Origin of the sequence: Mangrovivirga halotolerans (genome assembly GCF_026241165.1) — a bacterium.
In the GTDB taxonomy this organism is placed as follows: Bacteria; Bacteroidota; Bacteroidia; order Cytophagales; family Cyclobacteriaceae; genus Mangrovivirga; species Mangrovivirga halotolerans.
This window is the reverse complement of record NZ_JAPFQN010000002.1, coordinates 461,370-576,712: the sequence shown is the minus strand read 5'-3', so window position 1 is coordinate 576,712 and position 115,343 is coordinate 461,370. Positions and strand designations below refer to the sequence as shown.

Sequence of the window (115,343 nt, the reverse complement as noted above, 5' to 3'; positions counted from 1 at the left end):
ACAGCGGATTTATAGATTTTTTGGAGAGGGAGAGTATTTCGAATTTTATAAAAAAATCTTTTCTCTCTATTTATTGATAGTACTGTTGATCGAGTTTGTGAGGATCATTGAGAGTATATCCCAGATCAATATTCGACCAGCCGCTTCCTTTATAGTCAGTTTCCTGATGTTGATATTTATCGGGTCAGGTTTGTTGATGCTACCTACTACAACTGTTGGCACCGATTCGATGTCCTTCATAGATGCACTGTTTACTTCAACTTCCGCTACATGTGTCACGGGTCTGATCGTCGTTGATACCGCCACATATTTTTCTTTTAAAGGACACATGGTAATTCTTGTTCTGATGCAGTTAGGAGGAATTGGTATAGTGTCATTCGCAACATTCTTTAGTGGGTTATTAAGACATGGAGTAGGTATAAAGCAACAATCATTAATTCAGGATCACCTTAATTCTGATTCTCTTGCATCAGCGAAAGACCTTTTACGTCGGGTAGTAAATTTCACACTTCTTATCGAATTGATAAGTTTTGTAATGATTTATACATCATGGGAAGATGATGCGATTTTTTCATCAGTTGGTGAAAAGGTTTTTGTCAGTTTCTTTCATGCTGTTTCTGCTTTCTGTAATGCAGGGTTTAGCTTGTTTACTGATGGATTGTATAATTCGACAGTTGTAAATAATTATGCGATCCATGTAATTGTTATTTTAACTGTTATTCTTGGAGGACTAGGATTTTCAACTCTTCAAGACCTGTTTTCGATCAGAAAACTACGTGATCGTCTCAATAACCCATGGAAGGACTGGGAACTGGGAACGAAAGTAGCAGTTTATATGGCGGGTACATTATTGATTTTCGGGATGCTCATGTTTTATATCCTGGAGAGGAATAATACGCTCCAGGGAATGAATTTTATGGAGAGTATGATCACCAGTTTCTTTCAGTCAGGAACAACACGAACAGCAGGATTCAATACAGTGGATATATCCTCCTTAACTATGCCAACGATTTTTATTTTCGTTTTCCTGATGTTTATTGGAGCATCCTCTGGTTCTGTTGGTGGAGGTATTAAAACGAGTACATTTTTTATAATTGTACAATCAGTAATTGCCACGATAAGAGGTAATAAAAAAGTAGTAATCAATAAATTATACATACCCAACAGCACCATTTTCAGGGCATTATCGACTTTTGTCTTTGCTGTAGTGCTTAATCTTATTGGGGTATTTGTTCTTTCAATAACTGAATCGGGAGCCAGGTTGGAGCAAATTATGTTTGAACAGGTCAGTGCCTTTGCTACCGTTGGTCTGTCAATGGGGATTACTCCTGAATTGTCAATGGGAGGGAAGGTGATGATAATTGTATCAATGTTTCTTGGAAGGGTAGGAACTCTTACTTTTGCCCTCGCACTAAGTTTCAGAGGTTGGAAGGATACTGCCAGATATCCTCGGGCTTCATTAATGGTCGGCTGATATCAGATTACCAGCCAACCAAAATCAATTTATTTCTGAGTATAATTTTTTACTGTTTCAATAAAGACTTTTACCTTTTCAGGATCTGTGTCCGGATAAACTCCGTGGCCAAGATTAGCAATGTGTCGAAGGCCTTTAAACTGATCCAGCATTTTGATCGTTTCAGCCCTTACCTCACTAGTACTTCCATATAGAGCACAAGGATCAAGATTTCCCTGGAAGGTCTTGTTTGGACCGGCCATTTTTAATGCAAAATCTACTGGGGTATTCCAGTCAAGCCCTAAAGTTTCACAATTCATTTTACCGAGTGAATGCAAAGAAAAATAAGCGCCCTTGGAAAAAACTGTGACTGGTACTTCTTCAATCGAATCAACAATCTGCTTAATATAGGGTATTGCAAATTCATCATATTGTGCGGGACTCAATATTCCTGCCCATGAATCAAATACCTGAACAAGATTTGCTCCGGCATTCACCTGTTCTTTTAAATATGACTTTGTACAATCGGTAATAGCCTGAAGTAGCGCATGAGCAGTTTCAGGTTGGGTATAAAGCATTTTTCTTGCCTTACTAAAAGTTTTTGAACCACTACCTTCTACCATGTAAGCCATTATGGTCCATGGTGCACCGGCAAACCCGATTAATGGCACCCGGTCATTCAATTCTTTCTTTGTTATTTTAATAGCTTCAATTACATATCCCAGCTTATCAGACATATCTGATGTCGATAATTTTTTGACATCTTCCATGTTAGAAATGGTCTGAGGAAATACAGGGCCTCTTTTTTCCACCATGTCATAAGGAAGTCCTAAAGCCTCAGGAATAACTAAAATATCAGAAAAAATTATTGCAGCATCGACATTGAGTATATCAACAGGTTGAATGGTTACCTCAGCAGCTCTTTCAGGATTTTTGACAAGGTCAATAAAACCATTAAGTTTTGCTCTTACTTCTCGGTATTCAGGTAAGATTCTTCCAGCCTGTCTCATTAACCAGACAGGCGTTCTTTCTACGGGCTCACCTTTGGCAGCCCTGATTAAAAGGTCATTTTTTAAAGCCATGTGCAAATATACATAAATCCGGCGCGGCTCTGCATAACAATAAATACCATAATCCGTAAAAATTTATCTAGCTTTGCATAAACATTAACCCAAAAGCAATATGAAGTTTCTTTTTGACTCATTTGAATCCTGGAAGAACCACTGTCTGGAGAACGACCTGCCGGTTTACCAACCTGTGATCGACTATGAAATCCAGCAGAAAGGTAAAAAAGAGGAGCATATCTGGGATGGTATGCAGAGGGCCCTTGATGTGATGAGGGATGCTGTCAATTCAGGCCTTACTAAGGATATGACTAGCCATTCAGGCATGGTTAACAATGGAGCTAAGAAAGTGTATAAGTCTGAAAAGCATGTGCTGAATAAAGGATTCACCGATATGATTTCCAGGGCTTTAGCTGCTAAAGAGGTGAATTCCTGCATGGGTAAGGTTGTTGCTGCTCCGACGGCTGGCGCTTCAGGTATTATGCCAGGAGTATTAGCTACATTGCAGGCAGAACACGGGATATCTGATAAAAAAATCACCGAATGCATGCTGGTATCTGCAGGAATAGGTTTGATAATAGAAAGAAATGCAGGTATTGCCGGTGCTGTTGGTGGATGTCAGGCAGAAACCGGAACTGCTGCTGCTATGGCTGCCGGTGCCATTGTTCATGCTTTTGAGGGATCAATAGATCAGATTTTTAATTCGGTAGGAATTACTATTCAATGCATGCTTGGACTAATCTGCGACCCGGTTGCAGGGCTGGTTGAAGTACCATGTATAGTCAGAAATGCCAGTGCCGCAGCTATTGCTCACTCATCGGCTCAAATTGCGATTGCCGATATGGATGCTGTTATTCCGGTAGACGAATGTGTGATGGCAATGGGAGAAGTTGGTCAAAGCATGGAAGACCGGTATAAAGAGACGGCTTTAGGTGGTTTAGCAAATACCCCAACAGGAAGATCAATTGCCAAAAGGGTATTGATACAAGATATTGAGATGCTACCTGATGAAGATAAAGATGAGGATTAAGTAAAATGCTGCAGGTCTGGAATTATATATCTGAGAGCAAAAGTTATAGCAGCTGACCAGAATAAAGCAGAGACCAGCATTGACGGAATGATCTTTTTAGGAGGGGCGCCTACTGCGTTTATCAAAAGTGCTCCTCCAATAGGAGTAAAGATAAGGGGGGTTAATAAGGATACTCCCCAAATACCGTATTTAGACCAGACTTTTACAAACTGGCGACTTCTTTTAGAAAATTTTTTACGACTCTTCTTTTTGTTTCTTTTTGCTTTGTATTCCTTTATTTTCTCACTTAAAACGGTAATAATAATTACAGTAGTCATCATTCCGAACGCAGTCAACAAAACAGTTTCAATATAGGAAAACCCCATTGAGGTTCCTGCCACCGGACCAAAAATGAATTTCACCATGCTACTTCCGAACACTATCAAATACTTTGAAATTTCTTCTATCATTTTTTGTTTATCAGTGTAAACTCTTTGTGAAATAATAATTGAAAAAGAACGAAAAAACGGGAGGTTTTTTCAAATCTAAAAAGATGATCTTCTTTATATTGTTTAACCGAAAAATACGGAATTATGTTTTCGGTCCGAAGGATAAATCTCCTGCATCACCAAGTCCGGGAACAATATAAGAATCATCATTGAGACCATCATCAATTTTTCCAAGGTATAAAGAATAGCCAAAAGGAAGATTGGCATTGAGATATTTGACACCCTCTGGTGCAGCAATTACACAAGCAATATGCAGGGATTGCCAGGAACCAAAATCAGCAAGGTGTTCTACAGCTTCAACCATTGACTTACCTGTAGCAAGCATTGGATCAATGACGATGACATCCCTGTTTGAAAGATTAGGCAGAGCTGCATATTCTCTTTTTATTTTAATTTCCTCATTAGTTTCTTCCATCCTGTATTCGCCAATAAAACCCATGTCAGCATCATCAAACATGTCCATAAAACCATCCAACATAGGAAGACCAGCTCGTAATATGGTTATGATTACAGGAGGTTTACTCAGCTTATGACCTTCAGCTGTTCCAAGAGTGGTTTCTATCTTTTCCTCAACATAGTTAAGGTTCTTAGATACTTCATAGGCTAAAAGTGCTCCGACTTTTGATAAGTTTGCTCTGAAAACAGGGCGGTTTTTTTGAATCTCTTTATTTCTGAGATTACCAAAAAAGCGATCAGCGATTGATCTTTGATCTGTAAGTACAAACATGTGTGTTTATATATTGGCTTTCGAGTTTCGAGTTAACAAATTTAATCATTCCATCAAAAGGATGTACAACTATTTAAAAAAATGCATTTTTGCCTAATGTATCAGACGTTAAAAGATTTATGTGAGGTATTTGCTCCTTCGGGAGATGAAAGCAAGATGAAAGATTTCTTGCTGGATTATATAAGAAAAAATAAATCAGAATGGATTGTACAGCCGGATATTATTGCTGGTGATGAATGGCATGATAATATTATCCTGGTTTTTGGTGAACCGAGAACAGCTATTTTTGCACATATAGACAGCATCGGTTTTACAGTCAGGTATGAAAATCAGTTGGTACCGATAGGAGGTCCGGATGTTCAGTCGGGATATTTTCTCAGGGGTGAGGATACAATGGGTGAAATACTCTGCAGACTGGAGATGAATAAAGACGGTAATTTATTTTATCACTTTGGTCGGCCGATAGATCGGGGTACTAATCTGGTATTTGAGTCTAATTTCAGAGAAACTGATGAATATGTTCAAAGCTGTTATCTGGATAACCGCCTTGGTGTTTTAAATGCCCTCAAGGTTGCAGAAACATTAGAGAACGGAATAATAGTTTTCTCAACCAGAGAAGAGCATGGAGGTGGTGCTGTTCCGCAGATAGCAAAATTCATTTATGAAGAATATGGAGTCAGGCAGGCCTTGATTTCAGATATTACCTGGGTTACTGATGGTGTACACCATGGTAAAGGAGTAGTAATCTCGATGCGTGACAGAGGTTTACCCAGACGGTCATGGCTAAATAAAATATTAAAACATGCATCGGAGTCGGGTATCGCATATCAGCTTGAAGTGGAGGGAAGCGGGTCAAGTGATGCGAGGGAATTACAAGCATCAGATTATCCTTTTGACTGGTGTTTTATTGGCGCCCCGGAAGATCACGTACATAGCCCGGAAGAAAAAGTGTTTAAATTTGATTTTGAATCAATGATACGCATGTATCAATACTTAATGAAAAAATTATAAACCACTATGAAGGTATTAGACAAGACAGCTAGACTATATATGGAGGGCGAAAAGATCAGAAGTAAAGTCAATGAGTTGTCTGAAGAAATAATAAAAGAATATAAAGATAAAAACCCGGTGTTTCTCATAATCCTCAATGGTGCATTCATGTTTGCATCGGATTTGCTTAAGGAGACTAAGATTCCATGTGAAATCAGTTTTACCAAAGTTTCCAGTTACGAAGAAACAGAAAGTACCGGGGAGATTAAATCATTAATAGGAATCAATGAAGACCTCACAGATCGTCATATTGTGATCGTAGAAGATATTGTCGATACCGGCACTACGATGAAATGGTTGCTGAATGAATTAAATAAATTGGAGGTCAAGTCTGTTAGGACTTGTGTCTTATTAATGAAGCCCGAAGTTTTCAAAGGTCAGTTTAAAATTGATTACCTGGGTTTTGAGATACCAAATGACTTTGTAGTTGGTTATGGAATGGACTATAATGGACATGGAAGAAACCTGCCAGACATATATCAATTGGATTAACCTTTAAAATAGTCTTAAACTTCAGGGATAGTTTTTATATTTGCTCTTTATTATCCCTAAATGCAAACAAAAAGAATATCATGCTTAATATAGTCCTGTTTGGCCCTCCGGGTGCCGGAAAAGGTACGCAAAGTGCCAAATTGATTGAAAAATACAATTTAACACATATTTCTACCGGAGATCTATTCCGTAAACATTTGGGAGAGGGTACGGAATTAGGTAAAAAAGCACAAACCTATATGGACCAGGGGAGATTAGTACCTGACAGTCTTGTTATTGATATGGTTCGTGAAAAAATTAAAGGAGACGGGGAGTTGAATGGAATTATATTCGATGGCTTTCCGAGAACGGTAGCTCAGGCAGAGGCATTGGATGAGTTGATGGATGAGTTAAATACAAAAATTGATTGTATGATAGCTCTTGAAGTACCTGAAGAAGAATTGAGGAACAGGATAATGGAAAGAGGAAAGACCAGTGGAAGGACAGACGACCAGGATTCTGAAAAAGTCACTACCAGAATTCAGGTTTACGAAAAAGAGACTCTTCCTGTAGCAGGATATTATAAAAAACAAGATAAATTCTATAGCGTTAATGGTGTAGGATCAATTGATGAGATATTTGATAGCATCTGTGCCGTTATAGATGAGGTGAAATAAAACGACTTAATGTCTGGAAATAACTTTATAGATTACGTGAAATTCTGCTCCCGCTCCGGTCATGGAGGTCCGGGAGCTGTTCATTTCAGGAGAGAAAAGCATGTAGCTAAAGGAGGCCCTGATGGAGGGAATGGTGGTCGTGGAGGTCATGTAATTCTCAGGGGCAACAGCCAGCTATGGACTTTGCTTCACTTAAAATACCGTAAACACGTAATAGCAGAAAATGGCCAGCCCGGCGGAAGTATGAGAAGTACCGGTGCAGCTGGCAAGGATGAGATCCTCGAAGTCCCATTAGGAACAATAGCCAAAGATGATGAAACTGGTGAAGTGCTTTGGGAGATAACTGAAGATGGCCAGGAGGTTATTTTGTCTCCCGGAGGAAGAGGCGGTTTGGGAAATGAAAACTTTAAAAATTCTGTCAATCAGACTCCAAGATATGCCCAGCCTGGAGAACCAGGCGAAACCAGATGGGTTGTTCTTGAACTAAAACTTTTAGCTGATGTTGGATTGGTTGGATTTCCAAATGCCGGTAAATCAACATTATTAAGTGCAGTTTCCGCAGCTAAACCGGAAATCGCGGATTATCCATTTACAACATTAACTCCAAACCTTGGTGTAGTGGCCTATAGGGATCATCAATCATTTGTAATGGCTGATATTCCGGGAATAATTGAAGGAGCTGCTGAAGGAAAGGGGCTTGGATTGAGGTTTTTAAGACATATCGAGCGAAACAGTATGTTGCTATTCCTCATACCTGTTGATGCAGATGATCTTAACAAGGAATATGAAGTGCTTGTCGATGAATTAAAAAGATACAATCCGGAATTATTAGATAAACAACGCCTGATTGCAATTTCAAAAGCAGATATGCTTGATGAAGAGTTGATGAAAGAAATGGAAGATACTTTGAATTACGATGTACCATATGTGTTCATTTCTTCTGTAACAGGATTTGGAATTCAGACGTTAAAAGACAAGATCTGGCAGGTATTAAATTCAGATCGCTGACAAATTGTCACAAGATGAGTCTTTGGCAAACTAATTGAGAAAAGTAAGCAAGGTTATAAATATTAAGATATGGGTAATTCGCAAAACGAAAACAAGAATCAACAAGAACAGGAAGTGAAAGAGAATAATCAGGAAGTAGAGAACACTGTTGAGGAACATGTGCAAAAAAGCGAAAACGAAGAGAACGAAGAGAATAAGCAGGAATCTCCTGAAGAATTATTAAAAGCTGAAGTCGATTCCCTCAACGATAAATATATTCGATTATATAGCGAGTTTGATAATTACCGTCGAAGAACAGCAAAAGAGCGATTAGAGATGGTAAAAACCGCTGGCCAGGATATTTTAAAAGATCTTTTACCTGTTATGGATGATTTTGAAAGAAGTCTCCAGGCAATAAAAGACGAAAATCCTGACGTTGTGGCTGGTGTAAAATTAATTTATGACAAACTTGCCAAGTTATTAGAAGCAAAAGGTGTGAAAGTGATGGAGCTGGAGCAAGGTAGTGATTTTGATGCTGACTATCAGGAAGCTGTTACTGCAATTCCTTCCCCTTCACCGGAACTTAAAGGCAAAATCGTAGATGTCATTGAAAAAGGATATATGATAGACGAAAAAGTTTTACGATTTGCAAAAGTAGTTATTGGATCTTAATTAATTATGGCTAAACGAGATTATTACGAAATACTAGGTGTAGATAGAAATGCTTCTGAAGCAGAAATTAAAAAAGCTTATCGGAAACTGGCTATTAAATATCACCCGGATAAAAATTCCGGTGATCCTGATGCTGAAGATAAGTTTAAAGAAGCTGCAGAAGCATATGAGGTATTAAGCAATAAAGAAAAGCGTGAACGGTATGATCGTTTTGGCCATGAAGGCATGAGAGGTGGTGCCGGTGGTATGAACATGGATGATATCTTCTCTCAGTTTGGAGATATTTTCGGTGGCGGCGGAAATCCTTTTGAATCATTCTTTGGTGGAGGCGGTGGTGGCCGTGCCCGTAGAAGAAAAGGTTCGAACCTTCGAATAAAATTAAAACTCACCCTTGAAGAAATGGCAACTGGGGCTGAGAAAAAGATCAAGGTTAACCGACTTGTAGCTGCTGATGGAGCTACCTTTAAAACATGTTCTTCCTGCCAGGGTACCGGTCAGGTTAGAAAAGTAGTTAATACTATGCTGGGACAAATGGTGTCCAGCAGTACATGTCCGACCTGTGGCGGTAGTGGTCAAATAGTTGATAACCTGCCTCCAGGAGCTAATAGTCAGGGGCTTGAGCCAAAAGAAGAAATAATTTCAATAAAAATACCAGCAGGTGTTTCTGACGGAATGCAGTTGTCTATGTCCGGAAAGGGTAATGAAGCACCAAACGGTGGGCCTGCAGGTGATCTTTTGATACTTATAGAAGAAATCGAACACGATCACTTGAAAAGAGATGGCAACAATGTCGTTTATGATCTTTATGTAAGCTTTATTGATGCAGCTTTAGGTGCTGATGTTGAAATACCTACATTAGAAGGTAAAGTGAAAATTAAAATTGCTGCAGGTACTCAAAGCGGTAAGGTTCTTAGATTAAGAGGAAAAGGAATTAAGGATCTAAATGGATATGGTACTGGTGACCAGTTGATACATGTAAATGTCTGGACACCGAAAACACTAACTAAAGATGAAAAGCAAGTTCTCGAAGATTTGAGATCAAGCAACAATTTCAAACCTAACCCTGGTAAGAATGAAAAAGGGTTCTTCGAGCGCATGAAAGAATACTTTTAACAAGAAATAAGCTCAACAATTTAATCGGCAATCGTATTGAAAATTCGGTTGCCGATTTTTATATTAGAGGGTTGTGCAACTAATTGAATGAAGCTTACGTTACTGTTAACGATGTTGTTAAGAGTTATTTTTTATAGTGTTTTAGTATTTTCTGCTGTGTCTGAAGTAAGTGCACAGGATAAGAAGCATCTCGATGTAGATCCTGAGCCGGGTACTAGGTATGTCCGTTTCAATCTTACTTCCCTTGAAGCGATTAGCTATTTAAAACCTTCTCAAAATAGCAAACCACTCAATCTTTACTTTATAACTGATGATGAAAAAAGTCTTCCAAAACTTGAATCAAAGAAGGTAGGAGATGTACAGGATGTAAATGTTATGCTTGAAAAGCCAGCACTTTCAAATAATGGCTTGTTAGGACTGGGACTTTTTGGGGCGAAAGAATACAAAGAAAAATGTAACCTGTATCTAAGTAAGGGACACGACTTTGAGCTCGATCTCAAATATGGTACTGGTAATGCATTTCTTGATTTGTCGGGGATTCCAGTGAGGAAAATGTCAATAACTTCCGGAAGTGCAGATGTGTTTGTGAATTGTCATGAAAACACACCTAATCCGGTTTTTCTGGATACCTTTAATATTAAGTCTGATCTGGGAAAGATTTATATCAAAAATCTAAATGGATTAAAAGCTCGGGTAATTAAAGCCAATATAAGTTTTGGAAGTGTTGAATTAGAACTAAATAATAAACTATTTAGTAATACTCATATTCAGGCTAGTCTTGGTGCAGGTAGTTTAAATGTTATTTGTACCAATCCTGAGATACCGATAAAAGTCGTAATTCAGGACTCCCCTCTGTGTAAAATAAAATTGAACGATAAATTCGTTAAGGTTTCTGATAATACTTTTGTCAACCAGGCATTCTTGGACAGGGTTTCTCCAAATCAATTTTATATCAGGTTTGACCTGGCAGTGGCCATGGGAAATATTTCATTTCAGTAATTTCTTCCGGTAATTAAATTATATACTCGGTTTCGTTTTAAGTTTTTCCTTTGTATATTATTGGTAATCAACCAAAAGTAACGCAAATAACCATGAAAAACTTATCAAGACTCATCGTGGCCGTGATGACTATGGCCATAATGAATTCCTGTAATCTACAGGAAAACCCAATTCAAAAAAAAGAAATTGAAATTTCAACCAAATCCCAATTAAACTCTGTAATCGAACAATCTTTATTACAAGATGATGAGTTCAACTGGAATGAATTGTCAGATAGCGAACTCTATAGCGCTATAATATCCTATGACAGCATTGCAGTAATCGGATACCAACCATCAGAAAGCTCTTTTTCTAATTGGAAAGACTTTGATGTCACCGAAACAGAGTGGACAAGGTCATTGAATAATGTTATGAAAAAGCTGGAGGCGGCTCATTTATCTGACGGTATCTCAATTCCGGAAGAAGGGCTTCAAACACAGAGCCATTCAACTTTACCTTTCTTAAAAGTAAAAATATCATCTCCATCGGCTGTAACTATGCTCAGGCAAATGAGCGAAGTTAGGTATATCGAACCTCACACTTATTATTTCTCAGAAATGGCAGATGGAGAAGGGTATCGAACTATGGGGAAACTAGGCTGTGGAAATTCTTCAGACAGCTATCTGGAGCCCGCTGATTATGTATCTGCTTCTCCAGCAGTAAAAATTTCCTGGAACTATTATACAAGTAATATTCCCCAGGCCTGGAGTTTAACCACAGGAAAAGGAATTACGATTGGAATGATCGACACGGGACTATCTCCGGATCAAGCCGGGCTTAACTCCCAGTTTAATTCCGGATGGTCAAATGGTAGATACTTACGAAAATACGGAACTTACGTTAGCTCCTGGTGGTGGTGGGCCAGCCCGGATGGGCCTAATGATAAATGTGGGCACGGCACTCAAATGGCAGGAGTTATAGCAGGACCGAGAGGAACAGTGGGTTCTTCAGTAGGTGTTGCCTATAATTCTAATTTTGTAGGAGTGAGAGGTACTGGGGATGTTGTGATTGAGGAAGGAAATGAAAAAGATGGAGTAACCGATGCGCTAGTATTATTAGGGAATCGTTCTGATGTGAGGATTATTAGTATGTCTATTGGTTCTCCTTTATCGAGTGGCCAGGTGGCTGATGGTATCCGGTACGCCTATGCAAGAGGAAAGCTGATGTTTTGTGCTGCAGGTACATCAACCTCTTTTACCAATTGGTACGGCGTGGTTTTTCCTGCAAACATGAATGAAACAGTCGCTGTCACAGGTATTACAGATGGAGGATATGTAAGGTGTAGTAATTGTCACTCAGGTAGCAAAGTAGATTTTACTATTGTGATGCAGCGTGCAGGAGATAGTGGCAGAACCAGTCTGACACTTGCACAAAGTGGACCGGACCCTTCTAGAGTGGGCGGGTCCTCAGTAGCCACAGCTACTACTTCAGGAATTGCTGCCCTGGTTTGGAGTACAAATCCTTCTCTTTCAAGAGAACAGGTGTTAAACCGATTAACTCGTTCTGCTGATCTTTACCCTTCTAGAAGTAGTCAATTTGGCTGGGGAACCATCGATGCTTATAAAGCAGTTACTCTACAATAAAATTAAAAATTCACCTTCAATATAAAAAAAGCTGCCTTGCAAGGCAGCTTTTTTGTAATTTAAGAGCAAGATCTATCCGAAGAATTCTTAATGAAACCAATTGTAGAAGCAAAGCACATTACTAAAAGTTATGGAAAGAATATTGCACTGGATGATATTACTTTAGAGATTAATCCTGGCAGTATATTTGGATTACTGGGGCCAAACGGCGCTGGTAAAACCACTTTTATAAGAATAATTACCAGTATTATTGCTCCTGATAAGGGAGAAATCCTTATTAATGGTAAAGAATTAAACTCTGGTACAATAGAAAGAATTGGTTATTTACCAGAGGAAAGAGGGCTTTATAAGAAGATGAAAGTTGGTGATCAATTGATGTATCTGGCCGGGCTTAAAGGAATGAAGAAAAAAGAAGCCAAAGAAGCCATTGTTGCCTGGATGAAACGATTTGAGATGAAAGGATGGTGGAATAAAACAGTTCAGGACCTTTCTAAAGGAATGCAGCAAAAAGTTCAGTTCATCAGTACAGTAGTTCATAATCCTGATCTGATAATTCTTGATGAGCCCTTTTCAGGTTTCGATCCGGTCAACGCAAATCTGGTCAGGGATGAAATTATTAGACTAAAAGAAGAAGGAAAGACGATTATACTCTCAACACACAGAATGGAATCAGTAGAAGAATTATGTGATGAAATAGCCATGATAAATAATTCAAAACTGATATTGTATGGAGAGAAAAATGAAATAAAAAATCGACACAAACAAAATATTTGGACAATTGGACATTCTGCAGGGAATCTTAACCTGAATTCCGGAGAGGTTGTGTATACATTTCTTTCTAATGGAAAGCAAAAGACTGACGTAAAATTATACTCAGACCAGAGTGCTAATGATTTATTAAAGGAAGTTGTGGATCAGAAAGAAGTCTTTAGTTTTAATGAAAAACTACCCACAATAAATGACATTTTTATTCAATCTGTAAATAAAAAAAATGAATAAGATATTATTAGTCATCAGAAGGGAATACCTCACTCGCGTTACGAATAAAACTTTTATTCTAATGACATTTCTGACACCCCTGTTGATTGTCGGAGTGTATGCACTGATAATTTTTTTGTCAGTTAAAGGGGTAGAAGATCAAAAGAAAATTATAGTTCTGGATAAATCTGAGAAATTTGAAAAGGCTTTAGTATCGTCTGATAATTTAGAGTTTGAATTTCTGCCTGAATCTCTATCTGGTGATTTAGCCAAAGAGTCGTACCTGGATTCCAAAGCTTATGGGTTATTGTATATCCCTGACTTCAAGGGTGATAATCCAAAGGATGTTGTTTTGAGGACTAAAGGCAATCCTGGAATTGGAACATTAACGGTAATCGAGTCTATGCTTGAGGATGAAATTGAACGTTTGAAACTGCAGAAAAAAGGACTTTCAACAGATATTTTTGATGAAATTAATTCAGATATTGATATCACAACTATCAATTTGAGTGAAGATGGTACTGAGAAAAAAACTTCAGCATTAGTAGGTACTATTGCAGGAGGGGCAAGTGCTTATATGATTTTCATTTTTATAATGATCTACGGAAGCCAGGTGATGAGAGGCGTGGTGGAAGAAAAATCCGGAAAGATAGTGGAGGTGATTGTCTCCTCAGTAAAACCTTTCCAGTTGATGGCAGGCAAGATTATCGGAATAGCTGCAGTTGGGTTGACGCAATTATTTATGTGGGTGGTTTTAACGGTGATCCTTTTAGTAGTTGCAAGCGCGTTCATTGGTCAGACAGAAGTAGTTAATACGGCAATGGAAAGTCAGCAGCAATTGGACAATTTTAATCAAGGGGGAGCGCCCTCAGAATTTCAGGTAAATGTAATCACTGAAGTCATTTCTTCTCTGAACCTTCCGTTGATCGTGGCATGTTTTATATTTTATTTTCTTGGAGGTTTTCTGATATATGCTTCACTCTTTGCTATGATAGGTTCTGTGGTAGATTCAGAAACTGATACTCAGCAGTTTATGTTCCCTGTGATTCTTCCTATTATTATTAGTATTGGAGTTGGTTTGCCAGCAGTTGAAAGCCCCAATGGCACCCTGGCTACAGTGTTTTCGATGATTCCATTAACTTCTCCCGTTGTGATGATGGCAAGGTTACCATTTGATATACCTGCATGGCAGATCATTGTAAGTATGGTGTTGTTAATTTTAGGGATAATAGGTACCGCATGGCTGGCAGGAAGGGTTTACCGAATTGGAATTTTAACACGGGGAGCAAAAGTTTCCTATAAGTTAATATTTAAATGGATGATCAAAAATTATTGATCAACCTGCTTTTGTTGACGCTTTGCAAGAAGTGGAAGCCTGTTGTGGAAATTGATTTTGCATATTATTTTTTTCAATCTTTGAACAAGGCCTGTCAAGCATTAGAGATATCCAGAAAGAAGCATACTTCCTATCCTCAGGGGTACTGGAATCATATCTAGATTTAATAGAGGAAATATGATAATCATAAGTGCAATGAAGCGAGGAGGTAGCTTTTTTAAAGTGATTATTATTTAAGATTACCTCTTCTGTGGTTAAAATAAAAAAAGAAATAATCACCAATAGCGATAGGGTTACAACAGAAAACTTCATGGCTATAGATTTTGTATATTATAAACGTAAATATAATGCTATTTGGTGCGTTTGTATTTTAAAATCTTATAACTTATGTTAATTTTTTAATCCGTTAGATGATGGCTAAACGTCAGAATGATGGGAGTTTCTGGTTTGAGAGCAATAATTTCGTAAGGTGGCTGATCTTGCTGACAGCTGTTGGTATAAGTGTGGGTACCATTATTTATACCAATATTCTGTCGAAAAGACTTAAAGAAAGAGAGCGTCAGTCGATCGAATTGTTTGCCAAGGCATTAGAATTTGTTAATAACACTGAAAATGCTGAAAACCTTCAATTTGTATATAATGAAATAATCGGAGCTAATTCTTCAGTTCCTTGTATAGTGGTAGATAGTCTGGGTAATGCGATAATGCATCGGAATCTGGATCTTCCGGAAAATACCACACCTGAAAAACAAAAATCACTTATACTTGCCGAGCTGGAAGAAATGAAAGCTGAGCATTCTCCAATTATTATTCAGGCTCAACTTGATAATGTAGTATACAATACCTGGCGATTATACTATAATAATTCCGATCTATTTAATCAGTTAAAATACTATCCTTATGTCCAGCTTTCGATCTTGCTGGTTTTTGGTTTTTTAGCTTATGTAGCTTTTTCTTATAGTAAAAAAGCAGAGCAGAACAGGCTTTGGGTAGGTTTAGCCAAAGAAACTGCTCATCAGTTGGGTACACCAATCTCTTCCTTAATGGCATGGGTAGAATATTTTAAGGCGGTTCCGGAATTCAGAAATAGTGATTATATCAAAGAAGTTGAAAAAGATATTGAAAGGCTGGAGCTAATAACAGAGCGTTTTTCAAGTATAGGGAGTACACCAGCATTGAAAGAAGTAAACCTTGTTGATCATGTTAAACACACCGTTTCGTATTTACAAACAAGAATATCACGCAAAGTTTCAATCAATATAGAAACAGTTGTTGATCCGACCCTGGTGAGTTTAAATCCATCCCTTTTTGCCTGGGTTATTGAAAACATCTGTAAGAATGCAGTTGATGCAATGAATGGGCAGGGAGAGATAAATCTTAAAATTATAAAAGCAAATGAAGGAAAAGTTTTTCTCGATATTTCAGATACGGGGAAAGGTATTTCCAAAAGCCATTTGAAGACAATTTTCGCACCTGGTTTCACCACAAAGAAAAGAGGGTGGGGGTTAGGACTTGCACTAGTGAAAAGAATTGTCGAGAGTTATCACCAGGGAAAAATATACATAAAGCGTACAGAGTTAGATAAAGGAACTACTTTCAGGATTATTTTGCCATCGGCAAACTCAAATATTTAAAATCATATAGAAATTAAAATATTGTTTCTGCTGAAACTAAATCTAATATTGTGATTAACAATTTGATAATTATTTAGCTTTTTTATTAAAAATCATCTAAAATATCAGAATTGACTCAATTATTGTTTGATTTAATGCCTGCAAATTGGTAAAATAGCAATATGAAAAATTCTATAGAAACAAAAAAATCGGTTTTAAAGAAGTTAATTGAAAGTGAAAATGACGTGAATACGCTTGAGAAGATCGGCAACATTTTAGGTGATGATGCTGATTCTACAGCATTAAAGGGAGGCCACAGCCGCCGTTCTCTAACGCAAAGCGGGCGCCTGCTTAGCTTACGCGAAACAGACGATTATCTCAGCAGAAGACACGGACTGTAATTTTTTAGAAAGAAAATTAAACCCTGGCAGCAATAGCTTGTCAGGGTTTTTTTATGGATTATCATCAGGTTTAAAAAGTTGATTTTAAAATTCTTTTATGCAACCGATTGAACTTCTGTCATAAATTTTATCATAAGCTTTGGTTTCAGATAAATTAGTCCTACTTTTGCAGTCAAATTTTAAGGTTGCAGTTTCTTAATATTTAGAACATACAATGGCAAATATTGGTAAAGTATCCCAGGTTATTGGTCCGGTAGTGGATGTTAGCTTCGAGGGAGGAAATCTTCCTGACATATTCGATGCACTCGAAGTAACGATGCCTAACGGGCAAAAAAACATTCTAGAAGTACAGTTACACTTAGGTGAAGATCGCGTTAGAACTATTGCGATGGACGGAACAGAAGGACTTTTAAGAGGTCTTGAAGTTGTTGACACCGGTGCTAACATTTCGATGCCGATCGGAGAAGATATTAAAGGTCGTCTTTTCAATGTAGTTGGAGAGGCTATCGACGGTATCAAACAACCTGAAGGTAATAACAAACTACCTATTCACAGAGATGCTCCAGAGTTTGAAAATCTTTCAACTTCCTCTGAAGTACTTTATACTGGTATTAAAGTAATTGACCTTATCGAGCCTTATTCAAAAGGTGGTAAGATCGGATTGTTCGGTGGTGCCGGTGTAGGTAAAACCGTACTGATTCAGGAGTTGATCAACAACATTGCAAAAGGACATGGTGGACTTTCAGTATTTGCTGGTGTTGGTGAGCGTACTCGTGAAGGAAATGACCTTCTTAGAGAGATGATCGAAGCTGGTATCGTAAAATACGGTGAAGGTTTCCTTAAATCAATGGAAGAAGGTGGTTGGGATCTAAGCAAAGTAGATCACAACGAATTAAAAGAATCGAAAGCAACTTTCGTATTCGGTCAGATGAACGAACCTCCAGGGGCTCGTGCTCGTGTGGCACTTTCAGGTCTTACTCTTGCTGAGTACTTCCGTGATGGAGAAAATCCAGGTGAAGGTCAGGGTAGAGATATTCTTTTCTTCATTGACAATATATTCCGTTTCACTCAGGCAGGTTCTGAGGTATCTGCACTTCTTGGTCGTATGCCATCAGCTGTGGGTTACCAGCCAACGCTTGCTACTGAAATGGGTGCAATGCAGGAGCGAATTACTTCGACTAAAAACGGATCAATTACTTCGGTTCAGGCTGTTTATGTACCTGCCGATGACTTGACTGACCCTGCTCCAGCGACGACTTTCGCTCACCTTGATGCTACAACAGTACTTTCAAGAAAGATTTCTGAGCTTGGTATTTACCCTGCTGTGGATCCATTGGATTCAACTTCAAGAATTCTTTCTCCAGATGTAGTTGGTAATGAGCATTATGACTGTGCGCAGAGAGTAAAGGAGATTCTTCAGCGTTATAAAGAACTTCAGGATATCATTGCGATTCTTGGTATGGAAGAACTTTCTGAAGAAGATAAAATGGTTGTTCACAGAGCAAGACGTGTTCAGAGATTCTTATCTCAACCATTCCACGTAGCAGAGCAGTTCACTGGTCTTAAAGGTGTATTGGTTGATATTAAAGACACTATCAAAGGATTTAACATGATCATTGATGGTGAGCTTGATCATCTTCCTGAAATGTCATTCAACCTTGTTGGTGGTATAGAACAAGCTATCGAGAAGGGTGAAAAAATGCTTGCTGAGACAAAATAAATTTAATAACGTAAAACAAGAATCACTGATTCTTGTTTTCTTATACTGTGGAAGATATGTATCTAGAAATAGTAACACCTGATGAAAAGATCTTTGAAGGAGCAGTTTTGTCTGCAACTTTTCCGGGTTCTAAAGGTTCTTTTCAAGTCTTAAATAATCACGCTCCGATTATTAGTTCATTAGACAAAGGAATTCTGTCTTATGTAACTAAGGATAATAACAATCACGAGATCATTGTTGATGGTGGTGTTGTGGAAGTTGCAAGTAACAGAGTAGTGGTATTGGCTGAAAAAGTTATTCAGGAATAAGAATCATAATATCATTAGATAAAAAAAGACCGATGATTATTCATCGGTCTTTTTGTTTTTTCTACCCCTTCCGGTCATTCTTCTGAACATCTTTTTTTCAAATTCCCAAAAGAATTTAAATTGGCCGAATATAAACGCATATGCCAAAAGTAAAATCTGGTAATTAATAAAAGTGATTATAATTAAGAATGGAACCTTAATCCATAAAGACGTTTCCGGGCCGAATCCTGCAATGTCAAGCATGAATTTCTTTAGATAAACAGCGGTGCTTCCTGTCAAAGCAAACACAATTAATACTATTGCTACCTGCTTTCCGCTTTTTAAATTCCAGTGCTTCTGTAATTTTTTATACCATTTCATCTGATAATATTTTCTATGGGGATCTCTATTTCACCCGGCTTTAACATCGCATTGATCAAGCAAACGCTTTCAAATTCATCTATATTTCCCACATTTATATCTTTTTCAGTTATATGACCATTTTCCAGTAGGTATTGCCTTCTGGTGCCGGCTAACAATGGTGTTTCAGGGGTGTAATAGACTCCTTTCTTCTTAAATAACAGGTTTGAATAGGAACTGTCCGTTACTTTTCCATCTATAACAATAATTATATCCTGCGCAGATTCTTTCAGGCTATTTAGCTGTGAAAGATTTTCACGATTTTCAAATTTGAAAGAATAATCGAAAGATGGAGTTTCTATTAATTTTAAACTATCAATACTTTTTGGTGAGTATTTTGTTATTGAAAATTCTTCAGGTATTTCATTATAGACTATCCGTACTTTGTATCGATCACCATCCTGAGGCATTTCCTTAAAACTTAAAAGGTTGTTAAGGTCAAAAGGTTTTTGTCCTGGATAGAAATTCTCAAATGTCCGATTTACCCTTTCCTGGTGTTGCTTTAAAAGAGGGAAGTCATAATCTTCAAAACATATTGATTCAATAAACCGGAACATAAATTTTATTTAAAACTTCATCATACTCAGTTTGGGCATCACTTAAATGGGTAATGCCTCCGCCGCTGCGAAAATACAATTTTCCATCTATATCTTTTTCGATGAAACGGATCAATACGCAGCTATCAAAGTTTTTGCCATCATAAATTCCTGCTACCCCTGTATAGTAACCTCTGGGTGTCGCTTCAGCTTTCTTAATTATTTCAATAGTTTTCTTTTTAGGAGCACCACTAATAGATCCTGCAGGTAGCATAGAAAAAATAATTGAGCCAATATTTTTATACCAGTTTTCTCCCAGAGGGGTCGAAATCTGAGATGACATTTGTAATAATTTACCTCGATGGGTATTGAGAACATCCAGATACTTAAATTTCGTTACTTCAACCTTTTTTCCGAGAATACTCATGTCATTCCGTATAAGATCAACAATTGTAACATGTTCTGCTGTTTCCTTGTGATCATTCAACAGTCTTTCAGCATCTTTATCATCCTGTAATACCCTGGTGCCTTTCATTGGATAAGAATGCATTTTATCTTTCTGAATCTTGATAAATGTTTCAGGTGAAAAGCTTATGAATTTATTGCGCAGCCATAATTTATATTTGGCTTTGGCACGTTCTATTATTTCTTCAAGAGTATAATTTGAAGTGATCTCTGACCTGAAAGTCAGGTTTAGCAAGTAGCTGTTTCCCGTTAATATTTCACTTTTAACCAGGTTAAAAGCTTTATTAAACTCGTTATAGTTAACTGGCTTAAAGTCGAATGTTAAAGGTGTAGAACTATGGGATGAGAGTTGTTCTACATTTCTTACTCCATTAAAGTTGAATGCTATTTCCTTAGGATCTACATCCTTGAGCGGTATGCAAACCGGGTGATTGTGTTCAAAATCAATAAGAAAAAAAAATGGAATATGGCGGCTGCCAAAACTATTCATTGTTTCAATAGTTTTTCTGACAGCCTCCATGTTGCCTGTTTCTAGAAGAGGCAGTTTTCTTGTCTTCTCGTATCGATTATTGATGATACTTTCCAGTTTCCGTCAATTTTTACTAATTCAAATACATTAACTCCGCAATGGCTAAACTTTTCCCCGATGAAAAACTTGTAAGGGACCCATGCAGAAGCTAATGGACCATCAATCTTTATTTCAAGATTGTCAATTACCTCATTGTACACTTCTTCATGAGGAGTTCCAACCGCGACAGCAAAATCATTCAGGCTTCCTACGTGAAGCAGGATTTCGCCATCTTTTTTATAAACGGTTTTCATATTAGGCTCTTCGATAAAGTATTTCACCAGGGCAGTGCTGTCACCTGCTCTCATGGCATCAAAAACTTTATGGATGACCTTATCTACTTTTTCTTCATCGCTTTGAGCGTTTGCGAATGATAATCCGGTAAGTAATAATGCTAGTGTAAATAATTTTCTCATACTTAAATTAAATTTTGATGCATTATACTTTTCGCAGCTTTAAAAATCTATAAAGTTTCCGTGAGCGGTTTTAGTGATTTCCAAAGGTCATTGCCAGGTACTTCAGCCTTTATTTCCAAATGTTCTTTCTTTACTGGATGTTGGAAATTGAGTTTGAAACCATGAAGAGCTATATCAGTGCCAGGATTTTTAATTGTTGAGCCATACTTTACATCTCCCTGGATCGGGCAACCCATGCTACTTAACTGAACTCTTATTTGATGGGGCCTTCCGGTCTCAGGCTTAACCTCTAATAGATATTTATCAGCGATCCTCCCAACAAACTTATAGCTTAAAACAGCCTTTTTAGCTCCTTTTTTTGGTTTTATATGAGCATGAGTTTTATTTTTTGCTGTGTCTTTTAGCAAATAATGCTCAAGAGTTCCTTCCTGGTTCGCAGGAAGCTTATTAACAATTGCCAGGTAGGTTTTTTCAACCTTTCTTTCTTTGAATACTTCATTCATACGAGAAAGGCCTTTGCTGGTCTTGGCCATAAGCACCAGGCCACTGACAGGTCTGTCGAGGCGGTGGATTACACCCAGGTAAACAGCTCCAGGTTTATTGTATTCAACCTTTATGAAATCCTTGACGGCATCTTCTAAGGTTGGGTCTTCAGTTCTGTCTGAGTGGACTAATACCCCTGAAGGTTTATTTACTGCAATCAGGTGATTGTCCTCGTAAACTATTTCGATGTGCTTTCCTTTTCTGGCCATATCTTAAAATTCAGAAGTGAAGTGAACTGTTATTTCAGGGAAATTATCCTGGATCATCTGCAACCAGGCTTTTGATTCAGCCATAAATACATACTTGCCATCTTTGTCCTTGGCAATATGTCTTCTTTTAGACTTAATGAACTCATTCATGTCTTTTTCGCTTTTGGCCGATACCCAGCAAGCTTTATATATGTTTTGAGGTTGGAATGCCACTGAAGCACCGTATTCCTCTTTAAGTCTGTGCTGAATAACCTCAAACTGAAGCGCACCAACAGTTCCGACGATTTTTCTCGCACCCATTTCATATTCAAAAAGCTGGGCTACACCTTCATCCATCAGCTGTCTTAACCCTTTTTCTAGCTGCTTGGTTTTCATGGCATCTTTGTTGATCACCTCCTTGAAAATTTCAGGAGAGAAGGCAGGTATTCCTTTGAAATTACTCCCATTTGATTCAAACAGAGTATCGCCAATTTTTAGATTACCTGTATCATAAAGACCAACGATATCCCCCGGGTAGGCTTCATCGATTATTTCTTTATCTTGTGCCATGAAGGCGGTCACATTAGAGAATCTCATTTTCTGATTTTCCCTGACCCTGTGATAAAATTTATTTCTTTCAAACTTCCCGGAGCAAACCCGGATAAAAGCAATTCGGTTTCTGTGCTTTGGATCCATATTGGCGTGAATTTTAAACACAAAACCTGTAAAGTCTTCTTCAGTTGGGATTACTTCCCGTTCTTCAGTTTCACGAGATTTAGGCTCTGGAGCAATCTGGACAAAACAGTTTAATAATTCGTTAACGCCAAAATTGTTTACTGCCGAGCCAAAAAAGACAGGAGCTACCTCTCCGTTTAAATATTCGGTTTTACTGAACTCAGGATAAACACCTTCAATCAATTCAATTTCCTCTCTTAATTCAGCGGCTGCATTTTCACCGATATAATCTTCCAGCTCCGGGCTGTTTATATCTTCAAATTCGATTTGGTTATCGGTGATTTTAGCTTTGCCTGGTTCGAAGAGATTGAGTCTTTTTTCGAAAAGATTATAAACCCCTCTAAAGGACTTTCCCATTCCGATAGGCCAGGAAAGAGGTCTTACCTTTATATTTAGTTTTTGTTCGATCTCATCTAAGAGTTCAAATGGATCACGACCTTCCCGGTCAAGCTTATTGATAAATGCCAAAACAGGAGTGTTTCTCATGCGGCATACTTCCATCAGCTTCTCAGTCTGGATCTCAACACCTTTCACGCAATCAATTACCATGATCACACTATCGACTGCGGTAAGAGTTCTAAATGTATCTTCAGCGAAATCCTGGTGACCCGGGGTATCAAGAAGATTGATTTTTTTTCCTTTATATTCAAAACCCATTACTGAAGTAGAAACAGAAATACCTCTCTGCTTTTCAATTTCCATCCAGTCTGAACGGGCATGCATTTTTATTTTATTACTTTTTACAGCCCCGGCAGTATTAATGGCCCCACCAAAAAGTAGAAGCTTTTCAGTTAAAGTGGTTTTACCTGCATCGGGGTGAGAAATAATACCAAATGTACGTCGCCTGGCTATTTCTTGCTCTAGTCCTTTCATCCTCAAAAATTTAAAGATGCAAAGTTAGGGAATATATGTTTCCCAATACAGTATTCGGAACGAATTACTTAGAATATTTGGCAGAGAAGCCGAAGAGTGTCAAAAAGGCAAAGATTAATTGACAATTATAAATTCTGGCAGACAAAAATATGTTTCGAAACGCGAAAATTCCTGAAAATGACATTTTGTCAGTCAAAAAATCAATGGCACAGTGCTTGATAAATACTGAGTGTTGAAATAATTGTGAAATCATAATATAGATATAAATTTTAGTATGGGAAAAATTATAGGTATAGACTTAGGTACTACCAACTCCTGTGTGTCAGTTATGGAGGGTAACGAGCCGGTTGTAATTCCAAATAGTGAAGGAAGAAGAACCACACCTTCGATCGTGGCATTTCTGGACGATGGTAAAGGAGAAAGAAAAGTTGGGGATCCTGCAAAAAGACAGGCAATAACAAACCCAAAAAATACTGTTACATCAGTTAAGCGTTTCATGGGTAAAAAATGGAGCGAAGTAACAGATGAACGTAAGCACGCTTCTTACGAAGTAGAGAAAGGTGCTAACGATACGATTAGAATAAAAATTGGAGACAGAAGCTATACACCACAAGAGGTATCAGCGATGATTCTTCAGAAGATGAAGTCAACTGCTGAAGATTATCTTGGAACGTCTGTAACCGAAGCTGTTATTACTGTACCAGCATATTTTAATGATAGTGAGCGTCAAGCAACAAAAGAAGCTGGTCAAATCGCCGGCCTTGATGTGAAAAGGATTATCAACGAGCCTACTGCCGCTGCCTTAGCTTACGGTCTTGATAAAAAAGACAAAGATCTTAAAATAGCTGTGTATGACCTTGGTGGAGGTACTTTTGATATCTCTATCCTTGAAATGGGTGATGGTGTATTCGAAGTAAAATCAACTAATGGTGATGTTCACCTTGGTGGTGATGACTTCGATGATGTGATCATCAATTGGTTAGCTGAAGAATTCCAGAAAGATGAGGGGATCGATCTTAGAAAAGATCCAATGGCCCTTCAAAGATTGAAGGAAGCAGCAGAAAAAGCGAAGATCGAATTATCTAGTTCAACTAGTACAGAGATCAATCTTCCTTATATAATGCCTGTTGACGGAGTGCCAAAACACCTTGTTAAATCGCTAAGCCGTTCAAAATTTGAACAACTTGCAGATAACCTGATCAAGAGATCAATGGATCCTGTGAAAAAAGCGATGAGTGATGCAGGAATGAGTCCTTCAGATATTGATGAAGTAATTCTTGTTGGTGGTTCGACTCGTATTCCTAAGATCCAGGAAGAAGTAGAGAAATTCTTCGGTAAGCGACCGTCTAAAGGAGTTAACCCGGATGAGGTAGTAGCAATTGGTGCTGCAATTCAGGGTGGTGTTCTGACAGGTGAAGTTAAAGATGTTCTTCTGTTAGATGTTACTCCACTTTCTTTAGGTATCGAAACCATGGGAGGCGTTTTCACTAAACTGATCGAATCGAACACGACAATTCCTTCTCGTAAATCGGAAGTATTCTCTACAGCAGCAGATAATCAGCCTTCAGTTGAGATTCACGTGTTGCAGGGAGAGCGTCCGATGGCGAAAGATAATAAGACAATCGGTCGATTCCACTTAGATGGTATTCCGCCTGCACCAAGAGGTGTTCCTCAAATTGAAGTGACTTTCGATATTGATGCTAACGGTATCCTTCACGTATCTGCTAAAGATAAAGGAACAGGTAAAGAGCAGAAGATCAGAATTGAGGCATCTTCAGGTCTTACTGAGGAGGAAATCGAAAAAATGAAAAAAGAGGCAGAAGCAAATGCTGAGGCTGATAAGGCTGCCAAGGAAAAAGTTGATAAGCTTAACCAGGCTGATTCAATGATATTCCAGACAGAAAAGCAGCTTAATGAGTACGGAGATAAGCTTTCTGCTGAAAATAAATCTAAGATCGAATCTGCACTTAACGAATTGAAAGAAGTTCATAAGTCAGAAAACATCGAAAAGATTGACGAAGCTTTAGAAGCACTGAATAAAGCATGGGAAGGCGCTTCTCAAGAGATGTACCAGGCACAGCAAGGTGCTGCTGGTGCTGAAGGAGGCGCTCAGCCAGGAGCTGATGGTGGAGCTCAGGGAAGCGATGCCGGAGGTGCAGATGATGTTTCTGATGTTGAATACGAAGAAGTAGACGACGATAAGAAGTAAATCTAAGATTAAGTTATAAATTCATTAAGCCCTGACAAGCGAAAGCCTCGTCAGGGTTTTTTTTGGGTTTATGTCTAAAAACTTTACACGCGTACACTAGATGAGCATATCTTGATGCTAAATATTTACCGTTTATGGAAATTTGTTGTGAAAGTCGAATTTGATTTATATATATTTGCCACCCTGAAAAAGGGGATTACATAAGGAATTTTAAAACTTTCAATCAAAACAAGGCTCAGAATTAATTCCTTTAGGCTATGCTTAAAAGGTTTAGATTTAAAATTGACACCACAATAAACGGTCTTTAAGTGATTGAATTTTAAATCCGGCGAAAGCCGGATTTTTTTTATATAATTTAGCAGTTCATTTCTCATTAAAACCTCATTTAGAGAAATATTTCAAAAGCCTTTTAATTCTGCCTATATGTAAATAGGAGAGAACCAATTTTATTATAGTTTTTATGATAGCTTAATAAATGATAATATAGAGAATTTCCGTAATGTGTTTAGAATTCTAATAGCTATATTTATGAATACAAACACTGGCAATGAAAATCACTTATCAAGAGCTTTCTGAAGATATCTTAACCCGAAATAAATTTTGTCTCGATTTTGCCCGATCTATCAGGGGAATTTCCGAAGCTAAATTAAATCATCGTCCTACAGATACCAGCTGGTCAGCGCTTGAATGTATCGAACATCTTAATCGATATAGCGAGTTTTATTTACCGATTTTTATGAAAGAAATCGAAAATAAATCAGGTAAAAGCAAAGATCATTTTTCTACCGGATGGCTGGGTAAAAAATTTGCAGAGAGTGTGAGACCTCTTTCTGAGGGGGCATCTAAAATGCCTACCTTTAAAAGCAAAAACCCTATGCATCAGGAATTGGATCCTTCGGTTATTGATGAATTTACTACTGATCTTGAAGCTTTTCTCAAATCCCTAAGCGAAGGCCTTGATCGAGTTGACCTGGATAAACGGGTAAACACTACCTTGCCAATCATAAAGTTGAAACTTGGCGATGCAATGCGAGTTTATACTTTTCATAATCACAGGCATATTGAACAGGCTAAAAAAGCTATTGATTCTTATTAAATCATAGAATGCTGTTATAGAATATTTCAATTGGATGAACAGCAGTTCGACCTGTTCCATCCTTGATCTGATGCCTGCAGCTGGTACCCGGAGCCGCAATTAAGGTATGCTCTTCGGCTTTTCTAACAGTTGGTAATAAAACTGTCTCTCCAATCTTCATCGAAAGCTCATAGTGTTCTTTTTCATATCCAAAAGACCCTGCCATTCCGCAACAGCCACTTGGAATCATTTCAACAGTATAATTTGGTGGAAGAGATAGTAATCTTTTTACAGGTACCATCGAACTTAATGCCTTCTGGTGGCAATGGCCGTGAAGTTTAATCTTGCTACTTTCTTCTTTGAATGTAATATCTTTTAGTTCACCCAACTCTACCTCTCGCATTAAAAACTCTTCTATGAGGTAGGTCTGTTTGGCGATTTCCTCTGCTTTTGGTTTTAAATTGATGTCACAAAGATCTAAATACTCATCCTTGAATGTGAAAATTGCTGATGGCTCTATCCCTAATAATGGAGTTTCAGAATCTAGTAATGGATATAGATTACTTATGTTTTCATTGGCTAATTGTCTAGCCTTTTTCAATAGTCCTTTACTGATATGTGCACGTCCACTTTCCTCATGGTCAGGAATGAAGACTTCATAGCCAAGTTTTGCCAGTAGTTTAATTGTAGTTATCCCAATTTCAGTATCAAGGTAATTTGTGAATTCATCACAGAATAAAATGACTTTCTTCCTGAATGGAGCTTTAAAACCGAAGTTTTCTGCTTTATTGTTGTCATACCATTTCTTCACAGTTGTTTTATGAAGAGGAGGAAGTGATCTTTCAGAAGCAAATCCGTTTAAATTTTTGATCAGGTTACCCGTAATCTTATTCCCTATTAGAAAATTATAAAACCCTGGGAAAATTGAAGCAAGCTTATTCACCTTATTAACGTTGGCAATCATTTTGCTTCTTAAGGGAACTCCCTTGGTTTTATAACGTTGATGAAGAAATTCGGCCTTTAATTTAGCCATATCTACATTACTTGGGCATTCTGATTTACATCCTTTGCAACTAACACAATGATCAAGGATTTCAAAAGCCTCATCACTTTCAAATGGTTTGTTCCTGTCTGGATCAGAGATCATTTCGCGGAGAATATTGGCCCGGGCTCTTGTTGTTTCTATCTCATCCCGGGTGGCCATATAAGTTGGGCACATAGTTCCTCCTGCCGAAGCAAGCTTCCTGCAATCACCGGAGCCATTACACAATTCGGCTGTTCGTAAATATCCGTGGTAATCATCAAATCTCAATATGGTGTCAAACTGTGGGGTCTTTTGACCTTCTGTATATCGGAGAGAAGTATCCATTGGAGGTGTATCGACTATTTTCCCGGGATTGAATATATTATCAGGGTCCCAGCTGTATTTTGTTTGCCTCATCATTTCATAGGCTTCTTTCCCTACCATATAGGAAATAAATTCAGCTCTTAATCGTCCATCGCCATGTTCTCCACTTAAACTCCCTTTGTATTTTTTTACCAGTTTGGCAATCTCTTCGGCGATCAACCTGAATTCGCGTTGACCTTCCGTAGTCTTCAGATTCAAGACCGGCCTGAGATGTAATTCACCAGAACCGGCATGAGCATAATGCACGCAAGACATATCGTGCTTCGCAAGTATTTCATTGAATTCATTGATATACTCAGGCAGGTCATTAACGTCAACAGCTGTATCTTCAATTACAGCGGCCGGTTTTGCATCACCTGGAATGTTTGATAATAATCCCAATCCGGCTTTGCGAAGATTCCATACTTTTTTTGTGTCTTCTCCACTTACTACCGGGTAATGGTAACCAAGACCTTCGGCTTTTAGTGCTTTAATCAGGTCCTCAGTCGATTTTTTTAATTCTTCTTCTGAATCTTTCTTTAACTCAATTATTAAGATAGCCTCCGGATCTCCCTGGACAAAGAATCGGTTTTTTCTCTGTTCAATATTTCCCTTTGTACGTTCTAAAATTTTATCATCCATTAATTCTGAAGCGCTGGGATTAAATGTTAACCCGACGAGATTAGCCTTCAGGGAATCATAAATTGTTTCAAAGTGAGGGCATACAAGGGCTGTGAATTTCGGAGGAGTTGGCAGTACATTGACTTTAATTTCAGTAATGAAAGCCAGTGTTCCTTCTGACCCGGCGATTAGTTTGCAGAAATTAAATTGTTTTTTAGAATTCCCAAAAATATCTGCTTCACTTAATAGGTCTAACGCATATCCGGTATTTCGCCTGTGAATACTTTTTTTAGGAAAGTTTTCTTCTATTATTTTTCGATTTTCTTCAGGACTTAGAAGCTCAAGCGATTTACGGTAAATATCTCTTTCGGCTTTATTTGGGTTGTTTTCCCCACATTTTTCTTTAAATTCATCTGAAGAGATATCTTTAAAAGTAACTTTAGAGCCATCATGAAGAATTGCTTTTACCTCTAACAGGTGATCTCGGGTACTACCGTAAATAACTGAATTTGCGCCACAGCTATTATTTCCAACCATTCCACCAATCATTGCCCGGTTAGCAGTGCTGGTTTCAGGGCCAAAATAAAGGTCATAATCAGATAAGAACCGATTAAGTTCATCCCTGATGACGCCAGGCTGTAGCCTTACCCATGAATCTTCCTTGTCTACTTCCAGAATATTCGTAAAGTGTTTGGAAACATCTACAATGATACCGTTACCAACCACCTGTCCTGCAAGTGAAGTACCTGCGGTCCGGGGGATCAGTCCTACTTTAAATTTTTTGGCAAGTCTTATTAAACTGACAATATCTTCTTCACTTTTCGGATAGGTGACAGCCAGTGGAAATTCTCTATAAGCCGAAGCATCTGTTGCATAGATGTGTCGGAGACTAGTTTCAGTATGAATTTCTCCCCCAAAAGAATTTTTCAGATTCTCTAATTCTTCTATGATCTCTTTCTCTTTCATTTCTATTCGCTTGCCATATAATTTTTATACCATTGTTGGAAAACTATCAGTGCCCAGGTAGTTGCATGTGAATCGCCCGGGTTGGAGGAAAATAGTTTTTTCTTGAGGTTATCTGTTGCGTGGCTATCAAAAATACCCTGTTCCCGGATGAATTCCCGATTAAGCCATTCATTATTTATTTTGTCTTTCAATTTACCTCTCATCCATGGAAGTAAGGGTACTTCAAAACCTTTCTTTGGTCTGTTATACAGCTGGTCTGGCAGAATTGATTTATATGCATCCTGCAGAATTCGCTTTTTCATCTTACCATCAATCTTGTAGTTTTCAGGTAGTGATTGAGCAAATTCTATGATCCTGTGATCAAGGAAGGGAACTCTTACTTCAAGGCCATGTGCCATAGACATCAGGTCGACCTTTGTTAACATATCATATGGCAAAACAAGAGCAAGGTCATTTGTTAAAACCTCATTTATACTACCCTTGTCGATATATTTACACAGTTCGGTAGTAATATGTTTCGTATTTCCTCGATATTCAGGGGTTAAATAATTTTGAGCTTCTATTTCCTGCATAAACGTTGCCCAAAACCAATATCTGTCTTTTGGATTTAATTTCACTCCTCCTGCAAACCGGTTCAACTGCCTGAATGTATTCCCAATTGATGAACTTCTAGATTGAGGAAGATATTTCCATAATCCCGCACCAGCTAAGGCTATATTTTCTTTTAATCCTGGATTTAAAGATCTGTAAAATGCACTGTATTTGTTATATCCTGCAAAAAGTTCATCAGCACCATCACCAGACAGTGCTACCGTGATGTGTTCTTTAGTTAGTTTACTTAACAAATAAACGGGTAGTGAAGAGCTATCGGCAAAAGGCTCAGACAAACTGTTAAGCATGTTTTCTAATTCCGCATACAAATCATCCAGAGTTAAAGAGAAAACGTGATGCTCCACTCCCAAATGTTCAGCAGTTGTTTTTGCATAGTTTGTTTCATCAAAAAAAGACTGATCTCTAAATCCGATAGAAAAACTTTTTATATCAGGTTTGAATTTTGATGCTACTGCAGTAATTACAGATGAATCTATCCCGCCACTTAAAAAAGTTCCAGTCGGTACATCTGCGATCAATCGTTCTTTTACAGAATTTTCAATCAGTTTGATTAATTCCGCTTTTGCTTCGTTGTAAGATATTTCTTTATTAATCTGATTTGTTGGAATCTGATAGAATTTTTCTATAGTGGTATTTCCTTCCGCATCGCAAGTCATATATGAACCCGCTGGAAGTTTGCTGATTCCTTCGATCATTGTAAATGGTGAAGGGATGTAGTTTAGTTGCAGATACAATGAAAGAGCATCTTTATTAATTACTTTCTCAATACCATAGGAATGAATGGCTCCGGCTTCTGAAGCAAACAATAGTTTATCGTTGTCCAGGTGATAATACAGAGGCTTGATTCCTAGTCGGTCTCTTGCCATTAAAATCGATTCTTTTTCAGAGTCGTAAAAAGCAAAGGCAAAAAAGCCATTTAATTTTTTTAATGATTCTACTCCCCAATGAATTAAGGAATATAGTAAAACTTCGGTGTCGGAATTCCCATTGAATTCAACTCCGGCATTTTGCAGTTCTTTTCTTAGTTCGGGGTAGTTATAAATTTCTCCATTAAAAACAATGTGGTACCTGCCTGATTTGTCAGACATCGGTTGATGACCTGTTTGAGTCAGGTCAATAACAGAAAGACGCCGATGTCCTAAAGCAACCCTGTAATCATTAAATAAACCCTGATCATCAGGACCACGATGAGCCAATGTGGAAGTTGCATTGGATAAGTGGATCATTTGCATCCTTCCGATTTCATTAAGCGCAAAAACTCCGGTTATACCACACATTTCAGTAAAAAAATCAATAAATTTAAAATTGTGATCGTTAAGATACAAAAGAGACAATTAAGTAGCTTATTGCATAATGAATTTTAATTAAATGAGTCTTTATTTTGAATTTATTATCGATAGCTGATTGAAAGAGAACGGATTTTTTTAACTAAATAAACTATTATGCCGCGGTCATTAAATTATTTAAAAAAGGGGGTATTTCTTTTTATTATTTCTATTTCGATAGTTTTTTTCTTTTCTTCATGTGGTTCTGCAAAAAAGATGGCCATACGGGAAAGTAAGGCTAATACAGCTGTGAAAACTGCACGATCTTATTATGGCACACCTTATAAATATGGGGGTAATACCAGGAGTGGTATCGATTGTTCTGCATTAACATGTAAAGCATATAATTCGATTGATCAGCCACTTCCAAGAACAGCTAAGGCACAAAGTAAAGAGGGTGACAGAATCAAAATGAAGAAGCTAAAACCAGGAGATCTTGTATTTTTTAGTTTTAAGCCAGGAAGAAGGAAAATCACCCATGTCGGAATAGTTTCTTACAACGATGGTAAGGTTATTAAATTTATACATGCCTCGACTAAATTAGGTGTCACAGAAAGCGTGCTTAATGAAGGATACTATGAGCGTATATTTGTAAAGGCCAGGCGCTATTTCTGATTAAGAAAAAATATCATATATTTGCTAGCCTTAAACACGGGGCATTAGCTCAGCTGGCTAGAGCGCTACGCTGGCAGCGTAGAGGTCATCGGTTCGACTCCGATATGCTCCACAAGAAAGACCACAAAATTTGTGGTCTTTTTTTATTTCATTTTTATTCTGAAAAAAGTCACTTCCCGTAATTGATATCAGTGTTTTAGTTTATTAAACCCATTTTGGGGATTTTCCTTAACCAAACAAACTCATAACAATTCATATTTTTTAATCACTCAAAATTTGAGTATTTATAATTGGAATTCAATTAATAAGACTAAGCCGGATTATAAAAGGATTACGACAAATTCATTATTAGTTAATAAAATCGCCCTAAGTATATTTACTTAAGTATAGTTTTTTAAAGGATTTCTTTAAGATTATTAAGCGTATGAAAAAAGCATAAAATGCTAAATAAGCTAGATGTCTATATACTAAATGACTTATTTTGTATATTGAGCAAAGAAGGAGAAATAATCTTAATTAAAGTGTTAAAAAGAGAATAAAATAAATTTTAGTTAAGATTTTTCTTGAAGTTAAGTGAGGAGTATGTTTTTAATCCATTGTTAATCAATAACTTAATAGTTTTAGAGGTATTAATGGAGAAAATTCTATATTGTAATTTGTTCATATAATTCATTATATTGAATATCATGTGTAAGGTTTACGCATGAAAACTAAATATAATCTTACAATGACTATAAAATAAAATATCCTATTTTTGAATACGGAATTGGAATTTTATAAATAACCCAATTTGTACCACTTACATTATGGCCAAACTCAAAAATATTATAAAGCAGCTGTCTGATAATGATTATGAAACTATTTATAATCAATTAATGGATAGTGGTGCTGACAAATCAGCATATTTGCTTAAATCAATGCGTGATAAATCCGTTTCTGATACTGCGGTAATGGATGAACTCGATGTAAACACTAACGCTTATTATACTTTAAGGTCACGACTAAATCAAAAAATAGAAGAGTATTTGCTTCAGCAAATGGAAAATCCCAGAACGGATATTCTTAAAAAAGTAGCAAATATAAATGAAGTTTTATTTACCAAGAAAAGGGCAATAGCAATTGCTACTTTAAAAAAGCTAGAAAAGGAATTATTAGATTATGATCTGGCCAGTGAGTTAACCATAGTTTACAAGGCACTTAAAAAACTTCATATCAACTCTCCTGACAATTTTAACTATAGTCAGCTTTATAATAAATATGTTGCTTACACTCTGGCAGTAGATAAAGCCGAAGATCTTCTGGCTGAATATTTTAAAAAATATGGATCATACATTCTCTCTGGAGAAGAAACTGATAAGCTAGCTCTGACATTACTAAACAAGGAAATGCTTAGTACCAGTGCTCTTTATGATTCACACAGAATGTATGTCTATAAAAGTTGTATTAACATATTTCACAGGCTTTTTGTAGAGCAGGACGCTGAGATGGAAAATGATCTCGAGCCAATTGAAGATATTCTGGATAATGTTCAAAAGATCTTTGAGTCGTATCAACTCGACACTATTTATTTCCATTTGAAGATCGTACATGAGTTTTTAACTCTTGAATATTATAATCATTATAAGGTTTACAGAAAGGCAGAAACTTATTTTGAAGAAGTAAATGAGGCAGCAGAAAATTTATTAACTAACTATAGCCTGTTTACCTTTCCTTCACAATTCCTATTAACTAAAATAGACAGGCATTTAAGAATGGGACTGGAAGGAGAGATCTATGAAGAAAATGAAGCTTTATTTCAGGATTACGAAAGTAATACAAATGATATACCTCAATATGTTATTTATATGACATACAGGTCTTTAAGCTGCCATTTTGCCAAAAGACATGATGAGGCCGCACGATGGATCAATAATTTGCTGAATGAAGTTAGTTTAAAGAAGTATCCTTATGCGCAGCTTGAAGTAAAGGCTGTTCTTGCCTTGCAATACTGTATTATTAATGATTATGATCTTTTTAATCAATTGATCAATAGTATTCAAAGACAAATAAGGATATTAAATAAGGAAACTTGCGAACATGTTCAGATCCTCGCTAAAATGATGAAAATTTCAATCAGTGAGGCGAAGAGGGATAAATATGATAAAATTAAAGCCCTGGTAGATAAATTTAATTCAGTGCCAAAATCCGGATTTACTCCGACTGCATTGGTTAAAATGGATGATGAATTTATCAAGGTTTTAGCACGGGAACAATAAAAATGGCGGATGCTGTCGCACCCGCCTAACTAAATCCCATATAACAATAGCAATTTTAAAGCTACCGTTATTTTAAAAGTAAAGTTATTTGACATTAATGTCAAGAAAATTTAACAAATTTTGAAGAAGTTCAAGATATTTGGAGAAAACCTTAAAAGGCTTAGGAAAGCAAAAGGGTATAGTCAGGATGAATTTGCATCATTGCTTAATGATTCAGCAGGAATCCAGTTCAAGCGTCACACTATTTCGAATTATGAAACAGGCGTGAGTTATCCATCATTGGATCTTGTACCTCATATAGCTCGTATATTAGATGTTTCTGTTGATACGATGTTAGGTGTCAATGTAAATGAAGGGGTTATAGTCATAGATGATCAGGAAGATGAATTTTCAAGGAATAATTCACTTACCACTGAAATGATTTTAAGTATGGCCCAAATGGCTCATTCTGAACCTTTAACACCTGAGCATTTAAGCAGAGAACAACTTGAAAGACTCTTTAACAGGTTTCAACAAGTGAATGATCAACTTGTTAAGGAGGTCGTAAGATTAAGAGATGAGAATATTAACTTGAAGGACAGAATGATATCGCTTCAGGAAAAAATAGCAGCAATAATTGAAAAGGAGCTTTAATTCAGCAAGTCGCTAAGAGATTTTTTAAGTTTTTCCTTTCTTTTCTTTCTTCTATAAAAATGTATTCCAACAGCTACTAATAGTAAACTCAATACTATTATATACATCCAATAATTGATTTTTTTATCAGCCTGAATCCCACTTACAGCAGTAGTATATTTATATTTTGAATCAGCAAGGCGGATAAGATATTGGCTTTTCGCATTATTTAAAACCTTATTTTGTTGTTGAAGTAACTTAGTTTGCTCTACCAGAATATTTGATATTTTTATAGATTTTTCTGTATTAGATTGTGGAGAGTTTTTAGATAGGGCAAAATATAGACTAATTGCATTGAAATAATTTTCATAAAAACCAGAAGGGTTTTTATCAAGAATTCCTTCTTCAAGTAATTTCATTGCTTTTTCCAAGTTCCCAGATTTAGAATGTGCTTTAGCCAAAGTGATCAAAGCATCCGGAATGTCATAAGATTCTGGATTTCCATTGGGTTTTTCTTTATAGCTCAATGCTTTTTCTGCTACTGAAATTGCTTTTTCATAATTGCCAAGAGATAAATGAATTTCTGCCAGATTTGAATAGGCAATGCCATATCTTTCTACTGGGATTTCATCATTAGCATATATTTCCATTGATAAATGGTAATATGACCTGGCTACTTCATAATCTTCTAATTGAAAATGGATTGCCCCAAGTAAATTGTAAATCCTTGCACTTCTATCTATTTTACTTACCCTTTGATTGTTTTCCAGTGCATCATAAAAATATGTTTTGGCCGATTCATAATCTCCCAAGTCATAATAGGTAAGTCCGAGATTGTAATTGACCATTGCCATGTTATCATAATTTTCATATATAGAAAAATAGGATAATGATTCTTTGAAATAATCTATCGCGGCAATAAACTCTCCTCCCTGCCGATACACCTCACCCAGAAAGTTATAAGTTAGAGCAAGTTTTTCTTTATCATCTAAATCCGCAAAAATATCAGATGCCAAAAATAGATTCTGGACACAATTAATTAGATCGCCTTTATTATTATATGACTGAGCCATCATGTATCTGACTTTACCTTCATTAGATTTTGAAAGAACATCCAAATTGATAGCAGTGGTACAGGAGTTTATGAAAATTTCATGCGATCTCGTTTTATAATTTATTTTGAGTTTATTATAAACAGAATCTGAATTGCTTGTTGCTACTATAGTAGGAGTCAATAACAAGAATAGTAGAATTGCGAAACAGCTACTACACTTGTTTTGGTTTAAATAAATTTTACAAAAAGACTCCATGGGAAATATTTTCATTAAATATTCCCTTAAAATAAAAAAGCCTGATAGGTATTTCAAAATTATTAATCGAAAAGGCGGCTTTTTTCCAAAATATTATTAATGTATTTTACCGATTAGTCAATATCCTTGACCTCTCCCTTCTTATCGCCGTCTGTCGCAACTAAATCTTGAACTTCTTCAAGCTCAGGACGTAAGGGTTGTGGATCTTCAGTTTCGCACTGAGTGAAACCTAATACAAAGAATATTGATACTGCGATTAACTTTAGAGTTTTCATAACTTATTGATTTATGTGATAATTATTTGATTACTTAGGTATTATGAATTAGCCCAACCTGGATATCAGATTAGTGTTGGAATGGTGTTAAATTGTAATAAATTTGTTGACCTTAATTCTGTATTTTAATATAGCCAATGTTATGAATAAATCATATAACTATCTGTTAATAAGTTAGTTATGTAGATGTTTCTTGACATTTAACGATATAATGGTCAATATACTTTACCTTTTTGTTCTGTTATTAGCGGCAGGTGCTTTGCTCAGTGTTTTTATGAAATGGCTTACACCAGCTGGTGGTCTATCTGCCTTTACCTGTGGCATCTTAGTATTCTATGAATTCGGAGCAATAGTATTTTTCGCTATGGCTTTTTTCTTTTTGTCTGGTTCTGTATTAAGCAAATGGAGTTTTCGTTCTGATTTGTCTCGTGATAGCGATAAAGGAATAAGAGGCTGGCAAAATGTACTTGGGAATGGGGGGGTACTGATTTTAATTTCATTGGTAAGTTTATTACGAGACCCTGAAAATATACTTATCCTGGAGATAATGGCAGTTTCGAGCATTTCAGCAGCTTGCTCTGATACTTTTGCCAGCGAAATAGGACAAAGGCTGGGTAGAAGGTTTGTATATTTCCCTTCATTAAAAAAAGCTCAAAGAGGCGATGATGGTGCAATTAGTTTAGAAGGGACAATAGCAGCATTTACAGGTGCATTAGCAATATCATTTCTATATTTTATATTTAATTCCAATGTTGGATTTAAGCTATTTTTAATTATTACTATATCAGGATTTTCAGGTAATTTAGTGGATAGTTTGCTGGGTGCTACATTGGAAAGGAATGGATATCTGAACAAGCACATAGTTAATTTTTTATGTACAATGTCAGCAGCCATAATTTCTATGCTGATTGTACTGATTTTTTAATGTACTATTTAGTTTAAATTAGTCTTCGATAATATGAGGTGTTTTCTAGTAATCGCTCTGGTTTTTCAAATTATTAATATATACGGGCAGGATAAGAGTTTGGGATTTATGGTCGGTAAGGATCAAACCGGTGTATTTATAGCAGACAAAGGAACATATGTTACTCTATCAGGTGCTACCGGATCTACTATTATTACTCAAGATAGTTCGGTTCACCAACTTCAATCTGTAATAAACAACTTAAACCTTTTAGGGCTGGAAGGATATTCAATAAATAATACTCTTACTGCTTCTTTTGTAACCGCACCTCCTGAAGGAGACACATTTAAAGATCAAAAAGCACTATGGAAATCAAAATATAATTCTACGAAGTCAGCTGGTTTGGATCTGACTGATAAAATAAATACTGGCTTTGGTGAAGTAGCATTAGTTAAAGAAGCTAACCTGCCTGATATCTCTTTTACATTTAATAACGGAAATTTAAATGGGATAATAATTAATAGATCTGCAGGAGCATTATGGATTTCTTCTTCTCATATTAATTCCAATCAAATTTCAGGTAAAGCTTCAAATGGGCAGGATTATTTTTACCAGTCTTATGCTTTCTATCTTAATGATCAAAAAGAAAACGCTCTAAAATCATTTGATAAATATTTAAGCCTGAATAACTCAGATAAAAATGCTTATCATATAGCGATCGAATTGTCATTAGATCTTAATGATACTCAGAAAGCAAAAGTTTTCCTTAACAGATTGCTGGATCAATATCCCAATGATCAACAAGCTCTTCTTAAAAGAATTGAATTAAATCTTGAATCGGAAAGATATAGTGATGTGGTAAATGATATTAATAAATTATCCAATCCTGCTGATTCACTCATCCTGATAAGAGCACGCTCCAACTTTCAATTAAACAGAAAGGAAGATGCCATCAGGGATTACAGTGCTGTGATATCAAAATTTGTTAATCTGAGTGATTATGAAAATTACACACTTGCCTTGATTGATCAAAATGATCCCAAAATGAATGAGACTGCTTTAAAAGCAGCTGAGCTTGGTACTGAAAATCTGATCATATTATCATTGGCGGGTAAATATTGGATAGATGAGAAAAGGTATGATGAAGGTATTATCATGCTGGAAAAAGTTTTAAATGAAAAGCCAGGAGATCAGGTTATTCTGGAATATCTAGCCAGAGCATCCTACAATAGTAAAAACTGGGAAAAAGCAATTAAATATTATGATGCGCTTCAGGAAAAACGACCTTTAAACGCAGAAGAAGCTTACAATGCAGGAGAGGCATTTCTAACTTTAGGAATGACTTCAAAAGCTATTGAGATGTGGAATAAAGCTGCTGGCGCAGGGTATTCTGGCAATGATTTTTATAAGAAAAAAGCTGATCTTGAACTGCAATCAGGTGATTCAACCGCAGCTTCAGCAGATTATAAACAGTATTTTGAAATAACTCGAGATAAATCGATTGCTGAAAAAATTGCTATAATAGAATTTGGCCAGAAAAATAACGATTTAGCTCTTGAATGGGCAAAGAAAGCAATTGAGTCTGGCAGCACTGATCCACAGATGAATTTGATAGCAGGAATTTCGTCTTATGAATTGAATAAAAAAGATGAAGCTTATGATTTTCTGACATCATTAAGAAATGGCAATACTCTTTCTGGTAAGGGACATTATTACCTCGGACTGTTAATGGCTGAAAAGGAACTTTATTCAGATGCACTGACTCAACTCAATAAAGCAAAGGATTCAGGTTATAAGGCTACAAATCTGGATCGGTTACTAATGGAATTGAACTATCAGGCTGGAAATTACCAGGAAGCAATCAGGTTTGCTACTGAGGTGATTAATGATGATGCTGATAATTCAAATGCATTAATTACCAGAGGTCTGTCTTATTATCAATTAGCAGATAAAGACCGATCTTTTATTGACTTAAAAGCTGCAGGTTCTTCAGTTCAAAAGGAACCCAGGGCCCTTGAACTTTTGGCTTTGCTGGCGGTTGAAAGAAATGATGAAGATGCTGAGAAATATGTAAACGCTGCAATATCTAATGGAATAGAGAAATCAGCTTATTTTATGTACCTGGCTGACCTTAATGAGTCAAGAGGAGAAAAAGAAAAGGCTACCCAAAATCTTGAAAAAGTTATTTCCTTAGGCAACGGAAATGCACAGATCTATTTGAGACTTGCTGAATTATATTATGATGTCGAAGATTATGGTAAGGCTGTTGCAAATTATGATAAAGGCATTTCAGAGGCATTAAACGATGTGAGTATTGTAACTCATTATTCTTTAGCTTTAGTAAATACTGGTAAAACAGATGCTGCCAGAAATCAGCTTGAAAAAGCTGTATCTCTGGAATCTCAAAATCCTTCTGTTTATTATCACCTGGGAGTTATTTATATCGCTGATAACAAAGCTAATGAAGCGCTTGAGGTCTTCAGTCAGGCAGAAGAAAAGGGATTGAATTCCGAAGAGCTTTATACAGCAAAAGGAAATGCCTATCTTTTAAATAATAGTTATGAACAAGCACTATCTTCTTTTAATAAGGCATTAACAATCAATTCAGACTTTTTACCCGCCTTAAATGGCCGGGCAAAAGTTCAGCTCGAATTGGGGAATTATGAAAAAGCATTAGCTGATGCCCTGAAAATTCAGGAAGCTGGCAATTCCGACGCGGTGACCTATTCAATTATAGGAAGATCCCTTTTTAACCTTGGGAAATATGATGAAGCTTTAGATCCATTGACCAAAGCGATAAATGGTGGTATTAATAATGGAATGTTATATGGATACAGGGCAATCGTTAATTACAAAACTGAAAATTGCGACGAAGCAGAAACTGATATTACAGTTGCAATAAATAAGGGCTTTAATTCGCCTGCTTTGAAGGGTGCTAAGGGAGGATGTCTTTTTAGAAACAATGAATACGCAGATGCATTACCTCTTTTGATGGAGGCGAAGGAAGAAGGTTTTTCAGAAGCGTCTGTTAATAAGAAAATTGGCATTAGCTTTTATCATACCGGGGAATACGAAAATGCTAATAAATTTTTAGAAGAAGCGTTAGAAGACTTGCCTGAAGACAAGGAAATACCTTACATCCTGGGGAATAGCTATTTTAGAGCTGAATATTATGAAAAAGCAGTTATTGCTTATGAGGAAGCTGCTTCCAGAAGTAATCAGGATCCATTATTATATAACAACCTTGGAAAAGCTCTCGAAAAGGATAATAAACCAGGTGCTGCGCTAGATGCATATGATAAAGCTATTGAACTGGACAAGCAGTATGCGAGAGCATTTGAAAACCGGGGCGTTCTCAATATTCAAATGAAAAACTTTGAAGAAGGTATCGAAGACTTACTTTTTGCAGAACAATTGAACGGAGGCAAACTGCAAGGTGAGCTTTATGTTGAAATAGCTGAAGCATACGATCAGTTGGAGAGATATGGTGCCGCGATTTCGTATTATGAAATAGCTATTAATAATGGTGCAGGTGGGCCGGAACAATTGACTGCATTAGGAGATGTTCTTATAGAGACAGAAAGCTTCAGAGATGCTATATCAAGATATTCACAAGCAATAAATATAAATAAAGAATATTTACCGGCTTATAGCAGCAGGGCTTTGGCTCATATGTACCTGGGGAATAATCAGGCAGCAGTTGAGGATCTAAATGTAATTCTTGCTAATGATCCTGATAATGCAAATGCAAGGTATAACCGTGGCTATTTAATGGAACAACTCGGGAATTTTGAAGCAGCCATTAGCGACTATAATAAATTTATTGAAAATAATCCAGAAGATGATCAGGTGGTTTTTGACAGGGCGAATGCTTATTTTTCTCTTGAATCCTATTCTGAAGCGTTAAAGGATTATAATAAAGCTATTGAGATTAATCCGGATAATGGTAAGTATTACCGTGGTAAAGGGTCATCTCTATATCAATTAGAAGATTCTGAAAAAGCTTGTGAAGCGTGGCAGAAAGGAAAGGAATTAGGAGATAGAGAGTCTGCATTTTATTTAAAACAATATTGCGAATGATCGTCGATTTAAGAAGTGACACTGTTACAAAGCCTTCCAAACAAATGAAGGAAGCTATGCTTGCCGCACCTGTTGGAGATGATGTATTTGATGAAGATCCTACAATAAATGATTTACAGGATTACGCATCAAATCTTTTTGGAAAGGAAGCTGCACTTTATTGCCCTTCCGGTACAATGACTAATCAGATTGCGATAAGATGTCTAACTCAACCTCAGGATGAAGTGATCTGTGATCAAAGAAGCCATATCTATAATTATGAGGGAGGGGGGCTTGCCTATAATTCAATGGTCTCTGTCAGACTTGCAGACGGCGAAAGAGGAATATTAACTCCCGAATTAATTGAACCAAATATTTTAAAGGAGGATATTCATTATCCCATATCAAAAGTTATAGGCCTCGAAAATACAGTTAATAAGGGAGGAGGAGCCTGTTACAGAGAAAAAGACATCGAGCCAATAGCCAGGCTAGCAGAAAAAAATGACTTAAAAATGCATCTTGACGGAGCCAGGTTTTTTAATGCTATTGTGGCCACCGGAGAAGAGATAAAAGATCACGCAAAGCACTTTGATACGATCTCAATATGTTTGAGCAAAGGTCTTGGTGCACCTGTGGGGTCAATTCTTCTTGGTACAGATGAAGTTATAAAAAAAGCGAAAAGAGTAAGGAAAGTATTGGGAGGAGGAATGAGGCAAGCTGGAATTATTGCAGCCGGAGCTCTTTTTGCCCTGAAAAATAATATTGAAAGGTTAGCAGATGATCATCAAAGAGCTAAAACTCTTGCAAAGGAGTTGGAGCAAGCTGATTTTGTTAAAAATATTTTGCCTGTTGATACCAACATTATCATTTTCGAAGTGAGAGATGATCTTTCTGTGGAAAATGTGCTAAATAAATTTGAAGAAAATAAAGTTTATGCAGTCCCATTTGGAAAGGGAGCTATCAGATTTGTAACTCATCTTGATTTTAATGATGAACAAATGGAAAGAACTATAAATGTGATCAGGCTGCTTTCTTTTTAAAACGAGGTTGGGAAACCATATAGACCCCGATAAATATCAGAAGGCTGTAAATAATTTTTTCCAGGGTCAGATCATTATTCAAAATGAAAACAGATATTAACATAGCACAAACAGGCTGCAGGTAGATGTATGCTCCAACTACTGACGGATTCACACGTTTCATAGCAAACAAATTCAGCATATAAGCTAAAATAGTGGTACAGATTACTACATAACTTATCCTTAGTATTACTGTCCAGGGCATTATAGCATAAGAAGTTTGCATCGCATCTGAAATGCCAAATGGAAAGATAAATACCAAACCAAAAGTAAAAACCCATTTTACAACGGTCATAGCATCATATTTTACCATCAAAGGCTTGACCAGTACCAGGTAAAAGGCATATGAAGAAGCATTAATTAATACAAAGAGATCACCAATAAAGCTGTCATTATCTAGGTTGAAATTTTTTTGACCCAATAATAATGCGGCACCAATTGCTCCGAGAATTATTCCGGTGATTTTGAACATTGTCATTCGTGTTCTCAAAATGATCGCACTAATTATAAGGACGAGTATCGGACTCAAAGTCATAATAACAGATGCATTCACTGAACTAGTGTAAACCAATCCTTTAAAAAAGAACAACTGGTTCATAGCAGTACCTGTAAGTCCACAAACAATGAGGCGTGGAAAATCTGTTTTGTTTATTTTTTCTTTACTACCAAATAAAGGAGCTAAAATCCAAAAGGCAAGGGCACCTGACGCAATACGAATAAAGATAAAGGCATCAGGGGTTAGCCATTCCGGCATGATGGATTTTGCTATGGAATAATTGGCGCCATATATTAAAGCGACTATAAATAGTTGTATATGAGGCACAATTTGACTTTTCATCCAGTATTTCGAGGCTTACCTTATTGATTCTTCTTTAACTTGTGGCAAATGTATTACATTGCATTGGACCTTGGAAAATTTATTTGAATATTATGTTGTTCGAAGCTGAAAAACCATTAGCTGAAAGAATGCGGCCACAAAGGGTCGCAGACATTGTAGGACAGGACCACTTGGTTGGTGAAGACGGAGTTCTGAATAGATTTATAAAAAGGGGCGCCGTCCCAAGTATGATTTTATGGGGCCCTCCGGGTGTCGGCAAAACCACTATTGCCGATGTTATCAGTCATGAACTAAGTCTTCCATTTTACACTTTGAGCGCGATAAGTTCAGGAGTAAAAGATGTTCGGGAGGTTATTGCAAGAGCAAAAAAGCAACAAGGAACCATTCTGTTTATTGATGAGATTCACCGGTTTAATAAATCTCAACAAGACGCATTGCTTGCTGCAGTTGAAAAAGGGACGATTACCCTGATTGGAGCTACAACAGAAAACCCAAGTTTTGAGGTTAACGCTGCTTTATTGTCAAGGTGTCAGGTTTATACCTTAAAACATTTAACTATAGATGACCTGTTATCCCTGCTTGAAAAGGCCATGAAGACTGATGATAAGCTTAAAGACAAGAATATACACGTTAAGGAGCATGGTGCACTTTTAAAATATAGTGGCGGAGATGCCAGGAGGTTACTAAATCTTTTCGAATTATCAGTTCAAAACTCTCCATCTGAAAAGGAGGTTGAGATAACCGATGAGATTGTAATGAAAGTAGCTCAACAAAAAATGGCAATCTATGATAAAGCAGGAGAGCAACATTATGATTTAATATCTGCATTTATCAAGTCAATGAGAGGGAGTGATCCAAATGCGGCCCTTTATTATTTAGCCAGAATGATCGAAGGAGGGGAGGATGTGAAGTTTATCGCACGAAGGCTGACAATATTTGCTTCTGAAGATATCGGAAATGCAAATCCTACAGCTATGGTAATGGCAGTGAATACTTTTCAAGCTGTTAATTTCATAGGATATCCTGAAGCAGAGATTATTCTTTCTCAGTGCGTGGTTTATTTAGCTTGTTCACCAAAATCCAATGCTTCTTACAAAGCAATTAAGGATGCCCGTCGATTTGTTAAAGAGACTGGTGACTTACCGATACCATTACATTTAAGGAATGCGCCTACCAAATTAATGAAAGAACTTGGGTATGGGAAAGAATATAAATACCCCCATGATTTTCAGAATAATTTCGTTTTCGATGAGTACTTACCCGATGAAATAAAAGATAAAAAGTTTTACGAACCAGGAATCAACGCAAGAGAAAATGAAATGAGAAAAAGAATGAAGGCCCTCTGGAAAGAGAAATATGGTTATTGATTTAACGGTTTTCTGCCAACATAAAGAAACTTAAAAGGTCTGAGGCTACCAATTCTTGCTATTATTCTAGCTTTCGGAGAAGAAATCAACTTTTCAATATCATCAAGCATATCGATGGTATAAAATAGCCTGATCACTTTTCCATTATCCCCTTTAACTCTTATGTAATATTCATTGCTCATATATACATCTGGGTCATGGAGAGTGGTCAGATTCTTGGTAATAGGAATGCCTGTAAATTCAACAAGTTTACCTTCACTATTTGCCAGGTCATTTCCTAGTTCAGTAAACGAGTTATAAGAGATTTGCCATGGAACACGCTTATTAAACATAGAATATAACTGGGTAAATGTTTTGGACAGTCCAGTGAAATATTCCTCCTCATCAAAATAAGACTTGGTGATATTGGTGATACTATCTTCGAATGATTTTCCATAATGCCATTTCAGGGATTCCCCTGTAATCAGGGCAAATTCATTTTCTTCTTTTGAATATATGTAAAGTACTCCCTGATCAATCTCGTCATTTTTGGTAATGATATTTGAGTATAATCTTTTTCCTACCTCACGGATATCTTCTCCCATTAAACCATTTAGAGAATAGAAGACATATTCAGGAGCATTTTCTTCGTTTATGCCACGCATAAAAAACTCTAGAGAGGAAAACTCTTTCTTTTTGAGTAATTCTGCATTATCAAAAATATATCCCTCAATTTGAGCTCTAGCAACTAGCGAAGAAATAAAAAATAAAAAGTACAGCCCGACTATTCTGATCATTAATAGAATCCTCCGGTTTGAATATAATATTCTTTATTTAAGATTGTAAATTTTGTTTGTATTATTTTAAATCACCGACGACAACTTTAGTCCATTGATTATTTAACAGGTACTTTTCAACAGTATTTTTAATATCTGCCGGTGTTATTTGATCAAGATTTTCAAAATAATTATCGTAAAAACCATAATCGATATCGTAAAAATAAAGGCTTTTAAATTTATCTACGAGTGAGTAGGGTGTATTTATAGATGATATAAAGTTTCCTTTTAAATAATTTATAACGGTATCTAATTCAAGCTGTTCTACGGATTCAGTGGCAAGTCTTTCCAATTCAGATTGAATTTCATTCAAAGAATCCTCAGTTTTTTCTTTTATTACATCCGTACCAACAATCATATAGCCTTCATCTTCAAGGTGCATTAATCTTGAATGAACTCCATAAGTATATCCCTTATCTTCTCGAAGATTCTTCATTAGTCTGCTGCCAAAGTATCCCCCAAACAATTCATTCGCGACTACAAGTTTATAATAATCCTTATGCCCTCTGTCAATAACTGGTAAGCCCATTCTTATTGTTGATTGCAGGCTTTCCGGACGTTTAATGACAATCAGATCTGTGATCTGTTCTGGTTTTTTGGTTTTTGATGTGTTTGCTTGGGCTACTGGTATTTTCTGCAGGTGATCCTGGAGAGTTGATAAAACATTATCCGTTACTTTTCCGCTCAAAAAAATCGCCGGATTTCTATACATAGTCGGATGGAAATCGATAAGATCTTCTCGTGTAATTGATTTGATCTCTTCCGGACCAACAGTACGTCCATAAGGATGATTTTTTCCGAAAAGAGAATTTTTAAACACCTCTGCGGCTTTGTATTGATTCTTTTTTCGTTGTTGAGCTATTTGTTCTGCTTTTTGATTCTGATATCTTTCCAGTTCATTTTCCGGAAAAGAAGGATTTATCCAGACATCAGACATGAGTTCTATAATTTCAGGGAAAAATCTTTCGAGGGTATAGCAAGACATATGCTGCCTGTCACTGGTATTGTTAAAATCAGTGAAAGCCCCACGGCTGTCAAAGCCATCCGAAATCTGGCTACCTGTTCGATTTATAGTCCCTTCATTTAAAAGAGAAAGTGCTGTAGATGCTGCGGCCGGTTTTTGCTCAAATTTTGAACCTGAGTCCGTTATAATTTCAATTTTTAAGGCTTCCTGATTGTCAGAATGAACAAAAAACACAGGAGTATTTTCAAAAATGAAAGCTTCCTGTGCTTTTATGATGTCCGGCTGAACTAAATTGTTTATGTACGGTGCTTTAGTTCTGTCAAGCATTTAATATTTTTTAGTCGTTTTCATCCTCTTTTTCATCGAAGTTATATTGTAAAGTAAACCTCAATGTTTCTGCAAGTGGGTGGTTTTGAATAGTTGGTATTAAATAAGAAAAGTCAATACCGAATTTTTGATACTCCAAACCTAGTCCTAATGTGAAATATCTTCGGTTTCCTTTCATTTCGTTTTCATAAAAATAACCTGTTCGTGCGAAGAATGCATTTCTATAGGCATACTCCATTCCAAAGGCGATTTGAAATTCTTTCATTTCCTCACTGAAACCACCTGGAGCATCGACAAATGAGCCAAACATCCCACTTAATAAGCCTCTGTTAGGATCTTTCCCTTCTCGTATAATCGGATCTCCTGTATTAGGATCAAAGACTATATTTCCATTTGAATCCCTTTCATAAATAGGAGGGGTAGGAACCATTAATTTATTAAGATCTAATGCAAAAGTAAATTTGTTATAAGGATCTATTTCAATTCCAAACGAAGTTCCAACTCTTAAATTTGTTGGGAGCCAGTCTCTGTTATTATCGTTAGTATAAGTCATTTTTGAGCCAATATTGGTTATTGCTGCAGCAAAAATCCAATCAGTTGGTTTTTTCAAAAATGTGATCTCTTTATTATTGTAGTATCCGATATCAACAGCAACTGAAGTACCTGGCTTAGTGTCAAAAGCACTGTTAGTAAAATTTCCTGATAAATTCGAATGAATGAATCTAAATGAAGCTCCAATTCCTCTTCCTTCGTTTAGTTTACGACTATAAACTACATCAATAGCAAATTCTCGCGGACTAAATGTGCCTGATTCGGTACCGTCGTCTGTTGCTAAAGGAATGTCTCCGAGATCAAAATATTTTAGTGAAGCCCCCAAGGTATTATTCTGGTCTAGTTTTTTATAACCATTAAGATAATAGAGCCCCATGTCATTTATAATTTTACTGAGCCAGGGAGAATAGGAAAATGAAAACCCCATATCGCCCTCTACAAATACAAGTTTTGCAGGGTTCCAATATGTTGCATTTATGTCAGGGGATAAACTTCCTCCTGCATCGCCCATCCCGGATGCCCGAGCATCAGGACCTATAGTTAAAAAGGGTACAGCAGTAGTTATTACATTCCTGGTTGAATCCTGACCAGCAATAATAGCCCCCTGAGAAAAAGTTGATAAGTTAATTCCTAAAAATATGATTGGAATAAATAGGATTTTTTTCATTGAAAAGTGAGTTATTCTGCGGTTAAATATAGTTAATTCCTTTGTAAAATCATCCGATTATAAATTTCATTTTTAGCCCCATCTCTGTTAGAACGAACTATTATTCTATAAACGTATATGCCATTCCTGAATTTATCAGTATCAAAAGGTAAATTTAAGTCAGCTATTTCTAATGTATTACTTCTACTTATCACATCTGTTGTATAAGTCAGCACACTTTCTCCCTGAATACTAAATATTTCCATTGATATGTTTAATGATTCTCCCGGACGATTGTGATCTATTGCAAATGTAGTGTGATCATTTACCGGATTAGGGTAATTACTGGCTTTATAAATTACCAGTCCGTTTTCATTTTTAACATTAAAATCAAGCTGAATACTGGTTGGGTTATTAAAATTATCACGAACAATTAGTGTTAATTTATGATATCCTGGCTTCAGGCCTTCTAATGGTAATGAAATAGTTCCTTTCGTTTCGTCATCTGAAAAGGAAGTGTAATATTCACTTAGTCCTATAAAAGTAGTATCATCAAGAATAGCTTGAGGCCCAAAATCAAGAGATCTATTACTTAAATTAATACCATTTTCATCTGATAGTCTGGCTATCATAACAGATGATGAGCTAACTTCCTGACCATTTATAAAGTTAGGAGAATTAATATATGCTTCGATTTCAGGGGCTTTGTTGTCAATTTCCGGTGAAGGGTTACTGCCGGAAATTTTTAAATTTGTATAAAATCCGGAAGCAGGGATTTCTTTAGTGCTTACTGAATAAAAACTGGCCTTTCCATGTCCTGTTCGATAATCAATATTTTTTGAAACGGTGAATTCAAACTCAAACTCACCGTTAATCGCATCAGTTTTTCCTTTGAAAATATAATTATCGGTCACTTCATAAGTATATGGATTACTTTCATCCCCAATAGTTGTTCTTGAAACTGGTTGATCAAAAATATTTACATCAACTTTTCCATTGAAATCTTCATCGATTTGGTTGGTTAAAGGATCAACGATAATGCCTGAAATACGTATCCTGGATAATGCAGAGAGTGTGTCAGTATTGTTTGAAAGGTTTTTTATCTCCTTGATTTTAATCTCATGTTTTGGTATAGCAGGTTTTACTGCAGGATCTCCCAATAAGACAAATCCTCTGCTACCTCTGTTGTCCTGATTCAGGTTTTTTATTTCCCTAAACCATTGACCAACTGTCATATTTCGAATATTCTTTTGTCTCAATACTTCTATTAAAGCATTATTTACTTTAAAGTTATCCGGTATGCTAACAGGGCGAGTAGTAGTTAACATTACTATAGCACCGCCTGATGGATTAAAAAGCATCTTTTCAGCACCAGGGGTTGTTGGAGGAAAATCAAACCGGCCATATTCACATGTGGCAGTAACAAAAATTGGCAGTTTATCCAGATTTTTTAATGCAGCTATTGACTCATCATTAAAGAATTCTTCATGACCAAGGTGCTCTTCCTTTCCATGTCCTGTATAGCTGACCATCAAAGCTCCCTTATTCATTGCTTCGATCATTGCTTCATTGAATTCGGGAGACCGCTGACCACTTGGTAGAGACTTTTGAGGGAAGTCATCTAAAGCAAGTTTTTTTACGTTGAAAGCGGATTCACCTTGTTGCAGAATAGAACCCAATATATTTATATCTTCAATATGAGCATTGTAATCACCATCATCGGCGATCATAACCACTTTATTTTGCCATGCAGTGGTGTCGGTCAGAGAAATTGATTCATAATGTTTGATCTTTTCTATATAACCTCTAAGTGCCTCAGGATCATCAGTAGGAATTCTACCTACTGATATATCCATGTCATGCCACTGACCAGATTGTTCCTGCCAGATTCCTTCATTTTTTTCAAGAAAACCATAATAGTCATCAGATACATAACTATAAACAGGGTCGGTAGAATCGTTGGATTGGTAAGCTGAAACTATATCTGTTCCGGGACGATCAATTCCCCGGAAATCATATGATGCATTTCCAGCTAATAGAAGGTATTTTAATTTACCACCACCATTTTTGTAATTGTGGTAAATGTAATTACGTAATGCGGTCACATCCTTTCTTCCGAGTCCGTAAATGGCATAAATAGATTTTGGAGTGACTATATCAACTTGAAAATTATTTTTAGAATTTCTGTATTCTGCGAGATACCTGGCTTCATTTTTTAGTGAAGGATCGGAAATTATTAGGTAATCAGAATTATACGAAGCAATGGGAGCTACTCTGATTTTTTCAGCTTTAGGAGGGGTTTGGACCTGATTGTTTTCAAAAATAATGAAACGTTGTCCTTTTTTCACCTCGATTGAGCAACTATTATCTGCGCATATAGGGATAATCTCTTTTGGTTGATACCATTTATTTATATCCCATATAACTGAATTATTCGGCACTTGTATTGACCCGGATTTGGCAATAAATGAAGGAATGTTTAAAGGGATATAACTTCCGGAATTATATGAATAACTAATTAATCTGTCAATGTAAAAACTACCCTGCCCTGAAAAAGAAAAGTCTACCTGAAATGATTCTGAATTATTAATAGTCAGTTCATAATCTTTTATAAAGGAGATACCTTTATTTGCATAGTCTGAACTAGAAACCTGTGGTAGTGAAAGGTTGGCCAAGGGTAAATTATCCACAGAAATACTCACTGTCGATGGATCGGTTACTGAACTAATTAGCTCTAATTTTAGATTGTCTGTTGAGGTTGATCCTGTATTTATCGTGGGTAATTCGAAAGTGCGTGAATTATTTGAGTTGAATAAAGGCTTGAAATACCAATCTTTTCCAGATATCAGAATTTTGGCTTCATCTTTTTCTTTAACTTTAGCAGTGATCCATTCAGCATATTCTCCAGAATTGTCCTGTAATTCTTCCTGAACAATAATTTCAGAATTCGAATTGCCGGATAAGGATATATAAACAAAAGCGCTATCAGCATAGACACTTTTATTGTTAGATACACTATTAATTATATTAGAGTAATAAGTTTTTTCTATTGATTCGGCATAAAAGTAAACTTCCGTTTCTGATGTAAAGGAAGAACTGTTGTTTTTAATCTTCAAAGGGATTTCTCTGGGAAGATTATTTTCATCATCGATTAATTGAGGAAGAGAACCTCCGGGTAAGGCAATGATTTTCAGGTTTGCCGGATTTACTTCATCAGGATTAATGCCACTGGAAATAAGATAATCGTGATCAATTTTATAAATTCCTGTTTCCGGAATGTAAATTTTAAATGTATTTCCTGAGAATATTGAACCTGGTAGTTCCTGTCCAAATATCAATAAAGGGAAAAACAATAAAATAAAAAAATGATATAATCGATCTATTACTCTCATTAACATGGTCTATTTCACTAACTACCGGCTAATTGATTCTCCAGAATTGACATAATTATGTATGCCAAAAACACAAATGGTATACCTTTAACTCCCAAAATTAATAAAATAATCACACTAAGGAATAATAACATGTATTTAAAAGCATTGGCTTTCAAATCATAAGATTTAAATTTAAATGCTATTAAAGGCAATTTACTAACCAGCATTAAAGAAAATACAACCGTGCTTATTATTAAAAAATGAGGATTGCTAAACCAGCCTATCCATTCCTCACTACCATTATTAATTATTAACGGCAAAGAACTTATATATATTGCATGAGCGGGAGTTGGTAAACCGGTGAAAGAATAAGTTTGTGAATCATCTATATTAAATTTTGCTAATCGTATTGCAGACATAATAGGAATCAGAGCAGATAAATAAGGAACCCACGAATAAACCATTACATCATCGATCAGATGATACATTATAAATCCCGGCAATACTCCGAATGAAACTACATCGGCAAGACTGTCAAGTTCTTTTCCTATAGGGGAGCTGACTTTTAAGAGGCGAGCTGCAAAACCGTCAAAAAAGTCCAGCAGGCCGGCAAGCCAGATCATATAAGCTGCCAAATCAAGCCTATTAGAAAAGGCAAATGATATACCAATAACTCCGCAAAACAGATTTAAGGAGGTAATTGTATTCGGGATGTTTTTTATTACCTTTTTTACAAACATATCAGGCTTTTACAAATGGGTTTGAGACTTTTTCCTTACCTATAGATGTGGCTTCTCCATGTCCACAGTACACAGTGACATCATCAGGAAGGGTATAAATTTTTTCTTTAATAGATTTCGCAAGAGTATCAAAATCACCTCCTGGCAAATCTGTACGGCCAATACTACCATTGAAAAGGACATCGCCTCCAATTAGAACTTTTTCAATTTTGTTATATAGAGCGATATGCCCCGGAGCATGGCCGGGAACAAATAATACTTCAAATTTATCATCACCAAGATTTACCGTATCACCCTCTTTTAAATAAGTATTCATTTCTGTAGATTCATAATTAGCAAAACCATAAGCAGGAGCATATGTTTCAACGGCTTTTAAAGTTTCAATGTCATTTTCATGACCTTCCAGATCAACATTATACTTTTTCTTAACATGAGCATTACCCAGTACGTGATCAATGTGGCAATGTGTATTGATCAGTTTTTTAACCTGATAATTGTTCTTAGAAATGAAGTTATCAAGTATTTCTTTTTCTTCCTTCTCATAACATCCCGGATCGATGATCATGCAATCTCCATTATCATTCGCTACCACGAAGGTGTTCTCATAAAATGGGTTGAAAGTAAAAGTATGTATTTTCATAGAATTGTTCTTAGTGCTTTGCAAATTTGTGTTATTAATTCATTCCGGAAATATGAGCAAAGATAAGAAAAGGATATTAATTATAGGTCAGGGCCTTGCGGGCACAGTGCTGGCACTTGAATTATTAGAAAAAGGTCAGGAAGTAACTGTTGTTAGTGATCCCGAAATCAAAGGTTCATCCTGGGCAGCTGGAGGCATAATAAATCCAATTACAGGCCGGAAAATGGTTAAAACTTGGAATGCTGATGAATTATTTCCGGTACTGAAAGAATTTTATAAATTTTGGGAAAAGAAGCTGGAATGTGAATTTTATCACGAGAAAAGTATTTACAGGCCATTCCTTGAATTGAGTGATTTGAATGACTGGCTGGCAAAATATGATAATCCGGAGTACCTTAATTATGTAGAAAAGGTAGAAAAGAAACCTGTTTTAGAGAATAAATTAGTTAATCCTCATGGTGGGTTGCTATTAAAAAATAGTGGTTACCTTGATATTCCTGTCTTTTTAAATAATTCCCATCGGTATATTAAAGAAAGAGGAGAGGTCATCAAAAGTGAATTTAATTACCAGGATATTTTCCATAGTAAAAATCATATTACCTGGAACGGTAAGGAATATGATGGGGTAGTATTTTGTCGTGGAGCAAAAGAAGCTGATTCAGAAATTTTTGGCTGGTTACCTTTCAGGCCCAATAAGGGAGAGTTATTAAATGTTAAATTGAATCTGGATATAGAATTCGGGATTACCCGTGGAAAGTTTTTGATGCCTGTTAAGCACGGCTTTTTTAAATTAGGAGCAACCTATGATAACCACTTTGATCATGAAGAAAAAACTTCTGAAGCAAGGGAGAAAATCATAGAGGATCTTAAAAACTTTCTAAAAGCGGATCCTGAAGTATCGGACCACTTTGTAGGAATACGTCCAGCAACTAAAGACAGAAAGCCGATTATTGGGAAACATCCGAAAATAAATAACGTTTTTATTTTTAATGGGCTTGGAGCAAAAGGAGTTTCGTTGTCTCCATGGTGCGCTAAAGAGTTGTCAGATCAGATAATAAAAAATAAACCAATAGATAAACGAGTAAATATCGATCGTTTTTTCTCGTTATTAAGGTAATTGCTTATATTTATTCATATGAAAAAATATCAATTGTTTTTTTTAGTGCTGACTTTTTTTGGCGCAATAGATATCGCAGCTCAGCAAGCTGATGAAGAATTTGGTCAAAACAGGCTTCAGTTTAAGACTTTTAATTGGAGATATTACGAGACAGAGAATTTCAATCTCTATTTTTATGATGATGGTAATGAAATAGCCAAAAGCGCGATTGATTACCTGGACTCGGAGTTTAATCGTATCAGTGATATTTTAGGATATTTACCGCCTTACAAGACGGATATTTATTTATATAATTCCATAACAGACCTTCAACAAAGCAATATTGGAATTACCGAAAATGAGTACAATGAAGGAGGGCAAACTAACTTCAACAGAAATTTTGTAGAAGTAGCTTATCAGGGAACACAAACTGAGTTTAATAAGGAATTATCATTTCACGTTGCTAATACTTTAATTAATGACATGCTTTTTGGTGGTAGCCTGGGTGATATGGTTCAAAATACATTTTTACTTAATCTTCCAGAATGGTTTAGCGTTGGTGCTGCCAGGTACATTGCCTATGGTTGGGATGAAGAAATGGACGATTATGTAAGAGCATATTTTAGAAAGGATACTCAAAAAGAGTTTCATCAATTATCAAAACAGGAAGCAGTAATTCTCGGGCAGTCTGTGTGGAATTACATGGTTGAAGAGTACGGAAGGATTTACATGAGTAATGTATTAAATCTAACCAGAATAAATCGTAATGAACAAAGTAGTATTGCATATACATTGGGTATTCCTTTTAAACAATTTTTAAAAGGCTGGGCTGATTATTATCAGCAAATAAATGAACCTGTATTAAATGCATTTATTGATCTTCCCCAGGATCCAATTGATAAAATTAAAAATTCCAAAAAAGGAACATTTACCGATGTTGCTTTAAGCCCTGATGGCAATAGGCTTGTATTTGTAGAAAACATCAAAGGGAAACATAAAGTTATTCACCGAAATCTTCGAACAGGAAAGGAAAATGTAGTTAGCAGAGGTGGTCAATACATTATCAATCAAAGGTTAGACAACGAATTGCCAAAAATAGCATGGAAAGATTCGGTAACGATTGGTATTTTAAGTTCGAAAAGAGGTGTCTCTACATTAGAAGTAATTAATGTTGAATCGAAAAAAGGCTTTAGTAGATCAACAGACAGGTTTTTAAGAATTAACGATTTTAGCTTTAGTCCTTCTGGCAATCAAATAGTAATGAGTGCTAGTGTGAACGGACAAACTGATTTGTTTATTTTCAATCTCCGACGTAATACAGTAAGGAGGATCAATAATGATAAATATGACGATTTGAGTCCAAGTTTTGTAGAAGGAGAAAGGGCATTGATTTTTTCTTCTAACAGACCTCTTGATTCATTATCAAAAATAAAAGACCTTAATACTTTCAATGTTTATGTCTGGCCTACTGATAGTTCTTTTTCTGATTCATACGCTCCATTAAAAACTATTAGTAATGATACGCATCCTATAGCGAGGGGAAATGAAATAATTTATTTAAGTGATCAGAAAGGGGTAACTAATGTCTTTTATTTCAATACAGAAACGGGAATAAACAGGCAGCTTACAAAATTCTCATATAGTCTTGATGATCTGGCCTATAGTTTCGAGTCTTCAACATTGGCATATTCAGTTGGTGATATGGAAGGTGAGTATATCTATTCTGAACCTGATTTTGATATTGAAAAGAATGTATTTACTCCTCAAACACCAAGACAGCAAAGAATATTAGCCAAAATAGTAGTAAACCGGTTAAATGCTCAGGAGGAAATCAAACAAAAACTAGCCCAGGAAGAAGCAGAAGCGCTTCCTGATACTGCTATTGTTTCCAAAGACACGATAGATACTGAGGAAATCCAAACTGTTAAGGCAGATACTGAAAAGAAAAATATTATTGATACAGATGACTATCAATTTGACTTGACTCCTGAGAATAAAGATGACTTTCTCGATACAGATGATTATGCTTTTGAACCAAGCAATAATCAACCAAGCCAAAGAACACAACCTGATATTCAAGGAAAGAGTACTTTTTTATCAAATTATCGAAAATTCAGGAGAAAGAGTCAGGTAGAGGGTCCATTCCAGTATACACCAAAGTTTAGTACAAACTATGTGACTACTACAATTGGAGTAGATCCATTGTTAGGGTTTGGCCTTAAACTTAAAGGTAATATGTCTGACATTTTGCAAAATCATATCATGAGTGGAGGAGTTTTTCTTTCTTTCAGAGATTTGAAGAGTGGTGGTGTTTTTGCAGAATATCAATATTTGAAGCACCTGATAGATTTTAAAGCAGAATACAAAAGAGAAACATTTTTTATCGATCCGGAGAGTGAATCGACACAAATAGCTGATGACAGACATAAGTATGTGAAAAATGAATTTTTACTCGGAGCATCTTATCCTTTTAGCGTAAGATCGAGGCTAGAGTTTAACCCATTCTATTTAAACACTCAATTTCATAGTCTAAGTCCACTTTATACACAGTTTCCAGATCCTGATTTGTCAAGACAAGTTTCGCACTTTGGCGGTTTTAATTTAAGCTATGTATTTGATGATTCGGAAGTGCTAGGACGAAATACTATTGTAGGAACCCGTGCAAAGGCTGTCTTTACCAGTATGAATTCATTCACAGATAAGGCACAGTCGTTTAATAAACTTACTGTAGACATTAGGCATTATGAAGAAATATTCAGATCAATGACTTTTGCTGTAAGAGGATTCTATGGCCAATATTTTAATAATAAACGAGAAACTTTCCTTTTAGGTGGAATGGATAATTGGTTGTTTTTTGATAATGCAGACCGGCCAAATCAGCAACACCCACTTAATTTTAATAATTTTGAAGAAAACCAGGATATATATTTTGTAGATTATATCACCTCTCTAAGAGGTTTTGATTATAATACTTTTAATGGATCTAAGGTAGCATTATTGAATGCTGAGTTAAGAATTCCAATTGCTCGTGTTTTATATAAAGGTTTTATTGGTTCTAATTTTGTTAGAAACTTCTCATTTGTTGGGTTTTATGATATAGGTACAGCCTGGACATCAATTAGCCCGTTTGATGATGAAAGTGAACAAAATGTCGATATAATTACAACTGGTCCAAATGGTCCATTTGTTGCAAGAGTTCAAAACTTCTCAAATAAATGGCTTTACAGCTGGGGTGCCGGAGCAAGAACCGTATTTCTTGGTTATTACATTAAATTTGATGTTGCCTGGCCAACTATTAACTACACGGTGCAGGATCCAAAATTTTATTTTACTCTCGGATACGACTTTTAATTTTAATTTATAAGGCATAATACATATTTTAATTCATATTTGCATATGATTAAATCAATGACAGGTTATGGGATGGCCAGACATGAAGACGAACATTGTCTGGTTATGGTTGAAGTGAAATCACTCAATTCAAAATACCTAGATACTCAAATAAAATTACCCAAGGAATTTACCTCAAAGGAGATTGAAGTAAAATCACTGATCTCAAAAATATTACAGAGAGGTAAAGTTTCGGTTTCGATAGACTTTCAAGTAAAAGATGATAGTCTGGCAAGAATTAAATATAATAAGCTACTTTTCCAGCATTATTATAAGGAACTCACTGAATTAAAAAATGCAGTCGGACATCAGTCAGATGCAGACCTTTTCCGCCTGGCAGTACAGTCTCCTGATGTAATGGAGGATTTTCTGGATGAAGAGGAAATAGCTGAATTCTGGCCTGTATTGGAAGATACAATCAGTGAGGCTTTGAATAAGACCGATGGCTACAGACAGAAAGAAGGTGAAATACTTTCCAGACAAATTCATGAAGAAGTAGAGAATATTGGTAATTTTCTTGAGAAAGTTAAGGATAGAGACCCTGAACGTGTTGAGGTTATCCGTGAACGCATAGAAAAAAATATCAAGGAATATATCGAGAAAGATAAAGTAGATGAGAACCGATTTGAACAGGAACTTATCTATTACATAGAAAAACTTGATATAAATGAAGAAAAGGTGAGGTTGAAAGCACATCTTGACTATTTTATTGAAGTTCTTGATTATACCAATAGCAGTGGCAAGAAGCTTAACTTTATCGGTCAGGAAATAGGAAGGGAGATAAATACTATTGGTAGCAAGGCTAACGATGCAGTGATTCAAAAGTATGTCGTAAACATGAAAGAATCATTAGAACAAATAAAAGAACAAATACTGAATATACTATAAATTAAAAGCGAGGTGTTGAACCTCGCTTTTTTATCGCCAAATTAAACTAAATAATTAGTTATTGTAGTCAAAAAAATTATTGCAGTCTAAAGTAAACAGGTATTGTCATACGTTGTCTTACTTCACGGCCGCGTTGTTTTCCAGGATTCCATTTCGGAGCGTTTTTAATAACTCTTAAAGCCTCTTCATCTAAGCCCCCACCGATAGGCTTGACAACTTTAATGTTAGTTAATTCACCAGTTTTATCAATAATGAATTGAATGTAAACACGACCCTCAATTCCCATTCTTCTTGCCTTAGCTGGATATTTTAAATTATTATTTAAATACTTCATCCAGGCTTCTTGTCCTCCAGGGAAATGGGCACTTTGCTCTACGAAATCATGTACTTTGTTTTCAATTATTTCCTCCTTTGGTTTCTCTGTTTCTACAGTATTGTCAATGATGCTTGATTCATCAATCTCTAATTCGAATACCTCAAGCTCCGGCTCCTCAATTATTTCTTCCTCTGTTTCAACTATCACAGGGGCTGGTTTAGGAGGAGGGGGTGGAGGTGTTATCTCGGTTATAGGGATTATTATCGGTTCTTCGATTTCACCACCCTCAAAAGTATATGGATTTATATCCATTTCAGGCTTTGACTTGTATTCAAAAGCTGCTAAAACAGCTCCCATGGCAATTAAGAAGCCAAGACTTAAAAACATTGGTGATTTCTTTTCAAGATTTGCTTTGTCTGATTTTTTCGGTTCCATAAAACTATTTTTTTAGTTAAACATTATAAAAAAAACTATTGATTTAAATACACTGGTATAATCATGCGTTGAGGAACAGGCTTTCCATCAATTTTACCCGGAATAAAGTCCGGGAATTGCTTTACTACTTTTAAAGCCTCTTTATCTAATTTTTTATCCAGACCTTTCACAATTTCAGCCTCTGTAACTTTCCCTCTCTTTGTAACCAAAAACTGAACATATACTCGTCCTTCTATACACCCTTTATAATCATTCGGGTATTTTAGGTGCTTTGTCATAAATCTTAATCTCTCTTCTTCACCTCCTGGAAAAGATGGGTATTGAATAGGGGCAAAATAGATTAATGCTTGCTCCTCTGGGTTTACATCTTTCTTACTTTCTATAAGATCAGAAGCAGGGATTACCTCCTGAACCTCACAACCCAATGAAATTAATATTAGAGCTAATAAAGTATAACATGGAATATTTTGAGATCGATTCATTAGCCTGTGTTTATTTTAACTAACTATTTAGTTCAATATAACTAATAAATTAGTTTTAAACAAGAGGGCATAAAAAAAGCGTGAGAATTTTCTCACGCTTTAAATATTTATTGCTTGTTGTCTTATTGCAACTTAAACATTATAGGGAAAGTCATTTTCTGAATCACTGGACGACCTCTTTGTTTACCAGGTTTCCATCTTGGCGATTCTTTAAGTACTCTTACAGCTTCTTCATCACAACCACCGCCGATACCTTTTACTACTTTGATATCAGAAAGCTGACCGGTTTTACTTACGATAAACTGTACATAAACTCGACCTTCGATTCCCATTCTACGAGCCTGAGAAGGGTAGTTCAAATTCTTTTTCAAGAAATCGTACCACGCATCCATACCTCCGGGGAAACTTGCAGACTCTTCTACAATTGTAAATACTTGCTCAACCTCTTCTTCAACAGGCTCAGCCTCAAACTGTACTTCTTCAATTACAGTTTCTTCGTCTATCTCTACATCAAGGTCTACTTCAATATCTTCTTCTATTTCTTCCTCATCTGGGACCTCGATAATCTCTGGTTGCTGGATTTTTGGTGGTGGTGGAGGAGGCTGTTCCGTGATCGGAATATCGATAGTCTCTTCAACCGTTTCGTTCATTGCACCAAAGTTCTGAATGTCTTCATCGTCTTTGAAGCCATATTCGAACGCGAATAAAACCAAAGCAAGAGTTACCACATATCCTATACTTAGGAATAGAGGTGATTTTCTCTCAAGGTCTGCTTTTGGACTCTTTTTAACTTCCATAATATCTTTAACTTCAAATGAATCTCAAATATACCTATTTTATAGTACGTTTCAAATATACTAAAAGTTTAGTTTAAGACAAATTTATCCCTGCCTTGTATACCAGGAAAAATATAAAATATCCTGTAAGACACCCAATACTGTTTGCAATCAAATCGATAACTTCCAGACTTCTGTTTGGAATAACGGCTTGTATGAATTCAAGAATGAATCCAAAGATTACGCCAAAGACTACAGCAAATTTCTCTGGTCTTTCTTTTATCTCTTTGAAGGTATATTGTTTTGTGAACCCAATGCATAGTAAAAAAACCAGAATAGCAAAAAAGCCCACATGAGCAAAGGTAAAGATATCCGCTTTGCCCCAAATATTTAATTCCACCATTTCTCCACCAGGAGTAAGGGTCAGCACTGCTATAATCAGTGCCCAGACAATACCGAATAAATTATATCTAAAAAACAAAACTTAATTATCCTACAAGATCTTCGTATTCTGCAGCGTCGATCAATTCTTCAAGTTGAGATTCATCTTCAACTTTGATCTTAATCATCCAGCCTTCACCATAAGGATCCTCATTTACTTTTTCAGGAGAGCTTTCAAGTTCCTCGTTGAATTCAATGATGTTACCGGATACTGGCATGAAAAGATCTGAAACGGTTTTCACAGCTTCTACTGTTCCAAAGGTTTCCCCTTGTTCAATATCTTCGCCTTCTGTTTCAACTTCTACATAGACAATATCACCGAGTTCTTTCTGAGCGAAATCTGTTATGCCAACAGTTACAACATCTCCATCAATTTTTACCCACTCGTGATCTTTTGTGTATTTGAGGTCTTTAGGGATATTCATCAGTTTTTTTAATTTAATTGTTTATCGTTGGCCAAAAATAAATCAAATTTTGAAGTCTGAAAATGTTTTCACATAATATCCTGATTATTGGGCAAGACTAAATTGAACCTGGAAGCCAAAAGCTGTGGTAGATCTTGGGAAAGTATTGGTTATTCTTGGTCTGTTCACACTTCTTTCAAAATAGAATTGTACATTCCATTTAGGGTCGATCATATATCTTATTGTTGGCTTAACCTGGAAGTTATAATTTCCGTTAGTTGCCTGTGGATCTTCTCCAATGGTTCTTTGGACTGTATAAGTATCACTGATCGTAAGACCGAGTCTGAATTGCAATTCGTTTTTAAGTGATAAATTCTGACCTTGAACTTTAATTGGTAATTTCATTCCCGTTTTTGTATAACCCACATCGATAACAAAATCATTTCTTCTTAATTCGGTCACCTGGCTATTATTTATATTTAGTCCAAGATTTCTTTCCTTCTTATATTCGACCCTGATCGAAGCTCTATTTTTAGTTCTCAGGTTAATTCCTATTAATGGATTAAAGCTTTCTTTTATTATAACCTGACTGATTGTATAAAGCGGAACCAGGATTCCATTTGGATCATTAGGGTCGATCGGATTACCATTTTGATCAAAAGGAGCAGCCAATCCGTAATTACCGAATTTATTGACTAATTCAAGATTTTCTTTATAAAGAAGGGAACTCGAATAATTATTAATATTTATTGAAGATGTATATCCATGAGTTATACTGATTGATCTGAATGACTTCTGAAATAGTTTTAATTTTGATAATCCGTTATATGATACGGTCCAGGATGGGATTGGGAATTTAGGTAATCTCCCAAGTCTTGTATCCTTTGCATTTCCTCCTGAATACGCTGCCAGAAACGCCGGTATTAATACATCCTGAGCATTTGTATCATATGAAATAGTGCTTTCATTATTAAAATTCAATCTATCCTGAATGATCTCCCTGTTGGCTACAAATTCTTCATAAGCCGGAGAGAAATAATCATCTGTTGACTTTTCGAAGGAAGTGGCAATAGCAAGCCATGAGATCTCATAGGATCCTGTTCTGACAGGAGTTAAAGATTTGAAGCCTGCGTTTTCCGATTGGTCATTATTCGGATTATACCTGAATATTTCTTCAAAGTTATCCTGAGTTCTTTTTCTTGCATCTAAAGTGATCTGAAGATCGTTTGCTGGTTCAATGGTTACTCTAAAATTAACGTCTTCCGTTCTCATTTGCCGGAATGGCGTGGTTAAGGTGGTGTCTTGAGTCAACCATCCGTTATTTGCAGCTCGATATCTGATCGCAGGATCCTGACTACCGAAAACAAAGTCCCATCCGGGTGATTCAAAATCAGGATCCATACCCAGGATTTGTGGCGTTCGAATATAACCCGCTAATTGAGTTTGCTGACTTACATTATATGAGAAATTAGCAGATCGGATCATCATAAGAAATCTCAATATCGAATTCCCTGCTTTTCCTCCGGATTTCTTTTCATCCTCCTCTTCTTGATCTCTACTTCTTGATCTTGATCTCGATCTTGAACGGGAAGATGGTGTATTAATCTTCTGTAAAGCTTTATTTTTATTGTAGAGTTTAACAAAGTCTAGTCTACCTGAAACATTTTGATCATTTCGGTTATTCAAAGTATTTCCGTATCTATCAATTTGATCTCTGGCTGCGGCAAGGAAACTATAACCAGTTGTATATCTCAAATCAGTGCTTATCCAGTCAATCAGTGGTAATTTATCAAGAGGGACAGTATAATTTATGGTAGCAGTTTGCTCATACCGTTTCATTCTACCAAAATTTTTGATATTATCCCAGATCTCCTGCTTTTGTGCATCAGTGGTGATTTCTCCTTCTGGTTCATCAATAATGGCGTTAGCTGTTGATCTGAAGTCCAGAGATAAGTTATTAGACAGGTCCCATCTCACACCGTGAGTTCTGTTGAAAAAGAAATACTTTTCAATATTTACCAGGGACGGGTCAAGCTGGAAGTCTTCAGTCCAATATTGTCTTTTGGTAAACTTCCTATCTAATTCGTATCTGACATTAATATTCCGTGGCATCGGATTGAAATTAAAATCCTTTATTAATTTCATCCATGGAGATCTTAATTTTTCACTTTCTTTAAAAGGACTCCACCCTTGATATTGAGAGGCATAATTGTAGGCTATACTACCTCGGTATTGCCGATTAATAAATGCCGCCATCTGATCATTGTTAGCCTCTGATTCACTGAAAGAATATGAAAAAGCAAAATTTTCGATGTCGTATATTCTAGATTTGGCATCCGGATCAGTTTTGGTCTTCTGAACATTGATAAAGTTAATCGAACGTTGAGTACGCCTGGCAATTGCAACTCGTTCGTATAACTCTCTTTCCTCAGGATCTTCTATAGCCGCAAGAGCTGCTTCAAGTCTTATATCTTTATCAAAAGGATCAAATAACGGTGTATCTTTTTGCCCATTAAAACTCATATACATCGGGATTTTTAACCCCCAGTCTTCAGGGAAAAACTTATCCAGATTAAATGTTGAGGTTATATCATAATTGAGAATATCTGAACGCTGAGTTTCACTTATTCGTTGTTGAATTCCACCAAATCCAACTGTAGAATACCTAAGGCTCGAATTTATCACTGCAAAATCCGCTAATTTTAAGCCCATTCGTGCGGTAGCAGCCCAACCTCGACTGGTAGCCAGGCCAGTGACTCTTAATTCGTCAAACCAAACACATACGTCATGAGTCAGTCCATCAGGTGTATCCGGGTTAATTACACCCATGGATAAATTGCGTACATTTTGAAGGTTTGGTCTACCTTTGATAGTAACAGTATATTGTCTAACCTGCTGTGAGAAAGAAAAGGCAACGCTATCTCCAAATTGTAAATCCCTGTTTCTTTTTACTGTTTGGATTTCATCGAGTGCTATATCTATCCAGTTTTGTTCCGGCCATATACCCTCTCTGTCTTCAGGGCTTATGCCAAATGGAGTCATTTTAAGAGGGACTGCAATCTGATAATAGTTTTGACCATCATCCTGGCCTAATCGAATGAAAGCTTGAAGTTCATCATCCTGAGCAGTTCTGGAATGGGCATGAATGAACATTTTTAATCTTTCGAAGTTCACCATATCCAGGTCATCAACCTTATAGATAGATTTTTTAGTTCCGTTAGGTAGATCATCGACACATAGCTGGAGAGATTGTTCATTTAACCTTCGTGCTACATTGGAAGTGTTGTCTTGATCTCTGGCGATTCCCGGAGGAAGGTTGTAAGGTACATCGTCAGGGCCACCACTACCATTTTCTTCTATGTTAACCACCGATATATTTACCGGAATATCTTTTGGTTCTTCAATTTCTCCAAATCCCGGCAGGTAAGGAGATTCTAGAGATTCCCGCCATTGGCTTCCGACTAATTGAAATTTTGCCATACGGACGACAGCAGGTTGTTCAAATTCAGTCATATAAAGCCTGACGAATTTTATCGATTTGAATCCATTAATGCTTCCGTACTTCTTTTCCGGTTGTCTTATCGGGATTCTGACAAGATACCAGGTGGTAGGTTCCTGGGCTTCGTTAATATTATTGGTTACTTTATCAACGATATAATTTTTACCTACTTCTAATTCTCCAGGTCTTAAATCCAATGAATATTCGTAATAGTTTTCTACATCTGAAATACTATTATCATTATTTAGATCTTCATTATCCGGGAAATTATTACCGACAGGGGAGAAATTCAGGTTTGTGGTATTAATAACCGGTGTATTACCATCATGGTTATTGTAATCCTTATAACGCTCCAGAATTTTTGCATTTCTATCATCCAATGAAGGCCCTAAATAATATTGAAAGTTATCGGCAGAGGGATCATCCTGGACTGCCACAGCAGCACCTCCAGATAAAGAATTTATAAAATCTTCATAGAACTCTTCTTCCTGATCATTTCTCACACCATCATGACCAACATCCTGATTGGCTCTCGATTCAGCATTATTATCAAACGCATCGGTGAGAAATTGTCTGTTTGTTACTTCTCCCCATTCGGTTATATCCTCGTTTTGATCACCTCCTGTTGGGTCAAGGCCATTCTCAAATCCGTGTTTCCCATCTTTAATGACATCTTCAGAAATATCTCCAAGGTTAAAGACCAGTTTACCTCCTGTAGTATTTGCCTGAGGATTCCCCCGTCCATCATCAATTAACCCATTAGGATTCGACGGGTTACCCTGGGTCACGTTAATAAACGGATCAAGCATCCAGAATTCGATGTATTGTATGTTATTCCGATCAAAGTCAATATCACCGGTTATTGCTCGGGTAATTCCACCAAAATTATCTTTTGGATCTCCTGCAAGTGTACCATCACTTTCAAGATCCGGATTGTAATTATATGGTCCTCTTTCTTCAGGATAATAAGCAAGGTCAAAAACCGGTAAATTAACATTGATCTGTTGCCTGTCTTGTCTTTCAAAAATTTGCTGAGGATAAACAGGGGCTACATAATGATTCTGAATATCTTCATCCGTTATATTGGGTGGTTTTTCACTTCCACCATCTCTATAGAAAACATTGTCAATAGTGTACCATGCTAATTTAGCCCTTCTAAAACCGTATTCAAGGTTATTTATACCCACGTCTCCGAAATACCGGTTATCATCAGTTGCCGGAGTAGAAGACAGACGCCAGCCTTGTGCACCACCTCCAAGATTAAAAGGTGTTACTGCAGATTCAAAATCGTCGATATAAAATGTCTGATCACCATCAACTACGTTGGTGGTACCGGATATCAATTCTGCAAACTCTCCTGAAATGTTAACAGTTGATTTTTCTTTGGTTGATATCAGAGGAATCGCATCGACCATTCGGGTCAGGATTCTACTATCGTCACTGAAGTTAAAATCAAGGCCATATTTTGTGTTTCTTGTTGGCTCATCACCAATTCTCCAACGTGTTCTGCTTCCACGCCTCTGCCAGTGATGAAGGAAGGTACCTCCAAAATTAATCTTATCACTGATCCGGTAATCAAGTCTTGTTCCCGCTAAAAATCGGCTGTTGAATGTAAAAACATCATCTTTTTCGTAGGTGATCTGTATTTGCTTACCGGAATTTAAGACACTTTCGTTCAGAATTGTTACTCTGCCGATCTGGTAATTTACCCTGTAGTCTACTCCTTCAAGGAGGGGCGTGCCTCCCGCATAAATTACAACTGAACCTTCAGCAATATTATATCCTCTGAGAGCGATTTCTGAACTGCTACCTGATTGAAAACTGCCGGAAATGAGATATTTATTTTTAACAGTTTGAAGTTCCGCATCAGCCTGGGTATTGGTATATAACGAATCAAAAACGTATTTCGAGTACCATTCTTCAGTTACTCTTTCCTTAATTGTTTCACCAAAGGGTTCAATTACCGGGAATTTTATCAATCCTCGTTCTGTATCAATAGTAATACCTTCTATAAAGTCAAAGTTTCCGTCAGCAGGAGGATCATTTGCTGGCCCTAGTTGGTCTAGCTTAACTACTTCAATTAAAGGAATATCTTTGATCTGACTTTCGGATAAATTGGGATAATATTGACCTGTACGATCATCCTGGTATATTACTCTAAGTTGAAAATCTTCAGGGTTTATCCGGTTAGCATTTAAGTTGTAAATGTTTTTCATCATCAGATCCCAAGTGGGTGCTTGTGTGAGGATCTGTCGTGGTCTGAGCATTTTCAAATAAATAACAGATTCATTTCCCCGGGACTGATAATCAGATTGAAGTTCACCTACCTGGTAGCGATTACCATTGTAAGTATATTCATATGCTACAGCAAGCATTTCATCATTTTGTAATTTTCTCAATAGGGTAATATATCCCAATTGAGAATTGATGATGTATTCGGATGGATCAAGCTTGCTTGCTGACTTGATTAATTCGAAATCGACACCTTTTTCGAGGTTAAAATCATTTTCAAGGATTTGCGAGGCATTGTCAACATCAAAAATAGCAGGGCCATAATTTTGAATATCGCTAAATAATGAGTTGGCCTGGTTTCGGGTAGGGGAGTTAGCCGCATTTGTAGCGGACTGGAATTGTTCGTTATTTACTATAACATTTTCTCCAAGGTCCATCAATGCAACTACATTTCTTAAAGACTCTGTATCATTACGACGGTTTAAAACATAAACTTCTACTCGTGGCGTCACATTTAGTCCTGAGGTGAGGTTAGGTATGTTATCGTGCCATGTGTTGTAATTGGCTCTAAAAAACTGCCCCAAAAGAAAGTGTCGGTTTTCATCGTAGTCCGACGCTCGGAATTGAAACTGCCTTCCCTGGAATCCTTGATTGATTGTAATGGTTTCAGATTTACCTCTTTGTTCTGAAAACAGAGTGGTTATAAAAAGACGGCCAAACTGCATTTGAGTTTTTACACCAAATAAGTTTTGCCCTCCGGTTATTAATGAATTAGAAAGTGGTAAACTGACATTACCTACTTCAAGTTTTTTTATAATATCTTCTTCAAAACCTGAATATTCCAGCTTCAGGTCATTTTGAAAGTCAAACGAATTATTGTTGTCGAATTGAGCAGTAACTTTCATCTTTTCCCCGATGTTACCAACAACATTCATACTGATCTGCTGATCAAACTCGAAGGTACCGTTTCTTTGTTGCCTTACTGGTATAGAGGGGTTAAGTACCCTTTGATGTCTGTATCCCAGGTCGAGCGTTATAAATCCATTAGGAACAATATTGATTTCAGATCCACCAAAAATCCGGTCAAATACAGGGCTTATATATAATGTAGGGATTAGATTTCTACCACTTACAGCACTTTCTCCATCAAGGCCTGCAGATTTTGATTTAAAATAATCTTTTTTTAATTGCTGTTCCTGGAGCTGGTTGTATTTGTCGAATGAAAGTTTAGTTGGAGGCCTATAAGGTATCCTGCCTAATTGTTCAAATACATTGTAGGTTCCGGAAGTATCATATTCCAAGATAATCTCTGTTTCCTGTGGTTGACCAAGGTCAAAAGGAGAGTAAACTTTGTCACTAGTGAAGGGATCACCGTATCTGTCTCTCAACTGAATATTGGGTATGAATGATTCTTCATAAGGCTGATCGTACCTGTCATCCTTCAGAGTGTCGGACACAGCGGTATCCTGAAGTATTAAATATGCTTCATTTAGACTCTCTGCTCCCGAAATGAACGGGATAAACACTATCCATAGACAAAATGTCCTTTTAAGATTTCTTAACAACAAATCAATAAAAGTTGAAAAAATCACGAGATTTTTAATGCTTGACGTATTAATTCTTCCAGACCAACCGTATTTCCGACCTTTTTCAGAACAAGGTCTATATTTTTTTCTGCGGCAGGCTTAGCGATGCCTAACGTAGTTAACGCAGACAATGCCTCATTTCGTATACCAGATACTGAACTTTTTTCTTCATTTGTTCCCAGGTCCAGGTCTGCCGCTTCTTTTTTCAGTTTATCTTTGAGCTCTAGGATCAATCTTTGGGCTGTTTTGGCTCCAATTCCTTTTACTCTTTGTATAGTTTTTACATCCTCACTAACAACAGCATCTATGATTTCTGAAGCGTTCATGCCTGAAAGCATCATCAATGCAGTGCTTGGGCCGACTCCCGAAACGCTGATCAGATGCAAAAATAATACTCTTTCACTTTCCTGAGCAAAACCAAAAAGGGTATGTGCATCTTCTTTAATATGAAGATAAGTCAATAACTTAATATCTTCCTTATCAGGAATAGCCTCGTAAGTCTGTAATGATATTAATAAACGATATCCGACACCGGCAGCCTCAATGACTACCTGTGCCGGATCTTTATAAGCTAATTTACCTTTTATATACGCAATCATTTTTTACGTTTTTTCTCATCATATGATTGAGCATCTACTACTGCAATAGCAACCATATTGATGATCTCCCTAATGCTTGATCCTAGTTGAAGGATATGAACAGGTTTATTCATTCCCAGAAGTATTGGTCCAATACCTTCTGCACCTCCCATTTCCATCAGCAATTTATACGCAATATTTCCAGAAGTCAAGTCAGGGAATATTAAAGTATTGGCTCCCTTCTCTGCTAACTGGCTAAATGGGTAAGAATTTTGTTGAATTTCTGTATCTAAGGCAACATTTGCTTGTATATCACCATCAATAACCAGGTCAGGGAATTTATTTTTTGCCATTTTAACCGCCTTTTGGACTTTTTCGGGAGTTTTTCCTGATGCAGAGCCAAAATTACTGTATGACAACATTGCTATTCTTGGTTCTGAGTCAAAGAATTTTACGCCATTAGCAACTAATCCCACAAGATCAGAGAGTTCTTCTGCACTTGGATCAACATTTACTGTTGTATCACCAAAATAGAAAGTTCCCTTGTTATTCTTGATAATGTAAATACCTGCTACTTTTTCTACGTCCTCGGCAGTACCGATTACTTGTAAAGATGGTTTGATAGTAGAGCGATAATCTTTTGTTAATCCGGAAATTAATGCATCAGCTTCGCCTGTTTCGACCATCATGGCACCAAAATAGTTTCTGTCCCTCATCAATTTGACAGCTTCACCTTTAGTAATACCCTTTCTCTGACGTTTAAGGTATAGTTTTTCTCCATATTTTTTCCTTTTATCTTTCTCAAGATAAGGATCAATAATCGGGCAATCGTGCAATTCAAGTCCGTTTTCTTCAACTAATTCCTTGATCAGTTTTTCATTACCCAAAAGTATTGGTTGAGCTATACCTTCATCCACCAGAGTCTGAGCAGCTTTTAATATTTTGATATGGTCTGCTTCTGCAAATACCACGCGCTTAGGATTTTTCCGAGCTCTTTGTATGATCCTGGCCATTAATCGAGTGTCAATGCCTAGTCTCTGTTGCAAGTTAATATTATATTCTTCCCAATTCGAAATATTAATTCGTGCAACGCCTGAATCTATTGCAGCCTTTGCTACTGCAGGAGAAATAGTTGTAATTAACCGTGGATCAAGTGGTTTAGGGATAAGATATTCTTTACCAAATGACAACATTGGTTCATTGTATGCTTTGGTAACCATTTCAGGAACAGGTTCTTTTGCCAGTTCTGCCAGGGCATAAACAGCTGCCAGCTTCATTTCTTCATTTATTTCTTTAGAACGTACATCTAGCGCTCCTCTAAATATATATGGAAAGCCCAGAACGTTATTTACCTGGTTAGGATGGTCAGATCTTCCTGTCGCCATTATAGCATCAGGTCTTGCTTCCATGGCATCATCATAAGGAATTTCCGGGTCAGGATTTGCCAATGCAAAAATTATTGGATTATCTGCCATCTTTTTCACCTGTTCTTTGCTTAGAACGTTTCCTACAGAAAGCCCTAAAAACATATCTGCACCATCAATGGCGTCATCCATGGTAGTTATATCACGATCAGTTGCAAACTCCTGTTTGGTTTCATCAAGATTGCCACGATCTTTTCGTATAACACCCTTGCTATCGAGCATAACTATGTTTTCTCTTTTTGCTCCGAGTGATAAGTATAGCTTAGTACATGAGACAGATGCTGCACCCGCGCCATTTACTACTATTTTAAGATCCTCAATTTTCTTTTCCGATAATTCCAGCGCGTTGATCAATGCAGCCGCAGATATAATTGCGGTACCATGTTGATCATCATGCATTACAGGGATATTTAGTTTTTCCTTGAGTTCCTTTTCAATTATAAAACAATCCGGAGCTTTTATATCTTCAAGATTAATCCCTCCAAAAGTAGGTTCCAGGGATTTAACTATATCAATAAATTTTTGCGGATCATTTTCATTGACTTCAATATCGAAAACATCTATTCCTGCAAATTTCTTAAATAGTACTCCTTTACCTTCCATTACCGGTTTACTTGCTTCCGGACCGATATCACCTAAACCAAGTACAGCAGTTCCATTTGAAATTACTGCTACCAGGTTTCCTTTGGCAGTATAAGAATACGCTTTTTCAGGATCTTTGTTGATCTCTTTGCATGGTTCAGCCACCCCTGGTGAATATGCTAAAGCAAGATCAAGTTGAGATCCAAGTGCTTTTGTAGGTACAACTTCTATTTTTCCGGCAGGCTCCTGTTTATGATAATTCAGAGCATCTTGTTTTCTGATTTTAATCGCCATAACTGTTTTTTTATCTCCGTTACAAAGCTATTAATTTAGCTTAAAATTGCCGTATCAATTAATTATATTATCGTTTTATCAAAATAAAAAAAGCCACTGACTTCAGTGGCTAAATATTTTATCCAATTAATTTTGATTAACTCTCATCTGACATCTTAAATGATTTAAGAATTAACTCTATTCTCCTCATTGGATTTCGTTGATCTAATCCAGGAGAATATAGAAATCCCTCGATGTAATACAGCCTGTTTTTTGATTGATCTACAACCGTGTAGCTAAGAAAAGGGCCACCCATTGTTACATGATTAGATCTCCACAATCCTCTCATTTCAATTGCAAAATTACCATTAAAATTCACTGTATCAATTTCAACATCTGCGTACTCTTGTTCCGTAGTTATATAGGTACGTTTATCTGCTGGATCAACAAAGAAATTTTCTTTGGTGATTTCATTTCTGAAAGCAAGAAGACTATCTTTTTTGAAAATGTTTTCATTATCATAGTCTGTGTAATATACAAATATGTTGTAATCAGATTTGTCTAGAGCACTTCGAAACCAAACCATATTGTCACTTTCCTGAGCAAGCATATATTCGCCAGGTAATTGCATAGTGAAATCATGCTCTTTTTTAAGCTGTTCACTAACCGATTTTTTTGGTTTGTTAGCGTATGTTCTTCGTTTAAGAACCTGAATATCGCCTGATACAAAAAGATCTCGTAACTCTTCTTTATGATCTTCAAGATATTTAATTAACTGTGCTTTGTTATCAGCATATAACAAACCGATAGTTTGATTTTTAGAATAGACATTTCGCTGAACTGAAAAATGTATTTCAGGATCTTTTTTTATGGCTTCTTTTGCTTCGGTACTATATAGTTCAAGAACTTCTTCAGGAGATTTTGATGTTGCTAAAATGAGCACATTCCTCATTTCTCTCAGCGTCCTGTTTAATCTTTGAGGCGCAACCTGAAATACGTCATAAATTGGCTCAGGTCTTGGAAGTCCTGGTGTATTAACACCAAAAACATTGTCAATGGCCCCACTGATCATCCCTTCATATTGGTTATTGTCAGCGATTATCATTAATGAGGAAACTTCTCCCGCAGCTCGTGGTAAATTATCCGTGTTAGAGCTTTCGTTAGAAGATTTGTCGCATGAAGAGACAAGTAAAATTATAGAAAGTAAATAAGCTGTTTTAATTACTGCTCTGTACATAATTTAATTATTAGGATTTATGTAAAACTAATGGTTTAGTTTTAATTATCCTATTCTTAATTGCTGTCCAGGCTTAATTTTACTTCCTTTAGAAAGATTATTAAGTTTTTTTAACTTCTCAACGGTCAGTCCTTCATATTTTCTTGAGATATCCCAAAGTGTATCACCAGGTTGTACGGTATAAACTTTTGATCCTTCAGGAATAGGTTGACGTTGAGGAGCTGAAGCTTTAGCTGTAGCAGATCCTTTTGAAATAGATTGGCCTGGAATGATCCAAACGCTAAGATTTTGACCGCTGCGGATCATATTCCCCCTGATGCCGTTCCATGCTCTCAGATCTGAGATTCTGACGTGATATTTTTCAGCAATAAGGCCAAGAACTTCTCCACTTCTAACTTTGTGATAAATTCTCGTTCGGCCGTAGGTGGAACCTACACTGTTTCTTGCCAGGTATGCAATTCTTTCTTTTCCTTCTTCTTCTATTTTAGCCAGAATATTCTGTTTGTTTTCTGTAAAATAAGGTTTTACGTCAACTGGAATATTAAGTGGGAAGTTTCTTGTATCTTCAGGAAGAGCACCATGTTTGATTTGAGGGTTTAACATCCTTAAATCATCTGCACAAATATTTAATTCTGAAGCCAGTGCATTTAAATATACATAGTTACTAACATGAATAGTATCTACTGCAATTTCATATTCTAGATCTGTATCCAGGTTATGCTCATATCGATATTTTAAAGCGTAGATCATAGCATAAAACTGAGGAACATAACTTCTGGTTTCTCTTGGTAGATAAGGATAAATTTCCCAGAATGTTTTTTTGTAACCTGATCTTCTTATTGCTCTTCTGACATTTCCCGGGCCGGCATTATATGCTGCCAGGGCAAGTTCCCAATCATTAAAAATATTATGGAGAGACTTCAGGTACTTACAAGCAGCAATAGTTGATTTTTCAGGATCCATCCGCTCATCAATATAAAAATCATTGCTTAGTCCGTACATACGACCAGTAGCACCCATAAACTGCCAAAGACCGACGGCCCTGGCTCTGGATTGTACTTGAGGTTTCAGGGCAGATTCAATGATAGAGAGATATTTCAATTCATCTGGCAGTCCATATTCCTCTAAGTATTTCTCAAAAAGAGGGAAATAAACTTCTGTTTTTGCCAATACCTGCCTTGTATGACTCCTGTTTCTTTCTACAAAGTATTGAATGAATCCGTATACAGTTCTGTTAAGCTGCATAGGAAGTTCAGTGTCTATATTTTTTATTCGTTCTTCAACTTCGTTGAATGTGAAGTCCGGAGAATAATCAAAATTGTATTGAGAATTATAAGCCAGAGTTTCATTCAGGCTGTCCAATTCTGTTTCATCAGATAAAGCAACATTTACTGCTGACTTATTTACTTCACTCCCTGAAGTGACAGGGAGCAAAACTACATTATCTTCGAATTCTTTTAATCGCTCTTTTGAAACGGGTAGGGAAGTAATCACATTTTTCTGGGCCTGCATGCCTAAGAAAAAAGTGACATTCAAAAAGTAAAAAATTATAACCTTTCTCATCTTATCAACCAATAGAATAATCTTTAACTACACAATATATAATTTTTTGGAGATTTAAAAAAGCTTTTTACAGCTTACTGAAAAAATTACCAGCTTGTAAAAGGTCTTTTTCTTTAAAAGGCTTTCCTGTTATTTGCACTCCTACAGGAAGCCCTGATTTTTTATTTGAAAATGGAATATTTAAAGAAGGTAATCCACAAAGTGATGCCTGTACTGTAAAAACATCTCCTAAATACATTTCCATTTGATCTTTATTTTTTTCTCCTAATTTAAAAGGCTCCGTTGGAGCTGTAGGAGTAATAATAAAGTCATATTCTTTTAATATTTCAAGTGTTTTATTCCTTATTAATTTTCTTGCTTTCAGGGCCTTAACGTAATAAGCATCGAAATAGTCTGCTGAAAGCACAAAAGTTCCGAGCATAATTCTTTTCTGAACTTCCGGACCGAACCCTTCCGTTCTGGATTTTTTATATAGCATTTCAGGATTTTCGGCCTGATCTGATCTATGCCCGTATCTCACTCCATCATATCTGGATAAATTACTGCTAGCCTCAGCAGTGGTTAATATGTAATATGTAGGAAGCAAATAAGGAAGAAGATCAAATTTTATTTCCTCAACTTGATTGCCGGCCTCCTTTATTTTTGACAAAGTTTCCTGAAACACATCTCTGACCTGAGGAGAAAGCCCCTCATGATTAAGTGCTTCTGCAAGGTAGGCGACTTTGTAAGTTTTTGTTGTACTTTCTTCCAGCTGATAATTTTCTGGTGCTGATGAAGATGAAGTGCTGTCTTTTTCATCTTCACCCGACATAATTTCAAGAAGTAAGGCTGCATCTTCCGCACTATTCGTAAACGTTCCTATGCAATCAAAAGATGAAGCATAAGATGCCAGCCCATATCTGCTTATTCTCGAATAGGTAGGCTTGAGGCCCCAAACTTCACAAAAACCTGCGGGTTGTCTTACGGACCCACCCGTATCTGTACCTAAGGAAACAGTGCATAATCCAGCTTGTACTGCTACTGCGCTTCCACCGCTGGAGCCTCCAGGAACTCTTTCATTATCTACAGCGTTAAGGGTCGGTCCATATACTGAAGTTTCGTTAGAAGATCCCATTGCAAACTCGTCACAATTTAAGATGCCTATAATAATTGCGTCTTCATCAATAAGTTTTTGAACTGCCGTTGCAGTATATAATGACTTAAACCCTTTTAATATTCCTGACCCACAGGTTAGTGAATGATCTTTATAACAAAGTACATCTTTAATTCCAACAACGACACCGGCTAGTTTACCGGCATTGCCTTCCCTGATTTTCAGATCTATTTCTTTTGCTCTTTCAATAGCCTCCTCTTCAAATACTTCAATAAAAGCATTGAGGTGTTTTTGCTCATTAATAGAAGAAAGGTAATGCTTTACTACTTTTTCGCAGTTAGCATTACCTTTCAAAATTAAATCTTGAATTTCTTTGATTGTCTTTGAAGGCACGGAATGAAATTATTTCTCTACTTCTTTCTTGCTTTCGTCTATTTCTTTTGAGATGTCTTTAGTAGCATCTTTGAACTCACGGATCCCTTTACCCATTCCTCTGGCTAATTCAGGAATCTTCTTTGCTCCAAATAGTAGTACAACTACAAAAGCAATTAATATTAATTCTCCGGCTCCCGGAGTCCATGCTAAAATTAAATCTAACATTACTAAAGTGTTTTAAATTCAGTTGTAAAATTAATCAATTTACGTTCACCATCAAACTCAGTGGTATTATTTTAAGTCACTATGTAATGTTCTTAACGTAATGAATATTAATAAGTTATTAGAAAGGCCTCTGTATATCCGTATTCTTTTATTTTGTTCAAAGAATTCATTGCCTCTTGTTTATCCTGAAAGGGACCTACCCGATATTTGAAAAGACCATTATCTTCTTTGTGTACTACTAATTTACCCATATGATCAGAAGGGAGATCAAAATACCTGGATTCATCTTTAAGTGCAGCGATCTGAACAAAATACTGATCAGAATTTTTGATTTCAGATATTTTTTTAGATTCTGAATCTGTGGTAAAATTAATATTTAGTTCTCCTTTATAATTAGGCTTAAAATCTAAAAACTTGAAAGACCTTGACACTAAGAAATTATCCAGTAAAGGGGAATATCTTTTTTCACTTACCCTGTAATTATTTTTATTAAGTAGGGATCTGGAATCAGATAAAAAGGTATTGATCATTTTTCTGTCTTCGCTACTTAATTTCAAAGAGTTCATTAACTCAATATTGTCAGCAGGAATAATATAAAATCGCTTTAGGCCTTCAAAATACTCTTTATATACCCAGGTTAGATAATAACTGGCATCACCAAAGCGAATTGAATTATCGATATTGCTTTTTTCTAGTTCAAGGCTGAATAGCATCCCCCCGTCAGTATATCTCTTTCTCTGATTACTAATGAAGTTACCAAGACTGTAGGCCGTTATTTCTTCTTCATTTTCAGTTTTATTGTAGGTTCTTTTAACTGGCTGGATAACATGAGGATGCATACCAATAATTGCATCGGCACCATGGGCATATAATAATTTTTCCCATTTTAGCTGATCTTGACCTGGCAGCCTTCTGTATTCTGCACCCCAATGAACAACTACAATTATTTTATCTACACTACTTTGACGGGCTTTTTTCAGGTCAGCAATTATTTGATCTTTTTCCAGGCGGTTCACAATAGCAGGGGGGGAGTCAGGAATACCATTGGTACCATAAGTGTAATTTAACAGGGCAATATTAAATCCGTTTTTATTAATAATTAAAGGATACAGTTTATCTCTTTCTTTCTTATTTCGGAAAGTACCTGTATGTTTTATGCCCAGGCTATCAAGAACATCTAAAGTTCGTATAACTCCTTTTTTTCTTCTGTCATTCGAATGATTATTTGCTGTGACAAGAATGTCTACTCCTGAATTTTGAAGTGCAACTGCAAGTTCATCAGGAGCTGAGAATTGTGGATACCCCCGGTATGGAGGGCCAGCGAGTGTTAACTCCAGGTTTGCAATTACAAGATCATGACTTTTAAAAACGGGCTCAATATATTTAAAGACCGGGTTATAATCATATCCTTTTCCTTTGTAATAAGCAGCATTTATTTGTGAATCGTGCTGCATAACATCACCTGTAAACAATAGTGATAAACTTTTTTCCTGCCCGTAACCAATAAAGATTAAAAGGGTTAAGGAAAAAGTTGAAATTATTTTTTTGATAGCCATATTTCAGGATTTAATACTTTTGCTCCCTGCCTTACCTGGAATTTCATTTCTGAAAGTCCTTCACTGTTAGTATAAACCTGTCCGATAGATTGACCTGCTTTTACCTGATCTCCTCTTTTCACTGAAACGTTTTTAATATTGGTATAAACAGTTCTGTATTCACCATGTTGAATGATCACCACAGAACCAGCCATATCTCTCACGCTTCCTTCAAAAGTAACTACTCCATCAAAGACTACTTTAACTGACTCGTTGGCCTGAGTTTGAATATTTATACCATTATTTTTAATTACTACCTGTCTAAGTACCGGATGGTTTTGCTCTCCAAATCCTTGTGAAATAAAACCTTGATTTACCGGCCAGGGTAACCTGTTTTTATTTTCCGCAAATGAAGCTGATAAAATTTTACCTTCAGGAGTATTTTCAACACGTGTGTCAGAAGCTTTTGAAGCTTCCGCAGCGATCAGTTTATCTATTAAATTGGAGATCTCAGCTGCGGCACGTTTGTTTTTTTCTATCTCAGCAATCAGCAGATTTTCTTTCTCCCCGAGTTCTGCTATGATATTGGATTGTTTATTTTTTAATGATTGAAGCTTCTCGTTTTCAGCGATCTGTTCGTTTAAAAGGATTTCTTGCTCTACTCTTTTGGTTTGCTTTGAAAGCCTGTTTTCTTTTAATAATTCCTGAACAGTTTGTATTTGATTAACTTGAGATTTTCTTGCTTCAGAGTATTGCTGAAGATATTTCATTCTCATTAGGAATTGGTTGAATGACTCAGCACTAAAAAGAAAGGCTAATTTTCCATACGAACTATTGTTCTTGGAAAGTCCATAGATCATACGTGCATATTCCTCTTTTAAGTTTTCAAGATCACTATCAAGAGCATCGTAAAGGAGATCAATATCGGAAATTTCAGAATCCAGAATATCAATCTCAGATTCAATTGCTGATATTAATTGAGAACGGGTTTTTATTTGTTGATTGATAGCACTTAATTGACCCAATGTGCTCTTTTTCTGCTTAGTAGTTTGTTTGAGTATTTTTTCAGCTTCGTTGATTTTTTGCAAAGTGCGCTTCTTTTTTTCTTGTAACTCAGCTTTATTTTGAGCTGTTACAGAGAAAAATGAAATCAAAAATATAAATAATATAAAAAAATAGCCTTTACACATATCTATTCAACTCTGGTGTATTTATCAGGAAGACTAAACGGAAAACTAATTGGTTTATCTTCTACTTCAATTTTATTGTATTCTAAACCTATCTGAGCTGTAAATTTAGCATTGTCTTCATAATATTCAAGATAAATTATTGACGTGAATGCCATCGGTACCTTTTTCCCTTTGGGATAATTAAAATTTCTATAAATCACATTAAGCTTATTCGGTACCGGCGTATCTATCATTGTAATGTTCTCTAATTTCAGAGTTACAGAATTCACTAGATTAACGACCTCTTTGTCATTATAGTCCTGAGAAACCTTATAAAAATTACCTTCTTTTTCAACTTCAGCATCTTTCAAGTCTTTCACGGGCATTTCACCTAAGAGTAAAGCTTGCACAATATCAAAATCGAGTTCGATCTTATATTTGTCTGATAGTTCGTCAAAACTGAAAACACGATATTTTTTTTCCAGACGATTCATCATGACCATGGAGTCCCGGTTGATTAAAACCCTACCTCCTTCGATGCCTATTGCAGAACCCAGAGACATCCAGATCAAAGAATCTTTTTTTACCCTGATATTGACAGTAGCATTTGTTTCGTTGGCATCAGTTTCCAGTTTTATTTTACCTTTTGCTTTGAGGTAATCAAATTCCAGAGTTTCAACCTTTAGCTTTTTTTTCTTTCCAAAATTAAAGTTGAGATCAGAAAATTTTTTATTACAAGATGTCAGTGTTAGTAATGCCAGTAAAAAAATGGCCTGGTACTTAATTTTCATATAAGCGTTGTTCTGCAATTTTTTTATCAATAAACTCACTTGTCGAACCTTTGCTTTTAGCTATTTGCCATTGTTCGACTGCCTTTTGTTTCTCTCCTAATTTATAGAGAACATCACCATAATGTTCATAGATTGTTGCATTTGCATCATTGGTATCAATAGCTGATTTTAAAAATGTTTTCGCTTCCCTATATTTTCCCTGATTAAATAAAACCCATCCATGAGTATCCAGATATCTTGCATTTCCGGGGAAAAGTTCGATGAGTTTTGAAGACATTTTATGGGCTTTTTCCAAATTGTGCTTTCTTATCGCCAGAAAATATGAATAATTGTTTAGTACATGGGCAAGTTCAGGGTTAATTTCCAGCGCGTTGTCATATGCCCGGTAAGCGCTTTCAAATTCCTCTTTAGCGTGGTATGCATCACCCTTAAGACCATAAAAAACAGCTTGAAGATCTTTGTCGTTATTTGTATAAGGAATCGCTTGTTCAAAATATAAAGCAGCATTATTGTATTCTTTAAGGCTTAAAGCTGCCATTCCTGCATAGTAATAAACCGAAGGTTGATTTGGATAAAGGATCATTGCCTCTTCTGAATGAACTTTCAGATCTTCGTAATAGCCCAGGCTATATTCAAGATTGAGGATATTTTGCCATACTTCGAAGTCATTTTCTTCTTTCTCTATCGCAGTGAGATATTTCGTTAATGCTGACTTTTTATCACCGGCCTGAAAATAAATATCTCCCATTAAGGCATGCGATTTGGGTTCTTCCGGATGGGTTTCAATAATGTCATTACCCATGCTGATAATAAATGGAGCAGCCTCCGGGTCCTTAATCTCTTTAATATATTCCGCAATTATGTTGACCTTTGTCTGAAAATCCAGGTTTGGATTTTTAACTGCCTCGGTAAGAATCTGTCTGCATTTATCTTCTTCTCCTCGTTTGCGATATAGCTCTGCGAGCATTACCTGAGCTTTAGCATTGTCAGGATCATTTTTTAACAGTAATTCAACCATTTTTTCTGCCTGGTCTAATTGCTCCAGACTTACATAGAGATTACTAAGTTCGAATATATATTTTTCGTTGTCAGGGTATATGTTGACAAGTTTCTTTAACTCTTTAGCCGCTTCCTCTTCTTTGCCCATTTGAAGTAAAAGAGTTTTCTTTCTGAAGGCGGTTTCATAAGAAACACCCATTTTTTCTTCTGCTTCATTCAGAACTTCTAAAGCTTTATCATATTCTTTTTTGTATTGATAAAGAGTTGATAAATTGAAAAGATAAATATTTGAATTGGGGATGTTCTCGATTAGTTTCTCATAAGTCTCTATAGCCTCCTTAATATCCCCGGTCTGAGTACTTACTTCAGCATAAAGAAGGTAGATGTATTTATTTCCTTTCTGATATTTCAGAGCAGCTTCGGCATAAGGCTTTGCCTCAAATGGTTTCCCCAGATTAAGATAAATTTCTCCTATTTTATATAAAACAGTTGGATTGTTTTTGTCTACCTCAAGAGCAGCCTCATATAGAATAAGGGCAGTATCATAATCTTGAAGAATAAAATACTTATTCCCCTCTCCGAAGTAATTTTCAAATTCTCTTCGCTCTTTGTAATCCATATTTTTGGATTGAGAATAAAGCGTAAAAGTATTTGCTACTACCGCGAAAAAGAAAATAAGATATTTTATCCCTCTATAGATCATTATTTTATAACTGTATAATCGCCTATGCTTAGATCTTCAGCTCTGCCATCATATTGAACGTAATTCCCGATCATTGAGTTTGTGGCATTTAATCCGGTGATTTCAGTGTCATCCTGAATTAATGAAGTATCAATTATACTCCTGTTTACTTTTGTATTATTTCCAACTGAAACGTGAGGACCTACTACAGAGTTTTCGATTACTGCATTCTCTCCTATATAAACGGGTTCTATTATAGTAGAATTTGAGATTTTTGCTGAATCCGCTATGAGTTTTTTATCCTTTATAAAATCAAGATATCTCATATTGGTATTAACTGTTACGTCTTTATTTCCACAATCCAGCCATTCATCAACTGTACCAGGGACGAATTTGCTACCCTTGGCTTTCATATTTTCAAGGGCATTGGTTATTTGATATTCACCTTTATCTCTGATATCATTATCAATAAGATATTGAAGTTCTTTTCTTAAGAATTCCCCATCTTTCATGTAGTAGATACCTATTATAGCAAGGTCACTGACAAATTCCTGCGGTTTTTCAACAAAGTCTGTTATAATTCCATCTTCATTGTATTTCACCACACCAAAAGCTTTAGGGTCATCTACTTTTTGAACCCAGATGATACCATCTTTGGAACTATCCAGAGTGAAATCGGCACGAAATAAAGTATCAGCAAATGCAATGATAACATTTCCTTTCAGTAATTCCTCTGCACATAAAATAGCATGAGCAGTACCCAGTGCCTCTTCCTGATGATATATATGTCCTTTGGCTCCTAGACCATCTGCAATTTTTAAAAGTTTTTGCTCCACGTCTTTTCCAAAGTCACCAATTACAAAACCGATGTTTTCTACTTTATCATTGCAAACTTCGACTATATCCTCGACCAGGCGCTGAACTATTGGCTTACCTGCAATCGGAATTAATGGTTTTGGAACAGTGAGCGTATGGGGCCTCAGTCTGGTGCCTCGTCCGGCCATTGGAATGATAATATTCATACTTGGTTGTTTAGTTTTATATAAGAAAAATGGCTATATAATCAAAAATATAAAATTTTAGTCAGTTTTTACTGCGATTCTCTTTCTTTCCGCAAGGAATATAACCAATACGATAATGCCTGTAATTAAAATGCCGGAAATGCCATTTTGAAGCTCGAATAAATCAGTCAGATATATTATGAGCCCACCGCCAAATACATATAAGGTTATTCCTAACCAATTATAAGGTACCGGGAAATGCTTTTGACCTAAAATAGCACTTAGAATAACCATTGTGAGGTAAGAGAGAATAAGAGTGATGGCAGAGGCCCAATATCCAAAATATGGTATAAAGAAATAATTGCCCAGGAAGGTAACAATAGCTCCGGCAAGACTAAGGAGAGTACCGAAATAGGTTTTATCACTTAGCTTAAACCATATACTTAAATTAACATACAGGCCGTATAATAATTTTCCAAATAATAAGATTGGAACAAGGTATAATGCCGCTTTAAATTCATCTTTACCTAAAAGGATGTCTCCTAAAAGTTTTACGTTAAGGCTAATTCCAATCCATATCAAAACAGCAAAAACCATGAAAAAGTAGGTGACCCTGGCGAATAACTGAGGTGAATTTTTATCTTGTGATTGTGAAAAGAAAAAGGGTTCTCCGGCAAACCTGAAGGCCTGAACAGCGATACCCATCACCATTGATAATTTAAAGGCAGCACCATATATACCTAATGCTTCATTCGAAGTTAGACCCTCATAAAAATTATTTGGCAATCTTAATTCCATTAAAATTTTATCCAGATTATCATTGGCCATTCCTGTGATACCCATTGCCATGATAGGCAATGCATAAATAAGCATAGGTTTAAGCAGTTTTTTTGAAACAGTGAATTTTACATCAAACATTGTGCGGAATAAGATGAAAATAGCAATTCCATTTCCAAATAAATTGGCTGCAAATAAATATGGTAAGGGATTATCAGGATTGTAGATTTTAGCAATAAAGGGCTTCCATGATGTTAATATTTTCCCTTCTAAAACATCTTCACAAAACCATAAGAAAAATACCTGAATACCGATCTGAATAAAAATGCTTAATAATTTCGCTGAAGCAAATTTAACAGCTTTACCTTGTAGTCGGAGCCTGGCAAAAGGGATGGCTGTTATCGCATCAACAAATAATATTAAGGCCAGCCATTTTATAAACTCTGAATAGTCGGGATGAGTTATTGTAATGGCCCAGAAATCTGCCCCAAACCACAAAACAGATGTAATTAGGATTCCAGTTATTAATAGAAATGAAAAGGATGAATTGTAGGCGTCCTTTTCATTATGTTTCGTGGCAAACCTGAAATATGAGGTTTCCATACCCATGGTGTATAACACTAGAAAGAAGGCGGTATAGGAATACAGGTAGGTATAGGTACCATACTCTCCATCGGTTAATACACTGGTGTGAAGCTTGATTAATAAAAAATACAAAAAGCGCCCCAGAATAGTAGGGACGCCATAAATTACCGTTTCACCGGCAAGTTTTTTAAGAGGATTCACGATCAAAAATTATTCTCCGGTAAACTCTGGCTTTCTTTTTTCAAGAAATGCCTGGGTTCCTTCTTTAAAATCTTTTGATTTGCAACAGTTGCTAAAGCTATTTGCTTCGGTCTGATAACCATTTTCATCACTTCTAAAAACAGCGTTGACACAATCAATGACCATACCTACAGCTAAAGGAGCTTTGTTCATGATCTTGGCAAGGATGTCCTTTGATTTAGACATTAAATCATCATGATCTTCAGCTATATGGTTGATAAGCCCTAGCCTGTGTGCCTCATTAACATCGATCATATCGCCTGTTAACATATATTCCAGGGCTTTACTTTTCCCTATTAATTGAGTCATTCTTTGGGTGCCTCCGTATCCCGGAATTACACCTAGATTTACTTCAGGTTGACCAAATTTGACATTTTTTGTAGCTATTCTGATATGGCAAGCCATAGCCAACTCACAGCCGCCACCTAAAGCGAAACCATTTACGGCAGCTATTACGGGCTTGGTGCTGTTTTCTATACTTTGAAATATTTCCTGACCTTTTTCAGCAAAACCACGGGCAGTCATTTCATTCAATTGTGCCAGTTCACTGATATCAGCTCCGGCAACAAAAGCTTTTTCACCTGCTCCAGTAATTATCATAGCTTTTACATCATTGTTGTCAACAGCGAGTTGAATGGCTTCATCAATTTCATCAAGCGTCTGAGAATTCAATGCGTTAAGCTTATCAGGACGATTAACTGTAATTGTGAGGATCGCATCCTCAAGCGATAACAGTAAGTTTTCAAATTTTTGCATAAAAGCTTAATTGTCTTTTAAGAATGGTTCAAATATAAACCTACCCTACGGAATCACAAAATGAACGGATAAAGATTTCAGTATATTCCCGGGATTGTTTTTTCTTAATTTATGAATAAATATAAAATAAATAAGTGTAGTTTTGTGATTTAATTAAGTGAAAGTGGAGTTAATATGTTGATTGCTAGTTGATATCTGCTTGTTTTTTGAGAATTGATAGCCGGTTGTTTATCGTTTTATTTCATGTGTTTATCGAAACCTTCATGTGGACTGGTTACAACCTCTATGTACTAGAGTATAAATCAATATGATTAGAAATATATATGTGGGAATGAAACAGATTTTTATTTTTATTGCTTTTTTGTTAATAAGTTATCAAATAAAGAGTCAAACATGTGTGACAATTGCCGATGGTAGCTGGACAGATCCTTCTACTTGGAGTTGTGATGTTGGTTTTACACCTCCACCGGATAATTCAATTGTGAATATTATTATTGGCCATTCAGTTTTAATCCCAAATGGAGAAGTATTAGATTTTGATCCATCCTCTCTGGAGGAGGTTAGTATTACCTCAACAGGAGTTATAACATTTGATAATAACTCTCAGTTAGTTATGCCATCTGGGTCAGAAATATTTGTAGAAGACGGAGGGGAAATCACAACAACTCCTGGTAATAGTGCGAAAACATTGATTCAAATAGGTGGAAATGGTATTTGGGGTAGAGACAAATCGTGTGATGGATGTACTGATGATCCACTAATGGGGCCAATTGTTTTGGACCAATATTCCACACCCGGACAGCTTCCTGTAGAGTTAATTTATTTTGATGGAGAAAATATCAATGGTCAGGTTGAACTTAATTGGTCGACTGCTTCCGAAGAAAACTTCAACTTTTTTACTGTAGAACGATCTTTAGATGGGGTTGAATTTATTCCTCTAGGTGACATGTTAGGAATTGGAGGTGATCAAATAAATAATTATAGTTATACTGATGATTTTGATGTTGATCAAACAACTTATTACAGATTAAAAGCTACTGACTTTGATGGGTTTATTGAATATCACCCGACAATTGCTGTTTATCCATCTGGTAAGTCAACTAACGAAGAAGTGTCAGTGTATCCTAACCCGATAAGAAAAACAAATAATGAATTAGTAATAGATCTTAAAAATTCTGACTTTTCATCTAATTCATCAATTGTGATTTTTAATACTTCAGGACAAATTGTTTTTGAAAAAACACTACATAGTAAAGTCACTGTGATAAATGACCTTGCTTTGGAATCCGGAATATATGTAGCAAGGATCCAACATCCGAAAGGGCAATATACAACTAAGCTCGCAGTAGAATAAATATTGATTTGATCGTAACGTGTGAAAAACGCCATCTCTTAAGAGTGGCGTTTTTTTTTATTTTCAGTTTAGCAAATTAATAATTTGCATTCGATTTCTGTTATGTTTTTTTTAATTCTTGTAAATTTTTGTTGTCAATTAACTCTTAGGGGTTAAGTTCTTTTGAAATCTTGACATTATCATTAAATTCAGCATTCCAATTTCATAACAATACACATGGAGGATCAACAAATACACAAAATTCAGAAGATTCTCGTTGCCAACAGGGGAGAGATCGCGATAAGGGTATTCAGGGCAGCGTCAGAATTAAATATCAGAACAGTTGCAATTTTTACATTCGAAGACAGATATTCTCTGCATCGGTACAAAGCTGATGAGGCATATCAGGTAGGTTCAGACGATGACCCGTTAAAACCATACCTTGATATTGAAGAGATAATCAGTGTAGCTAAAAGAGAAGGTGTGGATGCCATCCACCCGGGCTATGGCTTTTTGTCCGAGAATACCACCTTTGCACGAAGATGTCGTGAAGAAGGAATTATCTTTATTGGTCCAACGCCTGAGGTAATGGAAAAGCTTGGTGATAAGGTTGAGGCTAAAAAGGTAGCTATTGAAAGCAATGTACCAATCATTCAAGATTCTAGAGAAGAACTGAGTTCTTATGAAATAGCAAAGAAGGAAGCAAATAATATTGGCTATCCGGTAATTGTTAAAGCTGCCGCCGGAGGCGGGGGACGAGGAATGAGGGTTGTCCAGAATGATAAGCAGCTTGAGGTGGCATATCACGAAGCAAAGAATGAAGCAAAGAATGCGTTTGGTGATGATACCATTTTTCTGGAAAAATTCATAGACAAGCCCAAGCATATCGAAGTGCAGATCATGGCTGATAACTATGGTAATACAGTTCACCTTTATGAAAGAGATTGTTCTGTTCAGCGACGCTTTCAAAAAGTGGTAGAAGTAGCTCCTTGTGTTAGTATCAAACAAGAAACAAAGGATAAACTATATAGTTATGCACTTAAGCTCGCCGAAAATGTAAGTTACAACAATGTCGGAACTATTGAATTCCTGGTAGATAGTGAGGAAAATATTTTCTTTATAGAGGTTAATCCACGAATTCAGGTAGAGCACACTATTACAGAGGAAATCACCCAGATTGATATTGTCAGGTCACAAATCCAAATTGCTCGCGGATACGCTCTTGCAGATCCGAGGATTTTTATAAAGAGCCAGGACGATATCAAATGTGAAGGTTATGCCATCCAATGCCGGGTGACTACCGAAGATCCTGAAAATAATTTTAAACCTAATTACGGTACAATTATCGCTTATCGTAGTGCCGGTGGATATGGGATCAGGCTAGATGCTGGAAACTGCTATACGGGTGTAAAAGTATCTCCTTTCTTCGATAGTATGCTTGTGAAGATTTCTGCAAGTGGAAGAACTTTAAAAGGTACTGCTCAGAGATTACACAGAGCATTGCGGGAGTTTAGGATCAGGGGAGTTAAAACCAATATTGGTTTTCTTGAAAATGTCATTAACCATGAAATATTCTACTCAGGCAAAGCCACTGTAAAATTTATTGAAGATCACCCGGAGCTATTTAATATCGGAATCAAATTTGACAGGGGAACAAAGATGTTGTCCTATCTGGCAGATGTTACTATCAATGGTAATCCGGATGTAAAATTTGTTGATAGATCTAAAACTTTTGTAACACCTAAGATCCCTGATTATCCTAAGTTTTCAGCTCATCCTAAGGGTAGTAAGGATAAACTTAATGAGCTGGGCCGCGATAAATTTATTGAGTGGTTAAAGAATGAAAAGGAGATCAAATTTACTGACACGACTTTCAGAGATGCTCATCAATCATTATTAGCTACCCGCTTCAGGACCCATGATATGATGAAGGTGGCAGAGGGATTTGCTAAAAACAATCCGAATGTATTTTCTATGGAGGTCTGGGGTGGTGCCACTTTTGATGTAGCCTACAGGTTCCTGAAAGAAGATCCATGGGATCGCTTAAGACAACTTCGAGAGGCAATTCCGAATATATTGCTACAAATGCTTTTAAGAGGTTCTAATGGGGTTGGCTATAAAGCATATCCTGATAATTTGATAATTAAGTTCATAGAGGAATCTGCAGAAACTGGTATTGACATATTCAGGATTTTCGATTCATTGAATTGGGTTGAAAATATGAAAACCAGTATTAAGGCTGTATCAGAAAGAACTGATTCCTTAGCAGAAGCGGCTATTTGTTATACAGGTAATGTTTTGGATAAGGACAGCAAATATAACCTCCAATATTATATAGATATGGCGAGAAAGCTTGAAGACTGTGGAGCCCACCTTCTTGCGATAAAAGATATGGCTGGTTTACTACGACCTTATGCTGCTGAAGAATTGATACCTGCATTAAAAGAGGCTGTTGACATTCCAATTCATTTACATACGCATGATACCTCATCTATCCAGGCTTCAACTTATATGAAATCTATTGAGCAGGGTGTGGATATCGTGGATGTAGCTCTTAGCTCCATGAGTGGATTAACTTCTCAACCTAATTTCAATTCATTGGTAGCTGCTCTTGAAGATCACGAAAGAGAACCTGATTTTGATTTGGAAAGCCTAAATGCTTACAGCAGGTACTGGGAAGAGGTTAGAGAATATTATTATCCTTTTGAATCTGGTTTAAAAGCAGGTACGGCAGAGGTGTATGAAAATGAAATCCCGGGAGGGCAGTATTCAAATTTAAGACCTCAGGCAAGGGCTCTAGGCCTGGAAGAAAAATTCGAAAAGGTCAAAAAGAATTATGCTGAAGTAAACAGAATGTTTGGAGATATTGTCAAAGTGACCCCATCATCAAAGGTAGTAGGTGATATGGCTCTTTTCATGACCTCTAATAATTTAACCCCGCAAGATGTAATTGAAAAAGGTAATAGTATATCTTTTCCTGATTCTGTAGTTTCCTTTTTCAAGGGTGAACTAGGACAGCCTCATGGTGGATTCCCTGATAAATTGAGTGAATTAGTGCTTAAAAATGAGGAGCCTTTCCATGATCGTCCGAATGCACACCTGGAACCGATAGATTTTGACAATGAGTTTAAGGAATTCAAAAAGGAATTTGATGACAATGTTTCATTCAAAGAATTCCTTTCTTATAAGCTATATCCAAAAGTTTACAAGGATTATTACGAGTTCAGAGATAAATACGGGAATGTAGATTATCTGCCTTCAACAGCTTACTTCTATGGAATGAAGACTGGAGAGGAGATTCTTGTTACTATTGGAAGGGGTAAAACTCTAATAGTTACCTTACTTTATATTTCCGAACCTGATGAGAAAGGATTAAGAACGGTAAGTTTTGAACTCAATGGTCAAAGCAGAAAGATCCTTGTGAAAGATAATGATGCCAAATCTCAGATTGTAGTTAATAAAAAGATCGAGAAAGAAAGCGATGTTGGAGCTCCACTGCAAGGAAGACTTGCCGATGTTAAAGTAAAAAGCGGCGAGAAAGTAGAGGAAGGACAGGTTCTTTTTGTAATTGAAGCTATGAAAATGGAATCAAATGTAACTGCTCCAAAATCCGGAGTGGTAAATAAGGTACACCTGGAACCAGGTGCGATGGTTCAGCAAGATGACCTCGTAGTCGAACTAGGTTGATAAAATTAAGAGGCTTCGGCCTCTTTTTTTATAACATAAAGTAACTAAACCTTGTTGGGGAAATATGGAAACAACTATCAAGGAAAAAGTTTTTGATTACATAACAGAAGAAGGGGAAGTAAGATCGTGTGACAAGATAAAAGAGGAAGCTTGTAATCAGCAGCCAGGCAATTATTTAAAGTTTGTTGCCAACGGAGCATGCTCTAAGCTAGCTGAAGCGCTAATTTCACCTGGAATCACTCTTCCCTGGATCATTTCTACCCTGGGAGGCCAGGCTTTTCTAACGGGTGTGCCTGTACCTCTCAAAAATATCGGATCCCTTTTACCTCAATTGGTTATTTCCGGAAAGATCAGAGCTAAGAAAATAAGAAAGAATTATTGGGCTTTTGCATCACTGGTACAGGCTGCTTGTATGGGAATTTCTGCTGGTTTGGTATTGGTCAATAGTAGCTGGATTTCTTGGTTGATCTTGTTTTTGTTTTTGATTTTTAGTGTGGCTAGTGGGGTTGCCTCGGTTGCTTTTAAGGATGTATCCGGAAAAACTATTGACAAAGGTTTAAGGGGCCAGATGCTTGGAGCAAGAGCAACTATCGGAGGAGCCTTATCTTTAGGAGCAGGTGTGGTTTTGCATTTATTTATCGCAGGATCACAAAATGTTAAAATATATGCAGCATTATTTGGTATCTCATCGATTTTATGGATTGGGGCCGCATATTTTTTTTATGTAATTAAGGAGCAACCTGGAGCTACAGAGGGAGGACGAAACCCTATTAAAGAATTCAAAACCGGATTAAATATTTTAAAGAAGGATGATAATTTCAGGAAGTTTATTATTACCCGAGCTTTGCTGATGAGTATTCCTCTTGCTACTCCTTTTTATGTGGTTCTTGCTAAAGAATATACTGGTGATTCGATATCAAATCTGGGTTTATTGGTAGTTTTATCTGGTATCGCTAATGTGGTTAGCAGTCCTCTGTGGGGTAAGTTTGCAGACCGGTCAAGCAGGAAGATGATGGCGGTAGTTGCATCCATAGGGATTATTACCGGAATTTATAGTTTGCTTTATCCGTTGTTTGGTTTTGATAAATATGAGATATATTTATTTGCGCCTGTGATTTTATTTAATAATGTAGCCCACGCAGGAGCACGTTTAAGCAGAAAAACCTACCTGGTAGATATGGCTCCTGAAGATGAAAGACCAACTTATGTTTCCTTATCGAATACATTAATTGGGTTGTTTACTGTATTGGCGGCTACATTTGGAGTGATTTCATCCGTGTTATCCAATCAGGCACAAATTGGTTTTTTTATGTTAATGATGATCGCTTCTATTGGTTTTGCATTTAATTTAAAAGAAGTCTGAAATTAAAATTCATCCGTTTTAATGATATTGTGAATCTCATTTACTTTAAGGAGTGCCGCAGTTCCGTACCAGGGATGCAATTCCATTATTAATCTCCCCGCTTTTACAGCCGGATCAGTTTCAGTAAGGGCTTTGGCTTCTTCAATTGTTTCTACATTAAAAATATATATTCCTTTGATGTCACCATCATCTATAAAAGGTCCCGCTAGAACAAGGTCACCATTTTGTGCCATTCTTTTTATGTTTTCGAGATGAGCCTGTTGTAACTCTGCTGCTTCCTGCTCTGAATGATTTCGGTTAGGTCCTTTTTTTAAAAAAGCCATAACATATTTTTTCATTCCGTAATCATCTGCCCCGAGAGATTCTGTGCTCAAAGAGTCATATTCTAAAACAGGTTTATTTTGGGCAGATATAGCCAGGGATAAAAAAAAGAATAGAACCAGTGTGGATATAAGAGGTTTCATGATTGATTTTTTCTATAATTTAAATTTTTCCCGGAATTATATTTAAGGATTTTGGTAGAATTTTAATTTTGTAAGTTCTATATCCTTTTTCAAGTGGTATTACCTCTCCATCAACATGTAAAAAATTACAGTCAGTTTTGATAGTGAATGTTTTTGACAATTCTATTGTGCTGTAATAATTATCCGGGATTAATTTTTTCTGAAATAGTTTGTAAAGAAAACCTGGTAATAAATAGGAAGGCATTTTCTTTAAAATAACCAGTTCAGCTTTACCATCTCTAATATCAGAAAGCGGACTTATCCAGGCATTATTTCCATATTGACCAGCGTTTGCAATTGTGACACCGATTGCATCCACAATAATTCGGTCTTTTCCTGGCTGAAGGATCTCAAAGTTTTGATCCGGGAACTTAAAATAGGAACCGACTGATGCTTTAGCGTAACTCATCAATCCACGTTCGGGCATGTTGTGAAATTCATGTGTTACAAATGCATCAAAACCGAATCCGGCAGTACAAAAAAATGCTTCACCATTAATTTCGAGGCTGTCGATAGCTGTTTTTTCTGAATTTATGGCTGTCTCCCAGGCCTTTTGTCTGCCCATAGGAATTTTTAATTGCCTGGCTAAGCCGTTTCCTGAGCCAGCAGGTATAATTGCAAGTGCTGTTTTAGAATGAACAAGTTCTTTTGCGATCTCGTTAACAGTTCCATCTCCACCAACAGCAATTATTTTTTCGACACCTTGTTTGATTGCCTTTTTTGTTATTTCCGAGGCATGGCCGGGATATTGAGTTTTAAAAAGGTTCGGACCAGAAGACTTCCGGATGGATTTAGCCTTTGCTTCAATATCAGGAATTAATGTTTTATCCTTAGTTCCGGCGTTTGGGTTTAATATAATCCAGGTACTGTTCATGTTTAGCAAATATACAGTGCCTGAATATATTTTAAATAATTATATTAAAAAGAAAGGGACCACACCGGCCCCTTTATAATTTTTTACTTATGAAAGACGATCAATTATTTATTGCTTCAACAGATCCACTTCCCATTGTTTTACTATTTACTTTTTCAGGGTTTCCTTTGTATTCCACATCTCCGCTTCCCGAAATATTACAGTTTAGAGTGCCAGTGACCCATGCTACAATGTCTCCGCTACCGGCAATAGAAATATCCATGGTTTCAACTTTGATTTTTTTCATGTCAATATCTCCAGATCCAGCGACCTTAGCTGTAGCTTCTCTTGCTGAACCACTTAATGTAATATCACCACTACCAGCAAGATCTACTTTTATATTTTCAGATTCAACTTCCAAAATTATATCCCCTGATCCGCTTAAAGATATTCTCATATTATCAGTTTTGAATGTGGATTCTCCTTTTATAGTGCCTGAACCTGATAAATTTACGGAGTTCAATCTAGGTGTGCTTATATAGATTTTTATCTCATCCATATCATCAGACCAGCCCCACTTACTGTTCCCTTTCCTTCTTATATTTAGTTTTCCATTTTTAATTTCTGTTTCTAATTTTTCAATATCCTCAGAATCGCCTTCAAATCGAATACTAGTTGAACCTGTACTAAGGTAAACAGTAGCTGGTAAAGAAATTGAAACTTCCTCAAAGTCATCCGGATTATTAATGCTTTGAGCCTGAATACCCATGAATGAAGTCAAAATGATTGCAAATGCAGTAAGTATTTTAGTTTTCATGATATAAATTATTAGCTTTTTTTGAAAGATGATCAATTTAGTTTAATAGTTGCATTTGCTTTAAAAAATATTAGTAGGATATATTTAACTTCTTATAAATGAAGTGCATTAACCAAGCCGGACCGATCAAAAGAAATTGCAGATCTTTAAGAAAGGATGGTTTTTTTCCTTCGATATTATGCCCTATAAACTGACCTATCCATGCAAGAATAAATATTCCAATACTAAACATCCATAAAGGCATAGGTAGAATTGACTCTAATAAATTACAAAGGAAAAGACATATTGCGCCAAAGATCAGCATTCCTATGGCAAGAGGTACTGACAGAGAGAAATAATAAACAGATACCAGAAGTAATATGATAGTAGCCCAGTTTACATATGGAGTTAAACTTCCCGCTTCAATACCTTTCAAGGGTCCTGAAGGTATACTCCAAATCAGACCGACAATTGAAAAAAATATTACTGGAACACAAATCCAGTGAATGGTCTTATTGGTGTCATTTTTATGGCTTGCCCCATATTCTATTAGCAACTGGTCTATTCTTCTCATATTATTAAGCTTTAGTTTTGACTTTATCCCATGATTTGATTTGCCATTTAATTGTGGCTGTACTGATCAGGTTTTCATCTGAATCAAAAGTTTTTACGATGCATGGAACAACTATTTTTTCTTCAGATTCTAATGGAGAAAAAACATTCTCTTTTAACCAATTATCATCAACTGAAAATGTCGCATAACAGTCACTTTTCCCCTGGTAATGATATTCCATTTCAAGCTTCTGAAGAATAATTCGGTACTTTCTGCCTAGCTTCCTCAAAAGTAAGGCTCCGCTGGAAAATTCACTAACTGTAGCCAGGGCACATGCATGAACACCTTTAATATGGTTAAAATTTCTTTTTATATATGGTAACTTTACCGTTATTGAATCATCATCGATCTTGTCAATTTGAAATCGATGAGGTTTATTAAAAGGTACCATTTTATATAATACTGAATTTAGTATTTTTCTATATAGACTGGATGATTTAGCTTTTTCAAAAAGCTGGTCCTGATTTAACATAGTGAATAGTTTGATTTTTCTTTATCCGAAATATACATAAATAATAAAAATAGATGCTAAGCTTTTGGGAAAAGTCTGCGATGATCGATGCGGATATCATAATAATTGGTGGAGGGATAACAGGTCTGTCAACAGCAGCGGCTTTAATTGAAAAAGATCATAAGCTAAAGATCAAAATACTTGAAAGAGGTGTATTGCCAAGCGGAGCAAGCACCAAAAATGCAGGATTTGCTTGTTTTGGAAGCTTGACTGAAATACTTGATGACCTCGAAACTTTATCTCCGGAGGGCGCTGCAGAACTGGTTGAAACCAGATGGAGAGGTCTTGAGAGATTGCGTAAGCGTCTTGGCGATGATAAAATAGGTTATGAAGAACACGGTGGCTATGAGTTGATTAAAACAGAAGATTATGACTGTCTGAACCGAATGAGTGAAATAAATAAACTCTTACACCCACTCTTTAATAAAAATGTGTTTCACGAAGACAAAGAGCTGATTGACATTTTTGGATTTAATTCAGATAAGGTCGAGACAATAATTACTAATCCATTGGAAGGACAGCTTCATCCTGGTATGATGATGAGGTCTCTAGCCAATTATGTGAAGAATAAACACGTAGATATAATTACTGGTGCTGAGGTAATAGAAGTTAATAAAACTACTGAACCCGTTGAAGTGAGCGTGAGAGTGCCATTTGATCATTCTGCCACAATTAAATTTAAAGCTCCCAAAGTACTGATATGTAATAATGCTTTTGTTAAACCGCTTTTACCCGATATTGATATTAAGCCTGGCAGGGGTATGGTTATGGTTACAGAACCTGTCGAAGGATTAAAATTTCAGGGTGCTTTTCATTATGACAGGGGATATTTTTATTTCAGAAATATTGATGATAGAATTTTAATTGGAGGGGGAAGAAATCTAGATTATTCTGGCGAGGAGACAACAGATTTTGGCATTAATGATCAAATAAAAAATCAATTGATAGATGATCTAAACAAAATAATATCACCGGGTTATAGTCCGAAAATAGAATATGAGTGGTCTGGTATAATGGGGTTTGGGCCAAATAAGAAACCAGTCATTAAAAAAGAGTCAGCAGGAGTATGGACCGCAGTAAGATTGGGCGGTATGGGAGTAGCTATTGGAAGTAGTTTGGGGAAAAAATTAGCAGAAATAGTATTAAACGATTAAATTCGAAGATTATTTTTATTAGATAGCTTAGACGTATATGACTAATACAATTAAACGGCCTCATTTTTTACTGGCACTTTTTCCTGTCATTTTTTTAACTACAATACTATTTCTTAATGTTAGAATCTTCGGTGATGCATCTTTAGATGGGTCTAATCAGATCGGATTATTGTTTTCAGCGGCCTTAGCGGCAGTAATTGCTTTGTATTTGGGGGTAAAGTGGGAAGCTATTCTTGATAAGACAGTACAAAGTATTAGTGCTGCGATGTCTTCAATATTAATATTATTGGTTATTGGTGCTCTCGCTGGCACATGGATGCTAAGTGGTGTAGTTCCGGCAATGGTCTATTATGGCCTTGATATAATGAAACCATCCTACTTTCTGGCTGCAGCTTGTATCGTTAGTGCAATTGTGTCATTGGCAACGGGTTCTAGCTGGTCTACAATTGCCACAATCGGAGTTGCTCTGATCGGAATAGGAAAGACACTTGGAATTGATATTGGGCTAACAGGGGGCGCTATAATTTCCGGGGCTTATTTTGGTGATAAAATGTCTCCTTTATCTGATACGACCAATCTAGCTCCTGCGATGGCAGGAACTGATATATTCACTCATATAAGATATATGGCTTTTACCACTATTCCGAGTATTATAATTACGCTGATTATTTTTACAATCATCGGGTTAAATATAGATGCTGGTGGGAGTATGATAGAAGTTGAAGCAGTCCAGGAAGCAATTAAGGCACAATTTAATATTAACGGATGGCTGTTTCTTGTTCCAGTTGCTGTAATTTTTCTTATCATTAAAAAAGTTGAAGCACTTCCTGCTTTACTATTAGGAACGTTACTAGGAGCAGTTTTTGCATTGATCTTTCAAAATGACCAGGTTTTTGAATTGGGTAAATCTATATTAGCTAATTTGAGAGGACTTGATGCGCCTGGTATAAAAGAGCTCGAAGGTGATTCCCCTTTAGCAATTTATTTCGCAGCCATAATGAAAAGTATGTATGGTGATGTTTCTATTTCCTCAACTAATGAGAAGGTTAGCAACTTACTTTCAACAGGAGGTATGGCTGGTATGTTAAATACAATATGGTTGATTTTATGTGCGATGATTTTTGGTGGAATGATGGAAGCGGGCGGACTCTTAAAACGAATTGCTGATGAAATCATCAAACTAGCTAAATCAACAGGATCTCTCATATTTAGCACGGCAGCAACCTGTGTTTTTTTCAATGGTACCGCCTCAGATCAATATATGGCAATTGTTGTGCCAGGAAGAATGTTCAGGAAAACATATAAAGAAAAAGATCTTAAACCTGAGGTTCTAAGTAGAACACTTGAAGATAGTGGTACTGTGACATCTGTTCTTTTTCCATGGAATACATGTGGTGCTACGCAGGCAGGAGTGCTTGGTGTCGCAACATTAGTATATGCCCCTTATTGTTTTTTTAATATTATTAGTCCGTTTATGACCATATTATTTGGCGTTCTTGATGTCAAGATCAGAAAATATTCTGAAGAGGAAAAAAAGGAGATGGACGAAGAAGTAAAAGCCCCTGAATATGCAGAAGAAAATAAGTAAAGATGAAGTGAATGCTCTTCCTCTTCATGCATATGATGGAGAGGTGGAAATTATTAATACACCTGAAGGATATAAAAAGGCTGTAGCTGAAATTCAAGATTTCCCTCTGATTGGCTTTGATACAGAGTCCAAGCCTTCCTTCACCAAAGGGATTAAAAATCCCATAGCTCTTGTTCAGCTTGCTACAGACGATAAAGTTTATTTGTTCAGACTTCCGAAAGGAGATGTACCTAAAGAACTCAGGAAGATTCTGGAGGATGAGAATATTGAAAAAATTGGTATAGGCATAGATGATGATCTGAACGATTTGAGAAGAATAGGAGTAGCTAAACCTAAAGAATTTCTAGATCTGAATAAATTGGCTAAAAAAGCAGGATTTCATAATACAGGTGCAAGGAATCTTTCTGCTATGCTTTTAGGCTTTCGAATCAGTAAATCAGCACAGACTTCCAACTGGGAGAGAGAGGAGCTTACAGAGAAACAAATAAGCTATGCTGCTACTGATGCCTGGATCTGCCTGAAGATATATGAGAAATTATATCAGTATGATTTCTCTGATGTAAATAAATGATCAGATTAATTTAAGCTTGTGGTAATTTTTTATATCTTCTTTGATCTGTGGAGCGTCAGAAAGAGGGACATCTGCCCATAATTTACAATCGATCATTAATTCCTGGTTTACGATTTCAAGATTTTTGTCTTTGAAAAATCTGATGGCGTCATTTAGCATTGGGTACTCACAATGGATGCCTATTCTTTCAGTAAGTGTTTTTTTTATGATCGTCGCATTGTTCAGTGCTTCCTGGGCTGCAGTTTTATAAGCATTTATTAATCCTCCAACACCTAATTTTGTTCCCCCAAAATACCTGATGACCACAACCAATACTCCGCTTAGTTCGAATGATTTTATTTGCCCCAGAATAGGATCTCCTGCTGAATGGTTAGGTTCACCATCATCATTAGATCTGAATATTTCTCCATTTACACCAATAAGGTACGCATAGCAATGATGCCTGGCATCATGGTATTGTTTCTTAAGATCATCTAAATGCTGCTTTACATTCTCCTCAGAATTGACAGGAAAGGCATATGAAATGAATTTAGATCCTTTTTCTTTGTAAAAACCTTCCGAAGAACCAGCTATCGTTTTATATGTATCATTAATTTCAGACATACAATATCTTAATTTCCTATCGATAATAATAAAATAGCAATCACTGACATAGCAATTCCAACAGCTTTCTTTAAACTGATAACCTCATCATAAAAGAATTTACCTACAATGGCGCTTAATCCAATTATGGAAATATTAATAAAAGGGAAGACAAATGATCCGTCGTTTCCAAATGAGGATAATGCTTTTAGGAGCAGGTATATTGAAAAGTAATTTGGAATCCCTAGTAAAACTCCTCCGGCTATAGTTTTAAAATCAAACTTTTGCTTTTTAATCAACGATCCGATCAGGCCAAATATTCCTGCAGAAAAGAAAATCACTACCGGGAAAATCTTTTGTTCACTTTCAGCCAATAGAAATCTGTTAGCGTAATTTAAAGACGTGTCCAGCCCTCCTGAGAATAAAAATACCCCGACAGGTAGTAAATAGACCCACTTATTAACTACTTTCTGATTTTGTTTTTTTCTGGAAAGGCTCACCAGAACTATAGAACAAATACCAAGAATTATTCCTGATATCTTAAAAAAGTTAGGATCGCTTCCCTGGTATTTAAATACGTAAAGAGAAAAGAATGCCGGAATTACAAGGGATATTTTGGTCGCCATACCTGCTGCGGCGACACCGGTTTTTTGGGTAGCAGCAGCCATCAGGAAAAAAGTAAAAATAAAAATAAATCCTAACCCTAAAGCGAAGTATGACCAGTCAGAATCGACCACGTTAATTGTTTTAATAGAATCGACTGAAAGAATCAATCCTACAATACCACAGGTTATGTAATTAATTGTTAGTGCAGGGAGTAAAGTTATATTTCGTTTACCAAACTCCTTAAAGCATACAAAAATGTATACATTGAGAAAAATGACTATAATCAAATAAAGCATGCTCAAAATTATGATTTAAAATTTCAAAGGTGGTAGTTATTGGAGGTTATATTTTATTTTAGCTAAATGATTTTTAGATAATGAAAAAGTGGTCATTTGATATAATTGATGCATCGGAGGATCTGAAATTGGAAAGATTTCCCGTTTTCGAAACTGATAAATATATCCAGTGTAAAAACAGTTATGCAATTAGACTAATATTAAGAAAAGGAGATGAGCTTTTTGGCCAGATTTCTTTTACAGTCCACGAAGATGAGTTAATATCTGGTTATTGTGCTTCTTATGGAGGGTTTTATTTGAAGTCTTTTCCCGGTACCGAAATTCTCCGTTCTTTCATCGAGCAAAGCGTTGTGGTTGCCAAACAAGTACATTGCGATAAGATCATAATCAGACAGCATCCTGAATTTTTATACCCAGAAATCACACCCTGGGTTAGTGTTCTGTTAAAGGAACAGGGTTTTGAGATTAATGAAATGCATATAAATCACCACCTGGACCTGAATAAGGAGGATAATTTTAATAAATATAAGAAGGGGAGACACGGTAACAGGTTGAAGTATGCTGATGATTTTAAATTAATTGAGCACTCTAAAGATCATTGGGAAGAATATTTCGATTTTATTAAAGAGTTCAGGGATAAAAAGAATTATAAGTTGAGCCTAACTAAAGAACAGCTAAAAGACCAACTGGAAAACCTTCCTGATAATCATATGTTTTTTACGTTGGAAAATAAAAAGGAGGAAATTACTGCCAGATGTATTTCATTAATAATAAGTAGTGAAGTCGTTTACAATTTTTATCCAGCATATGATCCCGATTTCAGGAAGTACAGTCCGTATGTGATTATGCTTTTGCATCAATCGAAAATTTTGAAGGAACGGGGCTTTAATTATATTGATCTTGGATCATCAATGCAAAATTCGTTTGTTCAAAACCAACTGGCAGATTTTAAATCTTCGGTAGGAGGTGAGGCATCCACCAAATTAAATTGGATAAAGTCAGTTTGAAGAAGTTTTTACCATTTTTTACGCAAATATTAAAGGGGTTATTTCAGGTTGGAATTAACAAATTATTCAGCGTGTTAGGCGGTAGTGTAGCACTGCTTAGTTTATCCCATTTACTTAATTTTTTTCAGTTGTGTCTGGCCCCGGTAAATACTTTCTACAGCCAAAGTTTACATCATTATCTCGGAAGGGGTGGGGAAAAGAGTAGACCTTTTTCAGGATACCTTGTTGTCCTTGCGACACTCACCAGTTATTTTCTTGCTTTCTTTGCTTTAATATTTAGTCCAATTCTTTTTGATGGATTTGAAATGGACTTATTGATGCTGATCTTTCTTTCAATAGGGATTCTCCCATTCTATGTGATTCTAACAGTGATTGAGACACAGCTAATATTTCACGGTCGTTTTGACCTTCAATTCAAGGGGTATCTATTGAATGTAATAATTACAGGTGCAGCTGTTTCGATAATAGCATGGATGGACTGGTATTATGGAATAATTTCTCTTATTATTTTAAGGGTACTTGTTATTCTACTTGCTTTCATAAGCCAAAGGAAAATCATTTCATTTAAGTTCAGGAAGTACTTCAGGTCTTTTTATGAGATAACGAGACCGTATATCGGAATATCGGTACTCGCTGTTATATTAACTCAGTTTATTTTTCTGGCGGAAAGGAACCTGGTAAAGGAATTTACAGATCTGTCGGCTGCCGGAGCCTGGCAGGCTGCTTCGACCACCGGGTTTTATATTCAGCTAATAGCAATTACTATTTACAATAGTTTTTACATACCCGAAATTAGTAGAAAAAAGGGGGCTGTATTATTGCAATATGTCTGGCGGTATTTTTTGGTTCTATCTATTTTATTTCCTGTCGGAGCGATGATTATAGTATTTTTTAGTGAATACATCCATATAATACTTTTTTCCGGTAAAATAATTTATCGGGCAGAGCTTTATTACTTCATCGTAAGTGGATTTGTCTTACGGTCACTGGCACAATTATTTTCATTACTTTTTTTAAAGGAAAAACTCTGGAGAGATTATCTGATAATTCTCTTATTAATGTCATTTATTCATATTTCAGGATTGATATATCTTTATAAATCTGTTTTTAACGTAGAAAACGTTGCGATTTTGTTTCTTTTAGTTTGCACAACACAATTCGTAATGTCACTGGGTTTTTATATATTCAGAAGAGAAACTTTTAGAAATGGGTAGTTTGGTCACAGTCATTTTAATATGTTATAACCAGAGAGATTGGGTTAAAGAGGCTATCGATTCTGTTCTCAACCAGACATATTCTCAAGTTGAACTTATTGTTGTGGATGTAGGAAGTAGCGATGGTTCAAACTTATATCTTAAAAATATTTGTGATCAACTTGATGTTGAATTTATCGGTCTTGAGGACAATATTGGAAATTGTAAAGCGTTTAATCTGGCATTTGAATTTAGCAATGGTGACTATGTGATCGATTTGGCAGGAGATGATGTGTTGTTACCGGAAAGGATTGAAAGAGGGGTAGAAAAATTGGAATCGTATGGGGCTGATTTTGGATTTCATTATTCTGATGCTGAATATATTGATGAAAAAAGCTGCTTGATAGGTCAACATAGCAAGTCGCTTAAAAATTTACCGCTTGAATATTTTCCTGATCCTTTTCCCGAAGGTGATTTGTTTAATCTTATTCTCCGAAGTTATTTCATTTGTCCACCTACTATGATGGTCAGAAAGGAAGTAGTAGAAAAATTGGGTGGATATGATGAATCATTATCGTTTGAAGATTTTGACTTTTGGTTAAGGGCAGCAAAAATCACCTCATTTTGTAGTTCTCAAGAGCCTTTGGTTCAAAAAAGAACTGTTATAGGTTCTCAGTCAAATAACCCGGTTTATCATAAGATGCATGCTAGTTCTATGGTTAGGATCTGTAAGAAAGTACAATCTGATCTGATGGAGCCCTCTGATGATCATGATGCTTTTAATAAACGCCTGGAGTACGAAATGAGACTGTGTTACCGTCGTATGCTAAAAAAAGAACTAAGAGAGCTGGCTGAAATTTATAAGGAACATAACCTGGATAAAAAGAAATCCTGGAGATATTATGCTCATATTTTCTTAAGTAGAATGCAATAAATTAATATAGCTATCTTCTGTTGTCTTCGTCTTCTAAAATACTCAAGTAACTAAAATATCGACTTTCACTTATTTCACCAGTTTCTATTGCAGCTTTAACTGCACAACCTGGTTCGTTTATATGAGTGCAATTATTGAATTTACATTCCTGCCTGATTTCTCTCATTTCAGGGAAATAGTCACTCAATTCGTATTCATCCATATCGACTAAGCCAAGCTCTTTGATGCCCGGGGTATCAATAATACTGGAGTTTTTATCGATAAAAAACATTTCTGCAAAAGTAGTTGTATGTACACCCTTATCAGCAAAATCAGAAATTTCAGCAGTTTTCTGATCAGCCTCGGGAATCAATCTATTTAGTAGAGTTGATTTTCCCACTCCACTATGCCCCGCCATAAGTGTAGTTTTATTTTCCAGAATAGCATAAAGAGGAGAAATGTCTTCATCTTCATGGGCAGACATTAAAATGCAAGGGTATCCGAGTTCTGAATATAAGTGAGACATAGCCTCAAATAATTCCATATTATCTTCATCTAGCAAATCACTTTTATTGAATAAAAGGATGGCAGGAATCCGGAAGCTTTCGCAAGCTACCAGAAATCTATCAATAAAACCTACTGAAGTTCTTGGGCTTGAAAGAGTGACCATTAAAATTGCCTGGTCAATATTGGTAGCAATTATATGGTGCTTGTATTTATGCTTTGGCGATTGCCTGATAACATAATTCTTTCGTTCTTTAAGTTCTGTGATTATTGCTGATTCTTCTTCAGTATCTTCCGGATCAATTGTTACGTAATCACCTACAGCAAGAGGATTTGTACTTTTAGAGCCTTTGAGTCGGTATTTACCTCTTAATCTGGAATTAATTATTCCTTCATCGGTCAATACTTTATACCATGACCCGGTAGACTTAATGATTCTTCCTTCAATCATGACCTGAATATAATATCTTTTCCACGTATTTAAGAATCTGATCGGTAGCTCCTTTATTCTTTCTTACAAAATCGTAAGAGATATTAGAAATTCGTTCTCTTTCCTTATTATCATTAAATAATTTTTTAAGTAAAGCATCTGTTTCATCAGAATCTGCTACAGGGTAAGCTCCTCCTTCATCTATTAATAAAACCGCTTCATTAAATTTTTTGTAATTTTTATTTCCGAATATTACCGGCATTCCAAATGTAGCAGCTTCAAGAATATTGTGAAGACCATCCTTAAAAGCTCCTCCAATAAAAGAGATATCTCCATATTGGTAAACAGAAGAAAGCATGCCATAATTATCAATTATTAAAAAATCAGATTCTGTTGATTCAATTTTATTCTCTGATGCTTCACTATATCTTATTGCGTTATGAGGTAACGATTTCTTAAGTTTTTCGATGCTTTTTTCAGATATCTCATGAGGGGCGATAATGACTTTTACATCTTCAGGTAATGATCTAAAAAACTTTAGCAGGGCCTTTATGTCTTCCGGCCAACTGCTACCAACAACTAATAATTTTTTTTCTCCTTTAAACGTTTCTACCAAGGAAATTTTATTTACAGAATTACATGCATCTATCACTCTGTCAAATCGTGTGTCTCCGGCTATTTCAACATTCTCTGATAACCCTATACTATTTAGTAGTTCCTTAGATTTCTCATTCTGCACATACAGAAAATCGAATTTCTTCAGCATGTTCCTGAAAAAGTCACCTGTAGGTTTAAAAAATTCCTGAGAGGATCTGAATATTGCAGAAAATAAAACAGTGGGGATGTTTTGCTTGTTCAGCTCTTCCAGAAAATAATGCCAGAATTCATATTTAGTGAAGAGAACTAAGTCAGGCTTTATTAGATCAATAAAATCTGAGGCATTGGATTTAGTATCAAAAGGTAAGTAGGTTACCAAATCAGCTTTTTCATAGTTTTTTCTCACTTCATAGCCACTTGGAGAGAAGAAGCTGACAATGATAAAAACATTCTTACCTGAAAGTTTTTCTATTAATGGCCTGGCTTGTTCGAATTCTCCAAGAGAGGCACAATGAAACCAGACTTTTACCTGATTAACATCGTTAAGCGAGTTTTTTAATTTTTGGCGCCAGTTTTTTCTTCCCTCGATCATATTAGCCGCTTTTTTATTAAATGGGGCAGCTAATTTGATCAGGAATCGATATAGATTTATACCTATGGTGTAGGTTGTTTTATTCATGGGGCAAAGATAAGGTAAATTAGGGTCATGGTCATTCCCCGAAGGAATTGAAAGTTATCCAAGTGATTTAATACAGGATAGAGTATTTAATATGTTGTTTTATTAAAATCCAATTAATATTTTATTAAAATCACTGTTTCTAAACAATAATTCTGATTATCTGTTTTATAGATATGAAAGAATATACCATAATATATAAAAACGGTAATTCGGAAGTGGCTATGTTTCCTAACAAACAATCTATAATTGATAATAAATATAAAGGAAATAAAGATGCTTTCGAAAGAGAGGTGAAATTGCTACAGTGGACCACATTGAGTATGAGGTATGTGGAGGATATAAAATCCGGTAAGATAAATGCGGTGATCAGTACAGCTGATGCTAACCCATATGGATGGAGAGGAAGAGTTTAAGAAACGATAATTGCAGTTAAAATGAAAAAGGCAACCATGTATATAAACAGGTTGCCTTTTTAAGATTATTTTAAAGCTGAATTATTTAGCGTGCTTGCTAAGGTAATCAGATACACCTTCTCTTGTTGCTGACATAGCATCTTCACCTTCTTGCCAGTTAGCAGGGCAAACTTCGCCATGCTCCTGAACGTGATGCCATGCATCTACAACTCTGATCATTTCATCGATGTTTCTTCCGAGAGGAAGGTCGTTTCTAGTCTCGTGTCTTACGATTCCTTCTTTATCGATGAAGAATGAACATCTGTAAGCAACTGGAGTACCTTCAAATTCTAATTCACCTTCTTCGTTATAATTCCAGTCTCCTGCAAGAGCTTCGTAGTTAGTAGCGATTGTTTTAGAAGTATCTGCTACAAGCGGATAAGTTACACCTTCGATTCCTCCTTTATTAGTTGGAGTTGTTAACCATGCAAGGTGAGTTTCCTCTGTATCTGTAGAACAACCTACAACTACAACGCCTCTTTTTTCAAATTCTTCCAGCTTCTTCTGGAAAGCAAGGATCTCTGTTGGACAAACAAAAGTGAAATCCTTAGGGTAAAAGAAGAATAAAACTTCTTTTTTACCGATATATTGCTCAAGAGAAAACTCCTGAACAATTGAAGTTCCATCTAATACTGCTGGTGCTTTGAAAACAGGTGCTTTTTTTCCTAATAATGACATACTAGTTATTAAATTTTAAATTAAATATATGCTTAAATTAAACTTTTCTTTTCCCTCTTATTTGTAACTCAATATCCGTAACGTCGAATCCCAGTATAGGTTTTTCTCTCAGGTATTTTTTTATTAACCCTGTAAGTTCTTCATCGAAATAATCAAATACTTCATTCGAATCATTACATACCAAATGATGATGTGGAGTATCTGCTACATCAAATCTCTTTGGTCCTTTTTCTACTGAAAGTCTTTTTGCTAACCCCTCTTCACAGAAAATATCCAGAATATGATAAACCGAACCCAAAGACAAGCTGGGAATTTCTTCTTTCAGTTTGTCATAAATTTCTTCAGCAGAATAATGTTTTGAATTTTCGGATAGACATTCCATTACAGCTATTCGCTGTTTTGTAGCTCTTACTCCTGCTGCTCGAAGTTTTTGGACTATATTTTTATCCGTATTTTTCAAATATTTTCTAGTTCGGAATTTTTACGAAGTGCAAAGATAGGAAAGCAGATATTTTTCATCAACCCTTTTCTAACAGAATCAAAAATTATTAGTTAATAAACTATAAGGCACACCTTGTTATATTGATTATATTTAGCTTTATTTTATTCAAGAGTAAAAAAACATGGCCACAACAAAATTAGACGGAGAAAAAATACAGTTAGCAGGGAAAATGCCTGCAGTAGGAGGGGCTGCTCCGAAATTTACTGTTGTAAAAAAGGATCTTTCAGAAATGAAACTTGTTGATTTGAAAGGGGAAGTCGTTGTTTTGATGTCAATTCCGAGTTTAGAAACCGGAGTTTGTGCAACAGAAATAAGGACTTTCAATGAAAAACTTTCAGGTTTAAAGGGAGTAAAGGGGCTTATGGTATCAAAAGATCTACCATTTGCTATGTATAGATTTTGTGAAGCAGAAAATATTGATAATATTATTTCAGGTTCTGATTTTCGGTACGATGAATTTGGAAGGCAGTATGGAGTAGAAATATTAGATGGTGCTTTTAAAGGATTGCTTGCTAGGGCTGTGTTTATTGTCGATCAAGAATTACAACTAAGATATCTTCAGATCGTTGATGATATAGGGAACCAGCCCGATTATGAAATCGCAATGGATGTGGTTAAAAAATTATTGGACGAAACTGAGTCATGAGGCTTCTTATTATCTTTTCTTTTTGTTTATTATTAAATTTCCCTGCTTTTACCCAGGAAAATGAGATACGTGATTTAACAAGGTCAGGGCCGGAAGATCTTAATCAATACATAGAAAATTACACCAGGTCATTTGTAGTCAATACTCCACAACTTTTTTCATATGGATGGTTTAATACACCGCATCTATATGAAAAATTTAATTTTGACCTTTCCATAAATTACAGTTCTCTGAATATATCAGAGGCTGATAAATCTTTTTTATTTAAAAATAGTGAATACAGTAATTTGAGATATACTTCAGCTGATGAAGTTGAACTTGCGAGTTTATTAGGAGTAGTCAATCCATCAGATAATATAACTATAATTCAGACCGGTGAAGTTTTAAATGTACCAGGAGGGGTAAATCTTAATTCACTGCCGGCACCAATTATTCAAGCAGGAATTGGTTTTAATCAAGCCTCTTTGAAACTCAGGTTTTTACCTGGATATGATCAGGATGGTGTAAGCTTTTTTGGATGGGGTGTTGGAGCAATGTATGACTTCAGCAAAATGATATTGAAAGAAAAGTATGATGATGAAACCGGTGAACGACCGATTGATTTGGCAGTACTAATTGGGTATACAAGGTTCAGAGGCAAAACTGATCTTTCAGAAGATAATATATCATCAGATGATGAAGCAAGATTAATTATCCAAAACCTTACCACCCAACTTATTTTGGGGAAGCAAATGGATATATTCAACATATATGCAGGGATTTCAGGTAATTTTAATTCTGGTAATACCAAAATTACCGGAACATATACATACGAAGATCCCGAGACTAATTCTGAAAAAGAATATACAGACCCGGTAGATCAATTTTATTCAGATGAAAACATGTCGGCTTTGCTGGGTATGGATATTCAGTTGGCAGTTTTTTCTATCCATGGCCAATATCATTTTATTGGCTATCGGGGCTTTTCTGTAGGGTTCGGCTTAAGTCTAAAATAGATTTTACACAAAAAACGAGACCTTCTACAAATTTTGCAGAAGGTCTTCAACTTTAAACAGGCCAACAAATTATAATCATTCATAGGTATATACTACAAAGCATATCCAAGGTAACCTTTGAATTTAAAAAAAATAATCTGTTAGAAATCTTTTTTTGAAACTGTGATAGTCTTGGGGAATTGAGTAGACACTACACCTTTTTTTATATTAATGGTGTCAGGTTTATTTTTTACTTCAGTTAATTCCAATTGTTTATTTGGTTGAACTTTCATTAATAAAAGTACAAACAAGGAAATAACTTTAAGTAAAAAAATACGATTGTTGATCAGTGCCTTCATTGATTGATAGAAGTTTGATGCTAAAATAAATTTTGTTACTCAAGTTTCAATGAATTATATGTCTTTTTCGATGTTTAATGTTAAATAAAGAATAAAAGGATTTAATTCGTGAAAATAAAAGTCGTATAACTTAATTTATAAAACATAAATTTCGATAGATAGGATCATGAAAAAAAGAGTATTATTTGTCTGTTTAGGAAATATCTGTAGGTCACCTATGGCAGAAGGGATTTTCAGACACTTAGTTATTGATAAAGGTATGAGTGAGGAATTCGAATGGGATTCTGCCGGAGTTGCAGGATACCATATTGGTGAAAATCCGGATAAACGTGCTATTAGTTCAGCTGCAAAGCATGATGTGGAATTAGTATCAAAAGGTAGACAATTCAGACATGCTGATTTTGACGATTTTGATGTTATCCTCGCAATGGATAAAAGCAATTATCATCATATACTAGCTTTAGCTGGTGATAATGAAAAGCACCGGAATAAAGTTCATATGATGAGGGAGTTTGATGATGAAAGAGATGAGATGGACGTTCCCGATCCTTATTATGGAGGTCAGGAAGGTTTTGAAAATGTCTATCAGATGCTTTATCGGTCTTGTAATAATTTAATTTCAGAGTTAAATGCTGAATCCTGATTTATTAGAGCATATAATTTCTAAATCCGGCTTTTCATTAAAAGGAAAACCGAAAGTCAGGTCTGTTGGAGGCGGAAGTATTAATCAAGCTTATCAAGTGTCTTCAGATAAATTTGACCTTTTCGTAAAATTAAATTCCGGTGTAGACCCATCTTTTTTTGAGGCTGAAAAAAGAGGACTTGAAATTCTTTCTGATAATTCTGAATTTGAAATCCCTCAGGTATTTACTTCAGGTAAGTCCGGAGGATATAGTTTCCTTTCAATGGAATATTTTGATGCCACAAAAAGACAATCAGACTATTGGTTTACAGCAGGACAGCGGTTAGCTAGAATGCACCAGGTAAGAGAAGAGGAATTCGGGCTTTCCTTTAATAATTTTATGGGAGCCCTACCTCAGAATAACGCTCCATTGGAAAACTGGGCAGAGTTTTTTATTGAAAGACGACTAAAGCCACAGGTTGAGCTGGCAATGAATAAAGGCTTAATGGATATTTCTCATCAAAAGTTATTTGAAAAACTTTATACTAAACTAGACTCATTAGTTCCCACAGAAAAACCTTCCTTGATTCATGGAGACTTATGGAGTGGGAATATTATGAGTACAAATAGTGGTGAAGCTACAATTATAGATCCCGCAGTGCATTATGGACACCGTGAAAGTGATTTGGCAATGACCCAAATGTTTGGAGGATTTTCATCTGAATTTTATAAGGGATATGAATCTATTTATCCATTAGAACCAGATTTTTCTTCTCGAATTGGGTTGTTAAATCTATATCCGCTACTTATCCATGTAAACCTATTTGGTTTAGGATATTTAAGGGAGACCATAAATAATGTAAAGAGATTTATTTGATTAAAAGGTTATGTCTTCACTCACCACTATCCTGTAATTATTTCTGGATCTTTGTTCTAGTAAGATCTTTTCATTTTTAAATCGCTCTATACTTTCTTCAGTGTAATTTTTAACGGTAATCAATTGTAGCTTTTTGTTGAATAATATTTTGAATTGAGTGCTCAATTCTTCTATTAATCTGTTTACCTGGTACTCTTTATAATCAATGCAAATACTAAATGAAGTAGCTGAATTTTGCATTAGGTTTAATTTAATATTCAGGTTTGTGATGGTATGGAAGATCGTTGTCAGGTTATTTTCATCAATAAATGAAAAATCCTTCACCTTAAAAGAGACCAAAGCCTGGTTGTTTTTTGTGATAAAAGCCGGAAATACCTTGTGAGATTTTTCATTACCAATCAGAGTTCCTGTTTTTTCAGGACGTTCAAAACTTCTTACGTTTAAAGGAATCTTTTTATTGGCCAGCGGTTTAATGGTTTTTGGATGGATAACAGAAGCTCCATAAAATGTCATTTCTGCTGCCTCACGGTAAGAGAGATAATCGTATAGCTGAGCATCGTGGAATTTTTTTGGGTCTGCATTAAGGATACCCGGAACATCTTTCCAGATTGTCAAAGATTCAGCATTCAGACAATTTGCAAAAATTGCTCCTGTAAAATCTGAACCTTCTCTTCCTAGGGTAGTGGTGTTATTATATGGATCTGCACCAATGAAGCCCTGTGTGATTTTTATACCTTTAAATTCTTCTATTTGTTCTTTAATCCGTTGGTTAGTTTTTTTCCAGTTAACTTTTCCTTCGGTATAGGTGCTGTCTGTCACAATTATATTTCTTGCGTCCAGCCATGAATTTTTTGTCCCTGTTAAATTCATATATTCAGAAACGATATTAGAACTTAGTAATTCACCATAGCTTACTATCTGATCATAACTGAATTGATAGGATTCAATTGAACCATTATATTGATCTATTAATTCTTTTAGCTTAATTTCAAACGATTGAAAAAGCTTATTTACAGTGTTTGTAATATTTGAAGAATCATTATTTTCTAAATTTGAGGCAGTTTCAAGGTGATAATTTTTAAGTTTATTTAGTTCCTGCATATATTCTTTGCCGTTCAAGGCATTTTGCAAGATTCTTTCCAAGGCATTAGTAGTTTTGCCCATAGCAGAAACAACAACGATCAGAGGGTGTTCGTTTTTATTGTTGCAAACGATTGAAACCATGTTGATTATAGCATTTGCACTTTTTAAAGAAGCTCCGCCAAATTTGAAAACTCTCATTTTATTTAAGTTATATATGTTGTAATTTCGAGCTTAAATTAAACAACAACAATCTGGATTTCTTACAATAAGCCCCTAAAAAAATGAATGCAGAAACAGAAAAGCTGGCTTTGCCGGTAGGTACCACCCTAGACAGATTCATAAAAAAGAAACAAGATGACTTCCCTTTTGCAAGCGGTGAACTCTCTCAGTTGCTGAGAGATATAGCCTTAGCAGGTAAAATTATTAACAGAGAAATTAACCGTTCAGGTCTTTTGGGTATTGAAGGTGCTTTTGGAGCACAAAATGTACAGGGTGAGGAGCAACAAAAGCTGGATGTTATAGCAGATATACGATTTATGCGTGCTTTGAGAAATGGTGGCGAAGTTTGCGCAGTGGTGAGTGAGGAGCAAAATGAAATTATCGATCTGGATAACCCTAATGGAAGATATATAATTGCGATGGATCCTTTGGATGGTTCATCAAATATTGATGTTAACGTATCAATAGGTACAATATTTTCGATTTACAGGCGATTGTCACCCGTGGGAGGACCAGTTCAAATGGAAGATGTTCTTCAGCCCGGCGTAGCACAGGTAGCAGCAGGATATCTGCTATATGGATCATCTACAATGCTTGTTTATACTACAGGAAGGGGAGTTAACGGATTTACCTATGAAGCAGGACTCGGTGAATTCTTTTTATCCCATCAAAATATACAAACTCCTCTGGATGGAAAAATATTCTCTATAAATGAGGGTGCCTATAATGTTTTTGAACCTGCAGTTAAAAAATATATTGAAGATTGTAAGGAACTAAGATTTTCCGGCCGGTATATTGGTTCACTTGTGGCTGATTTTCACAGAAATCTATTTAAGGGTGGAATCTATATTTACCCAAGAACAGATACTGCCCCAGAAGGGAAATTAAGGCTTTTATATGAAGCGAACGCACTTGCATTTATAGTAGAGCAGGCCGGTGGAAAAGCCTCAAATGGTAAAACTCGTATTTTAGAATTAGAACCTAAAGAACTTCACCAAAGAACCCCATTATTTATTGGAAGTAAAAAAATGGTAGAAAAAGCTGAGGGTTGCTTTTAATTGCAACCCTCATAACTTATTTATTTTCATTTTCTTCTTCACCATCTTCAGACCCTTTCGATAATAGGTCTTTTTCATACTTATAAAGGATATTGTACCAGCTGACTAGCTTTTTGATGTCAGATGCATAAACTCTTTCTTCATCATAATCCGGTACAAGATGTTTAAGGAAAGCATGAAGTTCGTCGTCATCAGAAGTTGAGTTAACCCCTGGATCATCATCAAATTCATCTTTAATCTTTTTGAAAACATCGGCTACTGGAACAGAGCCTTCTGCATCAACGGTGTAAATGGATATATCAGATAAAACAGATACTCTGGCATTACCACCTACAACCAATTTTTTCTTTTGGTCATCGATTGTTTCAAGAATTACACCAGCTCTTGTTGGTTTGACAATGTTGAATAACCCTCCTTTTCCGGCAACAGCCGCTATATTTGTATAGCCCATAATATACTTGATTATTTTTTATCTCTGTTTGGCAAAATTAGCTTAAAAAAAATCACTCAACCAACAATTTTTCCTGGTTAATATAGGCTATTTAATTCTTCAATATAGTTAATCACCTCTTCTCTTCCATATCCAGTCTCAGAAGATGTTATGAAAGTCGGAGGTAATTCTTCCCAGTGTTTTTTCAGGTATTTATTGTGCCTGGCTACCATGCTTTGTGCTTTATTTTTCGAAAGCTTATCTGCTTTTGTGAAAATTCTGGCGAAAGGAACTCCTTTTAGAATAAGGTCATTCATGAATTCCAGGTCTATATCCTGTACATCTAACCTGATATCGATCAAGACAAATAGACAGAGTAAATTCCCCCTGTTGCTGATGTAATCATTGATCATGATATTCCAGTCAATCTTTTTAGTTTTTGAAACTTTTGCCCAACCATATCCCGGAAGGTCGACAAGATACCATGTGTCATTAATTAAAAAATGATTGATAAGTTGAGTTTTTCCGGGTTTGGAAGATATTTTAGCAAGTTTTTTTTGCCCGGTCAGCATATTTATCAATGAAGATTTACCCACATTTGATCTTCCAATAAAAGCATATTCGGGTTTGTCTGCTTTCGGAAGACCAGATATTTTAGTTTCACTTTTAATAAATTTTGCTGACTTTATTAAATTATCCATATATCTGAGCAATAAATAAGTTCCATGATTATTAATTATTCTTGCAAAAATGCTTTTTTATGGATGCTTATAATTAATAATGAGCTATTATTTTTGTAACTTTCAGCCAAATTTAGCAAATAATTGCAGGAATTAGAGATTAATCAGCTTAAAGGGTTGATTTTTTAGTGGTGGAGTTTGAATATTCTAATATACTTTAGTAATATTAATTTAATTTTTTTCTATTTTATGAACGTAATGCAGCGTATTATTTTTTATGCTGGCTTGCTGTTATTATTAGTAACAAAGCCTTTCATACTTAATGCCCAAGAGGACAACGAGGAGGTTGCAGAACAACTTGTTGAATTGGGTAAAGAGACTATGCGGGCTACACAGGCTCTTGAGATTGCTAAGGAACAGTTTGTACAAGCTGCAGATCTTGATCCGGATAATATAGAAGCGAACTGGCTTGCCGGAGAATATATCCAACGAACATCAAATAAAGACAGAAGTGTAAAATACTTTAAAAGGGTTTTGGAGTTAGATCCTGATTACCGTTTTGACGTCCTGTATTGGATAGGTAGGGGATACCAATATGGTTACGATTTTTCCAACGCACTGGAATTTTATCAGAGGTATTATGATAAACTTTATGCTGATGTTAATTACAGGGGCATGGATAAAGTTTCCGTGAAGGAAACTGAGAAGAAGATCGAAGAAGCTAAAAATGGAATTGAATTTATGGCTAACCCAATGAATTTCTCTATTGTTAATGTTGGGTCAGCAATCAACTCACCAATGCCTGATTATGGACCTGTGTTGAATGAAGATGAAACTATTTTGATTTTCACAACCAGAAGAAAAGACGGCAACCTTAACCAGGACGTATTCGAAGATAACTTTCCATATGAGGATATTTTTATTTCTTATAAAAAGGATGGTCAATGGACTGAAGCCAGAAATATTGGTGACGCAATAAATACACCATTCCACGATAGTAATCTCGCACTTTCTGCTGATGGTGATGACCTATATATTTATATGGATGAAAATGAAGGCGATATCTATGTGAGTAGCAGGATCGATGACAGTACATGGTCAGAGCCTGAGCCGCTTTCAGATGCTATTAATAGTTTGAATTATAATGAAAAGTCGATTTCTATTTCTCCTGATAAAAGCATAATGTTCTTTTCATCTAACAGACCTGGTGGTTTTGGAGGTGATGATATTTACTATGCTACAAAAAATGAGCGAGGGGAATGGTCTCGTAGCAGGAACCTCGGGCCTGTAATCAACACTGAATATAATGAAGACGGCCCTTTTATCGATTATGATGGCAAGACTCTTTATTTTTCAAGTAATGGAAGAGGAGGAATGGGAGGTTATGACCTTTTTAAAGTGGAATACGATAGTATAGAAGATGGCTGGGGGGAACCTGTGAACCTCGGATATCCAATTAATACTCCTGATGATGACATTTATTTTGTAAGTACCAAGGATGGTAAACGCGGATATTATGCCTCGATTCGAGAAGATGGAATGGGATTTACAGATATTTACATGGTTACGATCCCTGAAAATCTTGATGAGCAATTGGTAGCTGTAAATTCTACCGATAATGTAGCAGAAGAAAAAGAAGTGGAAATAGATACTCCTCCGGTTATTGAAGAGCCAACAGAGGTTATTGAGTCGGATCCTGAACCGGAACCTGAACCTGAGGTTGTTACTCCGGTTCAGCTTGTTGTAGCGACTTTTGCAGAGGGAGCGCCAGTTAATGCGAGAGTAAGATTAACAAAAAAGGATGATAATACAGTTGTTGCTGTAGGTGTCAAGCAACCAGGAGTGTATGTGAGTAATTTAACTCCGGAGCAACCTACTGACTATATTCTTTCTGCAGAATATCCGGGATATGTTTTTAAGAACGTCAGTGTGACAATTCCTGCTGCAACTAGTGAAACACAGACTATTACAAAAACAATAGATTTCCAGAGGGCATCAACTGGGGCGAGCGGTGTATTAAGAAATATATATTTCGAGTTTGACAAGGCTAAATTGACAGATAACTCTTACAGTGAATTGAACAAACTTGAAAGAATGATGGCCGAAAATCCTGGTATAAGGGTTGAAATAGGAGGTCACACGGACAATATTGGCCCAGCAAGCTACAATAAAGACCTGTCGAAGAAAAGGGCAATGGCTGTAGTTGATTATCTAATAGATAAAGGAATTGATCCAAGCAGGCTAACAGCTGTAGGTTATGGTGAAGAAAGACCACTCGCATCGAATGATGATGAACGAGATGGGAGGGAGTTAAACAGAAGAGTTGAGTTTACGATAATTAAGTAACAGAATTTAATATTATAGATACAAAAGGGGCTTATTGCCCCTTTCTTTTTTTAACAAATAGTAATGTTACAGGTTATACTCATTAACTTTGTAACTTAATTATTTACAGATGACAGTAGTACCATATAAAAATAAGGAAGAAGGTAAGAAGAAGCAGGTAGCTGATATGTTTAATAGTATCAGTAAAAAGTACGATTTTTTAAATCATT

General features: G+C 36.1%; 99 protein-coding genes and 1 tRNA gene (2 of these 100 cut by a window edge). 46 read left to right on the top strand and 54 right to left on the bottom strand.

Annotation, left to right across the window (positions count from 1 at the left end; translation table 11 throughout):
* Positions 1-1,474 carry the 3' portion of a TrkH family potassium uptake protein gene (locus tag OO013_RS03615; protein WP_266055289.1) on the top strand. 335 nt of this gene lie to the left of the window's left edge, so only the last 1,474 of its 1,809 coding nucleotides appear in the window; its start codon lies off the left edge, out of view; it ends in the stop codon at positions 1,472-1,474.
* 29 nt (positions 1,475-1,503) lie between these two features.
* On the opposite strand, the gene hemE is transcribed toward OO013_RS03615, so the two are convergent.
* Positions 1,504-2,535: a uroporphyrinogen decarboxylase gene (gene hemE, locus OO013_RS03610; RefSeq protein ID WP_266055288.1), complete on the bottom strand. Its 1,032-nt coding sequence runs from the start codon at positions 2,533-2,535 to the stop codon at positions 1,504-1,506.
* A gap of 100 nt (positions 2,536-2,635) precedes the next feature.
* Between hemE and sdaAA the strand changes: the two genes are divergently transcribed.
* Positions 2,636-3,547, top strand: coding sequence for an L-serine ammonia-lyase, iron-sulfur-dependent, subunit alpha (gene sdaAA, locus OO013_RS03605; protein ID WP_266055287.1), 912 nt, complete (start codon positions 2,636-2,638; stop codon positions 3,545-3,547).
* Here the strand turns inward: sdaAA and OO013_RS03600 are convergent.
* Positions 3,544-3,996: a hypothetical protein gene (locus tag OO013_RS03600; RefSeq protein WP_266055286.1), complete on the bottom strand. Its 453-nt coding sequence runs from the start codon at positions 3,994-3,996 to the stop codon at positions 3,544-3,546. The two genes, sdaAA and OO013_RS03600, sit on opposite strands and share 4 nt — an antisense overlap.
* Before the next feature lie 121 nt (positions 3,997-4,117).
* Positions 4,118-4,762, bottom strand: a complete 645-nt coding sequence (upp, locus tag OO013_RS03595) for a uracil phosphoribosyltransferase (protein WP_266055285.1) — start codon at positions 4,760-4,762, stop codon at positions 4,118-4,120.
* Between the two features lie 81 nt (positions 4,763-4,843).
* Between upp and OO013_RS03590 the strand changes: the two genes are divergently transcribed.
* The 10 genes from OO013_RS03590 (at position 4,844) to OO013_RS03545 (ending at position 14,667) form a co-directional block, all read left to right on the top strand.
* Positions 4,844-5,773 (top strand): M20/M25/M40 family metallo-hydrolase, encoded by a 930-nt coding sequence (locus OO013_RS03590; protein WP_266055284.1) that lies wholly within the window; start codon positions 4,844-4,846, stop codon positions 5,771-5,773.
* A gap of 6 nt (positions 5,774-5,779) precedes the next feature.
* Positions 5,780-6,304, top strand: a complete 525-nt coding sequence (gene hpt, locus OO013_RS03585) for a hypoxanthine phosphoribosyltransferase (protein WP_266055283.1) — start codon at positions 5,780-5,782, stop codon at positions 6,302-6,304.
* 80 nt (positions 6,305-6,384) lie between these two features.
* Positions 6,385-6,960: an adenylate kinase gene (locus tag OO013_RS03580; protein WP_266055282.1), complete on the top strand. Its 576-nt coding sequence runs from the start codon at positions 6,385-6,387 to the stop codon at positions 6,958-6,960.
* Positions 6,961-6,969: 9 nt separating this feature from the next.
* Positions 6,970-7,968: a GTPase ObgE gene (obgE, locus tag OO013_RS03575; RefSeq protein WP_266055281.1), complete on the top strand. Its 999-nt coding sequence runs from the start codon at positions 6,970-6,972 to the stop codon at positions 7,966-7,968.
* Positions 7,969-8,037: 69 nt separating this feature from the next.
* Entirely contained in the window at positions 8,038-8,619 is a 582-nt protein-coding gene (locus OO013_RS03570) for a nucleotide exchange factor GrpE (RefSeq protein WP_266055280.1), read from the top strand.
* 6 nt (positions 8,620-8,625) lie between these two features.
* Positions 8,626-9,732 carry a molecular chaperone DnaJ gene (gene dnaJ, locus OO013_RS03565; RefSeq protein WP_266055279.1) on the top strand — a complete coding sequence of 369 codons (1,107 nt, stop codon included), beginning with the start codon at positions 8,626-8,628 and terminating at the stop codon, positions 9,730-9,732.
* A 111-nt stretch (positions 9,733-9,843) separates the two neighbouring features.
* The gene (locus OO013_RS03560) at positions 9,844-10,731 is read left to right on the top strand and encodes a hypothetical protein (RefSeq protein WP_266055278.1); all 888 of its coding nucleotides are present in this window, start codon (positions 9,844-9,846) and stop codon (positions 10,729-10,731) included.
* 92 nt (positions 10,732-10,823) lie between these two features.
* Complete coding sequence (locus OO013_RS03555) at positions 10,824-12,353, top strand: S8 family peptidase (RefSeq protein WP_266055277.1); 1,530 nt, start codon at positions 10,824-10,826, stop codon at positions 12,351-12,353.
* 90 nt (positions 12,354-12,443) lie between these two features.
* Positions 12,444-13,352 (top strand): ABC transporter ATP-binding protein, encoded by a 909-nt coding sequence (locus OO013_RS03550; protein WP_266055276.1) that lies wholly within the window; start codon positions 12,444-12,446, stop codon positions 13,350-13,352.
* The gene (locus OO013_RS03545) at positions 13,345-14,667 is read left to right on the top strand and encodes an ABC transporter permease (RefSeq protein ID WP_266055275.1); all 1,323 of its coding nucleotides are present in this window, start codon (positions 13,345-13,347) and stop codon (positions 14,665-14,667) included. The genes OO013_RS03550 and OO013_RS03545 overlap by 8 nt, the downstream gene beginning before the upstream one ends.
* Here OO013_RS03545 and OO013_RS03540 read toward each other — a convergent pair whose 3' ends face one another.
* The gene (locus tag OO013_RS03540; protein ID WP_266055274.1) at positions 14,668-14,979 is read right to left on the bottom strand and encodes a hypothetical protein; all 312 of its coding nucleotides are present in this window, start codon (positions 14,977-14,979) and stop codon (positions 14,668-14,670) included.
* A 101-nt stretch (positions 14,980-15,080) separates the two neighbouring features.
* Between OO013_RS03540 and OO013_RS03535 the strand changes: the two genes are divergently transcribed.
* From OO013_RS03535 to atpC, 4 genes are all read left to right on the top strand, one after another.
* Positions 15,081-16,301: a sensor histidine kinase gene (locus OO013_RS03535; RefSeq protein ID WP_369414878.1), complete on the top strand. Its 1,221-nt coding sequence runs from the start codon at positions 15,081-15,083 to the stop codon at positions 16,299-16,301.
* 161 nt (positions 16,302-16,462) lie between these two features.
* Positions 16,463-16,681: a hypothetical protein gene (locus OO013_RS03530; RefSeq protein WP_266055272.1), complete on the top strand. Its 219-nt coding sequence runs from the start codon at positions 16,463-16,465 to the stop codon at positions 16,679-16,681.
* Between the two features lie 214 nt (positions 16,682-16,895).
* Positions 16,896-18,401 (top strand): F0F1 ATP synthase subunit beta, encoded by a 1,506-nt coding sequence (atpD, locus tag OO013_RS03525; RefSeq protein ID WP_266055271.1) that lies wholly within the window; start codon positions 16,896-16,898, stop codon positions 18,399-18,401.
* A 56-nt stretch (positions 18,402-18,457) separates the two neighbouring features.
* Positions 18,458-18,709 carry an ATP synthase F1 subunit epsilon gene (gene atpC / locus OO013_RS03520; protein ID WP_266055270.1) on the top strand — a complete coding sequence of 84 codons (252 nt, stop codon included), beginning with the start codon at positions 18,458-18,460 and terminating at the stop codon, positions 18,707-18,709.
* A gap of 36 nt (positions 18,710-18,745) precedes the next feature.
* On the opposite strand, the gene OO013_RS03515 is transcribed toward atpC, so the two are convergent.
* Genes OO013_RS03515 through OO013_RS03490 form a run of 6 tightly spaced genes read right to left on the bottom strand, consistent with a single transcriptional unit; the run spans position 18,746 to position 23,432 of the window.
* Positions 18,746-19,069 (bottom strand): DUF6787 family protein, encoded by a 324-nt coding sequence (locus OO013_RS03515; RefSeq protein ID WP_266055269.1) that lies wholly within the window; start codon positions 19,067-19,069, stop codon positions 18,746-18,748.
* On the bottom strand, positions 19,066-19,665 hold the full coding sequence (locus OO013_RS03510; RefSeq protein WP_266055268.1) for an aminotransferase class IV: 600 nt from the start codon (positions 19,663-19,665) through the stop codon (positions 19,066-19,068). The genes OO013_RS03515 and OO013_RS03510 overlap by 4 nt, the downstream gene beginning before the upstream one ends.
* Complete coding sequence (locus OO013_RS03505) at positions 19,649-20,629, bottom strand: aminodeoxychorismate synthase component I (RefSeq protein ID WP_266055267.1); 981 nt, start codon at positions 20,627-20,629, stop codon at positions 19,649-19,651. Before OO013_RS03505 ends, OO013_RS03510 begins: the two co-directional genes overlap by 17 nt.
* 11 nt (positions 20,630-20,640) lie before the next feature.
* A complete protein-coding gene (locus OO013_RS03500; protein WP_266055266.1) occupies positions 20,641-21,093 on the bottom strand; it encodes a nuclear transport factor 2 family protein in 453 nt (150 codons plus the stop codon).
* 47 nt (positions 21,094-21,140) lie between these two features.
* Positions 21,141-21,845, bottom strand: coding sequence for an RluA family pseudouridine synthase (locus OO013_RS03495; RefSeq protein WP_266055265.1), 705 nt, complete (start codon positions 21,843-21,845; stop codon positions 21,141-21,143).
* A gap of 3 nt (positions 21,846-21,848) precedes the next feature.
* Positions 21,849-23,432: a peptide chain release factor 3 gene (locus OO013_RS03490; RefSeq protein ID WP_266055264.1), complete on the bottom strand. Its 1,584-nt coding sequence runs from the start codon at positions 23,430-23,432 to the stop codon at positions 21,849-21,851.
* Positions 23,433-23,706: 274 nt separating this feature from the next.
* Between OO013_RS03490 and dnaK the strand changes: the two genes are divergently transcribed.
* Both dnaK and OO013_RS03480 read left to right on the top strand, forming a co-directional pair.
* Positions 23,707-25,641 (top strand): molecular chaperone DnaK, encoded by a 1,935-nt coding sequence (gene dnaK / locus OO013_RS03485; protein ID WP_266055263.1) that lies wholly within the window; start codon positions 23,707-23,709, stop codon positions 25,639-25,641.
* Positions 25,642-26,188: 547 nt separating this feature from the next.
* Positions 26,189-26,737, top strand: a complete 549-nt coding sequence (locus OO013_RS03480) for a DinB family protein (RefSeq protein WP_266055262.1) — start codon at positions 26,189-26,191, stop codon at positions 26,735-26,737.
* 1 nt (position 26,738) lies between these two features.
* On the opposite strand, the gene OO013_RS03475 is transcribed toward OO013_RS03480, so the two are convergent.
* A complete protein-coding gene (locus OO013_RS03475; protein ID WP_266055261.1) occupies positions 26,739-29,690 on the bottom strand; it encodes an FAD-binding and (Fe-S)-binding domain-containing protein in 2,952 nt (983 codons plus the stop codon).
* 2 nt (positions 29,691-29,692) lie between these two features.
* A complete protein-coding gene (gene asnB, locus OO013_RS03470; protein WP_266055260.1) occupies positions 29,693-31,579 on the bottom strand; it encodes an asparagine synthase (glutamine-hydrolyzing) in 1,887 nt (628 codons plus the stop codon).
* 165 nt (positions 31,580-31,744) lie between these two features.
* Here asnB and OO013_RS03465 point away from each other — a divergent pair, with 165 nt between their 5' ends.
* The 4 genes from OO013_RS03465 (at position 31,745) to OO013_RS03450 (ending at position 35,130) form a co-directional block, all read left to right on the top strand.
* Positions 31,745-32,242 (top strand): C40 family peptidase, encoded by a 498-nt coding sequence (locus OO013_RS03465; RefSeq protein ID WP_266055259.1) that lies wholly within the window; start codon positions 31,745-31,747, stop codon positions 32,240-32,242.
* 38 nt (positions 32,243-32,280) lie between these two features.
* Positions 32,281-32,354, top strand: a tRNA-Ala gene (locus tag OO013_RS03460).
* Positions 32,355-33,048: 694 nt separating this feature from the next.
* Positions 33,049-34,497 carry a hypothetical protein gene (locus OO013_RS03455; protein ID WP_266055258.1) on the top strand — a complete coding sequence of 483 codons (1,449 nt, stop codon included), beginning with the start codon at positions 33,049-33,051 and terminating at the stop codon, positions 34,495-34,497.
* 120 nt (positions 34,498-34,617) lie between these two features.
* A complete protein-coding gene (locus OO013_RS03450) occupies positions 34,618-35,130 on the top strand; it encodes a helix-turn-helix domain-containing protein (RefSeq protein WP_266055257.1) in 513 nt (170 codons plus the stop codon).
* Here OO013_RS03450 and OO013_RS03445 read toward each other — a convergent pair.
* Entirely contained in the window at positions 35,127-36,344 is a 1,218-nt protein-coding gene (locus OO013_RS03445) for a tetratricopeptide repeat protein (protein WP_266055256.1), read from the bottom strand. The two genes, OO013_RS03450 and OO013_RS03445, sit on opposite strands and share 4 nt — an antisense overlap.
* A gap of 188 nt (positions 36,345-36,532) precedes the next feature.
* The gene (locus OO013_RS03440; RefSeq protein WP_175402732.1) at positions 36,533-36,694 is read right to left on the bottom strand and encodes a hypothetical protein; all 162 of its coding nucleotides are present in this window, start codon (positions 36,692-36,694) and stop codon (positions 36,533-36,535) included.
* A 211-nt stretch (positions 36,695-36,905) separates the two neighbouring features.
* On the opposite strand from OO013_RS03440, the gene OO013_RS03435 reads away from it, so the two are divergent.
* From OO013_RS03435 to OO013_RS03425, 3 genes are read left to right on the top strand one after another with little or no spacing between them, the layout of a single operon-like run.
* Positions 36,906-37,619 (top strand): DUF92 domain-containing protein, encoded by a 714-nt coding sequence (locus tag OO013_RS03435; RefSeq protein WP_266055255.1) that lies wholly within the window; start codon positions 36,906-36,908, stop codon positions 37,617-37,619.
* 33 nt (positions 37,620-37,652) lie between these two features.
* A complete protein-coding gene (locus OO013_RS03430; RefSeq protein WP_266055254.1) occupies positions 37,653-41,678 on the top strand; it encodes a tetratricopeptide repeat protein in 4,026 nt (1,341 codons plus the stop codon).
* Entirely contained in the window at positions 41,675-42,697 is a 1,023-nt protein-coding gene (locus OO013_RS03425) for a threonine aldolase family protein (protein ID WP_266055253.1), read from the top strand. Before OO013_RS03430 ends, OO013_RS03425 begins: the two co-directional genes overlap by 4 nt.
* Here the strand turns inward: OO013_RS03425 and OO013_RS03420 are convergent.
* Complete coding sequence (locus OO013_RS03420) at positions 42,678-43,574, bottom strand: DMT family transporter (protein WP_266055252.1); 897 nt, start codon at positions 43,572-43,574, stop codon at positions 42,678-42,680. The two genes, OO013_RS03425 and OO013_RS03420, sit on opposite strands and share 20 nt — an antisense overlap.
* A gap of 92 nt (positions 43,575-43,666) precedes the next feature.
* On the opposite strand from OO013_RS03420, the gene OO013_RS03415 reads away from it, so the two are divergent.
* The gene (locus OO013_RS03415) at positions 43,667-44,941 is read left to right on the top strand and encodes a replication-associated recombination protein A (RefSeq protein WP_266055251.1); all 1,275 of its coding nucleotides are present in this window, start codon (positions 43,667-43,669) and stop codon (positions 44,939-44,941) included.
* Here the strand turns inward: OO013_RS03415 and OO013_RS03410 are convergent.
* From OO013_RS03410 to OO013_RS03385, 6 genes are all read right to left on the bottom strand, one after another.
* Positions 44,935-45,717, bottom strand: coding sequence for a TPM domain-containing protein (locus OO013_RS03410; RefSeq protein WP_266055250.1), 783 nt, complete (start codon positions 45,715-45,717; stop codon positions 44,935-44,937). The two genes, OO013_RS03415 and OO013_RS03410, sit on opposite strands and share 7 nt — an antisense overlap.
* Positions 45,718-45,778: 61 nt before the next feature.
* Entirely contained in the window at positions 45,779-47,047 is a 1,269-nt protein-coding gene (locus OO013_RS03405; protein ID WP_266055248.1) for a M16 family metallopeptidase, read from the bottom strand.
* Positions 47,048-47,057: 10 nt separating this feature from the next.
* Positions 47,058-48,266, bottom strand: coding sequence for a type IX secretion system outer membrane channel protein PorV (porV, locus tag OO013_RS03400; protein WP_266055247.1), 1,209 nt, complete (start codon positions 48,264-48,266; stop codon positions 47,058-47,060).
* 32 nt (positions 48,267-48,298) lie between these two features.
* Positions 48,299-51,637 (bottom strand): type IX secretion system sortase PorU, encoded by a 3,339-nt coding sequence (gene porU, locus OO013_RS03395; RefSeq protein WP_266055246.1) that lies wholly within the window; start codon positions 51,635-51,637, stop codon positions 48,299-48,301.
* A 17-nt stretch (positions 51,638-51,654) separates the two neighbouring features.
* Positions 51,655-52,359: a CDP-diacylglycerol--serine O-phosphatidyltransferase gene (pssA, locus tag OO013_RS03390; protein WP_266055244.1), complete on the bottom strand. Its 705-nt coding sequence runs from the start codon at positions 52,357-52,359 to the stop codon at positions 51,655-51,657.
* A 1-nt stretch (position 52,360) separates the two neighbouring features.
* Positions 52,361-52,999, bottom strand: coding sequence for an MBL fold metallo-hydrolase (locus tag OO013_RS03385; RefSeq protein ID WP_266055243.1), 639 nt, complete (start codon positions 52,997-52,999; stop codon positions 52,361-52,363).
* A gap of 52 nt (positions 53,000-53,051) precedes the next feature.
* Here OO013_RS03385 and OO013_RS03380 point away from each other — a divergent pair, with 52 nt between their 5' ends.
* Genes OO013_RS03380 through OO013_RS03370 form a run of 3 tightly spaced genes read left to right on the top strand, consistent with a single transcriptional unit; the run spans position 53,052 to position 58,373 of the window.
* Positions 53,052-54,116 (top strand): NAD(P)/FAD-dependent oxidoreductase, encoded by a 1,065-nt coding sequence (locus OO013_RS03380; RefSeq protein WP_266055242.1) that lies wholly within the window; start codon positions 53,052-53,054, stop codon positions 54,114-54,116.
* Positions 54,117-54,134: 18 nt separating this feature from the next.
* Positions 54,135-57,446, top strand: a complete 3,312-nt coding sequence (locus tag OO013_RS03375; protein WP_266055241.1) for a hypothetical protein — start codon at positions 54,135-54,137, stop codon at positions 57,444-57,446.
* 45 nt (positions 57,447-57,491) lie between these two features.
* Positions 57,492-58,373: a YicC/YloC family endoribonuclease gene (locus OO013_RS03370; RefSeq protein ID WP_266055239.1), complete on the top strand. Its 882-nt coding sequence runs from the start codon at positions 57,492-57,494 to the stop codon at positions 58,371-58,373.
* A gap of 76 nt (positions 58,374-58,449) precedes the next feature.
* Here the strand turns inward: OO013_RS03370 and OO013_RS03365 are convergent, their stop codons facing one another.
* The 19 genes from OO013_RS03365 to OO013_RS03275 form a co-directional block, all read right to left on the bottom strand.
* Positions 58,450-59,124 (bottom strand): energy transducer TonB, encoded by a 675-nt coding sequence (locus OO013_RS03365; RefSeq protein WP_266055238.1) that lies wholly within the window; start codon positions 59,122-59,124, stop codon positions 58,450-58,452.
* Positions 59,125-59,159: 35 nt separating this feature from the next.
* Complete coding sequence (locus OO013_RS03360) at positions 59,160-59,606, bottom strand: energy transducer TonB (RefSeq protein WP_266055237.1); 447 nt, start codon at positions 59,604-59,606, stop codon at positions 59,160-59,162.
* A gap of 122 nt (positions 59,607-59,728) precedes the next feature.
* Positions 59,729-60,403: an energy transducer TonB gene (locus OO013_RS03355; protein WP_266055236.1), complete on the bottom strand. Its 675-nt coding sequence runs from the start codon at positions 60,401-60,403 to the stop codon at positions 59,729-59,731.
* 73 nt (positions 60,404-60,476) lie between these two features.
* Positions 60,477-60,863: a VanZ family protein gene (locus OO013_RS03350; protein WP_266055235.1), complete on the bottom strand. Its 387-nt coding sequence runs from the start codon at positions 60,861-60,863 to the stop codon at positions 60,477-60,479.
* A 7-nt stretch (positions 60,864-60,870) separates the two neighbouring features.
* Positions 60,871-61,248, bottom strand: a complete 378-nt coding sequence (gene gcvH, locus OO013_RS03345; protein ID WP_266055234.1) for a glycine cleavage system protein GcvH — start codon at positions 61,246-61,248, stop codon at positions 60,871-60,873.
* A gap of 84 nt (positions 61,249-61,332) precedes the next feature.
* On the bottom strand, positions 61,333-68,526 hold the full coding sequence (gene sov, locus OO013_RS03340) for a T9SS outer membrane translocon Sov/SprA (RefSeq protein WP_266055233.1): 7,194 nt from the start codon (positions 68,524-68,526) through the stop codon (positions 61,333-61,335).
* A 20-nt stretch (positions 68,527-68,546) separates the two neighbouring features.
* On the bottom strand, positions 68,547-69,143 hold the full coding sequence (ruvA, locus tag OO013_RS03335; protein ID WP_266055232.1) for a Holliday junction branch migration protein RuvA: 597 nt from the start codon (positions 69,141-69,143) through the stop codon (positions 68,547-68,549).
* A complete protein-coding gene (locus OO013_RS03330; RefSeq protein ID WP_266055231.1) occupies positions 69,140-71,422 on the bottom strand; it encodes an NADP-dependent malic enzyme in 2,283 nt (760 codons plus the stop codon). Before OO013_RS03330 ends, ruvA begins: the two co-directional genes overlap by 4 nt.
* A gap of 136 nt (positions 71,423-71,558) precedes the next feature.
* The gene (locus OO013_RS03325; RefSeq protein ID WP_266055230.1) at positions 71,559-72,638 is read right to left on the bottom strand and encodes a DUF4837 family protein; all 1,080 of its coding nucleotides are present in this window, start codon (positions 72,636-72,638) and stop codon (positions 71,559-71,561) included.
* Between the two features lie 45 nt (positions 72,639-72,683).
* A complete protein-coding gene (locus tag OO013_RS03320) occupies positions 72,684-74,201 on the bottom strand; it encodes a lytic transglycosylase domain-containing protein (RefSeq protein WP_266055229.1) in 1,518 nt (505 codons plus the stop codon).
* Positions 74,202-74,268: 67 nt separating this feature from the next.
* Positions 74,269-75,648: an Asp-tRNA(Asn)/Glu-tRNA(Gln) amidotransferase subunit GatA gene (gene gatA, locus OO013_RS03315; protein ID WP_266055228.1), complete on the bottom strand. Its 1,380-nt coding sequence runs from the start codon at positions 75,646-75,648 to the stop codon at positions 74,269-74,271.
* 48 nt (positions 75,649-75,696) lie between these two features.
* Entirely contained in the window at positions 75,697-75,894 is a 198-nt protein-coding gene (locus tag OO013_RS03310) for a Sec-independent protein translocase subunit TatA/TatB (protein WP_137089943.1), read from the bottom strand.
* Between the two features lie 107 nt (positions 75,895-76,001).
* The gene (locus OO013_RS03305) at positions 76,002-77,450 is read right to left on the bottom strand and encodes a CapA family protein (protein ID WP_266055226.1); all 1,449 of its coding nucleotides are present in this window, start codon (positions 77,448-77,450) and stop codon (positions 76,002-76,004) included.
* Positions 77,432-78,517 (bottom strand): murein hydrolase activator EnvC family protein, encoded by a 1,086-nt coding sequence (locus OO013_RS03300; RefSeq protein WP_266055225.1) that lies wholly within the window; start codon positions 78,515-78,517, stop codon positions 77,432-77,434. Before OO013_RS03300 ends, OO013_RS03305 begins: the two co-directional genes overlap by 19 nt.
* 104 nt (positions 78,518-78,621) lie before the next feature.
* A complete protein-coding gene (gene lolB1, locus OO013_RS03295; RefSeq protein ID WP_266055224.1) occupies positions 78,622-79,389 on the bottom strand; it encodes a lipoprotein insertase outer membrane protein LolB1 in 768 nt (255 codons plus the stop codon).
* Entirely contained in the window at positions 79,379-81,007 is a 1,629-nt protein-coding gene (locus OO013_RS03290; RefSeq protein WP_266055223.1) for a tetratricopeptide repeat protein, read from the bottom strand. The genes lolB1 and OO013_RS03290 overlap by 11 nt, the downstream gene beginning before the upstream one ends.
* Positions 81,008-81,090: 83 nt before the next feature.
* Complete coding sequence (locus OO013_RS03285) at positions 81,091-82,092, bottom strand: sugar phosphate nucleotidyltransferase (protein WP_266055222.1); 1,002 nt, start codon at positions 82,090-82,092, stop codon at positions 81,091-81,093.
* 57 nt (positions 82,093-82,149) lie between these two features.
* Positions 82,150-83,634, bottom strand: coding sequence for a lipopolysaccharide biosynthesis protein (locus tag OO013_RS03280; protein WP_266055221.1), 1,485 nt, complete (start codon positions 83,632-83,634; stop codon positions 82,150-82,152).
* Positions 83,635-83,643: 9 nt separating this feature from the next.
* Entirely contained in the window at positions 83,644-84,429 is a 786-nt protein-coding gene (locus OO013_RS03275; protein ID WP_266055220.1) for an enoyl-CoA hydratase/isomerase family protein, read from the bottom strand.
* Between the two features lie 307 nt (positions 84,430-84,736).
* Here OO013_RS03275 and OO013_RS03270 point away from each other — a divergent pair, with 307 nt between their 5' ends.
* The 3 genes from OO013_RS03270 to OO013_RS03260 all read left to right on the top strand — a co-directional run bounded on the left by OO013_RS03270 (position 84,737) and on the right by OO013_RS03260 (position 90,812).
* Entirely contained in the window at positions 84,737-85,783 is a 1,047-nt protein-coding gene (locus tag OO013_RS03270; protein WP_266055219.1) for a T9SS type A sorting domain-containing protein, read from the top strand.
* 216 nt (positions 85,784-85,999) lie between these two features.
* Positions 86,000-89,449, top strand: coding sequence for a pyruvate carboxylase (locus tag OO013_RS03265; RefSeq protein ID WP_266055218.1), 3,450 nt, complete (start codon positions 86,000-86,002; stop codon positions 89,447-89,449).
* Positions 89,450-89,513: 64 nt separating this feature from the next.
* Positions 89,514-90,812, top strand: a complete 1,299-nt coding sequence (locus tag OO013_RS03260) for an MFS transporter (protein WP_266055217.1) — start codon at positions 89,514-89,516, stop codon at positions 90,810-90,812.
* 2 nt (positions 90,813-90,814) lie between these two features.
* Here the strand turns inward: OO013_RS03260 and OO013_RS03255 are convergent, their stop codons facing one another.
* The 5 genes from OO013_RS03255 to OO013_RS03235 form a co-directional block, all read right to left on the bottom strand.
* On the bottom strand, positions 90,815-91,276 hold the full coding sequence (locus OO013_RS03255; RefSeq protein ID WP_266055216.1) for a YciI family protein: 462 nt from the start codon (positions 91,274-91,276) through the stop codon (positions 90,815-90,817).
* Positions 91,277-91,295: 19 nt separating this feature from the next.
* Positions 91,296-92,189, bottom strand: coding sequence for a diacylglycerol/lipid kinase family protein (locus tag OO013_RS03250; RefSeq protein ID WP_266055215.1), 894 nt, complete (start codon positions 92,187-92,189; stop codon positions 91,296-91,298).
* A gap of 100 nt (positions 92,190-92,289) precedes the next feature.
* The gene (locus OO013_RS03245; RefSeq protein ID WP_266055214.1) at positions 92,290-92,985 is read right to left on the bottom strand and encodes a head GIN domain-containing protein; all 696 of its coding nucleotides are present in this window, start codon (positions 92,983-92,985) and stop codon (positions 92,290-92,292) included.
* Positions 92,986-93,055: 70 nt separating this feature from the next.
* Positions 93,056-93,538: an Mpo1 family 2-hydroxy fatty acid dioxygenase gene (locus tag OO013_RS03240; protein ID WP_266055213.1), complete on the bottom strand. Its 483-nt coding sequence runs from the start codon at positions 93,536-93,538 to the stop codon at positions 93,056-93,058.
* A gap of 4 nt (positions 93,539-93,542) precedes the next feature.
* Positions 93,543-94,049 (bottom strand): YiiD C-terminal domain-containing protein, encoded by a 507-nt coding sequence (locus OO013_RS03235; protein ID WP_266055212.1) that lies wholly within the window; start codon positions 94,047-94,049, stop codon positions 93,543-93,545.
* 53 nt (positions 94,050-94,102) lie between these two features.
* On the opposite strand from OO013_RS03235, the gene OO013_RS03230 reads away from it, so the two are divergent.
* Genes OO013_RS03230 through OO013_RS03220 form a run of 3 tightly spaced genes read left to right on the top strand, consistent with a single transcriptional unit; the run spans position 94,103 to position 97,401 of the window.
* On the top strand, positions 94,103-95,242 hold the full coding sequence (locus tag OO013_RS03230; protein WP_266055211.1) for an NAD(P)/FAD-dependent oxidoreductase: 1,140 nt from the start codon (positions 94,103-94,105) through the stop codon (positions 95,240-95,242).
* A gap of 37 nt (positions 95,243-95,279) precedes the next feature.
* A complete protein-coding gene (gene nhaC / locus OO013_RS03225) occupies positions 95,280-96,830 on the top strand; it encodes a Na+/H+ antiporter NhaC (protein ID WP_266055210.1) in 1,551 nt (516 codons plus the stop codon).
* A complete protein-coding gene (locus OO013_RS03220) occupies positions 96,811-97,401 on the top strand; it encodes a 3'-5' exonuclease (RefSeq protein ID WP_266055209.1) in 591 nt (196 codons plus the stop codon). The genes nhaC and OO013_RS03220 overlap by 20 nt, the downstream gene beginning before the upstream one ends.
* Here the strand turns inward: OO013_RS03220 and OO013_RS03215 are convergent, their stop codons facing one another.
* Both OO013_RS03215 and OO013_RS03210 read right to left on the bottom strand, forming a co-directional pair.
* Positions 97,402-98,004, bottom strand: a complete 603-nt coding sequence (locus OO013_RS03215) for an IMPACT family protein (RefSeq protein WP_305067179.1) — start codon at positions 98,002-98,004, stop codon at positions 97,402-97,404.
* An 8-nt stretch (positions 98,005-98,012) separates the two neighbouring features.
* A complete protein-coding gene (locus OO013_RS03210; RefSeq protein WP_266055208.1) occupies positions 98,013-98,885 on the bottom strand; it encodes an EamA family transporter in 873 nt (290 codons plus the stop codon).
* Positions 98,886-98,965: 80 nt separating this feature from the next.
* On the opposite strand from OO013_RS03210, the gene OO013_RS03205 reads away from it, so the two are divergent.
* Genes OO013_RS03205 through OO013_RS03195 form a run of 3 tightly spaced genes read left to right on the top strand, consistent with a single transcriptional unit; the run spans position 98,966 to position 102,019 of the window.
* Positions 98,966-99,892, top strand: coding sequence for a GNAT family N-acetyltransferase (locus OO013_RS03205; RefSeq protein WP_266055207.1), 927 nt, complete (start codon positions 98,966-98,968; stop codon positions 99,890-99,892).
* Entirely contained in the window at positions 99,889-101,106 is a 1,218-nt protein-coding gene (locus OO013_RS03200) for an MATE family efflux transporter (protein WP_266055206.1), read from the top strand. The genes OO013_RS03205 and OO013_RS03200 overlap by 4 nt, the downstream gene beginning before the upstream one ends.
* Complete coding sequence (locus OO013_RS03195; RefSeq protein WP_266055204.1) at positions 101,099-102,019, top strand: glycosyltransferase; 921 nt, start codon at positions 101,099-101,101, stop codon at positions 102,017-102,019. Before OO013_RS03200 ends, OO013_RS03195 begins: the two co-directional genes overlap by 8 nt.
* A gap of 10 nt (positions 102,020-102,029) precedes the next feature.
* Here the strand turns inward: OO013_RS03195 and rsgA are convergent, their stop codons facing one another.
* Both rsgA and OO013_RS03185 read right to left on the bottom strand, forming a co-directional pair.
* Complete coding sequence (rsgA, locus tag OO013_RS03190) at positions 102,030-102,953, bottom strand: ribosome small subunit-dependent GTPase A (protein WP_266055202.1); 924 nt, start codon at positions 102,951-102,953, stop codon at positions 102,030-102,032.
* Entirely contained in the window at positions 102,946-104,208 is a 1,263-nt protein-coding gene (locus OO013_RS03185) for a 3-deoxy-D-manno-octulosonic acid transferase (RefSeq protein ID WP_266055200.1), read from the bottom strand. Before OO013_RS03185 ends, rsgA begins: the two co-directional genes overlap by 8 nt.
* 173 nt (positions 104,209-104,381) lie before the next feature.
* On the opposite strand from OO013_RS03185, the gene OO013_RS03180 reads away from it, so the two are divergent.
* Positions 104,382-104,621, top strand: a complete 240-nt coding sequence (locus OO013_RS03180) for a hypothetical protein (protein ID WP_266055199.1) — start codon at positions 104,382-104,384, stop codon at positions 104,619-104,621.
* 81 nt (positions 104,622-104,702) lie between these two features.
* On the opposite strand, the gene OO013_RS03175 is transcribed toward OO013_RS03180, so the two are convergent.
* Complete coding sequence (locus OO013_RS03175) at positions 104,703-105,338, bottom strand: peroxiredoxin (protein ID WP_266055197.1); 636 nt, start codon at positions 105,336-105,338, stop codon at positions 104,703-104,705.
* A gap of 37 nt (positions 105,339-105,375) precedes the next feature.
* Entirely contained in the window at positions 105,376-105,798 is a 423-nt protein-coding gene (locus OO013_RS03170) for a Fur family transcriptional regulator (RefSeq protein WP_266055196.1), read from the bottom strand.
* Positions 105,799-105,961: 163 nt separating this feature from the next.
* On the opposite strand from OO013_RS03170, the gene tpx reads away from it, so the two are divergent.
* The 4 genes from tpx to OO013_RS03150 all read left to right on the top strand — a co-directional run bounded on the left by tpx (position 105,962) and on the right by OO013_RS03150 (position 109,318).
* Entirely contained in the window at positions 105,962-106,486 is a 525-nt protein-coding gene (tpx, locus tag OO013_RS03165; RefSeq protein ID WP_266055195.1) for a thiol peroxidase, read from the top strand.
* Positions 106,483-107,481, top strand: coding sequence for a DUF6588 family protein (locus OO013_RS03160; RefSeq protein ID WP_266055194.1), 999 nt, complete (start codon positions 106,483-106,485; stop codon positions 107,479-107,481). The genes tpx and OO013_RS03160 overlap by 4 nt, the downstream gene beginning before the upstream one ends.
* A gap of 504 nt (positions 107,482-107,985) precedes the next feature.
* Positions 107,986-108,462 carry a low molecular weight protein-tyrosine-phosphatase gene (locus OO013_RS03155; RefSeq protein WP_266055193.1) on the top strand — a complete coding sequence of 159 codons (477 nt, stop codon included), beginning with the start codon at positions 107,986-107,988 and terminating at the stop codon, positions 108,460-108,462.
* A complete protein-coding gene (locus tag OO013_RS03150; RefSeq protein WP_266055191.1) occupies positions 108,449-109,318 on the top strand; it encodes a fructosamine kinase family protein in 870 nt (289 codons plus the stop codon). The genes OO013_RS03155 and OO013_RS03150 overlap by 14 nt, the downstream gene beginning before the upstream one ends.
* Here OO013_RS03150 and OO013_RS03145 read toward each other — a convergent pair whose 3' ends face one another.
* Complete coding sequence (locus tag OO013_RS03145) at positions 109,319-110,599, bottom strand: aspartate kinase (RefSeq protein WP_266055190.1); 1,281 nt, start codon at positions 110,597-110,599, stop codon at positions 109,319-109,321.
* Between the two features lie 83 nt (positions 110,600-110,682).
* Here OO013_RS03145 and fbp point away from each other — a divergent pair, with 83 nt between their 5' ends.
* Positions 110,683-111,678 carry a class 1 fructose-bisphosphatase gene (fbp, locus tag OO013_RS03140; protein ID WP_266055189.1) on the top strand — a complete coding sequence of 332 codons (996 nt, stop codon included), beginning with the start codon at positions 110,683-110,685 and terminating at the stop codon, positions 111,676-111,678.
* A 16-nt stretch (positions 111,679-111,694) separates the two neighbouring features.
* Here fbp and OO013_RS03135 read toward each other — a convergent pair whose 3' ends face one another.
* Positions 111,695-112,129 carry a DUF5606 family protein gene (locus tag OO013_RS03135; RefSeq protein WP_266055188.1) on the bottom strand — a complete coding sequence of 145 codons (435 nt, stop codon included), beginning with the start codon at positions 112,127-112,129 and terminating at the stop codon, positions 111,695-111,697.
* Between the two features lie 77 nt (positions 112,130-112,206).
* Complete coding sequence (gene yihA / locus OO013_RS03130) at positions 112,207-112,809, bottom strand: ribosome biogenesis GTP-binding protein YihA/YsxC (RefSeq protein WP_266055187.1); 603 nt, start codon at positions 112,807-112,809, stop codon at positions 112,207-112,209.
* A 237-nt stretch (positions 112,810-113,046) separates the two neighbouring features.
* On the opposite strand from yihA, the gene OO013_RS03125 reads away from it, so the two are divergent.
* Together OO013_RS03125 and ubiE are read left to right on the top strand one after the other, a co-directional pair.
* Entirely contained in the window at positions 113,047-115,134 is a 2,088-nt protein-coding gene (locus OO013_RS03125) for an OmpA family protein (RefSeq protein ID WP_266055185.1), read from the top strand.
* A gap of 109 nt (positions 115,135-115,243) precedes the next feature.
* Positions 115,244-115,343, top strand: the 5' portion of a protein-coding gene (gene ubiE / locus OO013_RS03120; protein ID WP_266055183.1) for a bifunctional demethylmenaquinone methyltransferase/2-methoxy-6-polyprenyl-1,4-benzoquinol methylase UbiE. It continues 626 nt past the right edge of the window; 100 of the gene's 726 nt are visible here — the first part of the coding sequence; its start codon is at positions 115,244-115,246; its stop codon lies beyond the right edge, outside the window.

Coding starts and splice junctions, on each gene's coding strand:
- hemE (WP_266055288.1), bottom strand. CDS start 2,535: ATGGCTTTAAAAAATGACCTTTTAATCAGGGCTGCCAAAGGTGAGCCC.
- sdaAA (WP_266055287.1), top strand. CDS start 2,636: ATGAAGTTTCTTTTTGACTCATTTGAATCCTGGAAGAACCACTGTCTG.
- OO013_RS03600 (WP_266055286.1), bottom strand. CDS start 3,996: ATGATAGAAGAAATTTCAAAGTATTTGATAGTGTTCGGAAGTAGCATG.
- upp (WP_266055285.1), bottom strand. CDS start 4,762: ATGTTTGTACTTACAGATCAAAGATCAATCGCTGATCGCTTTTTTGGT.
- OO013_RS03590 (WP_266055284.1), top strand. CDS start 4,844: ATGCATTTTTGCCTAATGTATCAGACGTTAAAAGATTTATGTGAGGTA.
- hpt (WP_266055283.1), top strand. CDS start 5,780: ATGAAGGTATTAGACAAGACAGCTAGACTATATATGGAGGGCGAAAAG.
- OO013_RS03580 (WP_266055282.1), top strand. CDS start 6,385: ATGCTTAATATAGTCCTGTTTGGCCCTCCGGGTGCCGGAAAAGGTACG.
- obgE (WP_266055281.1), top strand. CDS start 6,970: ATGTCTGGAAATAACTTTATAGATTACGTGAAATTCTGCTCCCGCTCC.
- OO013_RS03570 (WP_266055280.1), top strand. CDS start 8,038: ATGGGTAATTCGCAAAACGAAAACAAGAATCAACAAGAACAGGAAGTG.
- dnaJ (WP_266055279.1), top strand. CDS start 8,626: ATGGCTAAACGAGATTATTACGAAATACTAGGTGTAGATAGAAATGCT.
- OO013_RS03560 (WP_266055278.1), top strand. CDS start 9,844: ATGTTGTTAAGAGTTATTTTTTATAGTGTTTTAGTATTTTCTGCTGTG.
- OO013_RS03555 (WP_266055277.1), top strand. CDS start 10,824: ATGAAAAACTTATCAAGACTCATCGTGGCCGTGATGACTATGGCCATA.
- OO013_RS03550 (WP_266055276.1), top strand. CDS start 12,444: ATGAAACCAATTGTAGAAGCAAAGCACATTACTAAAAGTTATGGAAAG.
- OO013_RS03545 (WP_266055275.1), top strand. CDS start 13,345: ATGAATAAGATATTATTAGTCATCAGAAGGGAATACCTCACTCGCGTT.
- OO013_RS03540 (WP_266055274.1), bottom strand. CDS start 14,979: ATGAAGTTTTCTGTTGTAACCCTATCGCTATTGGTGATTATTTCTTTT.
- OO013_RS03535 (WP_369414878.1), top strand. CDS start 15,081: ATGGCTAAACGTCAGAATGATGGGAGTTTCTGGTTTGAGAGCAATAAT.
- OO013_RS03530 (WP_266055272.1), top strand. CDS start 16,463: ATGAAAAATTCTATAGAAACAAAAAAATCGGTTTTAAAGAAGTTAATT.
- atpD (WP_266055271.1), top strand. CDS start 16,896: ATGGCAAATATTGGTAAAGTATCCCAGGTTATTGGTCCGGTAGTGGAT.
- atpC (WP_266055270.1), top strand. CDS start 18,458: ATGTATCTAGAAATAGTAACACCTGATGAAAAGATCTTTGAAGGAGCA.
- OO013_RS03515 (WP_266055269.1), bottom strand. CDS start 19,069: ATGAAATGGTATAAAAAATTACAGAAGCACTGGAATTTAAAAAGCGGA.
- OO013_RS03510 (WP_266055268.1), bottom strand. CDS start 19,665: ATGTTCCGGTTTATTGAATCAATATGTTTTGAAGATTATGACTTCCCT.
- OO013_RS03505 (WP_266055267.1), bottom strand. CDS start 20,629: ATGGAGGCTGTCAGAAAAACTATTGAAACAATGAATAGTTTTGGCAGC.
- OO013_RS03500 (WP_266055266.1), bottom strand. CDS start 21,093: ATGAGAAAATTATTTACACTAGCATTATTACTTACCGGATTATCATTC.
- OO013_RS03495 (WP_266055265.1), bottom strand. CDS start 21,845: ATGGCCAGAAAAGGAAAGCACATCGAAATAGTTTACGAGGACAATCAC.
- OO013_RS03490 (WP_266055264.1), bottom strand. CDS start 23,432: ATGAAAGGACTAGAGCAAGAAATAGCCAGGCGACGTACATTTGGTATT.
- dnaK (WP_266055263.1), top strand. CDS start 23,707: ATGGGAAAAATTATAGGTATAGACTTAGGTACTACCAACTCCTGTGTG.
- OO013_RS03480 (WP_266055262.1), top strand. CDS start 26,189: ATGAAAATCACTTATCAAGAGCTTTCTGAAGATATCTTAACCCGAAAT.
- OO013_RS03475 (WP_266055261.1), bottom strand. CDS start 29,690: ATGAAAGAGAAAGAGATCATAGAAGAATTAGAGAATCTGAAAAATTCT.
- asnB (WP_266055260.1), bottom strand. CDS start 31,579: ATGTGTGGTATAACCGGAGTTTTTGCGCTTAATGAAATCGGAAGGATG.
- OO013_RS03465 (WP_266055259.1), top strand. CDS start 31,745: ATGCCGCGGTCATTAAATTATTTAAAAAAGGGGGTATTTCTTTTTATT.
- OO013_RS03455 (WP_266055258.1), top strand. CDS start 33,049: ATGGCCAAACTCAAAAATATTATAAAGCAGCTGTCTGATAATGATTAT.
- OO013_RS03440 (WP_175402732.1), bottom strand. CDS start 36,694: ATGAAAACTCTAAAGTTAATCGCAGTATCAATATTCTTTGTATTAGGT.
- OO013_RS03435 (WP_266055255.1), top strand. CDS start 36,906: ATGGTCAATATACTTTACCTTTTTGTTCTGTTATTAGCGGCAGGTGCT.
- OO013_RS03430 (WP_266055254.1), top strand. CDS start 37,653: ATGAGGTGTTTTCTAGTAATCGCTCTGGTTTTTCAAATTATTAATATA.
- OO013_RS03425 (WP_266055253.1), top strand. CDS start 41,675: ATGATCGTCGATTTAAGAAGTGACACTGTTACAAAGCCTTCCAAACAA.
- OO013_RS03420 (WP_266055252.1), bottom strand. CDS start 43,574: ATGAAAAGTCAAATTGTGCCTCATATACAACTATTTATAGTCGCTTTA.
- OO013_RS03415 (WP_266055251.1), top strand. CDS start 43,667: ATGTTGTTCGAAGCTGAAAAACCATTAGCTGAAAGAATGCGGCCACAA.
- OO013_RS03410 (WP_266055250.1), bottom strand. CDS start 45,717: ATGATCAGAATAGTCGGGCTGTACTTTTTATTTTTTATTTCTTCGCTA.
- OO013_RS03405 (WP_266055248.1), bottom strand. CDS start 47,047: ATGCTTGACAGAACTAAAGCACCGTACATAAACAATTTAGTTCAGCCG.
- porV (WP_266055247.1), bottom strand. CDS start 48,266: ATGAAAAAAATCCTATTTATTCCAATCATATTTTTAGGAATTAACTTA.
- porU (WP_266055246.1), bottom strand. CDS start 51,637: ATGAGAGTAATAGATCGATTATATCATTTTTTTATTTTATTGTTTTTC.
- pssA (WP_266055244.1), bottom strand. CDS start 52,359: ATGTTTGTAAAAAAGGTAATAAAAAACATCCCGAATACAATTACCTCC.
- OO013_RS03385 (WP_266055243.1), bottom strand. CDS start 52,999: ATGAAAATACATACTTTTACTTTCAACCCATTTTATGAGAACACCTTC.
- OO013_RS03380 (WP_266055242.1), top strand. CDS start 53,052: ATGAGCAAAGATAAGAAAAGGATATTAATTATAGGTCAGGGCCTTGCG.
- OO013_RS03375 (WP_266055241.1), top strand. CDS start 54,135: ATGAAAAAATATCAATTGTTTTTTTTAGTGCTGACTTTTTTTGGCGCA.
- OO013_RS03370 (WP_266055239.1), top strand. CDS start 57,492: ATGATTAAATCAATGACAGGTTATGGGATGGCCAGACATGAAGACGAA.
- OO013_RS03365 (WP_266055238.1), bottom strand. CDS start 59,124: ATGGAACCGAAAAAATCAGACAAAGCAAATCTTGAAAAGAAATCACCA.
- OO013_RS03360 (WP_266055237.1), bottom strand. CDS start 59,606: ATGAATCGATCTCAAAATATTCCATGTTATACTTTATTAGCTCTAATA.
- OO013_RS03355 (WP_266055236.1), bottom strand. CDS start 60,403: ATGGAAGTTAAAAAGAGTCCAAAAGCAGACCTTGAGAGAAAATCACCT.
- gcvH (WP_266055234.1), bottom strand. CDS start 61,248: ATGAATATCCCTAAAGACCTCAAATACACAAAAGATCACGAGTGGGTA.
- ruvA (WP_266055232.1), bottom strand. CDS start 69,143: ATGATTGCGTATATAAAAGGTAAATTAGCTTATAAAGATCCGGCACAG.
- OO013_RS03330 (WP_266055231.1), bottom strand. CDS start 71,422: ATGGCGATTAAAATCAGAAAACAAGATGCTCTGAATTATCATAAACAG.
- OO013_RS03325 (WP_266055230.1), bottom strand. CDS start 72,638: ATGTACAGAGCAGTAATTAAAACAGCTTATTTACTTTCTATAATTTTA.
- OO013_RS03320 (WP_266055229.1), bottom strand. CDS start 74,201: ATGAGAAAGGTTATAATTTTTTACTTTTTGAATGTCACTTTTTTCTTA.
- OO013_RS03310 (WP_137089943.1), bottom strand. CDS start 75,894: ATGTTAGATTTAATTTTAGCATGGACTCCGGGAGCCGGAGAATTAATA.
- OO013_RS03305 (WP_266055226.1), bottom strand. CDS start 77,450: ATGGCTATCAAAAAAATAATTTCAACTTTTTCCTTAACCCTTTTAATC.
- lolB1 (WP_266055224.1), bottom strand. CDS start 79,389: ATGAAAATTAAGTACCAGGCCATTTTTTTACTGGCATTACTAACACTG.
- OO013_RS03290 (WP_266055223.1), bottom strand. CDS start 81,007: ATGGATTACAAAGAGCGAAGAGAATTTGAAAATTACTTCGGAGAGGGG.
- OO013_RS03285 (WP_266055222.1), bottom strand. CDS start 82,092: ATGAATATTATCATTCCAATGGCCGGACGAGGCACCAGACTGAGGCCC.
- OO013_RS03275 (WP_266055220.1), bottom strand. CDS start 84,429: ATGCAAAAATTTGAAAACTTACTGTTATCGCTTGAGGATGCGATCCTC.
- OO013_RS03270 (WP_266055219.1), top strand. CDS start 84,737: ATGATTAGAAATATATATGTGGGAATGAAACAGATTTTTATTTTTATT.
- OO013_RS03265 (WP_266055218.1), top strand. CDS start 86,000: ATGGAGGATCAACAAATACACAAAATTCAGAAGATTCTCGTTGCCAAC.
- OO013_RS03260 (WP_266055217.1), top strand. CDS start 89,514: ATGGAAACAACTATCAAGGAAAAAGTTTTTGATTACATAACAGAAGAA.
- OO013_RS03255 (WP_266055216.1), bottom strand. CDS start 91,276: ATGAAACCTCTTATATCCACACTGGTTCTATTCTTTTTTTTATCCCTG.
- OO013_RS03250 (WP_266055215.1), bottom strand. CDS start 92,189: ATGAACAGTACCTGGATTATATTAAACCCAAACGCCGGAACTAAGGAT.
- OO013_RS03245 (WP_266055214.1), bottom strand. CDS start 92,985: ATGAAAACTAAAATACTTACTGCATTTGCAATCATTTTGACTTCATTC.
- OO013_RS03240 (WP_266055213.1), bottom strand. CDS start 93,538: ATGAGAAGAATAGACCAGTTGCTAATAGAATATGGGGCAAGCCATAAA.
- OO013_RS03235 (WP_266055212.1), bottom strand. CDS start 94,049: ATGTTAAATCAGGACCAGCTTTTTGAAAAAGCTAAATCATCCAGTCTA.
- OO013_RS03230 (WP_266055211.1), top strand. CDS start 94,103: ATGCTAAGCTTTTGGGAAAAGTCTGCGATGATCGATGCGGATATCATA.
- nhaC (WP_266055210.1), top strand. CDS start 95,280: ATGACTAATACAATTAAACGGCCTCATTTTTTACTGGCACTTTTTCCT.
- OO013_RS03220 (WP_266055209.1), top strand. CDS start 96,811: ATGCAGAAGAAAATAAGTAAAGATGAAGTGAATGCTCTTCCTCTTCAT.
- OO013_RS03215 (WP_305067179.1), bottom strand. CDS start 98,004: ATGTCTGAAATTAATGATACATATAAAACGATAGCTGGTTCTTCGGAA.
- OO013_RS03210 (WP_266055208.1), bottom strand. CDS start 98,885: ATGCTTTATTTGATTATAGTCATTTTTCTCAATGTATACATTTTTGTA.
- OO013_RS03205 (WP_266055207.1), top strand. CDS start 98,966: ATGAAAAAGTGGTCATTTGATATAATTGATGCATCGGAGGATCTGAAA.
- OO013_RS03195 (WP_266055204.1), top strand. CDS start 101,099: ATGGGTAGTTTGGTCACAGTCATTTTAATATGTTATAACCAGAGAGAT.
- rsgA (WP_266055202.1), bottom strand. CDS start 102,953: ATGATTGAAGGAAGAATCATTAAGTCTACCGGGTCATGGTATAAAGTA.
- OO013_RS03185 (WP_266055200.1), bottom strand. CDS start 104,208: ATGAATAAAACAACCTACACCATAGGTATAAATCTATATCGATTCCTG.
- OO013_RS03180 (WP_266055199.1), top strand. CDS start 104,382: ATGAAAGAATATACCATAATATATAAAAACGGTAATTCGGAAGTGGCT.
- OO013_RS03175 (WP_266055197.1), bottom strand. CDS start 105,338: ATGTCATTATTAGGAAAAAAAGCACCTGTTTTCAAAGCACCAGCAGTA.
- tpx (WP_266055195.1), top strand. CDS start 105,962: ATGGCCACAACAAAATTAGACGGAGAAAAAATACAGTTAGCAGGGAAA.
- OO013_RS03160 (WP_266055194.1), top strand. CDS start 106,483: ATGAGGCTTCTTATTATCTTTTCTTTTTGTTTATTATTAAATTTCCCT.
- OO013_RS03155 (WP_266055193.1), top strand. CDS start 107,986: ATGAAAAAAAGAGTATTATTTGTCTGTTTAGGAAATATCTGTAGGTCA.
- OO013_RS03150 (WP_266055191.1), top strand. CDS start 108,449: ATGCTGAATCCTGATTTATTAGAGCATATAATTTCTAAATCCGGCTTT.
- OO013_RS03145 (WP_266055190.1), bottom strand. CDS start 110,599: ATGAGAGTTTTCAAATTTGGCGGAGCTTCTTTAAAAAGTGCAAATGCT.
- fbp (WP_266055189.1), top strand. CDS start 110,683: ATGAATGCAGAAACAGAAAAGCTGGCTTTGCCGGTAGGTACCACCCTA.
- OO013_RS03135 (WP_266055188.1), bottom strand. CDS start 112,129: ATGGGCTATACAAATATAGCGGCTGTTGCCGGAAAAGGAGGGTTATTC.
- yihA (WP_266055187.1), bottom strand. CDS start 112,809: ATGGATAATTTAATAAAGTCAGCAAAATTTATTAAAAGTGAAACTAAA.
- OO013_RS03125 (WP_266055185.1), top strand. CDS start 113,047: ATGCAGCGTATTATTTTTTATGCTGGCTTGCTGTTATTATTAGTAACA.